Origin of the sequence: Sphingomonas carotinifaciens (assembly GCF_009789535.1) — a bacterium.
GTDB lineage: Bacteria > Pseudomonadota > Alphaproteobacteria > Sphingomonadales > Sphingomonadaceae > Sphingomonas > Sphingomonas carotinifaciens.
This window is the reverse complement of sequence record NZ_WSUT01000005.1, coordinates 509,070-619,035: the sequence shown is the minus strand read 5'-3', so window position 1 is coordinate 619,035 and position 109,966 is coordinate 509,070. Positions and strand designations below refer to the sequence as shown.

Here is a 109,966-nt window from a genome sequence, read left to right as displayed (position 1 = left end):
AATGGACGGCGGCGTCGATCTCGTTCGCCAGCAGCGCGCGGTCCAGCTCCTTGGTCCACAGCGCCTTGCCGCCGATCTCGGCCAGTGCGCGGTCCTGCACCCGGTCGCCGGTGGTGCGGATGGGGACGATCGCCACGGCATCCTCCCCCCAGCCATGCGCCGCAAGAAGCGCATCGCGCACCATCCGCGCCTGGGTGAGCGCCAGCGGCGAACCGCGCGTGCCGAGCCTGAACACTGCCATGGCGCACCCCTTGCCGCAGCGAGGGGGGATTCGACAAGCGGGCGCGGGTGGAATCGGGCGCGCGCAAGGGTTAAGGGGACGGGCATGCTGATCCTGGGACTGGAATCCTCCTGCGACGAGACCGCCGCCGCGCTGGTTACCGATGAGGGCCGTGTGCTGGCGCATCGGCTGGCGGGGCAGGAGGCGGCGCATGCGCCCTATGGCGGGGTGGTGCCCGAGATCGCGGCGCGGGCGCATGTCGAGGCGCTAGAGCCGCTGATCCAGGCGGCGTTCGCCGATGCCGGCGTGACGCTGGCCGAGGTGGACGCGGTGGCGGCGACGGCGGGGCCGGGGCTGATCGGCGGGGTGATGGTCGGGCTGGTGACGGGCAAGGCGCTGGCGCATGCGGCGAACAAGCCGCTGATCGCGGTCAACCATCTGGAGGGCCATGCGCTGAGCCCGCGGCTGGCCGACCGCGACCTGGCCTTTCCCTATCTGCTGCTGCTGGTGTCGGGCGGGCATTGCCAGTTGCTGCTGGTCGAGGGCGTCGGGCGCTATCGCCGGCTGGCGACGACGATCGACGATGCGGTGGGCGAGGCGTTCGACAAGACCGCCAAGCTGCTGGGGCTGGGCTATCCCGGCGGGCCGGCGGTGGAGCGGCTGGCGCAGGAAGGCGACCCCGCCGCGGTGCCGCTGCCCCGGCCGCTCAAGGGTGCGGCCGAGCCGCATTTCTCGTTTGCAGGGCTGAAAAGCGCGGTGGCGCGGGCGGTGGGCGGACATGCCCCCGCCGATATCGCCGCATCGTTCCAGTTGGCGGTGGTCGAGTGCCTGATCGACCGGACGCGCCGGGCGCTGGCGGTGGCGCCGCAGGCGACCGCGCTGGTGGTGGCGGGCGGGGTCGCGGCGAACGGCGCGGTACGGGGCGCGCTGGAGGCGCTGGCAGCGGAGCATGACCTGCGCTTCGTCGCGCCGCCGGGATGGCTGTGCACCGACAATGCCGCGATGATTGCCTGGGCCGGGGTGGAGCGCTTCGCCGCCGGGCTGACCGATCCGCTGGACGTCGCCGCGCGCCCGCGCTGGCCGCTGGACCCGGATGCCGAGGCGGTGCGCGGGGCGGGGGTGAAGGCGTGAGCGAGACGATCGGCGTGATCGGCGCGGGCGCCTGGGGCACTGCGCTGGCGCAGGTCGCGGCGAGCGCGGGGCATGAGGTGCGGCTGTGGGCGCGCGACCCGGCGCTGGTGGCGGCGATCAACGCGACCGCGGAGAATGCGCCCTATCTGCCGGGCATTCCGCTGTCGCCGCGCATCCGGGCGACGGGCGACCTGGCCCATGTCGCGCAGGCGCCGGTCAATCTGGTGGTGACGCCGGCGCAGGCGATGCGATCGGTGCTGGCGACGCTGCCCGCGCATGGCCAGGCGCTGGTGCTGTGTTCCAAGGGGATCGAGGCGGGCAGCCACCGGTTGATGAGCGAGGTGGCGGCCGAGGAGCATCCGCGCTCGCCGATCGCGGTGCTGTCGGGGCCTACCTTTGCGCATGAGGTGACACGCGGCCTGCCCACCGCGGTGACGCTGGCCTGTGCCGCGCCCGCCTTGCGCGCGCAACTGGCCGAGTGGCTGGCGACGCCGCAGTTCCGCCCCTATGCCAGCGCCGATGTGGTGGGGGCCGAGATCGGTGGCGCGGTGAAGAACGTGCTGGCGATCGGGTGCGGCGTCGTGGAGGGGGCGGGGCTGGGCCAGAATGCGCGCGCCGCGCTGATCGCGCGAGGCTTTGCCGAGATGACGCGTTTCGGGCTGGCGCGCGGGGCGGATGCGGTGACGCTGGCCGGGCTGTCGGGGCTGGGCGACCTGGTGCTGACCTGTTCGTCGGTCGCGTCGCGCAATTTCTCGCTGGGGCTGGGACTTGGTCGGGGGCAGTCGGCGGCGGCGCTGCTGGCGGACCGGCGCACGGTGGCGGAGGGCGCCTTTACCGCGCCGGTGCTGCGCGAGGCGGCGGCGGGCGTGGGCGTCGACATGCCGGTGACCGATGCGGTGTGCCGCCTGCTGGGCGGCGAGGCGGTGGATACGGTGATCGGCGACCTGCTGGCGCGACCATTGCGGGACGAGGGGGCTTAACCCGGCTGGCCGTCGATGCCGAAATTCAGGCGGCGGGAAACATTGGGGTCGATGACCGCGAGGAGCAGATAGGCGGTGAACTGGCGGGCGCGTTGCAGCCAGCCGGTGCGTGTCTTGTAGAGATCCGGCGTGATCTCCTCCGACCGGGCGATCTCGCCATCGACATAGCCGCGGACATGCGCGGCGAAGGCCGCGTCCTCGATGCGGATCATCAGCTCCAGATTGATGAACAGGCTGCGCATGTCGAAATTGGCGGAGCCGATATGGACGGCATCGTCGATGACGTAGAGCTTGGTATGCAGCTTGGTCGGCTGATATTCGTAGATGTGCACGCCCTTGCGCAGCAAACCGGCATAGGTGAAGCGCGCCGCGGCGATGGTGGCGCCATTGTCCGACTTGGCGGCGGTAACGACGCGGACCTGTGCGGCGCGCCGCCCCGCCTTGTCGAGGCGGCGCAGCATGGTCGGGCTGGGGGTGAAATAAGCGGCGATCAGGTCGATCCGGTGCCCGCGGCGCATGTCGTGCCGCACGGTGCGCGCCCAGGGGGACAGATGGCGGGTAGGGCCGCCGATCAGCCAGCGCAGGGCGCCCTGCCGCTCGCTCCAATGCGCCAGCGCGCGGTTCAGGTGGCGCATCTTGCCGTTCGGCTGGCGAACCCAATCCTGCAGCGCATCGAAATAGCCGGCCAGTCGCGCGGCGGCATCCCCTTCCACCAGCAGCCCGAGGTCGCGCCAGGCCTGTTCGGCAGGCGTGCCGAAATAATCATCCTCGATATTGAAGCCGCCGACGATGATTCGCGCGTTCCCCGCCTCCTCAGCATCGGCCAGGGCCAGCTTCTGGTGGTTGCGCAGCAGATAGCGGCGCCCCAGCCGCGGTTCGAAGCGGCAGACCTGGATGCCGGCCTGTTCCAGCGGCTGGAAGAAATCCGCGTCCGCATCGTCGCTGCCGAAGCCGTCGACGATCAACGATACCGCCACGCCGCGCCGGGCGGCGGCGATCAGCGCGGCGTTGACCCGGCGGCCGGCATCGTCATCGGCATAGATATAGTAGAGAATGCGCAGCGAGCGGCGGGCGCGGTCGATCAGGTCCAGCACCGCATCCAGCCGGCGCGGGCCGGTATCGAGCAGGGTCAGCCGGTTTCCCTCCACGGTAAAGACCGGCTGGGGAGCGGAGTCGGAGGAGGAACCGGCGTCGTCGGACATAACCAAGGCGTAACGATGCGGTGGCCCCCCGCGTTGCATGGCGCGCAATCTTTGACTTTTGCCGGCAACGGGGCTAAGCGCTGCGCTTTCATCCCATCGTTGTTCAAGAAGGACACGGCATGGCGCGCGTCACCGTCGAGGATTGCGTCGACAAGATTCCCAACCGGTTCGATCTGGTCCTGTTCGCCGCGCAGCGTGCGCGGCAGATTTCGGGCGGAGCGGACCTCACCCTCGATCGCGATCGCGACAAGAACCCGGTGGTTGCGCTCCGCGAGATCGCCGAGGAAACGGTGCGGCCCGCGCATCTGGAAGAATCGGTCATCAACGGCCTGCAGCGCGTGCAGATGGACGATGACGACGAGGTCGATGCGGTCGGCAACCTCCAGGCCTCGGCCGAGGCGCTGCGCCTGACCGCGGCCGCGCCGCCGCGCAACCAGAATCTGGGTGCCGATTACGAGGGCTGATCGAGCCCTTGCATGCGGTTACCGAAAAGGGCCGGGGCAGTGGTGCCCGGGCCCTTTTTGTTTGTGGGTGTGATGAAAGGGCGAAGGCGAGTTTCACGTGCTCAAGGCATCGTGCGTGAAACCCCAAGCAATATCCGTTCGGCTTGAGCGAAGTCGAAGGCTAAGTGGCTCGCATGCCCTTCGACTTCGCTCAGGACGAACGGCGGTATGAAAGCAGGATAACGTCACCTTGATCCGTTCGTATTGGAACGGTGCCTTACACCGCGACGCGTCTCTCGATACGTCGTCTCGATACGCGGCTTTGCCGCTACTCGACGACTATTCGAGACGAACGGGAGGAGTTGGATCGATCCGATGGCATCCAACTCACGATCATGAGAAAGGCTGGGCATCACCGAACGCCAAAAAGCCGCGCATCCCAAGCGGGATCGCGGCTTGTCGGTGCCGTCAGGCAGCCATGCGGGCGGACGGGCCGCCCGGCGGGGCTTACTTGATCTTGGCTTCCTTAAACTCGACATGCTTGCGCACGACGGGATCATACTTGTTGAAGCTCAGCTTCTCGGTCTTGGTGCGCGGGTTCTTCTTGGTGACGTAGAAGAAGCCGGTGTCGGCCGAGCTGACGAGCTTGATCTTGACGGTGGTCGGCTTTGCCATGACCTGAATCCTGTAAGCTTGAAAATGCGAAAGCGGCAGCACGCGCCGCCGCTCCTATCAGCCGCGGCGCATGGCGCATGCGGGGCAATGAGTCAAGCTTTGAGGGTCCTTTAAACGCGCCAAGGGGTGTTTCGCCGTGCCGGTCCGCTCCGATTAAACGCCCCTTTACGTGCTTCGTGGCATAAACCACAGCATAACAGGACGAGAGAGGATGTGGGATGCCGGGCGAATCGCGGGACATGATCCGTATCGAGCTGGCGGCGCGAATCGCGGCGCTGGATGTGCGCGCGCCCTATGCCGCGGTGTCCGACATGGCGGCCGAAGTGGACGCCATCCGCCGCATCGCCCACCGCCATGGCATGGCGCCGGCGGTCACCGTCGCGCATTTCCTGGACCATGCGCTGGCACGCGGCGAGCGTGGGCCGTTGCTGCACGGCTGGCTGGCGATGCTGGACGAGGCGGTGGCGAGCGGGCGCGACGATCTGGATGCCGCGCATGCCTTTGCCGCGGCCTGTTCGGTGCGGTTGGCCGCCTGATGCGTCGCTGATGGACGCACTGATGGCGGCGCTGGTCGCCGCGCTGGTGGTGCAGGCGGGGGACCGGCCCGCCTGGCTCGCGGCGATCCTGGCCGACCGATACCGCGCCCCCGCTACGGTGATGCTGGCCGCGCTGGTCGCATTGGCGGCGGCGAGCGGGATCGCGGTGGCGGCGGGACTGGCGATCGCGGCGATGCTGACGCCCGCGGCGCGCGACCTCCTCCTGGCCATGGCGCTGGTGTTGCAGGGCGGCGGCGCGCTGTTTGCGCAAAAGCCGCCGGAGCGGCTGGCGCGGTGGCGGCTGGGCGCCTTTGCGACCAGTCTGCTCGGGCTGTTCATCCTGTGCTTTGGCGACGGGTTGCAATTCGTGGTGGACGCCATCGCGATCCGATCGACGATGCCGTGGCTGGCGGTGGTCGGTGCGACGCTGGGCGGGATCGCGGTGCTGGGCGCCGCGGCGGTGATGGGCGAGCGGGACTGGTGCCGCCTGCCGCGCGATCGCATCCGGCAGGGTGGGGCGGTCCTGTGCCTGATGCTGGGCGTGATATTCGGGCTGTCCGGATTGCGGTTGATCTAGCGGGTCGATCAAACAGCGCGGGTTTTGCGCGTGGACGCGTCGGAGCCATTCGGCCATCGGATCGTTCACGCAACAAATTCCAACCATCATCCGGGAGCTTTCCGATGGCCGATACCAACCCGGCGCTCGAAACGCCGAGCAGCCTGAACCGCAACGACACCGCCAGCGTCGCCGATGCGCTGAACGGCGCACTGGCGGATTGCTATGCACTGTATTTGAAGACGAAGAATTTCCACTGGCACGTCTCGGGCCCGCATTTTCGGGATTACCACCTGTTGCTGGACGATCAGGCCGCGCAGATCCTGGGCGTGACCGACGCGATCGCGGAGCGGGTGCGCAAGACGGGCAATGTCACGCTGCGTTCGATCGGCGACATCGCGCGCCGCCAGACCATCGCCGACAACGACCGCGAGTTCGTGGGGGCCGGCGACATGCTGGCCGAGCTGCGCGACGACAATCTGAAGCTGGTCGACCGGTTCCGCGCGGTCAAGGACGCCGCCGAGGACGCCAAGGACAATGCGACCAGCGGCATCGTCGACGAATGGACCGATCAGGCCGAGGAACGTGCCTGGTTCCTGTTCGAGGCCAGCCGCAAGGGCTGATACTCTTTTTGAAAACTCGCAAGAGGGCAAGGTTTCAGGCGGTACCGGCCCGCTCCCCCACTCGGCCACCCATCAAGCATACGGAAGTGGGTGGCCGGGTGGGGGAGCGGGCCGGTACCGCAAACGCGCGTCGGCGCGTTCTCCATAGCCCGATCTCTGATCGGGAACGCAACGACCTCCTGACCGGTTGTGGAAGCATAACCGTCAGGAGGAACCACCATGCTGAAACTTGCCGTCACTTTTCTGATCCTCGGATTGATCCTGGGTGCGCTCGGTTTCGGCGGGATCGGTGGTGCGTTCGTCGGCATTGCCAAGGTGCTGTTCTTTATCGCCCTGGCCCTCTTCCTGATCTTCCTCGTGCTGGGGCTGGTCGCGGGTAAATCGGTGAAGAACGCGATCGACTGACGAACGGCCCGGCGATGCAGGCCTTTGCCGCGCTTCTCGATTCGCTGATCTATACGCGGTCGCGCAATGCCAAGCTGAGGCTGATCGCCGATTACCTGCGCGCCACGCCCGACCCCGACCGGGGTTGGGCGATGGCGGCGCTGACCGGCGACCTGGACCTGCCGGCGGTGAAGCCCGCACTGATCCGGGCGCTGATCGAGGCGCGGATCGACCCCGTACTTTTCCGGATGAGCCGCGACTATGTCGGCGATACCGCGGAGACGGTGTCGCTGCTGTGGCCAGAGCCCGACCGGCCAGTGGAGAATGCCCCGCTGTCTGTGGCGGATGTGGTCGATCGGTTGATGCATCTGTCACGATCGGATGCGCCGGCGGCGCTTGCCGGGATGCTCGACCGGCTGAATGCCGAGGAACGCTTCGCCCTGCTCAAGATGGCGACGGGGTCGCTCAGGATCGGCGTGTCGGCGCGGCTGGCCAAGACGGCGCTGGCCGACGCGTTCGGACTGGATGTCGATGCGGTGGAGGAGGTGTGGCACGGACTGGTGCCGCCCTATGCTGCGTTGTTCGCCTGGGCCGAGGGTACCGGCGCGCAGCCGACGCCCGCGGACGTGCCGGTGTTCCGGCCGTTCATGCTGGCGCATCCGCTGGAGGATCTGCGCGTCGACCTGAAGGACTATGCCGCGGAGTGGAAGTGGGACGGCATCCGCGTGCAGATCGTCCATGTCGCGGGTGCCACCCGGCTCTACAGCCGGACCGGCGACGATGTGACGGGCAGCTTTCCCGATGTCGCCGCCGCCTTTACCGGGATCGGCGCGGTCGACGGCGAATTGCTGGTCAAGGGCGAGCATCAGGGCGGGACGCTGGAGGATGGCGGGGGCGCGGCCAGCTTCAACGCGCTGCAACAGCGACTCGGGCGCAAGACGGTGTCGGGCAAGATGCTGGAGGAATATCCGGCCTTTGTCCGCCTGTACGACATCCTGTTCGATGGGAACGAGGATCTGCGCCCCCTGCCATGGACCGAGCGACGCCGGAGGCTGGAAGCGTTCGCGGCACCCCTCGACCCCGACCGGTTCGATCTGAGCCAGGTGATCGAGGCGGCGGACTTCACCGCGCTGGAGGCGATGCGCGCCACCGCGCGCGATGCCGCGATCGAGGGCATGATGCTGAAGCGGCGCGACTCGCCCTATGTGACGGGGCGGCGCACCGGGCTGTGGTATAAATGGAAGCGCGATCCGCTGACCGCGGACTGCGTGATGATGTACGCGCAGCGCGGCAGCGGGCGGCGGTCGAGTTACTACAGCGACTATACCTTCGGCTGCTGGACCGAGGAGGGCGAGCTACTGCCGGTCGGCAAGGCCTATTCGGGGATCACCGACGAGGAACTGCGCGAACTGGACCGCTTCGTGCGCGGCCATACCGTGCACCGCTTCGGCCCGGTGCGCGAGGTGGAGAAGACGCTGGTGCTGGAGATCGCGTTCGATTCGATCCACGAATCGAAGCGGCACAAATCGGGGATCGCGATGCGCTTTCCCCGGATCGCGCGCATCCGCCTGGACAAGCCCGCCGCGGAAGCGGACCGGATCGAGGCGCTGCGGCGGATGGTGACCTGATCGGTCAGCCGAACAGCCACAGGCCCATGATGCGCGCGGGGGCAAAGGCGAAGGCACCCGCGCCGATCAGTCCGCCGAGATAAAGGGCGATCATGGTGGTGCGGTGCGTGGCGATCCAGCCCGATCGTGCGGAGGCAACGGCACGCCACAGGCCGATGACGGTTAGGGGCACGAACAGGTGGATCGCGCTGAACTGGCCATGGTTGAGGTGGCGAATGCCGAGTGCGGACAGGGCAGCGACGAGCATCAGCATGACCCAGACCTTGCCGAGCAGGCGGTGGTGGGGGCCGCCTTTGTGGGCGAGTAGCAGGTAGAGGCCGAGGGGCAGGGCGGGCAGCACCGTGGCGAGGTGGAGCGCCACCGCCACCTCGCGAACCGCCGGGGCGGCGGGCGCGAGGCCGAGGGCGGCACGGCCGAGCGCCACGGCCGCCATCGCGCTGAGCCCGCCACCGGCGACCAGCACCATGGCGCGCATCGCGGGCGACAGGTCGCGACGCGTGCGACGGGGCGGGAAGGCGATCGGGAGGGGCAGGCTGGTCATCGGCGCGATCCTTGATGGCGGTGTCGGGGCCATCCTGTCTGCCGACGGTTCGTTCGCCAGCGCGGGTGCGTGGATCGGCCGCCTGCTGCGTGAGCCGTGCGGCTTTGCCATTTCGCGAAGCGTGAACGGGCGGTAGGACTCGCCTCCGTCATGCCGCCGGCCCGCCGTTTCCTCATCGATCTGTCGATCATGCTCGCGATCGGGTTGCTGCTCGCGCTGATGGGACCGTTCGGGACGTTTGCGGGGAGCGTGGCGTTTCGGCTGGTCTACTGGGTGACGCTGATGGTGGCGGGATATGCGCTCTATCATCCGGCGATGATGGCGGCGAGCCGGGTGGCGGCGCGGCTGGCGCTGCCCGAGGCGGCGATGTGGGCGGCGGCGGGTGTGGTGGCGAGCGTGCCGATGACCGCGCTGGTGTGGGTGGTGGGCCGGATCGGCTATACCACGCGCTGGCCGACGCCGGAGCAGGCCCTGGCGCTGTACGTCAATGTGGGGCTGGTGGGTGCGATCGGGACGGTGATGCTGTGGGTCGCGCGGCGGCGGCGGGAGGCGGCGTTGGTGCTGGCGGAGTCGGAACCGGAGCCGGTAGTGGCCGAGCCGGTCGGGCCGGCATTGTTCGAACGGTTGCCGCCGGGGTTCGGGCCGACGCTGCACGCGCTGGAGATGGAGGACCATTATGTCCGCGCGCACGGTGCTTATGGCTCGGCGCTGATCCTGATGCGGATGCGCGATGCGGTGGCGGAAACCGCCCCGCTGGCGGGGGCACAGGTGCATCGCAGCTGGTGGGTCGCGCGGGATGCGGTGGAGCGGGTACGGCGCGAGGGGCGCAACTACCGGCTGGTGCTGCCCGGCGGGGTCGAGGCACCGGTGGCGCGGGGGGCGGTTCCGACGCTGGTGGCGGAGGGGTGGATCTAGTGTCAAACGCGATCAAGATTCTACAGGCCGAGCCTCTCCCCTGAAGCGGAGGGGGAGCACAAAACTTATCGCTTTCGCCTCTAGTTTTATCGGGTTGCGTTGCGCGTCGTCAGCTACCTTGCGTAGCTTGGCGGCCCCTCACCCTTCCCACTGCCTTGCGGCAGCGGGCCCCTTCCAGCATCAGGTCGCCCATGCCCCCGGCATGGGCTGAACAGCGCGGGGCGCTGTTCACCTGATGCTCCCCGGAGGGGAGAGGGAGGTTGGATATCACGCCAGCGTGCGGACCTTGGGTTCGCGGTCCCAGTAGCGCTTCTTGGCGGCGTTGACGAAGCCGTCGAGATCCACCACGCCCTCGTCCGGCTGGACCCCGGCCTTGTCGAGCAGGGGTTGCGCGGCGGCGTTGTGGCCGATCGCCTTCAGATGGCCGAAGGCGTCCATGACGAACTGTACCGCGGCGCCTTCCTTGACCAGTTTCGCGCAGGCCTCTTCGCTCAGGATCACCGCGATCGCATCGACGGTGACCGAAGGCTGGCCGAAGAGTTGCGCGTCGGCCTTGACCTTTGTCCCGTCGGAGAGCGGCACGGCGCCGACCTTGGGCGCGATCAGCATCGGGGTGCCGCCGGCATCCTCGACACCCGCCTTCACCGTCTTCAACGCGGCCGCGTCGGTGCCGTCGGCGATGAGGATGCCGACGGTGCGGCCCTTCAGCGTATGCTTTTCCAGCGGGCCACGGATGATGCGCAGCGCTGGCGATACGTCCATGTCGATCACCGGAGCCGCCGTCGGCGACGCCTCGGGCAGGTCCATGGCGAGGCCGTCGGCGACGCGGGTCGCCAGCGTTTCATCCACGTTGCGCAGGTTCGCCATCATCTGGATGCGGACATGTTCGAGCGAAACCTTGGACAGCTCGAACACGATCGCGGAGGCCAGATGCGCCTGTTCGGCGGGGTCGAGCGAGCGGAAGAACAGCCGAGCCTGGCTGTAATGATCCGCAAAGCTTTCGGGACGGATGCGCAGCTTGGCGCCCTCTTCTTCCGACGGATAGGTCTTGAAGCCCGCCGGGTCCTCGCGCGGGCCGCCGGGTTCGCCCGCCAGATGCAGGCTGTTGGGCTCGTAATTGGCGCGGCCCTTAAACACCTGCATCTGCATATGGCCATCGCGCTGCAGATTGGCGAAGGGGTGATCGCCGGGGACGTTCTTGGGCTGGTTGACCGGGATCTGGGTGAAGTTGACCCCGCCGAGGCGCGACAATTGCGTGTCCAGGTAGGAGAAGAGCCGGCCCTGGAGGAGGGGATCGTTGGTGAAGTCGATGCCCGGCACGACGTTGCTGGGGCAGAAGGCGACCTGCTCGGTTTCGGCAAAGAAATTGTCGGGATAGCGGTCGAGCACCATGCGGCCGACGATCTTTACCGGCAGCACTTCCTCCGGGATGATCTTGGTCGAATCGAGCACGTCATAGGGTTGGGCGTTGGCGAATTCCTCGTCGAACAGCTGCACGCCCAGTTCCCATTCGGGGAAGTCGCCGCGGCCGATCCGCTCGAACAGGTCGCGACGCTGAAAATCGGGATCGGCGCCGGCGATCTTCACCGTCTCGTCCCAGATGGTCGATTGCAGCCCGGCCTTGGGCTTCCAGTGGAACTTCACAAAGGTCGACTGACCCGCCTTGTTGACGAAGCGGAAGGTGTGGATGCCGAACCCCTCCATCGTCGCGAAGCTTTTCGGCAGGGTACGGTCCGACATCGCCCACATGATCATGTGGGTCGATTCGGGCATGAGCGAGATGAAGTCCCAGAAGGTGTCGTGCGCGGTCGCCGCCTGCGGATAGCCGCGATCGGCCTCCATCTTGGCAGCGTGGATCAGGTCGGGGAACTTGATCGCGTCCTGGATGAAGAAGACCGGGATGTTGTTGCCGACCAGATCCCAATTGCCCTGCTTGGTATAGAATTTCACCGCAAAGCCGCGCACGTCGCGCGGGGTGTCCACCGATCCGGCGCCGCCCGCCACCGTGGAGAAGCGGGTAAAGACGGGCACGCGCTCGCCGGGGCGCTGGAAGATGTCGGCGGTGGTGATGTTGGACAGCGATTCGGTCAGTTCGAAATAGCCGTGCGCGCCGGTGCCGCGGGCGTGAACGATCCGCTCCGGAATACGCTCGTGGTCGAAATGGTTGATCTTCTCGCGGTAGACATGGTCTTCGAGCAGCACGGGGCCGCGCAGGCCGGCCTTGAGCTGGTTCTGGTTGTCGGCGATCGCGACGCCCTGATTGGTGGTGAGGACCGGATGGTCGGCGTCGCTGCGCTGATGCGTCTCGCCGCCGTTGCCGGCGTTCAGGGCGTCATGATCCATGATATTGCTCCAGGTAAGGCTTTGCCTCGCTCAACGAGCGGGATGCCGAATGGAGCCTGTTGCGAATCGATTGCGGTTGGGGGGGCGGGGTGACGATTGACGTTGCGCTGTTTGGCGGCCCCTCACCCTCCCATCGCTGGCGCGATGGGCCCCTCCCTCTCCCCGTATGGGGAGAGGGCTGGTCCGTGATCAGCCGTCGCTGACGCGTTCGATGTCGGCGCCGACGGCGGAGAGCTTTTCCTCCAGCCGCTCATAGCCGCGGTCGAGGTGATAGACGCGCGCGACCGAGGTTTCGCCCTCGGCGGCCAGGCCGGCGATGATGAGGCTCATCGAGGCGCGCAGGTCGGTCGCCATGACGGGGGCGCCGACCAGCGGCTCGCCGCCCTTCACCATGGCGGTGCGGCCATGCACCTGCACGCTGGCCCCCATGCGCGCCAGTTCGGGAACATGCATGTAGCGGTTCTCGAAGATCGTCTCGGTCAGGACGCTGGTGCCCTCCGCCTTCAGGAGCATCGCCATGAACTGCGCCTGCATATCGGTGGCAAAGCCCGGAAAGGGCGCGGTGGAGAGCGTGAGCGGCCTGAGCGGGCCGTCCGCCGCGATGCGGATCGCGCCGGGCTTCTCCTCCACGGTCACGCCGGCTTGGCGCAGGGCGGCGAGCGTCGCCTCCATGTCGGGGGCGTGGGCGCCGACCAGTTCGATGTCGCCGCCGGTGATCGCCGCGGCGCAGGCATAGGAGCCCGCCTCGATCCGATCGGGCATCACCGCATAGGTGGCGCCGTGCAGGCGATCGACGCCCTCGATCGTCAGCGTCTCGGTACCGATGCCGTCGATCCGGGCGCCCATCGCGACAAGCAGGTTGCACAGGTCGACGATCTCGGGCTCGCGCGCGGCGTTGCCGATCACGCTGGTGCCCTGGGCGGTGGCGGCGGCCATCAGCACATTCTCGGTCGCGCCGACCGAGACCACGGGGAAGGTGTAGCGGCCACCCGACAGCCGGCCGCCGGGCGCGGACGCCTCGACATAGCCGGCGGTCAGCTCGATCTGGGCGCCGATCGCCTCCAGCGCCTTCAGGTGAAGATCGATCGGGCGGTTGCCGATCGCGCAGCCACCGGGCAGCGACACGCGCGCGACACCGGCCCGCGCCAGAATGGGGCCGAGGACGAGGATGGAGGCGCGCATCTTGCGCACGATGTCATAGGGCGCCTCGGTCGAGGTCAGGCGGCCGGCGCGGATCGTCATCACCCGGCCGAATTCGTCGGGGCGCGTGCCCTCGATCGCGGTCGAGGCACCCAACTGGTTCAGAAGGTGGCCGAAGCCATCGACATCGGCGAGGCGCGGCAGGTTGCGCAGGGTGAGCGGTTCGTCCGTCAGCAGTGCGCAGGGGAGGAGGGTGAGTGCGGCGTTCTTGGCACCGGAAATCGGGAGGCGCCCGGCGAGTCGCTGTCCGCCGCGAATGAGAATGCGATCCATCCCCCGTCCCTAGCGCAAGCAATGACGAAGCGCCAAGGCTCCTGTCCTGCCTTGATCGATGTCAATGCAGGCAAATCCCTTCCTTGGCTAAGGCTCGGAGCCGATTGGGGGAATAGGAATAGTGCCACGCAGCGGCCTCGCCGATCGCTTCCACCGAATGGTCGAATTGACCCCGGGCGAACGCAACACTTTGATTCAAGTCGAAGAGCGGACGCGCACCGTGTCGCGGGGCGCGGTGTTGCTGCGCGAACATGACCGGATGGACGAACTGTTCGTCGTGCGTGAAGGCATGATGATGGCCTATGTCCTCCTGGACGACGGCAGCCGGCAGATTGTGCGTTTCCTGTTCCCAGGCGATATTTTTGCACTGTCGGCGCTGGTTTATCGCGGATCGCCGGACACGGTGGTGGCGCTGTCGACGGCGGTGCTGTCGGTGATCGACCGGCCGACGATCGCGCGGCTGTCGGAGGAGCATCCGCGCCTGTTATGCCTGCTCCTGGTGTTGAACCAGATCGAGCGGGTGGCGGCGACGGACCGGATGGCGGGGCTGGGGCGGACCTCGGCGCGCGCGCGGGTCGCGACGCTGCTGCTCGACCTGCGCAACCGGATGCGGCGTGCCGACATGGATATCGATGCGATCTTCCCCTTGCGCCTGACGCAGGAGGAGATCGGCGATGCCACCGGGCTGACCGCGGTGCACGTCAACCGGATGCTGCGGCAGTTGGAGGAAGACGGCATGATCGCGCGCGAATCGGGGCGCGTGGTGATCCGCGACGAAGCGGCGTTGGCGCGCGAGACCAATTATGTCGATCGCTACAACAAGCTCGACCTGGGATGGCTGCCGCCGGGGCGGTGAGCGGCCGATCCTGACCCCGCCGGGAGGGCGGGGGTATCAGGTCAGGCCTTTTCCAGCGTGCATTGCAGCGGATGCTGGTTGGCGCGGGCGAAATCGATCACCTGGCCGACCTTGGTCTCGGCCACCTCGTAGGAAAAGACGCCGCACACGCCCACGCCGCGCTGATGGACGTGGAGCATGACGCGGGTCGCTTCCTCCATGTTCATGCGGAAGAAGCGCTGGAGACACAGCACGACGAACTCCATCGGCGTATAGTCGTCGTTGAGCATCAGGACGCGGTAGGGCGTCGGCTGTTTGGTGCGGGTGCGCGTGCGCGTGGCGACACCGAGCCCGGAGCCGCCCCCGGCGCCACCATTGCCGTCGTCGTCGGTGCCGTCGCCATCTCGGCGATCAGCCATGGTTGTTGTAAGCCGCTGCATGACAGGATTGAAAATATGGCATGCGCGGGGGCAGGCACAAGGGGCTGAACCGGCGCGGAGGACGATTCCCGGCCCGCCGGCCGCAAAGAAAAGGGCGGCCGTCCGGTTGGACGACCGCCCCTTTGCCCGGGAGCCGGCCCCGGGCGATCCGCGTCAGGCGCTGATCTTCATCTTCTCGGCGGCGACCGCGAAGCGGTTGCTGAGCGGCTGGGCGATCTCGCCGGCCAGCTTCAGCATCGTCTCGGTCGACTTCGACGTCTCGGCGACCAGCGTGTCGAAGCTGGTGCGGGCATAGTCCGACTGGAGCTTCATGAACTCGGTCGGCGACTTGGCGCTGGCGAGCGTCTTCCACGCCTGGGTCGTGCTCTCGAAGCTGCGCTTGGCATAGTCGGCCGCGCCCTGGCCGAGATGTTCGAACCCGCGCGCGGCGATGCGCGACGATTCGACCAGCGCTTCCAGATTGTCCTTGTTGAAGGCGGCGGCGTCCTCAAGCATCCGGGCGCTCTTGTCCATGGCCGCCTGGGTGCGGGTGGAGGCCTCGCCGAACATGGCCTGGGTCTTGCTCGTGGCGTTTTCGATCGTCGCTTCCATCACAACTTCCTTGGCTTCGATGTCCGCCGGAACCGCGGCGGTCGGGGGAGTCGGTTGGTCCGGCTCGCTGGTAATCGGATCGGACGGGGTGTCGGTCTCCATGGTTGCGGAAACGACAGGGATCGGGGGCGTCGGGGCGGGAGCCGCCGCGGCAGGCGCGGGCGTCTCGACCGGTTCGACGGGGAGTGGCGTGGCGACCGCCGCCGGGGCGACCGTGTCCGCGACCAGGGCCTTTACCGCCGCTGCGGGGGAGGGCGCCGCCGCGTCCTGAATCGCGGGCAGGCCGGGCAACGGCGTCGCGGCCCTGGATTTCACGTCACGCCGCGGCTTGCGGCTCGTGCCGGACTGCTTGGCAGCCGCGGGCGTATTCGTCTTGTCGATAGACATAACACTCCCCTAATTTCGCTGCGATGCACAATAAGCGGTGATTTGACCTGAATCAAGGCTTATTGTGCACTGCAACATAGATTAGCGGGTGCCCACGTAGCTGCCGGGGGCAGCCTCCAGTGCGGGCAGTTTGCCGTTGCCGGGGATCCTGGCACCGTTCGCCGGCGTGGTCGCGTCATCCTGATGGCGTAGCCATGTCGCCCAATCCGGCCACCAGCTCCCCTTGGTCTCGGTCGCGGATGCGACAAAGGCGTCGAGCGACTCGGCGGGCGTGTCGTTGGTCCAATACTGGTATTTGCCCGCCGCCGGCGGATTGACCACGCCGGCGATGTGCCCGGAGCCGGCAAGGACGAAGCGGAGCGGCCCCTGGAAAAGCTCGGTCAGCTTCCACACGCTCTCCGGCGGGGCGATATGATCCTCGCGACCGGCCTGCACATAGGCGGGGGTGGCGACGCGGCGCAGATCGAGGGGGACGCCCGCGATCGACAGCGCGCCGGGCTGCACCAGCAGATTGTCGCGGTACAGGTCGGTCAGGTAGCTGAGGTGCCATTTGGCGGGCAGGTTGGTGACGTCGCCGTTCCAGTGGAGCAGGTCGAACGGCACATAATCCTTGCCCAGCAGATAGTTGTTGGTGACGTAGTTCCAGATCAGGTCGCGCCCGCGCAACAGGTTGAAGGTCGCAGCCAGATAGCGCCCGTCGAGAAACCCCTCTGGCGACAGCGTGCCGATCAGCGCCAGTTGCTCGTCATCGACGAAGTGCAGGAGGTCGCCCGCCTTCGAGAAATCGACTTGGGCGGTGAAGAAGGTGGCGCTGGCGACCTTGTCCGCCTCGCCCCGCGCGGCGAGCCATGCCAGCGTCGCGGCCAGCGTGGTGCCCGCGACGCAATAGCCGACGCTGTGTACCGCGGGCACGTCCAGCAGATCGCGAATTGTGTCGATCGCCTCCACCTGCGCGGCGACGTAATCGTCCCATGCGATATCCGCCATGGTGGCATCGGCGGACTTCCACGACACCATGAACACGGTGAAGCCCTGGTCTAGCGCCCAGCGGATCAGGCTTTTTTCCGGCGACAGGTCGAGAATGTAGAAGCGGTTGATCCAGGGCGGAAAGATCACGATCGGCGTGGTCGCGACCGTTTCGGTCGTCGGCTGATACTGGATGAGTTCGTAGAGCGGGGTGCGCAACACCACCTGGCCCGGCGTGGCGGCGATGTCGCGGCCGATCTGGAACGCGTCGGCCTGGGTATGGGTCAATTGCCCACGGCCGATATCGGCAAGCATGTTCTGCAAGCCTTTCAGCAGATTCTCGCCCTTGGTCTCGATCGTCTTCTCGATCACCTCCGGATTGGTGGCGGGAAAGTTGGTCGGGCTCATCGCGTCGACAAAGGCGCGGGTGGCGAAGCGGAGCTGTTCCTTCTGGCGCGGCTCGACCCCCTCCAGCGCGTCGACACCGCGTAACATGTGATCGCCCACCAGCGCATAGCTTTGCCGGATCAGGTCAAACATCGGCGACTGCCATCCCGGCGCCTTGAACCGCTTGTCGGGCTTGGCCGCAGGGGCGGGCGCCGCGGCGGAAGGATCAAGGAAGCGGCGCCACAAGTCCATGCTTTCCGACCAGAAATCACGCGCCCGCTCGATGGTGGCGGGATCGTTGAAGCCGGGGACGACCGGCATCGCCGGCACGCCCTCCGCCGGCGGCCTCATCGCCGCGATCCCCTGCTCCATCATCATCTGCTGCGCACGCCCCATCACCCAAGTCCAGTGCTGCAACTCCTCCAGCGTCGGGATGGCGGGCGTGGCGCCTCCACCGGGGGGCCGGGGGTCGTGCGCGTCGTCGGTCTGGGCCATGGCATCCTCTGGTTGCTGGCGTGCGTGATACCGCAATGATGTTGCGCCGTCATGTCCGGTCGCGTCGGGAGAGGAAAGCGGCTATGGGGGGTGAGTTCCCAACAAAGAGGATACCATGTCCGAAGAGTTCTACCGCATCCGCCGGCTGCCGCCCTATGTCATCGCCGAAGTCAACGCGATGCGGGCCGCGGCGCGCGCGCGCGGCGAGGACATCATCGATCTGGGCATGGGCAATCCCGACCTGCCGCCGCCGCAGCATGTGCTGGACAAGCTGATCGAGGTGACGAGCAAGCCCGACGCGCATGGCTATTCGCAGTCCAAGGGCATTCCCGGACTGCGCCGCGCGCAGGCCAATTATTATGGCCGGCGTTTCGGCGTCGACCTCGATCCCGAGACGGAAGTCGTGGTGACGATGGGGTCGAAGGAGGGGCTTGCGAGTCTCGCCACGGCGATCACCGCGCCGGGCGACGTGATCCTGGCGCCCAATCCGTCCTATCCGATCCATACCTTCGGCTTCATCATCGCGGGTGCGACGATCCGTGCGGTGCCCACGACGCCGGACGAGGCCTATTTCGAGAGCCTGAAACGAGCGATGGAGTTCACCATCCCGCGGCCATCGGTGCTGGTGGTCAACTACCCGTCCAACCCGACCGCGGAGACGGTGGACCTGGCGTTCTACGAGCGGCTGGTGGCGTTCGCGAAGGACCAGGGGCTGTGGATCCTGAGCGACCTGGCCTATTCCGAGCTCTATTATGACGGCAATCCGACGCCGTCGATCCTGCAGGTGAAGGGCGGGAAGGACGTGGCGGTGGAGTTCACCTCGCTGTCCAAGACGTACAGCATGGCCGGGTGGCGCATCGGCTTCGCAGTGGGCAACCGCAAGCTGATCGCGGCGATGACGCGGGTGAAATCCTATCTGGATTACGGCGCGTTCACGCCGATCCAGGCCGCCGCCTGCGCCGCGCTGAACGGCCCGCAGGACATCGTCGAGAAGAACCGGCAGCTTTATCACAAGCGCCGCGACGTGCTGGTGGAAAGCTTCGCCCGGTCGGGCTGGGATATTCCGTCGCCGCGCGCGTCGATGTTCGCCTGGGCGCCGTTGCCGCCGGCGCTTGCCCATCTCGGCAGCCTGGAATTTTCCAAGCAGTTGCTGACCGAGGCCAAGGTCGCGGTCGCGCCGGGCGTGGGATATGGCGAGAATGGCGAGGGCTATGTGCGGATCGCCATGGTCGAGAACGAGCAGCGCCTGAGGCAGGCGGCGCGCAACGTGAAGCGCTATCTGCAATCCATGGGGGTCAATACGCCGGGCGCCAAGGCGGGCTGATGCACCGGTGGCGGGCGTTGGCGGCGGCGGCGATCTGCGCCCTGTCCGCCAGCGCCGCCGCTGCGCAGAACCGGCCCGATCAGCGGGCGTTCCTGAGGCTCTACAAGGAACTGGTCGAAACCGACACGACCCCGTCGGCGGGTAGCTGCACGCGCGCGGCCGGGCAGATCGCGGCGCGGTTGCGGGCGGCCGGGTTTCCGGGCGATGCGGTGGTGACCTTCGCGCCGCCCGATCACCCGCGCGAGGGCGGGGTGGTGGCGGTGTTGCCGGGCAGCGATCCGGCGTTGCCGGCGGTGTTGCTGCTCGGGCATCTCGACGTGGTGGAGGCCAGGCGGGCGGACTGGACCCGCGATCCGTTCACGCTGGTCGAAGAAGACGGCTATTTTTATGGCCGCGGCACGTTCGACGACAAGGCGCAGGGCGCGGTCTGGGCGGATACGATGATCCGGCTGCGGCCGCTGACGCCGCGCCGCACGGTGAAACTGGCGCTGACCTGCGGCGAGGAAACGACGTTCGCCTTCAACGGCGCGGAGTGGCTGACCAGAACGCGGCCCGACCTCATCGCGGCGGGGTTCGTACTGAACGAGGGCGGGGGCGGGCGCTACGGCGCGAACGGCCGTCCCGATATGCTGGCGGTGCAGATCGGCGAGAAGGCCGCGCAGAATTACACGCTGACCGCGACCCATAACGGCGGGCATAGCGCGCAGCCGACGGGGGACAATGCGATCTATGCGTTGGTGGGGGCGGTGCAGGCGATTCGGGAGCATCGCTTTCCGGTGTCGTTCACGGCGACGACGCGGGCGTTCTTCGCGGCGATGGCGCAGCGGGCGGGGGCAGAGATGGGGGAGGCGATCAGGCGGCTGCTCGCCGATGCGGGCGACGCCGAGGCCGATGCCATCGTCAGCCGCGACAAGACGTTGCAGGCGGCCTTGCGCACCACCTGCGTGCCGACCTTGCTGAGCGCGGGGCACGCCGAAAACGCGCTGCCGCAGCGGGCGACCGCGAACATCAACTGCCGGCTGTTTCCCGGTGAGACGGTGGAGGGGGTGCTGGACACGCTGCGCGGCCTTGCGGGGCCGGAGGTGGTGGTGACCGCGAACCAGCCGATCCGCCCCACCGCGGTGCCGCTGGCGCCGGACCCTGCGATCCTGGCGCCGATGACGCAGGTGGCGAAGCGGCATTTTCCGGGCGTGCCGGTCGTGCCGATGATGTCGGCCGGAGCGACGGACGGCATCTTCTTCCAGGCGATCGGCATCCCCGTATACGGCGTGCCGGGGATGCTGATCGACGGCGACATGTCGGGCATCCACGGCCGCGACGAGCGGATCCGGGTAAAGGCCCTTTATGCGGGGCGCGACTATCTGTTCGACCTGGTGAAGGCCTATGCGGGTGTGCGCTAGACGGTGACCTGTTCGCCCAGTTCCAGCACCTTGCCGGGCGGAATCCGCAAGAATTCGGTGGGGTCGGCGGCGTTGCGCTGCAGGAACATGAACAGCCGGTCCTGCCAGGGGGGCATGCCCTTCTCCGCCTCCGGCTTCAGCGTGTTGCGGCCGATGAAGAAGCTGGTCTTCATGGGGTCGAGGCCGAGCGCGCGCGTTTCGATGCCCAAATCCTGCGGCACGTCGGGCGACTCCATGAAGCCGTAGGTGAGGGTGACGGTAGAGAAATTGTCGTCCAGGCGTTCCTCGCGGACGCGTTCGGCAGGGGGGACGACGGGGCGGTCGGCGGTGCGGACGGTGGCGATCAGGTTGCGGGCGTGCAAGACCTTGTTGTGCTTGAGGTTGTGGAGGAGCGCGCCGGGGGCGGCGGCGACGTTGGCGGTGAGGAAGACGGCGGTGCCGGGGACGCGTTCGGGGGGGCGTTTCGCGAGCGCGGCGGCAAGGTCGGCGAGGGGGATGGACTGGCGGCGTTCAAAGGCGGCGACGATGCCGCGTCCGCGCACCCAGGTGTAGATGACGAGGCCGACGCCGGCCCCGACGAGCAGCGGCACCCAGCCCCCTTCGATCACGCGCAGGATGTTGGCGCCGAAAAAGATCAGGTCGAGCGCGAGAAAGGGCAGGATCGCGGCCAGCGCCAGCCCGCGCGACCAGTTCCAGCGGTGGCGGACGACCAGATAGGCAAGGCAGGTGGTGACCACCATCGTGCCGGTCACCGCGATGCCGTAAGCCGCGGCCATCGCGGACGATGTCTTGAACTGCACCACCAGGATCAGCACGCCGGCGAGCAGCAGCCAGTTGATCGCGGGCAGGTAGATCTGGCCCTGGAACGCGGCCGAGGTCTGGCGGATGCGCAAGCGCGGCAGGAAGCCGAGCTGGATCGCCTGCTGGGTGAGCGAAAAGGCGCCGGTGATGACCGCCTGCGCCGCGATCACGGTTGCCATGCCGGCCAGGATGACGAGCGGCGCGCGCAGGGATTCGGGCGCCATCAGGAAGAACCAGTCCTGATTGGTGAAGGCGGTGCCGTCGACGCGGGCCCGCTCCAGCGCGGCGAGCGCGAAGGCGCCCTGGCCGAGATAGTTGAGGGTCAGCGCAGGGAAGGCGAGCAGGAACCAGCCGAGCCGGATCGGCAGCTTGCCGAAATGCCCCATATCGGCGGTCAGCGCCTCTGCCCCCGTGACCGTCAGGAAGACCGCGCCCAGCACGAACAGCCCGGTGACGCCGTGGGTGGCGAGAAAGGCGATGCCGTAGTCGGGCCAGATGACGCGGAAGATCGAAGGTTCGTCGGCGATATGCGACAGCCCCAGCCCGCCGATGGCAAGGAACCACAGGATGCAGACCGGGCCGAAAAGGCGCGATACCTGTGCGGTGCCGCGCGACTGGATCAGGAACAGCGCGATCAGGATCGCGATGGTGCACAGGCGGATGGTGCCCTCGTCGAACATCGCGGCGGCGCCGGGAATGGTGCGCAGCCCCTCCATCGCGGACAGGACCGACAAAGCGGGGGTCAGGATCGCATCGCCGTAGAAGAGCGAGGCGCCGGTCGCCCCCAGCACCAGCGCGATGCGCGAGCGGATGCCGAGCGCGCGGCGGGCGAGCGCGGCAAGCGCCAGAACGCCGCCCTCTCCCTGATTGTCGGCGCGCATCAGGAAGGTGACATATTTGACCGAGACGACCAGGATGAGCGTCCAGAGCGCGAGGCTGAGCACGCCCAGGATCTCGCTGGGGTCGATGCCGTCGGCGGCCGACTGGGCCAGCGCCTCGCGAAAGGCGTAGAGCGGGCTGGTGCCGATATCGCCGAAGACGACGCCGAGCGCACCGATGGTGAGCGCGGCCAGCGCCGGGCGGTGGTGGCCGTCGCCGCTGCGTTCGATGACGGGCGACACGTGCCGCCCTGATGTCGCGCCGGTCGCGTCTGCCGTGATGGCCACTTGCACCCCCCTGTCGAAAGGACGGGGCGCTTTACGCCCGTTGCAAACCAACGCAAGTTGTTTCGCAACTGCGGCATCGTGCTTGATTTGTCCGCGCATGGCGGGCAGGGCGGTGGCATGGTTCCCCTTTCGTTCGGCGGACATGCATTTCAGGCGACGGCCGAGGGTGCGCTTTACTGGCCGGCGCGCGGCGCGCTGCTGGTCGCCGACCTGCATCTGGAAAAGGGCAGCTGGTACGCGGCGCGCGGCCAGATGCTGCCGCCCTATGATTCGCTGGCGACGCTATCCGCGCTGACCGCGCTGGTCGAGCGGACGGCTGCGCGCGAGATGTGGTGCCTGGGCGACAGTTTCCACGATGTCGGCGGTTGCGACCGCCTGCCGGACGATGCGCAAAGGATGTTGCGCAGCCTGACCGGCGATCTCGCCTGGACGTGGATCACCGGCAATCACGATCCCGCGATCCTGGACCGGTGTGGCGGCGAGGTGGCGGACGAGATGGTGGTGGACGGCGTGGTGCTGCGCCACGAGGCGGCGGCGGCCGAGTCGCGGCCGGAAATGTCGGGGCATTTCCATCCCAAGCTGCGATTGCGGGTGCGGGGGCGCAGCGTGGCGCGGCGCTGTTACGTCGCAACGGGGACGAAGCTGATCCTGCCGGCGTTCGGCGCGCTGACCGGGGGGCTGGATGTGACGCATCCGGCGATCCGGCAGGCGGTGGGAGGGGCTGCGCAGGCGCTGGTACCGGTGGAGGACCGGTTGCTGCGCTTCCCGGTTGCCGCCTGACGGGCGGTCCGTGTCGGCGCTGACCCCTATCCGTTCGAGCCGGGGGAAGATCACGTAGCCCGGTGCGGGCGTATCCCCGGCTTGTATCGGGGCATGGCTCCGCGCTCCAACCTGTCTCTCGATACACCGTCTCGGTACGCGGCTTTGCCGCTACTCGACGGTTACTCGAGACGAACGGGATGGGGTGGGCGGCGCCTGTCGACTTCCCGTTATCGGATCAGGGCCGGCAAACCGGTGCGCAGGGCGGCGACCCTAGGTTTGTCCCAGGCGACGATATAGGGGTGCGTCGGGTTCCGGTCGAAGAAGCGCTGGTGATAGGCCTCGGCGGGGAAGAAGCGGCCCTGTTCTATGCGCGTGGTCAGCGGTTTGCGAAAGGCAGGCGCGATTTGCGCCATGTAGGCGCGGGCGACGCGCATCTGGTCCGGGCTTTGCGGGAAGATGGCGGAGCGGTAGCTGGGACCGCGATCGGGACCCTGGCCGCCGACCTGGGTCGGATCGTGCGCGATGGCGAAGAAGACCCGCAGCAGGGTGCCGTAGCTGATCCGTGCGGGATCATAGGTGATCCGCACCGCCTCGGCATGGCCGGTGCGCTCGGTGGAGACCTTTGCATAGCTGGCATCGGCCGCGGTGCCGCCGGCATAGCCGGACGTCACGCCGCGCACGCCCTTTAGCTGGCGGAACACCGCCTCCACGCCCCAGAAGCAGCCGCCGGCGAACACCGCGGTCTGGGAGGCGGAGGTTGGCGGTACGTCCAGCGCCGGTTGCGGCAGCGGCACGACATGCTCGCTGCGGGCGATTCCCGCCGGGAGGGCGAGGAGCGCCAGCGGGGCGGCGGCGATCAGGAGCATGCGGATCATGCCGGAAAGATGGGGAATGGCGCCGGATGCGCCAAGCGTTCGTCCCCTAGCGTGCTTTTCCACCAGGGACACCCCCCGCGCGCGATCATGTCAGCGGGGTTTTGCCTGCCGCGTCGGGCGGCAGAGTCGATGTTAGCGGATCGCCTCGACCGGTGCACGCGTGGGTGCGTTGACCGCCTCGGCCGTGTGGAATGCCGCCAGACTGATCGCCCCCAGCACGAAACCGCCGGCGAACTGCCAAAGGAAGCTGGACTTGATGAGGCTGCGCATGGATCACCCTTGATTCTTGGGCTGATCCCCTTGGAAACAGCCAGTCTTTCGGCCGCCAGATGGGATGATCCGGCGACGCTCGCAATATCGTTTATAGAAACACAGCATTAACGGCACGTGGCTGTGCCGTTAATGTCACGGTTAGGATGTCGGGTGGGCGTTACGCCGTCAGCGCAGCGCCGCGCAGGCGTCCTGGATGCGGGTGCACGCTTCGCGGAGCAGGGCGTCCGACGTCGCGTAGCTGATCCGCATCGCGGGCGAGAGGCCGAAGGCGGCTCCCTGCACCGCCGCGACCTTGGCATCGTCGAGCAGATAGCCGACGAACGCCTCGTCATTGTCGATGCGCTTGCCAGAGGGCGTGGTCCGGCCGATCAGCGGCGCGAAGGACGGATAAACGTAGAAGGCGCCTTCCGGCGTCGGGCAGGTCATGCCCTCGATCTCGTTCAGCATGCCGACCACGAGGTTGCGGCGCACCTGGAAGGCGGCGTTGCGCTCCTGAAGGAAGGACTGGTCGCCGGTCAGCGCCGCGGTGGCCGCGGCCTGCGCGATCGAGCAGGGATTGCTGGTCGATTGCGACTGAAGCTTGGCGATCGCCTTGATCAGCCAGGGCGCGCCTGCCGCGAAACCGATGCGCCAGCCGGTCATCGCATAGGCCTTGGAACAGCCGTTGACGGTCAGCGTGCGCTCGTACAGCTCGGGGCAGACCTGCGCGATGGTGGCGAAGCGGAAGCCGTCATACACGATGTGCTCGTACATATCGTCGGCGAAGACCCAGACATGCGGGTGGCGCGCGATGACGGCGCCCAGCGCCTTCAACTCGTCGGCGGTGTAGCCGGCGCCGGTCGGGTTGGACGGCGAGTTGAGGATGACCCACTTGGTCCGCGGGGTGATCGCGGCGTCGAGCGCCTCGGGCGTCAGCTTGTAATGCTGTTCCGGGCCGGCGGCGACGATCACCGGCTTGCCGCCGGCGAACTGCACGACATCCGGGTAGCTGACCCAATAGGGGGCGGGGATGACGACCTCGTCACCCGGATTGACCGTGGCGACGATGGCGTTGAACAGCGTGTGCTTGCCGCCGACGTTCACGGTGATCTGATCGGGGGTGTAGGTCAGCGCGTTGTCGCGCGCGAACTTGGCGGCGATCGCCGCCTTCAGCTCGGGCGTGCCGTCGACATTGGTGTATTTGGTCTTGCCGTCGCGAATCGCCTGGATCGCGGCTTCCTTGACGAATTCCGGGGTATCGAAATCCGGCTCGCCCGCGCCCAGCCCGATCACGTCCACGCCTGCGCGCTTCAGCTCGAACACGCGCGAGGTGATCGCGAGCGTGGGAGAAGGGCTGATACGGCCGAGCGCGTCGGAAGGCTGCATGGACACGGGTGTTCCCCTATCGAATGGAGGCGGGCCAGAAAGGCGGGGGCGCCATAGCGCCAACGCGGATCAATCCGCAACCGTTGCCCGCATCAAACCGCGCAGGGCGTTGCCGAGCCAGGCCCCCTGCGCAATATCGTTGCGCGTCAGCCGCCCCTCGACCGCGCGGCCGCTGTCGACCAGTTCGGCGCGCAGGATGCCGGGGAGCAGCCCGGCGGCGAGCGGCGGGGTGACGAGACGGCCGCCCTGCTCCACGAACAGCGAGGTGAAGCTGCCTTCGGTGAGCGACCCGTCGGGGGCCTCGAAGATCACCTCGTCGGTGCCTGCGGCGATGCGGGCGGCATCGTAAAAGGCGCGGTCCGTGGTCTTGTGGCGGAGGCGCAGATCGCCGGGGGCGACGGGCAGCGGCACGACCGCGGCGCGCATCGGCTGGAGCAGCGGGGGCGGGAGCGCGCTGCATTCGATCGCGATGGCGCCGGAGGCGGCGAGCAGCAGGCGGACACGCGAGGGAGCGCGCAGGCGGAAGGTGGCGGCCTGAAGCTCGTTGCGGGCATCGTGGCGGTCGAAGGCGAAGCCGAGTGCGGTGGCGCTGGCCTTCATCCGCGACAGATGGCGTTCGAGATGGAGCAGCCCTTCCATGGGATCGAAGGCCATGGTCTCGATCAGGTCGAAGGGCGGATGGGCGGGGCGGAGGAAGGCGGCCTTGGCGAGGCATTCGTCCCATTCCGCCACGACATCCGAATCGGCGACGATGCCCGAGCCGAGGCCGATCGTCGCCCGGTCGCCGTTCAGCACCAGCGTGCGGATCGCGACGCTGAACGCGGCGTCGCCATCCGGTGCGACATGGCCGATCGCGCCGGTATAGGCGCCGCGCGCGCTCGCCTCCATCTCGCCGATCGCCTGCATCGCGCGGATCTTGGGCGCGCCGGTGATCGATCCGCAGGGGAACAGCGCGGCCAGCACGTCCAGCGTATCGCGGCCGGGCGCCAGCTCGGCGGTGACGGTGGAGACCATCTGGTGGACGGTCGGATACCGCTCGATGGTGAACAGGTCGGGGACGGAAACGCTGCCCGGCACCGCGACGCGCGACAGGTCGTTGCGCATCAGGTCGACGATCATCAGGTTCTCGGCCCGCTGCTTGGGATCGGCGGCAAGGGCGTCGGCGGCGGCACGGTCGGCGGCGGGGTCGTCCACGACGCGCGCGGTGCCCTTCATCGGGCGGCAGGTGAGGCGCCGGCCGTCGCGCGCGAAGAACAGCTCGGGCGAAAGCGACAGGAGCACGGTGTCGCCGGTATGGACCACCGCCCCCCAGCCGGCACGCGCGCGGGCACGCAAGCCGGCATAAAGGGCGAGGGGATCGCCGGCGATCGGCGCGACCGCGCGAAAGCTGAGATTGGCCTGATACAGGTCGCCGGCGCGGATCAGCGCCTGCACATCGCCGAAGCGTTCGGCATAGGCGGCGGCGTCGATCTCGGGAACCGGCGCACCGATCCAGGCGCCGGCGGGGTCGGGCAGGAGGGCGGCGACATCGTCAACCGGGCGGGCGTCGGCGAACAGGCCGAACCAGGCGAGCGGCTGGGGCGCGGGGCGCGGGGCGATGCGGGCCTCGAACGCGGGGGCCGCTTCGTAGGAGAGGAAGCCCGCGGCGTGCAGCCCTTGCGCGCCCGCCTCTCGGAGCGCCGCCAGCAGCGCGGGGATGTCGGCGGGGTCGTGCGCGGCCAGGATGCGGACGGGATCGGCATAAAGGCGCGCGGGCGCACCACCGGGCCGGGCGTCGTCGAGAAGCACGAAGGGCGCATGGGCCAGGGTCATCGCACCCCAACCCATGCACAGCGGATGCACATGGAGGCAAGCACCGATTGCTGCACGGCGCCGGGCGGCCTATCTGCGGGGGCATGACGAACCCCCCTTTGCGCGCGGCGATCGTGCCGGTCACCCCGCTTCAGCAGAACTGCTCGATCGTCTGGTGTACGGCCACGATGAAGGCCGCGGTGGTCGATCCCGGCGGCGACCTGCCGCGCATCCGCGACGCGATCGCCCGCGCCGGCGTGAGCGTGGAAAAGATCCTGCTGACGCATGGCCATATCGATCATGCCGGCGGTGCCAAGGCGCTGGCGGACGAACTGGGTGTGCCGGTGGAGGGGCCGCACGAGGCGGACCGCTTCTGGCTGGCGCGGCTGGACGAGGACGGGCAGGCTTACGGCATCCCCGCGCAGGTGGTGGAGCCGTCGCGCTGGCTGGTCGAGGGCGACACGGTGACGATCGGCGAACTGGTGCTCGACGTGTACGAGACGCCGGGGCACACCCAGGGGCATGTGATCTTCCACCACCCGGCATCGGACTTCGCGCTGGTCGGCGACGTGCTGTTCCAGGGATCGGTGGGCCGGTCGGACATGCCGGGCGGCGATCACGACCAGCTGGTCCGCTCGATCGTGACCAAGCTGTGGCCGCTGGGCGACGCGACCGCGTTCATTCCCGGGCACGGGGCGCCCAGCACCTTTGCGCACGAGCGCGCGTCCAATCCGTTCGTCGGGGACCGGGTGCTGGGCGCCGGGTAAGCGCCGGGGGTCAGGGTTGGCGCGATTGGTTGCGAATCGCCTTGAACTCGGAGCCGGCGCGCCATTCCGGCCAGGCGCGGCTGGTGCCCAGATCGCGGGCGATGCGGTGGAACAGGGCAACGTCGGCCGCAGCGCCGGTCAGGTCCCATTTCGCGTCCCAGGCATCGCAGGTCTGGTGGTAGCAGCGCATATAGCCGTCCAGCCATGCCTGACCCGCGGGGCGGCCGCCCTGCACAAGATCGGGCGCGCCGCTGATCGCCATCAGCAGCAGCGTCGGCACGCCGCGCCGGGCAAGCGAGAAATGGTCGGCGCGGTAGAACAGGCCGCGCTCGGGCAGCGCCTCGGGCGTGACGGTGCGGCCCTGCGCGGCAGCGGCGGTGCGCAGGCGGTCCTCCAGATCGTTCTGCCCGTCGCCGACCAGCATCACGTCCCGCGCGGGCCCGGCGGTCTGGAGAATGTCCAGCGTCAGGTTGGCGACCGTCTTGGCGACCGGATAGACCGGATGGACGGCATAGGTTTCGGAGCCGAGCAGTCCGCGCTCCTCACCCGTCCACAGCGCAAACACGAGGCTGCGGTCGAGCTTCGGCCCCTTGGCAAAGGCACGGGCGAGTTCCAGCACGCCGGCGGTGCCGAGCGCATCGTCGTTGGCGCCGGGGCGGATGGTGCGCCCCTCGGCATCGGGGGCGCCGCGACCATAGGCGTCCCAATGGGCGCCGAACATCACCACCTCGTCGCCATGCGCCTTGCCCGGCCACCGGGCGAGGACGTTGCGGCTTTCCGCCCGCTCGACCCGCACGGGGATGTCGGCGGTGAAGCGCTGGCCCTTCAGTTCGACCGGGCGGAAATCGGCACGACGCGCCGCCACGCGCTGCTGCGCCAGGTCGAGGCCGGCGGCCTGGAACAGACGGGTCGCGGCGGTGCCCTCGAGCCAGCCCTGGAGCAGCACGCGACTCGCGGGATCGCTGCGCACGATATCGTAATTCTCCCCGGCCGGGGCGGTGACCGTCGCCCAGCCATAGCCGGCACCGGGCGTGTCGTGTACGATCAGCGCGGCAATGGCGCCCTGGCGCGCGGCTTCCTCGAACTTGTAGGTCCAGCGGCCGTAATAGGTCATCCGGCGATCGCCGAACTTGCCCGCCGCATCCTCGCCCGGCTTCGCCTCGAAATCGGGATCGTTGACCAGGAAGACCGCGACCTTGCCCTTCAGGTCGACGCCCTTGAAGTCGTTCCAGCCACGATCCGCGGCATCGACGCCGTAGCCGACGAACACCATCGGCGCGTCCGCGATCGCCACGCGGTCGACCGGGCGGACGGTGGAGACATAGATCTCCTGGCCCTGACGCAGCGGCGTGGCGGCGACCCGCATCTGCCCGGCACCCAATTGGGTGCGGATCAGCGGCACGGGTTGCGTCCACTGCCCGTCGGGGCCGCCGGGTTCGAGGCCCATCGCCTTGAACTGCGCGACCAGCCAGTCGATCGTCTTCGCTTCCCCCGCGGTGCCCGGCGCGCGGCCCTCGAACGCGTCGGAGGCCAGGGTGCGGACATCGGCGGACAACCGCTGCGGCGAGATAGGGTCGGCGGGCGTCGTGGCGGCCAACAGGAAGGCGGGCAGCAGGCTCGTCGCTGCGAGCAGAAGGGGCTTGGGCATGCGGGCAAAAATCTCCGTGGGGCAGGCGGATCGACGAAAAGACGCCGGATCAGCGTCCTGCCAGTGGGCGCATATGCTTGCAACATGCGCGAATCTCGCTATAGGCGCGGGGCTTCGCGATGCGTCCGGCTGGGGTGCTCACGCGGTCGGGCATCTTGTCCGGGCGCGCAATGGGTGCTGACGGCGGGGCCTTCACCCATGTTTGATCGAATAAGGTGCCGCAATGGCCGTTCCCAAGAGAAAGACCTCCCCCTCCAAGCGCGGCATGCGCCGCAGCCACGACTCGCTGTCGATCGAGTCGTTCCAGGAGTGCCCGAACTGCGGCGAACTGAAGCGTCCGCACAATCTTTGCACCGCGTGCGGTCATTACAACGGCCGCGAGGTCATCTCGGTCGAGGGTTAAGTCCTCTCCGACTCGAGGTTCAAGGATGAATCATGGCCGATAATGCCTGGATCGCCGTCGACGCAATGGGCGGCGACGACGGGCTGGCCGTGATGCTGGCTGGCGTCGCCCGTGCGCGACGCCAGTTCGAAGGCATGCGTTTCCTGCTGGTCGGCGACGAGGCCCAGATCGCGGACGGGTTGAAGACCCATCCGAACCTGACCGCGGCGTCCGAGATCGTCCACGCCCCCGAGGTGGTGGGATCGAGCGAGAAGCCGAGCCAGGCGATCCGACGCGCCAAGCGCACCTCCATGGGCATCGCCATCGATCTGGTGAAGCAGGGGCGCGCCGCCGCGGCGGTCTCGTCCGGCAACACCGGCGCGATGATGGCGATGGCCAAGCTGTCGCTGCGCATGTTGCCCGGCATCGACCGGCCGGCGCTCGCCGCGCCGATGCCGACGCTGGGCGACAATGACGTGGTGATGCTGGACCTCGGCGCCAACACCGAATGCGATGCCCGCAATCTGGTGCAGTTCGCGGTAATGGGCGCGGCCTATGCCCGCACCATCCTGGACCTGTCCTCGCCGCGCGTCGCGCTGCTGAACATCGGCAGCGAGGACCAGAAGGGCACCGACGAGATTCGCGAGGCGGCGGCGCAACTGCGTGGCGACACGCATCTGCCGCTGACCTTTGCCGGCTTTGTCGAGGGCAACCACATCTCGCGCGGCGAGGTGGACGTCATCGTGTGCGACGGCTTTGCCGGCAATATCGCGCTGAAGACCGCCGAGGGCACGGCGCGATTCGTCGCGGACCTGTTGAAGCGCGCCTTCCGTTCGTCGGTGCGATCCAAGATCGGTTTCCTGATCTCGCGTCCCGCGACGCAGTTGCTGCGCGACCATCTGGACCCCAACAACCATAATGGTGCGGTTTTCCTCGGGCTGAACGGCCTGGTGGTGAAAAGCCATGGCGGCGCCACCGAACTGGGCGTCGCGACGGCGATCGGCAATGCGGCCAAGATGGTGCGCGCCGACCTGACCCGGCGCATCGCCGAGGACCTGCGCAACTTCGAGGCCGCGGCATGATCCGTTCGCTCGTCACCGGCACCGGATCGGCCCTGCCGACGCGGCGCGTGTCCAACGCCGAGCTGGCGCAGCAAGTCGACACCTCCGACGAATGGATCGTGGAGCGCACCGGCATCCGCTTCCGCCACATCGCCGGGCCGGAGGAAACCACCGCGACGCTGGCCGCCGATGCGGCCAAGGCAGCGATCGCGGCGGCCGGATTGTCGGCGCAGGATATCGACCTGATCGTGCTGGCGACCGCGACGCCCGACCAGACCTTTCCGGCGACCGCCACCAAGGTGCAGGCGATGCTGGGCATCCGCGATTGCGTCGCGTTCGACGTGGCGGCGGTGTGCTCGGGCTTCCTGTACGCGGTGCAGGTGGCCGATTCGATGCTGCGCACCGGCGTCCATGCCCGCGCCCTGGTGATCGGGGCGGAAACGTTCAGCCGCATCCTCGACTGGGAAGACCGCACCACCTGCGTGTTGTTCGGCGACGGCGCGGGTGCGGTGGTGCTGGAGGGGCGCGAAAGCGACGCCGAGGGCGGCCGCGGAATCCTGGCGACCCGGCTGCATGCCGATGGCCGGCATAACGACCTGCTCTATGTCGATGGCGGCCCCTCGACCACGGGCACGGTCGGCAAGCTGCGCATGAAGGGACGCGAGGTGTTTCGCCACGCCGTCGTCAATCTGGCGGCCGTGATGGAGGAATCGCTTGGGCTCGCCGGCCTGACCTCGGCGGATGTCGACTGGGTCGTGCCGCATCAGGCCAATGCGCGCATCCTGGACGCGACCGCACGCAAGCTGGGCCTGTCGCCGGACAAGGTGGTGGTCACGGTGGACCAGCATGCCAATACCTCGGCCGCGTCCGTGCCGCTCGCTCTGGATACGGCCGTACGCGACGGACGGGTGCGGGAAAAAGACATCGTGGTGCTGGAGGCGATGGGCGGTGGCTTCACCTGGGGCGCAGCAGTGGTTCGTTTCTGAACAAAATTTTATTCATAGTACGAATAATTCCCTTTCGGTCCTTTTTACCTATGTGATAGCAGCGGTTGCGTCATAGTTGGGGATAGGATGATGACTGGGGGTACTCTCACGCGCGCAGACCTGGCCGAGGCATTGCATCACGAGGTGGGCCTGTCGCGCACCGACTCGTCGCAGCTGGTCGAACAGATCCTGGACGAAATGTGCGATGCGCTGGCACGCGGGGAGAACGTCAAGATTTCCGGCTTCGGCACGTTCGTGCTGCGCGATAAGGGCGAGCGGATCGGGCGCAATCCCAAGACCGGGATCGAGGTGCCGATCGCACCGCGCCGGGTGCTGACGTTCCGCGCCAGCCAGATGATGCGCGATCGCATCATCGCCGGCTGACGGCGATGGCCGTCGCGTCCTCCGGCAAGGCGGATCGCGCGTTTCGAACGATCGGCGAACTCGCCAGGGAAACGGGGCTGCCGCAGCACATGCTGCGCTATTGGGAAACGCGGTTTCCGCAGCTCAAGCCGCTGCAGCGGGCCGGCAACCGGCGATATTATCGGGCCGAGGATGTGGCACTGGTCCGCCGCATCGATCGCCTGCTGCACCAGCAGGGCTATACGATCCGCGGTGTCCAGCAGCTTCTGGATGTGGAGGCGGAGCCGGACATGGTGGCGACGCTGCGCATCATCCGCCACGGACTGGCAACCGCGCTGGCGTGCGACATGCAGGCGCGATAGCATCGGCGGATGACCGCTTCCCCATCATCGCCTCGGCACGCACCTAATCGTCCATGGGTCGTGCTTGCGATGTTGCTGCTCGTCTACAGCCTGAACTTCCTTGATCGGCAAATCTTGGGCATCCTGGCCCATCCGATCAAGGCGGAGTTGCGGCTTAGCGATACGCAGCTGGGGGCGCTGGGCGGGATCGCGTTTGCGCTGCTCTATTCCACCCTGGCGGTGCCCCTCGCGATCGTCGCGGATGGCACCAGCCGAAGCTGGGTGGTGACCGGATCGCTGGCGGTATGGAGCGGCTTTACCGCGCTGTGCGGGCTGGCGACGGGGTTCTGGCAGCTTTTCGCGTTCCGGGTCGGCGTGGGGGTCGGCGAGGCGGGGGGCGTGGCGCCCTCCTATGCGATGATCAGCGACAGCTTTCCGCCGGAGCGGCGGGCGCGGGCGCTCGCGATCTATTCGCTGGGTGTGCCGTTGGGGCTGGCGGCAGGGGCGCTGCTCGGAGGAACGCTGGCCAAGGCGGTGGACTGGCGCACCGCGTTCATCGCGGCGGGCGCGGCCGGCCTCGTGCTGGCGCCGATCTTTCGCTGGGTGGTGCGTGAGCCGGTGCGACGCGCGACCCCGGTGCGGATGCCGGTCGGCGCGGTCTTCGCGATCCTGGCGCGCAAGCCGAGTTTCTGGCTGCTCGGCTTTGCCGCGGCATCGAGTTCGCTGTGCGGCTATGGGCTTGCCTTCTGGGTGCCCTCCGTACTGGTGCGCAGCCTGGGGTTCGATCTGGGGCAGGTGGGCCAGTTTGTCGGATCGCTGCTGCTGATCGGGGGTAGCGCGGGGGTGCTGGCGGGGGGCTGGCTGGGGGACCGGCTGGGCGCGCGTGACCGGGGCTGGTTCGCACGGTTGCCGGCGCTGGCGTGGATGGTGACGGTGCCGCTGTTCGCAGGCGGGCTGCTGGTCGATTCGCCGACGCTGGCCTGGGCGTTGTTCCTGGTGCCGCACGGCCTCAACATCCTGTGGCTGGGGCCGGTGACCACCGCGATCCAGCATCTGGTGCCCGCGGAGATGCGCGCCACCGCCTCCGCCTCGTTCCTGCTCATCAACAACCTTGTCGGGCTCGGCCTGGGGGCGCTGTCGGATGCGATGACGGTGCGGTTCGGGGCGGATGCGCTGCGCTATGCCGCGGTGGGGACGCTGGGCTTCTACCTCGTTGCCGCGCTGCTGGGATTGCTGGCGGTGCGGCCGCTTCGGCGCGACTGGTGGGTGGAGGACGGCGTCACCGCTCGCGGGTCGCCATGAAGCGGACCTTGGAATAACGGTCGGCGATATAGCCGACTTCCCAGGCGGACTTGGCGAGGAAGACCGGATTGTCGTCGCGGTCGCGCGCCATCGCCGAGCGGTTGAGGTCAGCGAAGTCCTTCAGATCGGCCGGATTTTCGGCGGATACCCAGCGGGCGGTGTCGAACGGCGCCGGCTCCAGCCCGGCGGCCACCTTGTATTCCGCATCGAGGCGCGAGAGCAGCACGTCGAGCTGAAGCTGGCCGACGACGCCGATGATCCAGTTCGAGCCGATCTCCGGATAGAAGACCTGCGTCACGCCTTCCTCGGCCATGTCGTCCAGCGCCTTGCGCAACTGCTTGGTCTTGGTCGGATCCTTCAGGACGACGCGACGCAGGATTTCGGGCGCGAAATTGGGCAGGCCGGTGAAGCGGATATCGGCGCGCTCCGACAGCGTATCGCCGACGCGCAACGTGCCGTGATTGGGAATGCCGATGATGTCCCCCGGATACGCCTCGTCCGCGACTTCGCGGTTCTGCGCAAAGAAGAGGATGGGGGAGTGGACCGCGATCGGCTTGCCATGGCCGGTCGGCGTCAGCTTCATGCCGCGCTTGAAGGTGCCCGAACACAGCCGCATGAAGGCGATGCGGTCGCGGTGCTGCGGGTCCATGTTCGCCTGCACCTTGAAGACGAAGCCGGTGACTTCCTTCTCGTCGGGGCTGACGGGTGCGGGCTCGGCAGGCTGGGGCCGCGGGGGCGGCGCGAAATCGGCGAGTGCGGCGATCAGTTCGGAGGGCCCGAAATCCTTGAGTGCGGACCCGAAATAGACCGGCGTCAGGTCACCATTGCGATACGCCTCGCTGTCGAAGGAGGCATAGCCGGCCTGTGCCAGTTCGATCTCTTCGGCGATCGCATCGGGGAGCGTCGGCGCATCCTCCACCTTGCCCTGGAAGGTGCGGCTGTCTCCCTCCGGCCGGCTGACCCGGTTGGTGGTGAGGTCAAGGATGCCCTGAAACTCGCCGCCCATGCCGACGGGCCAGCTCATCGGGCAGACGTCGAGCGCGAGGATGTCGGCGATCTCGTCGAGCAGCTCGAAGGGTGGGCGCCCCTCGCGATCGACCTTGTTGACGAAGGTGATGATCGGGACCGAGCGCAGGCGGCAGACCTCGAACAGCTTCCTCGTCTGCGCCTCGATACCGCGGGCGGCATCGATGACCATCACCGCCGAGTCGACCGCGGTCAGCGTGCGGTAGGTGTCCTCCGAGAAATCCTCGTGCCCCGGCGTGTCGAGCAGGTTGAAGGTCACGCCGTCGCGTTCGAACGTCATCACCGAGGAGGTGACGGAAATGCCGCGCTGCTGCTCGATCTTCATCCAGTCGGAACGGGCGCGGCGATTGGCGCCGCGCGCCTTCACTTCGCCCGCGAGATGGATCGCGCCGCCGAAATAGAGCAGCTTTTCGGTAAGCGTCGTCTTGCCCGCGTCGGGGTGGGAGATGATCGCAAAGGTGCGGCGGGGGGAGGTCATGCGCGGACTCGGATCGGCAAAAGGTTAAAAGTGGACACTACGTCCCCCCGGCCGTGTCCACTTCCGCGGAGCCTGCACCGGGCAGGGGCGGAAAGGGGGGAGGGCGCGTGTCCGTTCACTTGGTCGCCTGTTGCAGAAAACGGGCGTGTAGGACAGCGTTTGTTCTCGTTGGGGTGGGGCAGTGGTGGTGATCGTAATCGCTCAACCCCGGCCTTTTCCAGCCGATTTGCATTTGCCTGAAAGCAGACGCGGTCTAGAACTAGATATCGCGGCTCAGATCAGGGGATGGGATGCCTACCAATTACGAGAGGCTTCTTATCTCCCGCTTCCTGATCCCGGGTGTGGGCGGACGTTTGGCTTTGCTGATAGCCGCTATCGGTTTCGCAGGGGTGACGATTGGTGTCGCCTCACTGGTGCTAGTCGTCAGCTTTATGAACGGTGCGGAAGCCCGGCTGGCAGGTCAGATCGCCTCTGTAGATGGCCACATCTTTGTCACCGGCGGACGATTCCGGATCAAGGATCCGGACCAACTTCAACAGAAGATTGCCAAGATCGACGGCGTAGAAGCGGCTACGGCAACGCTGGACAGTACGGGATTGATATCGGTCAATGGCAGATCGTTCGCCGCTGATCTGCAAGGACTCGATCCCTCCAGCATGAGTGCGCTTCCACTGTTTCGGGGCGAGGCAGCAATGGTCATCGGTGAACCGCCGACGAAGCTAGGAACGCTTGCGCTTGGTAGTGACCTAGCTGCCCGTCTTGGTGTCGGAATTGGAGATCATGCAGCAATCACGTCGATAAGGAACGACCGTGATACTCTTACCGTATCAAACTACGACTTCACGGTATCAAGCATAATAAGTACGGATGTTTATCCGTTCGATAGCCGGCGAGCCATGATGCCCGTTGGCAACCTTCGCGTAATACTGGGCACGAAATCTTCTGCGACAAGGGTCAACGTCAGGCTTGTCGATCCGGATGCGCAGAATGCCGTAATCAAGGCAATCCACAATAGCCTCGGCGACGGCTACAGGCTCGCGACTTGGCAGAGCATGAATAACGTACTATTTTCGGCTTTGACCCAGGAACGTCTCGCTATGACCGTCATTATCTCGATGGTCACAATTATTGCCCTGTCGAATATCCTGTCTTCTATGGGTATGTTGGTTCGCTACAAGGCACGTGAAATTGCAATACTTAGGACTATGGGCATATCGCGAATCTCGATTGCCAAGGTATTTGTTGGAGTAGGTGCTGCTATCGGATTATCGGGAGAGGCGGCCGGGCTTGGGGTCGGATTGATTCTGAAGGCCAGCAAGGATCCGATTACTGAGGCACTTCGCATGTATTTTAAGCATCCATCGACTGAATTGGATGTCCTACTTACCCTGCCCTTGGCAATTTCTGGTGGGGAGATCGCCTGGATTGTGGTGCTGGTGTCGATCGGCGTGTTGCTGAGTACTCTCTACCCGGCGGTTCGGGCCGCTGGCGTCGATCCGGCTAGAGTGTTGAGGTACACATAGACTCAGAACGCTTGAACGATCACCGGCTTTCGGTTGAACTTAGAGCCAAACGCGATCAGCTTTGCTCACCCCTCCCTTTCAGGGGAGGGGCTCGACCCGCGCAGTCCTGATCGTTTTTGCCTCTAGGCTTTCGAAGCCTCGCCGATCACCCCAGCGTGATAGACATCGCGATCACCTTCTCCCCACCCTCGGCCACCTCGAACACACCCGGCTTGTCCTTGAACTCGCCCGTGAACCCTTCCGGGTCGGCGATGCCGTGCCAAGGTTCGATGCAGATGAAGGCGGCGCCGGGTTTGGTCCAGATGCCGAGTTTGTCGGTGTGGGGGAAGGCTATGTCGAGGTGGGGGCCGGAGCTTGCGCCGTAGGTGACTTGGCGGGAGTGGACGGGGGACCAGACGAGGGCGTCGTCGGTGAAGAGGGCGTCGGCGAGGTGGAGGGTGCGGCCGTCGAGCGGGCTGGCGCGCTCTTCGGCGGCGATCAGGCCGTTCGGGGTGATCGCCTTCAGCTTGCCCGGTTCGTCGGCGGCGAAGACGATGCGGTGGTCGGCGCGGTCTTGTCCGTAAGGGAGCGGCCAGGCGAAGGCGGGGTGGAAGCCGAAGCTGGCGAGCATCGGGCCTTCACCGCGGTTGATGATGCGCGCCTCGGTCACCAGCGTCGCGCCGTCGAGGCGGTGGGTGACCTCCAGCCGGAAGGCGTAAGGGTAAACCGCGCGGGTTTCCGCCGAATCCTCCAGCGCGAACACCGCCTGCGCTTCGTCGTGCGAAACGAGGGTGAAGCGGCTGTGGCGGGCGAAGCCGTGCTTGGGGATGGCGTAGCGTTGCCCGTCGATGCGGATGCCGTCCTGCGTCAGCCCGATGACGGGGAAGAGGAGGGGCGCGCGGCCGGTCCAGAAGGCGGGATCGGCATCGGTCATCAATTCGCGGCCGTCCGCGTCGGTGAGCGAGGACAGTTCGGCACCGAGCGGGTTGATCGCGGCGGCAAGCGATCCGCTTCGGATCGTGATCCAGTCCTCAGCCACGTAGCTGTGCTCCCTGCTTGGCGGCGGCGGCGACGACCTTGTCGGCGATGGCCTTCAACTCGTCTTCGGTGAAGCTCTTGTGCGCCGGCTGAAGAACGATCTCGACCGCGATCGACTTGCTGCCTTCGGGAACGCCGGTGCCGACGAACAGGTCGAAGACGCGGGCGGCGACGATCGCGCTCTTGTCCGCGCCCCTGACCGCGCGGACCAGGCTGTCCGCCGCAAGCGTATCGGGCACGAGGAAGGCGAAGTCGCGGCGGACAGCCTGCAAGGCCGGCGGCGTGTAGGCGGGGCGCATGAAGCCGCCCCCATCCTTCGGCGCCCGCTTGGGCGGCAGCGCATCGAGATAGATCTCGACCGCGGCGACGGGGCCGTCGAGGTCGAACGCCTTGCACACGGAGGGGTGGACGATGCCGAATGCGGCAAGGACCGTCTTGGGCCCCAGGCGCAGCGTGGCGGACTGGCCGGGATGCCAGGCGTTTCCTTCGGCGCCGTCCGCGACGGGCATGACTTGCAGGTTGTCGACCGGCGCACCGGCTTGCGCGAGCAGGGCCAGCGCCTCCGCCTTGGCATCGAACGCGTCGAAGGCGGCCGCCTTGCCCCCCTGCCAGCCGCGTGCACGCTTGTCGCCGGCCAGAACCACGCCCAGCGTCGGGCGCTCGGCATCGGCGAGGTAGCGGCGGCCGATCTCGAACAGGCGGATGGTGGTGGCGCCGCGCTTCAGGTTGCGCTCGGTCGCGGCGAGCAGGCCGGGGAGGAGCGAGGGGCGCATGACCTTGAGGTCTTCGCTGATCGGATTGGCGAGGCGCCAGGCGCCGCCACCGAAGGGCGCGGCCTGCGTGTCCGCGATGAAGCTCCACGTCACCGCTTCGTCCAGGCCGCGGGCGGCGGCGGCGCGGCGGACGCGGCGTTCCAGCTTCTGCTGCGCGGTCGCGGTGGGGCGGGCGACGCCGGGGGCGCGGGGGAGGGCGACGGGGGCGACCTTGTCGATGCCGTCGATACGGATCACTTCCTCGACCAGATCGGCGGGGCCGTCCACGTCGCGGCGCCAGCTGGGGGCGGTGACCTGCCAGTCGTCGGCGACGGTGAAGCCGAGCGATTCGAGGATCGCGCGCTGCCGGTCGGCGGGAACGGCGAGACCGCCCAGCGTTTCGGCGAGCGCGGGATCATAGGCGTAGCTGCGCGCGTCGCGCGGGGGCTCGCCGGCACGCGTCACGGTGCTGGCGGTGCCGCCGCACAGGTCGAGGACCATGCGGGTGGCGATGGCGAGGCCGTCATCGAGGAAGGCGGGGTCGACGCCGCGTTCGAACCGCTGGCGCGCGTCCGAGGTGAGTGCCAGCGCCTGGCCGGTGCGAGCGATATGGTCGGGATCGAAATACGCGCATTCGACGATGATGTCGGTGGTCGCGTCCGAGACGCCCGAATGCTCGCCGCCCATGATGCCGCCGATGTCGTGCACCGCGACGTCGTCGGCGATGACGGTCATCGTGCCGCTCAGCGTATAGGTCTTGCCGTTCAGCGCCTCGACGGTTTCCCCGTCGCGCGCCTTGCGGGCGACGAGGCCGCCCTGCAGTCTTGCGCGATCATAGACGTGGAGCGGGCGGCCGAGATCGACCGTGACATAGTTGGTGATGTCGACCAGTGCGGAGATCGGCTTCTGCCCGATGGCGGTCAGGCGGCGGTGCAGCCATTCGGGCGAGGCGCCGTTCATGACGCCGCTGACCCCTTGCGCATAGAAAGCGGGGCAGCCGGCGGTGTCCTGGGTGCGGACATCGGGGCCGGGGCCTTCACCCGGGACCGGCGCGACATCCAGCGGCTTGAGCGTGCCGAGGCCGGCGGCGGCAAGGTCGCGCGCAATACCGCGCACGCCCATGCAATCCTGACGATTGGGGGTGATCGACACGTCGATGACGGTGTCGGTCAGGCCGGCATAATCCGCGTACGATGTGCCGACGGGGGCGTCGGCCGGCAGCTCGATGATGCCGTCATGGCTTTCGCCGAGTTCGAGCTCGCGCAGCGAACACATCATGCCGTTCGATTCGACCCCGCGGATCGCCGCAACCTTGAGCGTTACGTCGAGGCCGGGGACATAGGCGCCGGGCGCGCCGAACACGCCGACGAGGCCCGCGCGGGCATTGGGGGCGCCGCACACGACCTGGAGCGGGCCATCGCCGGCATCGACCGACAGGACCTGCAGCTTGTCCGCCTGCGGATGGCGCTCGGCGGAGAGGACCCTGGCGACGCGGAAGGGCGCCAGCGCCTCGCCGGGATTGTGGACGCCCTCCACCTCCAGCCCGATGCGGGTCAGGCCGTCGACGATCTGGTCGAGGGTGGCGGCGGTGTCGAGATGGTCCTTGAGCCAGGACAGCGTGAACTTCATGCGCCGACCCCTCCGGACAGCGTGGGAACGTCGAGAGCGGCGAAGCCGTAATGCTTCAGCCAGCGAATATCGCCGTCGAAAAAGGCGCGCAGGTCGTCCATGCCGTATTTCAGCATGGCGAGCCGGTCGATGCCGCAGCCAAAAGCGAAGCCCTGCCACTCGTTCGGGTCGAGCCCGCAGGCGGCGATGACCTTGGGATGGACCATGCCGGAGCCCAGCACCTCCATCCAGCCTTCGGCGCCGCCGATCACGCGCTTGCCCTTCACCATCGAGAAGCCGACATCGACCTCCGCCGAGGGTTCGGTGAAGGGGAAATAGCTGGGGCGCAGGCGCAGCACGATGTCGTCACGCTCGAAGAACGCCTTGAGAAAGGTCTCCAGCGTCCATTTCAGGTGGCCGAGCGTGATGCCCTTGTCGATGACGAGCCCTTCGACCTGATGGAACATCGGGGTGTGGGTGGCGTCCGAATCGGAACGGTAGGTGCGGCCGGGCGCGATGATGCGGATCGGGGGCTTCTGCTCCAGCATCGTGCGGATCTGCACGGGGCTGGTGTGCGTGCGCAGGAGCATCCGCGTCGCGCGGCCGGCGGCGTCGGCAAAGCCGCCGCCGGCCGTGCTCGGTTCCTCGCAGTAGAATGTGTCGTGCATCGCGCGCGCAGGGTGCGATTCCGGGATGTTGAGCGCGGTGAAGTTGTGCCAGTCGTCCTCGATCTCCGGCCCGGTGGCGACCGCGAAGCCGAGATCGGCGAAGATTTCGGCCAGTTCGTCCATGACCTGGGAAACCGGGTGCACGGTGCCGGGGGCGACGGCATCGACGGGCAGCGTCATGTCGAGCGTTTCGGCCGCGAGCCTGGCGTCGAGCGCGGCCTTTTCCAGTGCCGCCTTGCGGGTGGCGATCGCCTCGGTGACGGATTCGCGCAAGGCGTGGATCGCGGGGCCCTGTTGCTGGCGCTCCTCGGGGGTCATCTTGCCGAGGGTCTTCAGCAGGCCGGTGATGCGGCCCTGCTTGCCGAGGGCGTCGACGCGTACCGTGTCGAGCGCGTCGAGCGCGGTGGCGGCTTCGATCGCGACGAGCAGGTGGGCTCGAAGCTGGTCCAGTTCATGTGTGTCGGTCACCATGCGCAGGAGCCCTAGCGGCGGAGGGGCGAAAGCGAAAGAGTGGCCTTCTTTCCCTCTCCCCGTGGGGGGGAGAGGGCGCGCAAAGAAAAGGGCGCCGGTGTTGCCACCGACGCCCTGTTTCCTGTCGCTTCGACCGGTGCCGTCAGGCAGCCTGCGGAAGCGCCGCCTTAGCCTGCGCGATGATCGCGGAGAAGGCCGCGCTCTCGTGCATGGCGATGTCGGCCAGGACCTTGCGGTCCAGGTCGATGCCCGCCAGCTTCAGGCCGTGCATGAACTGCGAATAGTTCAGGCCCTCGGCGCGGACGCCGGCGTTGATGCGCTGGATCCACAGACCACGGAAGGTCCGCTTCTTAACCTTGCGGTCGCGATACGCATACTGGCCGGCCTTCTCGACGGCCTGACGGGCGATGCGGATGGTGTTCTTGCGGCGACCATAATAGCCCTTGGCTGCACCGAGAATCCGCTTGTGCTTGGCCCGGGTGGTTACACCGCGCTTGACGCGTGCCATATCCTAAATCCTTCCCTTGTCGCTCAGTTCAGGCCGTAAGGCGCCCAGGCCTTCACGGTCTTGGTGTCGGCGTCGGAGAGGACCGAGGTGCCGCGGTTCTGGCGGATGTACTTGCCGTTGTGGCTGATGAGGCGGTGGCGCTTGCCGGCGACGCCGTGCTTCAGCTTGCCGGTGGCGGTGAGCTTGAAGCGCTTCTTGACGCCGCTCTTGGTCTTGAGCTTGGGCATTTTGGTCCTTTCGGTTTGACCCCATGCGAATAACAGCCGCGGCAGCCCATACTGGCCGGGCCATCGTTCCACGCGCAGGATCGAGGAAGCGGGGCCCTTAACGCGGGACCATGCGCTTTGCAACCGATGCGGAACCGTAACGGGCGTCGGGCGCTTGGCACTGGCATGGAAACGGCCACACCGACGGCGGGCACGCCGGAGACATCCCGGCGCAGGCGCATCCTGTTGCGCGTGGGCGCGGGCATCCTGATCGCGATCCTTGCGGTGTGGCTGGTGCTGTTCGTCACCAAGGGACGGTTCCTGAAGCGGCCGTTCGAATCGATCGTCGGCGGGCTGACCAACCGGACGGTGCGCGTCGGCGGCGACTTCCAGCTTTATTTCGCGCCCTTGCGGATCAAGCTCTATGCCGAACGGCTGTCGATCTCCAATCCGGCCTGGGCGAGCCGGCCGAACCTGTTCACCGCCGACCGGATCGACACGCGCATCGCGCCCCTGTCGCTGATCTTCGGGAAGCGCCGGCTGTACTGGCTGGACCTGCAGAACGGCGCGGTCGACCTGGAGTGGAAGCCGGACCATTCGACCAACAGCTGGACGTTCAGCGAGAAGAAGGGCGGCAAGCCGCTGGACTTCCCGCGCATCGACGTGGCGAGCGTGCGCGGCACCAGCGTGCGCTATGTCGATCCGCGCATGCGGTTGCTCGCCGACCTGGGGATCGAGGATATCCGGTCCGAGGACGCGCGGATCGGCAAGGCGGTGGGGGTAAAGGGCAAAGGGCTGATCCGCGGCACACCGTTCACCGTGACCGCGCGGCTGTTATCGCCCGACGCCACCGTCAACCGCGGCAAGAACGAGCTGGTCGCGCGGATGCGCGCGGCGGGCAATGTGGTCGATGTTGCAGGAACGCTGCCGTCGATCGCGGATATCGAGAATGTGCCGCTTCGCACGAGCGCGCGCGGGCGTGACCTGTCGACGCTCCTGGCGATCATCGACGTGGCGATCCCGCAAACGCGCGCCTACCAGTTGCGCAGCCGGCTGGTGAAGGACGGCGAGGTGTACCGCTTCACCCAGATGACGGGCAAGGCGGGCGATACCGATCTGGCGGGCACGCTGACCATCACCAATGGCGCGCGGCTGCACCTCGATTCGACGCTGGCGACCCGGACGCTGGACATCATCGATGCCGCGCCCTTCATCGGCTACAATCCCGATATCGTCGCCGACAAGGGTGCGGTCGCGGCCGCCGCGGCGACGGGCGCGGGGGGGCAGCGGCTGTTACCAGATGCGCGCTTCCCCATCGATACGATGCAGCGGTTCGACGCGGACCTGAAATGGACGATCGGGCGGGTGCGGTCGCGCAACCTGCCGATCAGCAATGTCGACCTGACGCTGGACCTGGAGCGGGGCAAGCTGGTGCTGTCGCCGCTGACCTTTGCGATGGCGCGCGGCAACGTGGCGTCGGACGTGACGTTCGACACCCGGTCGCGGCCGAGCGCGGTGCACTATGACATCCGGCTGGCGCCGACGCCGCTGGGGCGGTTGCTGGCGGGCTGGGGCGTGGCGGAGGCGGGCACGTCGGGCGTGGTGAAGGGTCGCGTCGACCTGAACGGGCGGGGCGACACGATCCACGATTCGCTGGCCAGTGCGAACGGGCGGATCGCCTTCATCCTGCCGGCGGGTACACTGTGGACGCGTAACGCCGAGCTGGCCGAGCTGGATCTGGGCACCTTTGTCCAGAAGATGTTCGAGCAGCGGCTGAAGGAGCCGGTGCGGATCAATTGCGGGCTGATCGGCTTCACCGTCCGGCGCGGGATCGCCGCGGCCGACCCGGTGCTGATCGACACCAGCAAGAACGTGATCGTGGCGCGCGGCGGCTTCAGCTTCCGCAACGAGGCGATTGACCTGGCGTTTCGTGCGGACAGCAAGCGGGTCAGCCTGTTCTCCGGCCAGTCGCCGGTCGGGCTGACCGGCAGCTTCGCGGCGCCCGGGATCAATCCGATCAGCGGCGACCTGCTGGCGCGCGCGGGCGCGGGACTGGGGCTGGCGGTGGTGGCGACGCCGCTGGCGGGCGTGCTGGCCTTTGTCGATGTGGGCGATGCCAAGGCGGCGGCATGCGGCCCGGTGCTGGCGGGCGCGCGGGCCAGTGCCCAGAAGACCAAGGATGGCGAGCAGCGCGAGGATGTCGGCAAGGGCACGACCGCCAAGAGCAAGGACGGCAAGCAGAGCGAGCCGGAACGCAAGGCGCAGCGCAAGAAATTCCTGGGTATTTTCTAGGGCGGGGGCGCCTTAATGCTCGTGAACGCCGTGCAGCGCTTCCAGCACGTCGTCGGTGCGGGCGGGGTCGCCGATCGCGAGGACGTGGCCGGGGCTGGCGGCGGTGAGGGGGTCGCCGTTCCAGTCGCACATGCGGCCGCCGGCACCCTCCACGATCGGCACGAGTGCGGCGAAATCATAGAGTTGCAGGCCCGACTCGGCGACGATGTCGAGGTGGCCCGAGGCGAGCAGGCCGTAATTATAGCAGTCGCCGCCATAGACCGGGCCCTGGCGGGGGTTGCCACCGCTGATCGCGGCGACGAGCGCCATATAGTGCGGCACGTCGCCCTCCGCGAAGAGGTGCGGGCTGGTGGTGGCGATGATCGCGCCGTCCAGTTGCGGGCAGGCGCGGGTGCGGGCGGGCTGGCCGTTGAAGGTGGTCGGGCGGCCGGCGACGCCCAGCCAGCGCTCGCCTGCGATCGGCTGGTCGATGATGCCGAGGATCGGCCAGCCATCCTCGACCAAGGCGATCAGCGTGCCGAAGATCGGGCGGCCGACGGTGAAGCTGCGCGTGCCGTCGATCGGGTCCAGCACCCATTGCCGCCCGGTGACGCCCTCCTTGGTGCCATATTCCTCGCCGACCACGCCGTCGCCCGAGCGTTCGGCATCGAGCAGGCGGCGCATCGCGGCTTCCGCCTCGCGGTCGGCGCGGGTGACGGGGGAGCGGTCATCCTTGATTTCCAATCCGATATCGGCGCGGCGGAACCAGGGGCGAATCGCGGCACCGGCGGCGTCGGCGAGGCGCATCGCGAGCGCGATATCGGAAGAATGTACAGCCATGTCCGCGACCTAGGAGAATGGTCGGAAAACGGCAATGGACGGGTGCGTGGTTAACGCCTAGCGACAGGGCAACGACCCTGGAGACCTGCCCCATGCGCCTGCCCTTGATCGCCGCCATGATGGCCGCCGGCATCCTTGCCGCACCGGCCGGTGCCAGCCTGAAGACCGGTGCCAAGGCGCCTGATTTCACCACCCATGGCGCGGTGGCGGGCAAGCCGTTCCAGGTGCATCTGGCGCAGCAGCTGAAGAAGGGGCCGGTGGTGCTGTATTTCTTCCCGGCCGCCTTCACCAGCGGCTGCAATGCGGAAGCGCGCGCCTTTGCCGACAAGATCGGGGAATTCCGTGCCGCGGGTGCACAGGTGATCGGCATGTCGGCGGACCCGGTGGAACGGCTGGTGCCCTTCTCGGCCTCCGAATGCGCGGGCAAGTTCCCGGTGGCGAGCGCCGGGCCGGCGGTGGTCAAGGGCTATGACGTGGCGCTGGGCCGCGAAGTGCAGGGTCGCAGCGTGACGACGCGCACCAGCTACGTCATCGGCCGCGACGGCCGAATCGCCTTTGTCCATGACGACATGAACCCGGCCGAGCATGTCGCCACGACGCTGGCGGCGGTGCGCGCGCTGCCACGCTGATCCGGCACGCACCGCGACCGATCCGGAATGACTATGTTGGTCACCCATTCTCAACCGTTCCGCCCTAAACCGTACCGACCTGCGGGAGGGTTGAATGTTTCGTGCCAAGCGGTCTGACATGATCGAAAAGGAAGACCTGTTCGATCGGATCGGCCAGTTCCTGGCGGATCACCGGTTGAGTCCGGACCCGGCGCATTACAGTTTCGTCCATGCCCTGATGACGGACCCCGACGGGCCGACCGCGCGTGCGGTGGCGTCGTTGACCGACGGAGGCGTGCGGCTGGCGCATGACGACGTGATCCGGCTGGGCGGCGTGGTGGTGAACGGCCCGCCCGTGCAGAGCGCACCGGCCCCGGTGCGGACGTTCGAACCCTCGCCCGAGGCGCGGTCGGATGCATTGGTGGCGGCGACGCAGAGCCAGGTGGAGGGGTTTGCGGAAACGGTGCGGGTGATGCACGCGGTGACGCAGGGCTTCGGGCGTGATCTGGAGGAGAGTGCGGCGGCGATTACGCGCCAGCCGACGGTTGCCGGGCTGGACCAGATCGCGTCGCTGACCGGCGGGATGATCGCACGGATTCGCGATACCGAGGTGCGGCTGGCCCAGGCGACGGCGGAGGCCGATGCGCTGCGCGCCAAGCTGGCCGAGGCGCGCGAGACGGCGCGGCGCGATCCGCTGACCGGCCTGGCGAATCGGCTGGCGTTCGAGGAAGCGTTCGCCGCGTGCCGCGAGGTGGAGGAACCCTGTTGCATCGCGGTGTGCGACGTCGACCGGTTCAAGCTGATCAACGATCGCCATGGCCATCATGTCGGCGACCGGGTGTTGAGCGTGATCGGGCAGATGCTGGCCAAGGCGTGCACGGGGCATCTGGTCAGCCGCCACGGCGGCGAGGAGTTCGCGATCCTGCTCGGCGGCGTATCGCTGACCGACGCGGCGGCCCTGCTCGACTCAGCACGCGCCGACGTGGCGGCGCGGCGCTTTCGGGTGCGGGACACGGAGGAAGGCATTGGACAGGTCACCTTCTCCGCCGGGGTTACCGCGATTCGCGCAGACGACAGCCACGAGGGGGCTTTCGTGCGCGCCGACCAGCTTCTCTACACCGCCAAAAGCCAGGGTCGCGATCAGGTCTGCGCGGCCTGACGCGCACGCCTGATTTTTCCGCTGATCCTTGGCGGGAAATGCCGATGGCCATTGGCGGATTATGCCAATAGCGACAGGCAGGTTTCGGGAAATCGGCTGAAATCCGTGGATTTCGGTACTTGGCACGGGTTCTGCAAAGCCTTGGGTATCGATCGTCGGATGGTCCTTCGATCGGCAAACCCAAGGACAAGACCAATGTTTCAGCTCTCCACGCTTCGCCACCAGATCGCCTCGGTCGCCGGTGCGCTCGTGTTCGCCGCCATCGCGATCAGCGCCGCCGTTCCCGTCGTTCCGATCGCCTGATCCGGCCGGCCAAAGGAACCATCGTGATGACCATCACCCGCAGCTTGCTGATCGGCTTTGCCGCGTTCAGCACCACCGTCCTCCTGATCGCCGGACAGACCCAGCTGATGATCGGCTGAGGCCTGTCCGCCGGACGGGACGATCAGCCCGGCGCCACCGCGCCAACCGGACCCACCGGCGCTTCCTCCTGGCGCGAATAGGTGCCGACGAGGACCCCGGCCGCCAGCACATGGCCGACCATCGCATCCAGTATCGCACCGCGCCCGGGCGTATCGCCGGGATCCGCCACATCGTCGCCAAGCGCGAACAGTTGGAAGACATAGCGGTGCTCGCCATGCCCCGACGGCGGATCGGGCGGCAGCCAGCCCTCCCGCAGATAGGAATTGCGCCCGACATCGCCGCCATCGGTCGTGCCCGCGGCATCGGCGACGATCGCGCCCTCCTCCAGATGACCGGCACCGGGCGGCAGCGCCCAAACGATGGCATGGACCAGCGGCTGCGGCGTCGGCGCGTCCGCATCCTCGACGATCAGGGCCAGTTGGGCGGTGCCCGCCGGCGGATCGCCCCAGACGAGCGGCGGCGACACGCCTTCGCCATCCGCGGTGAAGCGTGGCGGCAGGCGGCCCCCATCGGCAAAGGCGGGGCTGGTGAGCGACAGCGTGTCGAAACCGCGACCCAGGTCGGGCCGGGCGATCATCAATCCGTCGGCTCCGGCGCGGACGGTGCCGAGAGCCTTGCCGAGCCAGGCGGGAAGATGTTCGAGCATGGCCTTGTCTCCTGTTAGCGGGTCACGTCGGCGCGCCAGATGCTGACGAGGTCGATCGCGCCGCGACATTCCGTCATCGATTTTGCCTCGACCAGACGGAAGCGCGTGCCGTCCCAGGCGAAGCGCTGCAGGCTGCCGCAGTCGCCGAGGCCGCGACCCTTGGCCCAACTGGTCAGCCGTCCAGTGTCGGCCGACCAGTCGGCGTTGACCAGCGTGGCGGGGGTGCCGGCGGGCTTGGGCTCACCGAAATCCATGGCGATGTCGAACGGCGCCGGAGCCAGCTTGCCGTCTCGGAGCAGCAGCGGCTTGGTCATGAAGTTGTAGGCGCCCGAGCCGCAGGACAGCAGGACGAGCGTCGTGCGCGCGTCGAGGCGGTAGCCGTCCTGGCTGACCGGACCGAAGTCGTCCGCGGGGCATTCCAGTTGGCGGCGCGTGTTGGCGATGGCGGCGGCGGTGGGCGTTTCGGCGGGGGCGCCGGCGAGGTTCGCGGCGCGGACGACGGGCGGGGCGGGGGCGGCGGGCACGGTGTCGGCCGAGCGATCGCCTTTGGCGACAAGCGCGGTGACGGTGCCGACGCGGCCCTGTCGATCGTCGGCATAGCGCATCGCGGCGGACAGGCCGGACAGCGACAGGGCCACCGGCTCCCCGACGCGGATGCTGGCGACGCGGCCGGCGATCATCGCATCGACCAGACGACGTGCGGTGTCCCCGGTCAGGAGCAGGCGCGCCTTGCCATCGGGTCGGCCCTGCGCCACCACCTTGCCATCGACCTGGACCGCGGCGGTATCCACCTGGCCATCGGCCTTGCGCAGCAGCACGGTGACGGCGCCGTCGGGGCCGCCCTCGCGCCGCACGATCAGCCCGGTGCCGAGCACGCCGTTCTTGCCCGCGGCGAGCGATGCCGCCTCGCACAGGCCGCCATTGTCGCAGGCGATCGCCCAGTCCCGGAAGACGCGGATATCGGCCAGCTTCGGGGTGACGCCGGAGTCGGCGGCCGGGGCGGTGGCGGCGGCAGGCGTCGGGGCGGTGGCCGGCGTCGCGGTGGGATCGGGCGAAGGTTCGGCGGGCGGCGCCTGGTTGCAGGCGGCGAGCACGAGCGCGAAGGCCAGGGCGGGCGGGACCGGGTGCATGGTCCTTCAACCCGCCGCTGGCCGCTGCGTTCCGAACCCGGTAGGGCGGGCGCAACGACGACCAAGGAGAGTGTGGACATGCAGGCAGTGGGCGTGATCGGGGCAGGACAGATGGGCGCAGGAATCGCCCAGGTGTCCGCGGGCGCGGGCTTTCGCGTGCTGCTGGCCGATACCGATCTGGCACGGGCGGAAAAGGGCAAGGCGGGCATCGCCAAGCAGCTCGACCGGCAGATCGCCAAGGAGAAGATGACGCGCGCCGATGCCGATGCGCTGCTCGGCCGGATCGAGCCGGTAGGCGACGTGTCCGGAATGGGCGACTGCGATCTGGTGATCGAGGCGGCGACCGAGCGCGAGGCGATCAAGCGCGCGATCTTCGAGGATGTCGGCCGCGTGCTGCGCGCCGATGCGGTGCTGGCGTCGAACACCTCGTCCATTCCGATCACGCGGCTGGCACAGGCATCGCCCGACCCGGCGCGCTTCGTCGGCGTGCATTTCTTCAACCCCGTGCCGGTGATGGGCCTGATCGAGCTGATCCGCGGGCTGGCCACGTCGGACGAGACGGTGGCGACGGTGGAGGCCTATGCACAGACGCTGGGCAAGCGGGTGGTGCGTGCGAACGACGCGCCGGGCTTCATCGTCAACCGCGTGCTGATGCCGATGCTGAACGAGGCGTGCTTCGCGCTGGGTGAAGGCGTGGCGACGATCCCGGATATCGACGCGGCGTGCCAGTTGGGGCTGAACCACCCGATGGGGCCGCTGACGCTGGCCGATTTCATCGGGCTGGATACCTGTCTGGAGATCACCCGCGTGCTGTTCGAAGGGACGGGCGACCCCAAGTTCCGCCCGGCGCCGCTGCTGGTGAAATATGTCGAGGCGGGCTGGTATGGCCGCAAGACGGGGCGCGGCTTCTACGACTATTCGGGTGACGAGCCGGTGCCGACGCGGTGAGCGGATTCGCGGTGAAGCCGGGCGACGCGCTGGTGGTGATCGACCCGCAGGTCGATTTCTGCCCGGGCGGCGCGCTGGCGGTGGCGGACGGCGATGCGGTGATGGCGCCGATCGCCGCGCTGTCGGCCGCGTTCGCCACCGTGGTGGTGACGCAGGACTGGCATCCGGCGGGGCACTCCTCCTTTGCGAGCAGCCATGCGGGGGCGGCGCCCTTTTCCACCATGACGATGGCTTATGGCGAGCAGGTGTTGTGGCCGGATCACTGCATTCAAAGGTCGGCCGGTGCCGGGTTCCACCCCGCGGTGATCCCGGCAGTCGACCGGGCGCGGCTGATCCTGCGCAAAGGCATCAACCCGGCGGTCGACAGCTATTCGGCGTTTTTCGAGAACGACAAGGTGACGCGCACCGGGCTGGCGGGGGCGCTGCGCGATCTGGGTGTGCGGCGCTGCGTGTTCGTCGGGCTGGCGTACGACTTCTGCGTGGCGTGGTCGGCACTGGACGCGGTGCGCGAGGGGTTCGGCGCGGTGGTGCTGAAGGACCATGCGCGGGCGATCGGCATGCCGGTTTCCGGTGGTCGCACGACGGTGGACGTGGCGGAAGCGGGGTTCGCGGCGGCGGGGGTGGTGTTGGGGTGAAGAGGCCGCCCTCACCCTTCCGGCGCTGACGCGCCTCCCTCCCTCTCCCGGTGGGAGAGGGATCAGGCACTGAACCGGCGCGCCGGCCTTATACGATCAGCAATCCGGCGAGGGCCGCGGACATCAGGTTCGCTAGGCTGCCGGCGACAAGCGCGCGGATGCCGAGGCGGGCGATGGTCGGGCGCTGGTTGGGGGCGAGGCTGCCCGTTACCGCCATCTGGATCGCGATGGAGGAGAAGTTGGCGAAGCCGCACAGCGCGAAGGTGACGACCGCGACGGTGCGCGGCGAAAGCTGCGCGGCCTGCTTGCCGAGATCGATATAGGCGACGAACTCGTTCAGCACGATCTTCTCGCCGAACAGGCCGCCGGCGATCGCCGCCTCGTTCCACGGCACGTTGAGCAGGAACATGATCGGCTGGAACACATAGCCGAGCAGCGCCTGGAAGCTGAGCCCCGGCAGGCCGAACCAGCCGCCGATGCCGCCGAGCAGACCATTGGCCAGCGCGACCAGCGCGACAAAGGCGAGCACCATCGCGCCGACCGCGACCGCCAGCTTCACGCCGGTCTGTGCGCCCTGCGCTGCGGCCATGATGATGTTGGCGGGGCGTTCCTCGTCATGCGTCGCCTCGGCCAGAGCGATCTGCTCGTCCTCCAGATTGTCGCCGAGCGGCAACTGTCCGGCGGGCGGCTCCATCCGGTCGGGCATGATGATCTTGGCCATCAGGATGCCGCCGGGCGCCGCCATGAACGAGGCGGCAAGCAGATATTCGATCGAGATACCCATCGAGGCATAGGCGGCCAGGATGGTGCCGGCGACGCCCGCCATGCCGCTGGTCATCACCGTGAAAAGCTGCGCCGGGGTCAGGCCGGCGAGATAGGGGCGGATGACGAGCGGCGATTCGGACTGGCCGACGAAGACGTTGGCCGCCGCGCACAGCGACTCGACCTTGGAGACGCCGATCACGCGCTCGATCGCGCCACCCAGCCAGCGCACGACGAACTGCATAATGCCGAGATAATAGAGGATCGAGACGAGGGCTGCGAAGAAGATGATCACCGGCAATGCCTGGATCGCGAAATTGCGGCCGAGCGGATCGGTGGCGAGCGCGCCGAACAGGAAGTTGGTGCCGGCATTCGCATAGCCGAGCAGGTCCGCGACGCCGCCCGACAGGAATTGCAGGATGCGCTTGCCCCACGGCACATAGAGGACGAGGACGGCGATGCCGGCCTGGAGCGCGAAGGCGGCCCCCACGACGCGCGGGCGGATCGCCCGGCGATCGGCGGACAGCGCGACGGCGATCGCCAGAATAACGACAATACCGGCCAAGCCGATGGCGATACGATTCATGCTGTTCCCGGCGTGACTTAGGATCAAGGCGACGCGGCCCCCCGGCTGCGCGGCACCATAGCATAGGGGCACCGGCGCAAGGCGGCTAGAGGCTGATTGTCCGACAGGCGGGACGGGACGCCATCGCGAATTGACCTTCGCGCGCGACGCGTTAGCAGGGGACATGGACCGACCCACCGCGCTGTCGCGCTCGCTGTTCGCGCTTTCGATCTTTTACGGCGGCATGGTCTGCATTGCCGGCGTGCTGGGCAACAAGCAGGTGTCGCTGGGGCCGCTGGCGGTGGAGGCGGGCATCTTCGCCTTCCTGCTGCTGGTCGTCACCTCCAGCGCGGTGGCCGAGCTGCATGGCCGCGCGACCGCGAACCGGCTGGTGCAGGTGGGCTTCGTGCCGCTTCTCGTCTCGCTGTTCCTGTCCTGGGTGGTGTGGATCCTGCCGCCCTCGCCCGAGATGGTGCCGGCCAATCGCGACGCGATCCAGCTGATCCTGGGGACGACGTGGCGCATCTGGCTGGGCGGGATCGTCGCCTATGGCATTTCGCAGACGCTGAACGTGACGATCTTTGCCGCGCTGAAAGGTGCGGAGGGCAGCAAGCTGTTGTGGTTGCGCGCCGCGGTCGCCAGCATGCTGAGCCAGGTGGTCGACACGCTGCTGTTCGTCACCATCGCATTCTACGGCGAATTTCCGATCGGGCCGCTGATCGTGGGGCAGATGATCGCCAAGGTCGCGCTGTCCGCGCTGATCGTGCCGCCGCTGATCTATGTGTTCGTCGGACTGGGCCGGCGGCTGGATCGCGCCTGAGCCTTTCGCTAAGGGGCGCGGCATGACCGATCATACGCCCGACGCCGCCCTGCTCGCCAAGGCCGAGACGCTGACCGAGGCGCTGCCCTATCTGCAGCGCTATGCGGGCAAGACGTTCGTGGTGAAATATGGCGGCCATGCGATGGGCGACCCCGAGCGCCAGCGCGACTTCGCCGAAGACGTCGTGTTGTTGAAGGCGGTGGGGATCAATCCAGTCGTCGTGCATGGCGGCGGACCACAGATCGGCGCGATGCTGAAGCGGCTGGGCGTCGAGTCGCAGTTCGTCAACGGCCTGCGCGTGACCGACAAGGAAACCGCGCACATCGCCGAGATGGTGCTGGCCGGATCGATCAACAAGGAAATCGTCAGCTGGATCGCCGCGGCCGGCGGCCGTGCGGTCGGCATCTCGGGCAAGGACGCCAGCCTGGTCACCGCGGAAAAGGTGCGGGGGCGCGAGGCCGATCCGCAACAGGGGATCGAGCGGCATGTCGACCTCGGTTTCGTCGGCGAGCCGGTATCGGTCGACCCGCGACTGATCCACAGCCTGTCGGCGGACGGCATCATCCCCGTCATCGCGCCGATCGCGATCGGTACCGATGGCCATACCTACAATATCAATGCCGACACCATGGCGGGTGCGATCGCCGCACGGCTGGGCGCATCGCGCTTCTTCCTGCTGACCGACGTGGCGGGCGTGCTGGACAAGCAGGGCGAGCTGATGACCGACCTGAACCCGCAAGCGATCGCCGCGCTGCGCGCCGACGGCACGATTTCCGGGGGCATGATCCCCAAACTGGAGACCTGCGTATCGGCAGTCGAGGCGGGCGTGGATGCCGCGGTGATCCTGGACGGACGCGTGCCGCACGGGATGCTGCTGGAGATCTTTACCCGGCGCGGCGCGGGAACGCTGGTCCGGCGCTGAGAGTCCGTTTAGAAATGCGCTGTGGGCGCCCGAAATTGGCTCTTTCGCCAATTTCCAAAAAGCCTTTGAGGCGCCGGCACCACGGCCCGAAATATACCGCAGGCGTTGCCGGGCCAGCGCATGGGGCCTAGATAAACGGGCATCATCCAAACGGAGCGCGTGCGTTGATCTACATCCTCCAGATTCTCCAGATTCTGCTCAACGTCGCGTGGTGGATCATCATCGTGCAGGCGATCCTGTCGTGGCTGATCGCGTTCAACGTCATCAACACGTCGAACGACATGGTGCGGACGATCTGGTACGCGCTCCAGCGGATGACCGATCCGCTGTACCGGCCGGTACGGCGCATCCTGCCCGATTTCGGGGCGCTGGACCTGTCGCCCATGGTCGTGCTGCTGGCGATCATCATCCTGGACCGGCTGGTGGGCACGGCGATCATGCAGCAAAGCTACGGCGTCGTGGTCGGCTGATCCGCGGCCGTGCCGGCATGGACCCCGCGGGAGGGCGGGTTGCAGATCGCCGTCCGGGTGACGCCGCGCGCCGGGCGCGACATGCTTGCAGCGGGGACGACCGACCATCTGGCCGCACGGCTGGCGGCGGCACCGGTCGATGGTGCGGCCAATGCGGCATTGATCGCGCTGGTAGCCAAGGCCTTCGGCCTGCGGCGAGGGGCGGTGCGGCTGGTCGCGGGTGAGACGGCGCGGTTGAAGCGCCTGCATCTGGATGGGGACGCGGAGACGCTGGCGCGCACCGCCGCCGCGCTTTATGGCACTGGGGCATGAGCGCTACGATCATCGACGGCAAAGCCTATGCCGCGGGCCTGCGAGCCCGCATCGCCACCCAGGTCGAACCCTTCAAGGCGGCGGCCGGCCGCGCCCCCGGACTGGCGGTGGTGCTGGTCGGTGAGGATGCGGCCTCCAGCGTCTATGTGCGGTCCAAGGGCCGCGCGACGCGCGAGGCGGGGATGGAAAGCTTCGAGCATCGCCTGTCCGCCGATATCGACCAGGCGACGCTGATGGCCCTGGTCGCCGCGCTGAACGCCGATCCGGCGGTGGACGGCATCCTGGTGCAACTGCCGCTGCCTGCGCATCTCGATGCACAGGCGGTGATCCAGGCGATCGATCCGGACAAGGACGTCGACGGTTTCCACCCGGTCAATGCCGGGCGGCTGGCGACGGGCCTGCCGGGCTTCGTGCCGTGCACGCCGCTGGGCTGCCTGATGCTGCTGCGCGATGTGCATGGCACACTGGCCGGGCTCGATGCGGTGGTGGTCGGCCGGTCCAACATCGTCGGCAAGCCGATGGCGCAACTGTTGCTGCAGGAAAGCTGCACCGTGACGATCGCGCACAGCCGCACCCGCGACCTGCCCGCCAAGGTGCGCGCGGCCGATATCGTCGTGGCGGCGGTGGGCATCCCCAAGCTGATCGAGGGCGGCTGGATCAAGCCGGGTGCAACGGTGATCGACGTCGGCATCAACCGTACCGAGACCGGGCTGGTCGGCGACGTGGATTTCGAGGGTGCGCGGGCGGTTGCCGGTGCGATCACGCCGGTGCCGGGCGGCGTCGGCCCGATGACCATCGCGGTGCTGCTGCGCAACACGCTGGTGTCCGCCGGGCGTCGGATGGGCGTGTCGATCGACGAAACCCTGCTGTGAACGGGCTGGTCGAACTCTATTTCTCGTCGCTCGTCACCTTTTTCGTGGTGATCGACCCGCCAGGCTGTGCGCCGATCTATGCCGGGCTGTCGGCCGGCGCGACGGCGACGCATCGCCGCGCGATGGCGGTGCGCGCGGTGGCGGTGGCGGCGGCGATCCTGTTCGTCTTTGCGCTGTTCGGCGAGGCGCTGCTCCACGGTCTGGGCATCGGCCTGCCCTCGTTCCGCATCGCGGGCGGGATCATGCTGTTCCTGATCGCGCTGGAGATGGTGTTCGAGAAGCGGACGCAGCGGCGGGAGGACCGGGCGGCCAAGGTGGCGGACGATCCGGAGGTCGAGGACGTGTCGATCTTCCCCATGGCGATGCCGATGATCGCGGGGCCGGGATCGATCGCGTCGGTGATGCTACTGATGAGCCGGAACAGCGGGATCGAGCGGTCGCTGGTGGTGCTGGGGGCGATGGTGTCGATCCTGGTGCTGACGCTGATCGCGCTGCTGATGGCCGGGCCGCTGATGCGGCTGATGGGCGCCAAGATCGAGGCGGTGATCACCCGGCTGCTCGGTGTGCTGCTCGCCGCGCTGGCGGTGCAGTTCGTAATCGACGGGGTGACGGCCAGCCTGCGCTGAACGGGCGATCCCGCGCGCGCGAATCTTTATATAGGGGCGACGCGCAAAACCCCGGTGGCTGCACGCCACCGGGGTTCCCTTGCGACCCGTGCTGGAACAGCGTCGGTCGGCCCCGGCACCCGAGTGGGGGCGCGGCGCCGGGGCTTCGGGCGGATTACTGCCCGAGCAGCTTGAGCACGCCTTGCGTGGACTGGTTCGCCTGGCTGAGCATCGCGGTCGATGCCTGGCTGAGGATCTGCGCCTTGGCGAGCGCGGTCGTTTCCTCCGAGAAATCGGTGTCCTCGATCCGGCTGCGCGCGTCCGACAGGTTGGTGACGTTGGCGGTCAGGTTGTTGACCGCCGACTGGATACGGTTCTGCGTCGCGCCGAGACCGGCGCGGACATTGGCGACCGAGCCGATCGCCTTGTCGAAATTCTCCAGCGTTGCGGTCGCCTTGATCGCTGCGGGAACCGTGTCCGTACCCAAGGTGACGACTGCGGTCAGATTGGCGTCGGCGGTCAGATTGCCGAACGTCATCACGACCGCATCATTGGTGTTCGCGCCCGCCTGGATGGATACCTTGCCATCCGCCGCTGCGCCGGCGGTGCCATCGAGCAGCTTCTGTCCATTGAATTGCGTGTTGCGCAGAATGTTGGTGATCTGCGCGGCCAGTGCATCCTGCTCGGCGGTGATGTTGGCCTTGTCATCGGTGGAATAGGTGCCGTTGGCCTTTTGCACCGCCAGTTCGCGCATGCGCTGGAGCATGTTGCTGACCTCGTCGAGCGCGCCTTCGGCGGTCTGCGCCATCGAGATGCCGTCATTGGCGTTGCGAATGCCCTGGTTCATGCCCTTGATCTGCGCGCTCATCGACGCGGCGATTGCGAGACCGGCGGCATCGTCCTTGGCCGAGTTGATGCGCTTGCCGGTGGACAGGCGTTGCATCGAGGTGCTGAGCGAGTTGGTGGCGTTGGTGGACGCCGCCTGCGCGCGAAGTGCGCTGATGTTGCTTGCAATAACCGTCATGGTCATTCTCCGTCTCGAAAGCTCTCCGCGCCCCCACGGCGAAGGTCGAGCTGTCACGACGGAAAAACGGCCGGTGAGCCGCCACCTTTAGGAAAAAAGATTCCCAGCCCCAAAATCCCGGCCTTCGCAAGTGGAAGGCCGGGTTATCGAAGCCTGTCGCCCCGGTCGAACCGGGGCGGGTGATCGGGCCGGTTAGCCGAGCAGCTTCAGCACGCCCTGCTGCGACTGGTTCGCCTGGCTGAGCATTGCGGTCGATGCCTGGCTGAGGATCTGTGCCTTGGCGAGTGCGGTCGTTTCTTCCGAGAAGTCGGTGTCCTCGATGCGGCTGCGGGCTTCGGACAGGTTGGTCAGGTTCGAGGTGGCGTTGTTCACCGCCGACTGGAGGCGGTTCTGCGTGGCGCCGAGACCGGCGCGAACATTGGCGACGTCCTTGATTGCCGCGTCATAGCCGGCAAGGGTATCGGCCTTGAGAGCAGTGGCCGTGCCTGTTGGAGCGAAATCGATAACGGCGCTCAAAGCCGAGCCGGTTGCCGTGGCACCCGTTCCGGCGGCGGCAGCCGTCAGGTCGCGCATCTTGATGCTGACCGTATCGTTGCTCGTTGCGCCGGTCTGGATGCTCTTGTCGAGACCAGTAAACAGCGCGGTGCCGTTGAACTGCGTGTTCTGGACGACCGAGCTGATCTGTTCGGCGAGAGCGGTCTGCTCCGCGGTGATGTTTGCCTTGTCATCGTCCGAATAGGTCCCGTTCTGCGACTGAACCTTCAGTTCGCGCATACGCTGGAGCATGTTGCTCACCTCATCGAGCGCGCCTTCGGCGGTCTGCGCCATCGAGATGCCGTCGTTCGCGTTGCGGATGCCCTGCGCCATGCCCTTGATCGACGCGGTCATCGAGGCCGAGATGGCGAGGCCGGCGGCATCGTCCTTGGCCGAGTTGATGCGCTTGCCGGTGGACAGGCGCTGCATCGAGCTGCCGAGCGCGTTCTGTGCGGAGGTCGAAGCGGCGGTGGCGCGCAGCGCGCTGATGTTGCTGGCAATAACGGTCATGTCGAAAACTCCATCTCTTGCTCGGCGAACCTTTCCGATCCCCATCGGATCACCGAGCCGCCAAGTGGAGAAACGGCAAGGCGGCGGCAGGTTTTAGCCGGATGTCGGAAAAATCTTGCCGGTCTTGCCGGTTTGGTTGCCGCCGGGGCGCTCTTCGCGCGGGCGCGATGCGGGCCTGCGCGCGCGTGCTCACGCACGGGGGCGACGCGCCCGGAAATAGTTTGCCGGCAAGCGGCCGAATTAACCTTTTTTTGGGGACGAATCGAGCATTGGGGACGGCGAAAGGAATGTCCCTCCGATGCCGTCGATTCTTCCCTCTGCCGTTCTTGCGAAGCGCCGTTACGCGCTGCTGTCGTCGCTCCGCGCGCAGGGCATGACCGTGGTCGAAGGCGGTGCGGGCCAGCCGGGCGATACCTTCCTGGTCGCCGAGGACGAGGCGATCGCGGCGCCGGCGCGGACGATCGTGGTCGGCGATGCCGGGCGGCGGCTGGAGCGGCCCGGCAACGGGTTGCCGACGCGGATCGCGTTCGGGCCGGAGGACGGGGCGGTCGGCAACGGCTTCATGCGGGCGCTGCTGGCGGGGGCGGGCATGCCCACCGCGGCGGACCCGGAGAGCCTGGCGCTGTTCACGCTGGCCGAGCGCGTGGCGCAGGCGGACATCACCGTGCTGATCAACGGACCGACCGGCACCGGCAAGGAAGTGCTGGCGCGCGCGATCCACGCCAATTCGGCACGCGCCGACAAGCCGTTCATCGCGATCAACTGCGCCGCACTGCCCGAGGCGATGCTGGAAGCGCTGCTGTTCGGGCACCAGAAGGGCGCGTTCACCGGTGCCTCGTCGGGTGGCGAGGGCTTCTTCCGCGCGGCCGATGGCGGCACGCTGCTGCTCGACGAGATCGCCGAGATGCCGCTGCAACTCCAGGCCAAGCTGCTGCGCGTGCTGCAGGAGCGCGAGGTGGTGCCGCTGGGCGCCAGCCTGCCGCAGGCGGTGGACGTGCGGGTAATCGCCTGCGCCAACCGCGACCTGCAGGCCGAGGTGGCCGCCGGCCGGTTCCGCGCCGACCTGTATTACCGGCTGGCGGTGTTTCCGCTGACCACCAAGGCGCTGGCCGAGCGTCGCGGCGACATCCCCGCGCTCGCCGCGACGATGATCCTGCGCCATGCCGGCAGCCGCAGCACCATCCCCTGGCCCACCGCCGAGGCGATCGAGACGCTGGTCGAGCATAGCTGGCCGGGCAATGTCCGCGAGCTGGAGAATGTGATCCAGCGCGCGTTGCTGTTCGCCGGCGGCGACACGATCGAGGCGAGCCATATCGTGTTCGACCGGCCGATGGTCGCCAACGATGTCGACCTGTCCTCCGCCGCGCAGCCCGCCGTGCCGGCGACGCTGGGCAAGGTGGTGCAGATGAGCGAGTTCGCCGCGATCCGCGAAACGCTGGCCGCCTGCGGCGGCAGCCGGATGGAGACCGCGCGGCGGCTGGGGATTTCGGAGCGCACGCTGCGCTACCGCCTGGCCAAGGCGCGCGAGCAGGGCGAGGATGTCGGCCTGCCCGGGCGTAAGGCGCTGTCCGCATGAGTATCGGGGGCGTCAACGGCGCCATGGGCGTCGACCGGGTGATGGCGCTGCGCGCGCAGATCCTGGAGCGCAACCAGGCGCTGAAGGCCGCGGCACAGACCGGTGGCGCACAGGCCGCCGAGGGTGCAGCCGCGGCGGCCAGCGCACAGCCGGCAAGCTTTGCCGACACGCTGAACGAGGCGGTCAAAAGCGTCAACGACAGCCAGCAACAGGCCGCCAAGCTGTCCGAAAGCTATGAGCGCGGCGAAACCATGGACATCGCCAAGGTGATGCTGGCGCGCCAGCAGGCCTCGGTCGGGTTCGAGGCGACGCTGCAAGTGAGAAATAAACTTTTGTCCGCCTACAAGGACATCATGAGCATGCCGGTGTAACATGAGCACAGCGCTGACACCCGCCAACCCCGCCACGCCGGGCGGCCCGCAACTCCCCGAACGCTTCGCGAACCCGCTGCGCCAGATCAAGGGCGTGCTGGCGCAGCCCGCCGTGCGCCGTTCCGCGCCGATGGCGCTGCTGATCGGCCTGATCGCGGCGGCGGCACTCGCCTGGATGAGCCTGTCCACCCCGCCGCAAAAGACGCTGTTCAGCAATTTGTCGGACGCGGACAAGCAGGCGGTAACCACCGCGCTGTCCACCGGCAACATCGCCAGCCGCATCGACGATGCGACCGGCGCGCTGACGGTGAGCGAGGAGGATTATTCCAAGGCGCGGATGCTGCTGGCGGGTCAGGGCCTGCCCAAGGAAGCACCGGGCGGCTACGCGATCCTGGACCAATTGCCGATGGGCGTCAGCCGCGCGGTGGAGGGCGAGCGCCTGCGCCAGGCGCGCGAGAGCGAACTGGCGCGATCGATCCAGGAGATCGACGCGGTCGCCGAGGCGCGGGTGCACCTCGCCATGCCCGAGGCGTCGGTGTTCGTGCGCGACAGCGCGGCGCCGTCGGCGTCGGTGATCCTGAAGCTGAACGCCGGGCGGTCGCTGTCCGACGCGCAGGTGCAGTCGATCGTCAACCTCGTCGCCTCGTCGGTGCCGGGCATGAAGCCGTCGGGCGTGACGATCGTCGACCAGATGGGCGGGCTGCTGACCAAGGACGGCGCGGCCGCCGGCAATGGCGACGATCGCCGCATCGAGTTCCAGCGCCGGCTGGAGGACAAGTATCGCACCCAGCTCATCCAGCTGCTGACCCCGCTGGTCGGCAGCGGCAACTTCACCACCGAGGTGCAGGCCGAGGTCAATCTGGACGAGACCAGCGCGACGCGCGAATCCTATGACAAGCAGGGCACCCTGCGGGCCGAGACGGGCAATTGGACGGGCAATCTGGCGAATGCAACGCCGCCGGGGGGTATTCCCGGTGCGCTGTCCAACACGCCGCCGCCGGCCAGCACCTTGCAGGTACCGCCCAACCCCGCGCCGGGCACCCCCGGCACGCCGGAGAACCAGCCGGTGGCGGGTGGCGCGGCCCCCAATGCCGCCAAGCAGTCCGATACCTTCCAGCGCGCCTATGACCTGGGCAAGGAAGTGTCGGTGACGCGTGCCGCACCGGGCTCGATCAAGCGGCTGACCGTGGCGGTGCTGCTGCGCGATCCCGCCACCGGACGGCGCACCGCGATGGAGATCAACCAGATCAGCGACTTGGTGAAGAGCGCGGTCGGCTTCGACCAGGGGCGCAACGACAACGTCACCGTGATCAGCCGCAAGTTCGCCGATACGGGCGCCGCGACCGACGGCCCGGCCTGGTACGACAATGCCTGGCTGCCGGTGCTGGCGCGCAACGGCACCGCGATCGTGATCGCGCTGCTCGTGCTGCTGCTGGGCGTCCGCCCGCTGGTGAAGAGCATGACCAAGAAGAAGGAAGACGAGACCAAGGCGCTGCCGATGGGCGCGGCGGGCGAGGCGGAGGGCGAGGATGCCGCCGCCGTGACCGGGCCGGACGGCATCGCGGTGCAGCCGCCCGTGACGCTGGAGCAGATCGAGGCGACGCGCAATTTCGACGAGCGTATCGGCGCGGTGCGCGGCTTCACCCGTGACAACCCGGCGCGCGCGGCGCTGGCGGTGCGCGACATGATCAAGGCGGAAGCGAACTGATGGACGCCGAAGTCGCCGCGGGCGCGCGCACCTATACCGGCGTGGAGCGTGCCGCGGTCCTGATGATGCTGGTCGGCGAGGACGAAGCCGCCGCCATCCTGCAGAAGCTGGACCCGGACGAGGTGCGCGAGCTGGGTCGCGCGATGTATGCCGTCGCCGATGTCAGCGAGCAGGAGGTCGAGGATGTGCTCGACACCTTCGTGTCCGCCGCCCGGCAGCGCGCGACCATCGCGTTCGAGCCGCGCCCGGTGGTGGAGGCGGTGATGAGCCGCGCGCTGGGACCGGCCAAGGCCGACAGCGTGCTGGCGCGGATCACGCCGCCCGAGGCGGCGGCCGAAATCGAACTGCTCGCCTGGCTCGACCCGACCGACATCGCGGCGATGCTGGACAAGGAACATCCGCAGATCGCCGCGGTGGTGATCGCCAATTGCGATCCGGCGGTGGCGGGGCAGGTGCTGGAGCTGCTGCCCGATGCGGTGCAGCCCGACATCCTGCACCGCATCGCGCGGCTGGGCCCGGTGGCCCCCGAGGCGATCGACATGCTGCGCGACCTGATCACGCGGCAAAGCGGCAGCGGCCAGCAGGCGCAGGGCGTCACGCTGGGCGGCACGCGCGAGGCGGCCAAGATCCTGTCGAGCGCGCGCAAGGCGACCGAACAGCGCGTCATGCCCAAGCTGTTCAAGATCGATCGCGAACTGGCCAAGCAGATCGAGGAAGCGTTGTTCGTCTTCGAGAACCTGCTGGAGCTGGACGACAAGAATCTGGGCACGCTGATCCGCAACGTCGACGGCGACATTCTGGTCCGCTCGCTCAAGGGTGTGGACGAGGGCGTGCGCAACCGCTTCCTGGGCTGCATGTCGTCGCGCGCCGCCGACAATATGCGCGACGAGATCGAAGGGCGCGGGCCGATGAAGCTGTCCGAAGTGCTGGAAGCGCAAAAGGCGATGATTCAGATCGCCCGCAACCTGGCCAAGGACGGCACGATCGTGATGGGCGGCGGCGAGGACGACTATGTCTGATTTCATTGCCGGTTTCGCTGCGCGCCACGATGCGGCGGCGGCGGCCCTGCACCAGGCCTTCTCGCCACAGCCGGCGGGTTTCGCGGCGGTCGACCTGATCGAGGTGCGCAGCCCTGTTGGCTTCACGCCGCGCGCGACCCCGGCCGGGCCGATGCCCGAGCCGGAGCCCGAGATGGTGGCGCCCAAGCATTTCAGCCCTGCCGACCGCGAAGCCAATCCGACCGCGGGCTGGGACATGATGGACCCGTGCCTGGACGCGACGCCGTTCATCGATCCGGTGGAGGCGGCGCATGCCGCGGGGTTTGCCGAGGGGATGGCGGCAGCGCAGGCGCAGGCGCAGTTGCAGGAGGATGCGCTGCTGGTCGGGATCCAGGCGGCGCTGAGCGGGGGGCGGATCGATCGCGAGGCGCTGGCGGGGCAGTTGCGGCAGACGGTGCTGTTCCTGGTGTCGAAGCTGGTGGGCGAGGTCGGGGTCGCCGCCGAGCGGCTGGCCGGGCGCGTCGAGGTGGCCAGCGAGATGCTGGCCGATGCCGCGGAGTCCGCGCTGCTGCGCGTGCACCCCGACGACGTCGCGCTGCTGCAGGGGCGTTTGCCGGACACGGTTTTTCCGGTGGGTGACGCAAGCGTGGCGCGCGGCAGCTTCGTGCTGGAAAGCGCCTCCACCGTGGTCGAGGATGGCCCGGCGCTGTGGCTGGACCAGTTGGCGCAGGCGATGGACAGGGTGCCCGTTCCCGCATGTTGAATCGTTTCGCCGCCGATTACCTCGGAACGCTGGGCAGTGCCGATTTCACCGCGGCACCGCGCGTGTCCGGGCGCCTGTCCTCCTACGACGGATTGCTGATGGAGGCGGTCGGGCTGAACCTGGCGGTCGGCACGGTGTGCGAGGTCGGCGGCGAGGGCGATGCGCGGATCGAGGCGGAAGTGATCGGTTTCCGCAACGGCCGCACGCTGATGATGAACCTGGGCGGGCCGGCGCCGCTGCTGCCGCGTGCACCCGTCAGGCCGATGGGCGCACCGGGCGAGGCGGAGGTGGGCGCCGCGATGCTGGGCCGCGTCGTCGACGGCGCGGGCAAGCCGATCGACGGACTGGGACCGATCCGGGGTGCGGCGCGCTGGCCGCTGGCGGGCAAGCTGCAATCGCCGCTGGACCGCGGCCGGGTGCTGGCGCCGATGGATGTCGGTGTGCGGGCGATCAACGGGCTGTTGACCATCGGCCTTGGCCAGCGGGTCGGCATCATGGCGGGATCGGGCGTCGGCAAGTCGGTGCTGCTGGGCATGATGGTGCGCGCGGCGCAGGCGGACGTGATCGTCATCGGCCTGATCGGCGAGCGCAGCCGCGAGGTCGCCGACTTTCTGGAAACCAAGGTCGCGGGCGAGGCGCGGGCGCGGTCGGTGGTGGTCGCGGTGCCGGCCAATCATTCGCCGGTGCTGCGCATCCGCGGCGCCCTGCGCGCGACCGCGATCGCCGAGGCGTTCCGCGCCGAGGGTAAAAAGGTTCTGCTGATCATGGATTCGCTGACCCGCGTCGCGCATGCGGGCCGCGAGATCGGGCTGGCGCTGGGCGAGCCGGCCTCCGCGCGCGGATATCCGCCCTCCGCCATCGCGATGCTGCCCAACCTGATCGAGCGGGCGGGCGCCGATGCGCATGGGACGGGGTCGATCACCGCGATCTACACCGTGCTGGCGGACGGCGACGACGGCAACGACCCGGTGGTCGATTCGGCGCGCTCGATCCTGGACGGGCATATCGTGCTGAGCCGGCAACTGGCCGAGCGCGGCGTGTATCCGGCGATCGACATCGGTCCCTCGGTCAGCCGCGTGATGAACGATATCGTGTCCAAGCCGCATGCCAAGGCGGCGCGCGTGCTGCGCCGGCATCTGGCGACCTATGAGGAAAATCGCGACCTGGTGCTGATGGGCGCGTACCGGGCGGGTACCGACGCCGCGATCGACAATGCGATCGCCGCGCATCCGGCGGTGATGGAATATATCCGGCAGGATTACGACAGCGCGGTGCCGATCGACATGGCGGTCGACGAGCTGGTCGGCGTGTTCGGCACCGACGCATGACGAAGCGGCGCGAGGCGACGCTGGCGCGTATCCACCGGGTCCGCACGCTGCAGCTGAACCTGCGGATGGGGGATGAGGCGCGGGCGCGCGAGCAGGTGGCGAGCGAGCAGGCGCTGTCGGCGCGGATCGCCGGGCTGGTCGATGCGGTGGCGCCGGTGCCGACCGCGCCGTCGGCCAGCGTGTCGCTGATGGCGGCGGCGCATTTTCGCGAGCGGCTGCACCAGTCCGCCGAAATCGCGCTGCGCCGCATCGCGCAGGCCGAGCAGCAGGCGGACGCGGCGGCCGAACAGACCCGCAGCGCCAAACGCGACCAGAGTGCGGTCGAAAAGCTGATCGAGCGGGCACAGGCCGCCGCCGTCATGCGCGAAATGCGCGCGCTGGAAGACGCGCCGGCCAATCGGAAGAACCGGCACGATCCTTGCTGATCCCGTTTTTCATGACGTTGGGGGTTCATCATCATGATTGAGATCGCGAGTGCGATCGGCCGCGCGCCCGCGCCCGCCGGGGCGACAGGGGCGATGCCGGTGGGGGACGGCGCGGCATTCGCGCTGTCGCTGGCGTCGTTCCTGTCGCTTCAGGAGGGGACGGCGGATGCCGCGGCGGTGCCGACACCGGCAGTGACCGGGCAGGATGATGCCACCGGCGGCAAGGCGTTGCCGGAGGGGACGGGGGCGTTGCCGGAAGAGGCGGGGGCCCTGCCGGCGATGGGCATGGTGCCGTTCATGGTGGCGATGCCGGTGGCGCCGGTGGTGCCGGTGGCGATCGATCCGGTTGCGCTGACCTCCACCGGGTCGCCGGCGCCGGTGGCCGCCGAGCCGATGATGCCCGGCGTGGCGCAGGGCGGCGGTTCCCCGCGGCCGGCGATGCTGGCCGGCACCGGCCTTGCCGTCGTGCAGCTTGCCACGGTTGCCGCCGAAGCGCCGGCGACGTTTGAAGTGCCGTCGGCCGTGACGTCGCGGTCCGATGGGGCTCGCACGTCGATCGATCCGGCGTCGGCGGAGGCCGCGTCGCCATCGACGCAGCCGGTGGCGGTGCCGGGTGGGCGCGCGGGCGGATCGGCACCGGTCGGGTTCCCCGCCGGGGGGGACAAGACAGGCCTGCCCGCCGCGATGGCGACCGACAGGGAGCCGGTGGCGGGCGCAGCGCCGATGGCCATACCCGCGCGCTTCGCGAAGGCCGCGGCGGGAAGCGGCCTTCCCACCGGTGTGACGGTGGTCGAACCCGGCACGGATGCCGCGCTCCGATTGGTGGCCACAAATCCCGGTGCGCCGCTGGCGGTGCCCGTTCCGGCGCGCTTCGCCCTGCCGGTGACGGCGCAGGCTGGTGCCGACAGCGGCGTGGCGCAGGCGCCGGTGGCGAACGATAGCGGCGCAGCGGCAGCGCAACCGGCCGGCATAACCGGGCAGATGGAGCCCGGCGCCCCGTCTGCTCCGGCGTCGGTCCGACCGGCGGCGGTTTCGGGTGAGGCGACGCCATCATCCTTCGTGGCCCCGCAACCCGTCGGTGCAAGCCGGACGGGGCAGGAGGCGTCGGCGGCGATGACGCAGGCTGGTGCCGACAGCGGCGTGGCGCAGGCGCCGGTAGCGAACGATAGCGGCGCAGCGGCAGCGCAACCGGCAGGCACGACCGGGCAGATGGAGCCCGGCGCGCCGTCCGGCCCGGCGTCGGTCCGACCGGCGGCGGTTTCGGGTGAGGCGACGCCATCATCCTTCGTGGCCCCGCAACCCGTCGGTGCAAGCCGGACGGGGCAGGGTGCGCCGGCGGCGATCCGGCCTGCGACGGGTTCGGATGGAGCCATGCAGATTTCGCCGGTAATGGATCGTGGCGCGGCGCCGCGATCGGCGACGGCGGATATGCCCCAGCCGATCAAGGCGGGGGATGCCGCCCCGGCGTTTCAGCTATTCGCCAGCGCGTTGCACCGCGATGCGGGGTTGCGGGAGGACAGGGGCGGGCCGGTCGAGGCACCGCTGGCACCGGGGTTGGTCGCGCCGGTTGCAACGGTGCCGGCCACCGCCGCGGCGCAGGACGCGCCGCTCGACATGCGGCAGGACCATTGGCCGCAGGGGATGATCGACCGCATCGAGGCGCTGCGCGATCAGGCGGATGCGAACGACACGCGCATCCGGCTGGTGCCCGACGCGCTGGGCACGATCGACATCGCGATCAGCCGCCGCGACGATCAGGTGCATGTCCGTTTCGAGGCGGAACAGGCGCAAACGCGCGCGATGCTGGCCCAGGCGCAACCGGAACTGACGGCGCTGGCGAGCGCGCGTGGGTTGAAGCTGGGCGAGGCCACGCCGGATGCACGCCAGATGACCGGCGGCGGGCAGGATATGGGACAAAATCCGGGGCAGGACCGGGCCTTTACCCAACAGCAGCATCAGCCGCGTACCCTGCGCAACCGCACATCGGCGGGGAGCCCTGCCGATTCGCTGCCTGACGACAGCGCCGCCGCGACACGAATCGCCTGAGGATAGAATGACATGAGCGACACCAAGGAAGACGCGCCCCCCAAGAAGAAGGGCAAGCTGGGCAAGATGCTGATCATGGGCGTCGGCCTGCTGGCGCTGCTCGGCGGCGGCATGGGCGCCGGGTTGTATGCCGCCAATTCCGGCCTGATCGGCGGCGGCGGGCATGGCGGGGCCGAGGATCATGGCCCCAAGCTGATCCCCAAGGCGGAGCAGAAGCGCAGCGCCGAGGGCGGCGAAGGCGGCGAGCATGGCGGCGGCGAGGGCGGTGGCGAATCGGGTGGCGGCCACGGCGAATCGGGCGAGGCCGCGCCGGAGGAGCATGCCGGCCTGCCCTCTCCCACGCCGGGCGTGGGGGGCGAGCGCTATGCCTCCAACTATTTCGCCATGGAAAAGGAGTTCACGTCGAACCTGACCGATTCGGTGCACTTCATCCAGGTCGGGATCGCGGTGTCGACGCCCTATGACGACACCGTCATCAACAACCTGAAAACCAACGACATCGCGGTCCGCTCGGCGATCCTGATGACGCTGGGCGACACGACGGAGGAACAGGTCTTCTCCAGCGCGGGCAAGAAGCAGCTCCAGAAGCGGCTGGCCGATTCAATCAACCAGGTTTTGCGGCAGAAAGAGGGGTTTGGCGGAATCAGTAACGTGTACTTTACCAATTTCGTTGTTCAGTGAGGCATGGTTAACGGCCCGGACATCGCAGAACGACGCGAGCGCGCCCGCCCCGCATCGGCCGATCACGGCCTGCTGGGCGAGGCGAAGCTCAATCCGTTCGGCGACCTCCACACGTTGCAGCACCTGTCCGCGCGCTATGCGCGGTCGCTCAGGAGCCTGTTCGAGCCGTTGTTGCGTCAGGAAGTGCGCAGTTGGGCCGAGCCGCTGGTCGTCCAGCGTTTCGCCGATTACCGGGCGGAGCGCGGCGACGCGCTGACCGCCTGGGTGCCGCTGACCATGCCGCCACAGGCCGATCAGGGCCTGTGCGTGCTGGACGGACGGTTCGTGCTGGAATTGCTCGACCTGTTCTTCGGCGGGTCGGGTGCGGCACCGGCGATGCTGCCGAGCGAATTTTCGCCCGCGACCGAGGCGATGGTGGAACGGCTGGGCGCGATGCTGGTCGAACCGCTGCGCCAGGCCTGGGAGCCGCTGGCCCGGATCGAGTTCGTGCCGGCGCGGCCCGAGGCGAGCGCGGCGATGCTGCCCGGCTTCGACGGTGACGATGCGATGATCGTCACCCGCTTCGGCATCGCGGCGGGCACCGCCCTGCCGGTGTTCATCGACCTGCTTTATCCGGTATCCGCGCTGAAGCCGCATGGCGCCGCGCTGACCGGCAAGGTGGTGTCCAAGCCCGTAGACACCGATCCGGGCTGGCGCAGCGAATTGACCCGTGCGGTGATGGGCGTGCGCTTCACCGTCCGCTCGGTGCTGGCCGAGCCGGTCGTCCCGCTCCAGACGCTGATGACGCTGAAGCCCGGCGACGTCATTCCGATCAGTTTCGGTCCCGAGGTTCCGGTGATGGTCGGCAACGACCTGCTGGGCACCGGCACCGTGGGCGCCGCCAACGGCCATGCCGCCGTGCGCCTGACCTCTCTAGTTCGCACCGAAGGATCGCTGCAATGAACGACATGACCGGCGGTTTTCCGATCGATGGATCGGTGACCGCCAATTTCCGGCTGCTCCAGGACGTGGACGTGAAGCTGACCGTCGAGATCGGATCGACGCAGCTGTCGCTGCGCGAACTGCTGGCGCTGGGCGAATCGAGCGTGATTGAGCTGGACCGCCGCGCCAACGAACTGCTGGACGTGTTCGTCAACGGCACGCTGATCGGCCGGGGCGAAGTGGTGACGGTGGGCGACCGCTTCGGCGTGCGCATGACCGAGCTCGTCAATCCCGACAAGCGCGCCTGAGGCCCCGACGCTCATGATGTGGTCCTATATCCTGAAGCTGGTCGTGCTGTTGCCGCTGGTCTGCGGCCTGATGATCGGGTGCCTTTATGCTTGGCGCAAGCTGGAGACGCGCCTGCCGGGCAAGACGCAGGCGCGCACGATCGCGGTCAAGGAGACGATGATGATCTCGCCCGGCCTGCGGCTGGCGGTGATCGATTTCGAGGGGCGGCGGCTGCTCGTCTCGGTCGGGCGCGGCGGGGTGACGCTGGTCGACAAAATCGACGCGGCGGGTGAGCCGAGCGGCCTCGGCCGCTTCGTGCCGGACAGGAACCACCGGGCATGAGCATCTCGGTCACGCGGCGCGGCACCGGGCCGGCGCTGATCCAGGGGCGCGCGCAGGCGCCGCGTGCGGGCGGCGGATCGCGGCTGATCTGGATCCTGCTGGCGATCGTGGTCGCCTTCTTCGTGGCGATGCCGGCCTTTGCGCAAGGCACACCCGCGGCCCCTCCCGCGCCGGGGGTGGGGGATGCGGTGGACCGCGCGCTGGGGCAGCTTGGCGGCGGGGGCACGGGCCAGTCCGGCTCGCTGTCGCTGTCGCTCCAGGTCCTGATCATCATGGGCCTGCTGACGATCCTGCCGGGCATCCTGTTGATGATGACCAGCTTTACCCGGATCGTGATCGTGCTGGCGGTGCTGCGCCAGGCGCTGGGCCTGCAACAGACACCGCCCAACCAGGTGCTGATCGGCCTGTCACTGTTCCTGTCGCTGTTCATCATGGCGCCGACGATCAACCAGATGAATAGCCAGGCCATCCAGCCCTATGCGGAAGGACGGCTGGCCGGCACGCAGATGATCCAGGCCGCCGGCGCGCCGCTTCACGCCTTCATGGCCAAGCAGACGCGGGTGAAGGACGTGACGATGTTCGCGCAGATGGCGAAATCAGGGCCCTATGCCTCGCCGAACGACATTCCCTATGCGGTGCTGCTCCCCGCCTTCGTCACCAGCGAACTGAAGACCGCGTTCCAGATCGGGTTCCTGATCTTTCTGCCGTTCATCGTCATCGATCTGGTGGTCGCCACCGTGCTGATGTCGCTGGGCATGATGATGTTGTCGCCCTCGATCATCTCGCTGCCGTTCAAGCTGTTGCTGTTCGTGCTGGTCGATGGATGGGCGCTGACCATGGGCAGCCTGGCGAACAGTTTCGCGACATAGCGGGGGCAGCGCGGGAGGAACCTAGCCGCATCTTGTGCTTTCCGCAGGGAAAGGGAGCCTTATGCGCCATTTCATCACCGCTGCCGCGCTTGTCGCGCTGACCGCCACGCCCGCCCTTGCCCAGACGCGCGCCATCTCCGCGAGCGAGAAGGCGCAAGGGGCGCGGGCCAATCCCGAACTGCTCGCCGAATTTGGCGGGCCGTATCGCGGGCCGCAGGCGGCCTATGTGGAGCGGGTCGGCAAGCGGGTGGCGGTGCAGTCCGGCCTGTCGAACGCGCAGGGCGATTTCACCGTCACGCTGCTCAACTCGCCGGTGGAGAACGCCTTCGCGATCCCCGGCGGCTATGTCTATGTCACGCGGCAGTTGCTGGCGTTGATGAACTCCGAGGCCGAACTCGCCTCGGTGCTGGGGCACGAGGTCGGTCACGTCGCGGCGCGCCATTCGCAGGGGCGGCAGCGGGCGTCGACGATCGGATCGATCCTGGCGGCGGGCGCGGGGCTTCTCACCGGCAGCAACCTGATCGGGCAGGGGGTGAGCAGCGCGGCGCAACTGGGCGTGCTGGGCTATGGCCGCAACCAGGAATATCAGGCGGACGGGTTGGGCGTGCGCTACATCACCGCGGCCGGCTACGACCCCTATGCCGCCGCCGACATGCTGTCGGCGCTGGGCGCGTCCTCGCAACTGGCGCAGCGGACCTCGGGCCGCGACGCGACCGCGGTGCCGAGCTGGTTTTCGACCCACCCCAACAGCGAGGACCGGGTGCGCCGCGCGGTGAAGCTGGCGGCGGAAACGGGCCGGCCGGAGACGAACCCGGCGCAGGATACGGGCTTTCTGCGGATGCTGGACGGGCTGCCCTATGACGACGATCCCTCACAGGGGGTGATCGACGGGCAGACCTTCCGCCATCCGGACCTGCGGCTGCGCTTTTCGGCACCCAGCGGATACCAGATCGCCAACGGCACCGATGCGGTGACCGTCGCCGGGCAGGGCGGACAGGCACAGTTCCAGATCGGGCGCGGCAACGACTTGGCCGCGGCGATCAACGCGCGTTTCGCCACGCTTGCGGGCAATGCATCCTCGGCCGCCCCGGCGGGCGAGTTGCGGAGCGGAACGGCGAACGGCCTGTCCTATGCCTATCGCACCGCGCGGGCATCGGCCAACAACCGGGCGGTGGATGCGACGGTGGTCGCCTATCGCTTCCCCTCGGCCATCTATACCTTCACGCTGGTCACGCCGGCGGGCAGCGGTGTCGGGCCGTTCGCGCCGCTGCTCGACAGCGTCGCCACGCTGACCCCGGCGGAAGCGGCGGCGATCAAGGGCAAGCGGGTGCGGATCGTGACGGTAAAGGCGGGCGACACCGTCGACAGCCTGGCGCGGCAGATGGCGTACCGGGATTATCAGCGCGAGCGGTTCATCACGCTGAACGGACTGGACCCCGACGCGCCGCTGACGCCCGGCCATCTGGTGAAGGTGATCGTCAACGGGTGACGCGCGACCCGCGCGCGGCTACACCGCCGCGATCATGAATCGTCCCGCGCTGTCCGTCGTCATCCCCTGCTACAACGAAGCCGCGTGCCTGGCGCTGCTCCATGCCCGCGTATCGGCGGCAGCACGTGCGGCAGTGGGCGAGGATTACGAGATCGTCCTCATCAACGACGGATCGCGCGACGAGAGCTGGGCGGTGATGCAGCAGCTGTCCGCCGCCGACCCCCGGCTGGTGGCGATCAACCTGTCGCGCAACCACGGCCACCAGCTGGCGCTCACCGCCGGCCTGGACCTGTGCAGCGGCGCGCAGATCCTGATCATCGATGCCGATTTGCAGGACCCGCCCGAACTGCTCGCGGACATGCGGCGCACGATGGTCGAGCAGGATGCCGACGTGGTCTATGCGGTGCGGCGCAAGCGGGCGGGCGAGACGCTGTTCAAGAAGGCGACGGCGGCGATCTTCTACCGGATGCTCGACCGGATGACGGACACGGCGATCCCGCTGGATACCGGCGATTTCCGCCTGATGAGCCGCCGGGCGCTGGATGCGCTGATGTCGCTGCCCGAACAGGCGCGCTTCATCCGCGGCATGGTGGCATGGGTCGGGTTCCGGCAGGTGCCCTTCGCCTATGACCGCGCCGAGCGGCATGCGGGCGAAACCAACTATCCGCTGGGCAAGATGATGCGCCTCGCCTTCGATGCGGTGACGGGGTTTTCCACCGCGCCGCTGCGTTGGGCAAGCCATGTCGGGCTGGCGCTGACCGCGGTGTCGCTGCTGCTGATCGTCTATATCGCGGTGGGCTGGCTATCGGGATCGGCGGTGCAGGGCTGGACCTCGACCATGCTGGTCAACGTGGTGCTGGGCGCGGTGCAGATGTTCGTGCTGGGGATGATCGGCGAATATCTGGGGCGGCTGTATATCGAGTCGAAGCGGCGGCCGCTGTATATCGTGGCTGATGTCGCAGGGCCGGTGCAGGGGCGGGCGACGCTGGGGTTCCGGGCGGAGCCGGTGGGGGTGATCCAGCCCACGCTTCCTCCTGAACCCGTTCGTCCCGAGTAGTCGTCGAGTAGCGGCAACGCCGCGTATCGAGACGGCGTATCGAGGGGCATGGCCCGTGGCGCCGGGTGTCTCGATACGAGCCCTCGATACGGCTCTGCGAGCCTACTCGGTCTCTACTCGACACGAACGGTTTCTTTGAAAACCGTTATTTGGGCTCCGCCAGCGTGACGATGGAGACGCCGGGGGTCATCGGCAGGCGGCCGACGAGGTGGCGCTCCAGGCGGAAGATGGTCTCGAACGCTGTGTTGAGCGGTTTCGGCGGGGGTGAATCGTCGCTGTCGTCGCGGCCCGTCATGCGGCCGGCAAGGCGCGCGGCGGTGGCGAGCGGGAAGAGCAGCGAGTTGAAATAGGTCAGCTTCTTCGCGCGCAGGCCGGCCCGCTCGATCGCGGCGGCCAGCGTCGCCTTGGAATAGCGGCGATGGTGGTGGTTCACCACGTCGTGCGCGGACCACATCCATTGATGCGCCGGCACCGCGATCAGGATCTTGCCGCCCGGCTTCAACAGGCCGCCCATCGCCTTCAGGGCAGCGACGTCATCCTCGATATGCTCGACCACGTCGAGCACCGCGACGAGGTCGTAGGCGCCGCGCTCGACACCGGGAAGCGCGGGGAGGGGCGCGTCGCCCACCGGGCGGCCGAGGCGTTCGCCGGCGATGGCACGGGCGGCGGGGTCGATCTCGATCGCCTCGACCCGGCCGAAGCCGCTCAGCATCGGCAGGTTGTGGCCGGTGCCGCAGCCGATTTCCAGGATGCGCGCATCGGCCGGCAGGGCGGCGTAGCGGGTGAGGTAATCGGCCAGGATGTCGCGGCGGGCGCGGTACCACCAATGGGTGGAATCATGCGCGGCCATACGGTCGTAAACGATGCGGTCCATGGCTTATCCGAATACCCACTGGCGGTTGATGACGTAGGTGACGAGGGGGGTGACGGTGACGGCGGGCACCAGCGGCAGCCAGACGGGACCGCCCAGCCAGCCGGTGATGACCCAGGTGAAAACCGCGTTCAGCACCATGCCCGATGCCTGCACCGCGACGAACTTCACCTGCTGGCCCGGCCCCTCGTCCCGCGTGCCATGGCCCTTGAAGCTCCAGCGCGAATGGAAGACGAAGCCGAAGGCCACCGCGACCGCAAAGGCCGGGAACACCGCCAGCCATGCGCGCCGCGGCGGCAGTGCCCAGGTGGCGAGCGGCAGATAGACCGCGGAGTAGATCACCGCGGACAGGCCGCCGACGATCGCGAAGCGCACGAGCTGGCCGACGATGCCGCTCGCCCGTAGCCGCTCCATCCGTTGCACCAGTGCGACCCCGTCTTGTCTCAACGCCCGTCTTGCCCTTTGCGCCGCCGGCTATACACCGGCGCGACTTGCCCGAAAGGCCGGGCCTTAGGGCGGATGGACGCGTGAAGGAAGCATCTTTGGGTCGTCTGGAGGCCGGGTTCGATCGGCATTGGAAGCTGCTGACGCTGATCGCGTGGGCCGCGGTGACCGCCTGGTTCGTGTATGACCGCTGGAACCAGATACGCTGGATGTCGCTGGGCGATACCGACGACAATATGCGGCTGATGCAGGTGCGCGCCTGGCTGGGCGGGCAGGGCTGGTACGATTTGCGCCAGTATCGGCTGAACCCGCCGGTGGGCTTCGACATCCATTGGAGCCGCCTCGTCGACCTGCCAATCGCCGGGCTGATCCTGTTCTTTCGCCTGTTCACCAGCAATAGCTGGGCGGAGCGGCTGGCGGTCGGCATCGCGCCGCTGATCCCGCTGTCGATCACCATGCTGGCGCTGGGCGCCACGGTCCGCCGGCTGATCGCGCCGGCCGCCTGGCCGCTGGCGATCGCCTTCCTGCTCGGCACGGCGGCGACGATGCTGATGTTCATGCCCGAGCGCATCGACCATCATGGCTGGCAACTGGCGATGCTGAGCGTGACGGTGGCGGGGTTGTGCGATCCGCAAGCACGGCGCGGCGGGATGATGGTGGGGCTGGCGAGCGCGGCCTCGCTGACCATCGGGCTGGAGATGCTGCCCTATGCCGCGATGGCAGGCGCGATCATCGCCCTGCGCTGGGTATGGGACCGGGGGGAGGCGCCGCGGCTGGGCATCTATGCGCTGACGTTGGGCGGGGGAAGTGCGGCGGGCTTCGTCGCCTTCGCCTCCAACGCCAATTACGCGATGCGCTGCGACGCGCTGACCCCGGTATGGCTGTCGGTGACGATGGCGGCGGGGGCGCTGCTGTTCGTGCTGGCGCGGGTGAACCCGGCATCCAGGGGTGCACGCCTGTCACTGGCGCTGGTGGCGGGCGGGGGGATCGCGATCGGCTTTGCGATGCTGTTTCCGCAATGCCTGACGCGGCCCGAACAGGTCTCGCCCGAGCTGCAGCGCAACTGGCTGAACAATGTGCGCGAGGCCAAGCCGATCTACAAACATCCGTTGCGCATGGCGTTGCCGATCATCGTGCTGCCGCTGATCGGGCTGTTCGGCGCGATCTGGGCGACATGGGCGGCGCGCGCGACGCGGGTGGCGGGATCCTGGGCGGCGGTGACGCTGTTCACGGCCTTTGCCTGCATGATGCTGTTGTGGCAGGCGCGCGCCGGGCCAGCGGCGCAGTTGCTGGCGGTGCCCGGTGCCGCCGCGCTCGGCTGGCTGATCCTGCCCTGGTTCCTGAACCACCGGCTGCTCGTCGTGCGGGTCGGCGGCACGGTGGCGGGGTTCCTGCTCGTCTCGGGCCTGTTCGCCGGGCTGGCGATCAAGTGGTTCCCGATCGACCGGCCCAAGGCCTATGCCAAGCGCGTCAATGCGGCGACCGGCAATTGCATGCGCACCACCGTGCTGTCGCGGCTGAACCGCTATCCGGCGCAGACGGTGTTCACCTTTGTCGATTTGGGGCCGCGGTTGATCGTGACGACGCATCACAGCGCGATTGCGGGGCCCTATCACCGCAACGGCGACGCGATCCTGGACGTGCAGCATGCGTTTCAGGGATCGGAGGCGCAGGCGCGGGGCATCATGAAGCGGCACGGCGCGACGCTGTTGCTGCTGTGCCCCAACATGTCCGAATCGACCAATTACCGGGCGCGGGCGCCGGGCAGCTTCTACGACCGGATGGCCAGCGGCTGGGTGCCGGGCTGGCTGGTGCCGCTGCCGATCGCCAAGGGCTCGCCGCTCCGGCTGTACCGGATCGAGTGATGCGGGTCAGCGCTGTGCGGCGAGGGCCTTTTTCAGGCGGGCGTGCGCCGCGCCCTTGATCTGGCAGACGCGCGCGGCGCCGACGCCGATCACCTGGCCGATTTCCTCCAGGTTCAGTTCCTCGACATAATAAAGCTGGATGACCAGCGCCTCGCGCTCGGGCAGTGCGCCGATCGCCTGGATCAGCGCGTCGCGGAGCGCCCCGTCGGCGAGTTGTTCGAAGGCGTCGGGCGTGTCGTCGGCGAACCAGGGGAGGTCGTCGGCATAGAGTTCGTCGATCGGCTCGAACCGCACCGCCTCGGCCGTCGCATAATCGGCGCGCAGGCGGTCGACGGTGACACCCAGCTTGGCCGCGACGGCGGCATCGGTCGGGGCCTGGCCGCCCGGCGTGGTGAGCGCGCCCACCGCCTCGTGATATTGCCGCCGGCGACGCATCGCGCCGCGCGTGGTGGTCGCCTGCCGACGGAGTTCGTCGATCATCGCGCCGCGCAGGCGGGTGGCGAGATACTGGCGGAAGGCGACGCCGCGTTCCTCGAAAGTGGCGGCGGCCTCGACCAGCGCGACGAGGCCGACCTGGACCAGATCCTCCACCTCCACCAAGCTCGACATGCTGCCATGCACATGCCACGCGATGCGGCGGACGAGTTGGAGATGCTGGCGGATCAGCGCATCAGCATCGCCCCCGGCGCGCTTCATCGGCTTGTAGGTCAGGGGTGCGCCGTCAAGGGCGGGGGCGTCGTGGAACGCCTGCTGCATGGGGAGCGCGCTCATGCCGCCAGCGCCTGCGGAGCGCCGATGACGGCGACGACTTCGACGGCCTTTTCTTCGGGCACCTCGAAGAAGGACAGGACGGGCGTATCGGGCAGCACGGTGCGCAGCAGCTTGCGCATCGCGATGCGGACGCTGGGCTGCACGACGAGGGCGAAGGGACGCGCCTCGGCGATCAGCGGCTGCGCGGCGTGGGACAGCGAGTCGGTGATGCGGCGGCCGAGATCGGGGTCGATCACATGGCGGCGGCTGGCGTCGCCGCGCACCGCCTGCCCCAACAGCGCCTCCAGATGGCCGTCGAGCGTCATCACGCGCAAGGGTTCGCGCGGGCCGCACAGCTTCTGGATGATCAGCGAGCCGAGGCGCGGCCGGATCAGCTCGACGATTTCCTCGGCATCCAGCGTCTTTTGCGCCGCGACGGCGATCGCGCTGGCGATACGGCGGAACTCCTTCAAGGCGATGTTCTCCGAAAGCAGGCCCTTGAGCACTTGCGTGAGGGTGGTGAGGGGGAGCGGGTTGGGGCTGAGCGAGCCGGCGAGCTGGGCGGCGGTTTCCTTCAGCCCGTCGAGCAGCGCCTGGACCTCGTCGGGGCCGAGCAGTTCGGCGGCGTTGGAGCCGAGCACATGGTTGAGGTGGGTCGCCATCACGGTGCCGGGGTCGACCACCAGATAGCCCATGCCGGTCGCGGCATCGGCGTCGCCCTTGGCGATCCAGGTCGCGTCCAGGCCGAAGGTCGGGTCCTTGGCGGTCTTGCCGTTGAGGTAGCCGACACCCTGGCCGGTGTTGAGGGCCAGCATCTCGTCGGGCGAGACCTGGTCCTCGCCGACGATGACGCCGTTGATGATCAGGCGGTAGGTGTAGGGCGCCAGATTGATGTCGTCGCGCACGCGCGCCTGCGGCACGACGAAGCCCAGTTCCTTGGAGAGCTGGCGGCGGACGCCGGTGATGCGGGCCATCAGGGGGGAGCCGCGGCGCTGGTCGACGAGGGGGACGAGGCCGTAGCCGATGTCGATGTTGACCTGCATGGTCTCGGTCACTTCGTCCCAGCCGATGCGGCTCTGGTCGACCGGCTCGGCTACCGGAGCGGCGGGGGGCGGTACCGGGCGGCGTTCGATCTGGCGCAGCTTCCAGGCGGCGAAGCCGGCGATGGCGGCGGCGGGCAGGATCACGAGGTGCGGCATGCCGGGGAGGATGCCGAGCAGCCCGAGGATGCCGGCGACCGGCGTCCAGGTGCGCGACGCGGCGAACTGCGAGCCGATCTGGCCGGCGAGATCCTTGTCGGACGACACGCGGGTGACGATCGCGGCGGCGGCGATGGAGAGCATGAGCGAGGGCAGCTGCGCGACCAGCGCGTCGCCGATCGCGAGCAGGATATAGGTGCGCGCGGCGTCGCCGATCCCCATGCCGTGGCTGACCGGGCCCAGGATCAGGCCGCCGATGATGTTGGCGGCCAGGATCAGCATCGCGGCGACCGCGTCGCCCTTCACGAACTTGGACGAACCGTCCATCGAGCCGTAGAAATCGGCCTCGGTGGACACCTCGACGCGGCGCGCCTTGGCCTCGTCCGGGGTGATCAGGCCGGCGTTCAGGTCGGCGTCGATCGCCATCTGCTTGCCGGGCAGCGCATCGAGGGTGAAGCGCGCGGACACCTCGGACACGCGGCCCGCACCCTTGGTCACGACGATCAGGTTGATGATCATCAGGATCGCGAAGACGAACAGACCGACGACATAGTCGCCGCCGATCAGAAAGGTGCCGAACGCCTCGATCACATGACCCGCCGCGCTCTCGCCCTCATGCCCGTGAACGAGGACGATGCGGGTGGAGGCGACGTTCAGGCCGAGGCGGAACAGCGTCGCGAAGAGGAGAACGGTCGGAAAGGCCGAGAAGTCGAGCGGCTTTTGCGCATTGAGCGCGACCATCAGCACGAGCAGGCTGATCGCGATGTTGGCGACAAAGAAGATGTCGAGCAACGCCGGCGGGATCGGCACCATCATCACGATGACGAGGAGCAGGATTGCGGCGGGCAGCGCCATGGTGCGGCCGGAGGAGAGCAGCTTGTTCACGGCCTCAGCCTCCCATCCGTGCGAGCATCATATAGGCGAGGCGGGCATGATCGGGGCTGGGGCGCAGCACGCTGTCGCCTGCCGTCTTGCCCGCACCCAGCTTCGTCATCGCCTGGTTCGCCCAGTTCATCGCGTCGGTGGCGCTTTCGTTGTTGCCGGTGACGACGGTGGCGTCCCCCATCGACAGCGCCTGCGCGGCGAACTGGAGGTTGGCGGCGCGGGTCGCCTGCGTGTCGGCGCCGGCCGCGGCCAGCTTGTCGGCGAAGCGGTCGTAGATCTGCGCCACGGTACGCGGCTGGCCGTTCGAGGCGTAGAAGATGCCGCGGTTCGCGCGCGCGGCGGCGGGGAACAGCGCGGCACCGCTCGCCTGCGGGCTGGTGGCCATCGTCTTCAGGAACTTGGTGGCGCCGCCGAGGCCCAGGAAATGCGCCATGTAGAGGTCGGTGCTGTTGGCCGGACGGTTCAGCGACGCTTCCAGTGCGTCCTTGTTGTCCGAGGCGAACTCGGCGGCCATCAGCGAGGAGGCGGTGGGATCGGTGCGCAGGTTCAGGATCGCTTGGCGTGCGCCAGGCGCGACGGTGAAGCGCCCGCCCGACTGGCCGATCGCATCGGCCGCCCAGCCGAGGCCGTGTTCGGAGCCGTGTTTCTTCACCACGGCCAGCCAGCTTTGTTCAAGGAACTGGTAGAGGCCGGTCGCCGACGAGGTGCCCGCGCGCGCGCTGGCGTTGAGCCCGGATTCGAGCTTCGCCTGCCCCAGCAGATAGTCGAAATCGACGCCCGTGCGGCTGGATGCCAGCGCGATCGCCGATTGGACCTTGGACGTGGAAACGGGTTGAACGGTCATGCCGGATGCGAGAAGCCCCTGTTGTCAGCGGGGATCTAGCAAGGGGCATGCCAATTAGGGTTTGTGGACTTCCCTTGCCCCTTCGGGGAGCATCGGGTGAGCAGCGTCCTGCGCTGTGCAGGTCATGCCGGGGGCATGGAAGACCCGATGCTGGAGGGGACCCGCGGCCTTGGCCGTGGGGAGGGTGAGGGGCAGCCAAGCAGTGTGGCGTTTGTGTCGGCCCCTCACCCTCCCACCGCTTGCGCGGCGGGCCCCTCCCTCTCCCCGAGGGGGAGAGGGACAAAGGGGCGGCAAGGGGTTGCCGGTGTTGCCGGCCGGGATTGCCGTGCTGCCGGTCAGGCGTAGGCGCGCATTCCTTGCGCGGCGTAGGAATTGCCGAACTGGCCGGTCAGGGTCTGGAGCCGGCGGCGGACATTGGCGGCCATCAGGTTGACGTAGATCCGGCACGTCTCGTTCAGGCGATCGGCCTCGTCGGCCAGCTCGCGCAGGTCGGGACCGGCAGGGCCGGTGCCCAGCGCCGACAGTTCCTCGATCGCGACCAGCTTCGTCTGGGTGGCGCGTTCCAGCCCCGCGACGTCGTTGGCGCGCAGCGCGGCGATTTCCTGATGAAGCGCCTCGATCACCCGGATCAGCGCGTCGCGTCGTGTCACTGGCCGTTCCAGTTCAGCTTCAGGGCGATCATCTGGTCGGCGATGGTCGCCGGCAGGATCGGGAATTCACCCTTTTCGATGGCCCGCTTGATCGTGGCCACGCGGTCGGTGTCGACCGGGGGAGACTTGGCGAGGTCGGCGGCGAGGCCGCTCAGGGCCGCGGTGTCGGCGCCGCCCATGCGGGTCGCGCCGGCATTTGACGCCTGGGTGGCGGGCGCGGTGGCCGCAACCGTGCCGACGCGAATGATCTTCGCATCTCCCGATATCGGCCTTGAGCTTACTGCGTCCACCATGTCACCCCCGTTGAGGTCTCCTTTGCATAGGGAGAAACGACCGGGAGTGACGAACCTTTAGGATTTATTCGTAACCGGCCAGGGTCGCGTGACCGGCAGCGAGGGCGACCACCTGGACCGGCTGCTTTGCGGTGTCGATCCGCACCATGAAGCGGGCGCCGGGTGCGGCATCCCCCATCGCCACGCCTTCGCGCGAGATGGAGAAGCCGTTCGATCCCGCCTCGATCATCACGGGGTCGCCGCGGCGGATGACCGGTGGCTCCCTGGTGGTCGCGGGTGCCATGGCAGGGCGCAGCGCGGCAGGCGCGGCCACCGCGGCGGCGGGACGGTTCACGGGCACGAAGATGCGCCAGTCCGGTCCGGCACAGGCGACCACCACCGCATCCTGCGCGGGCGTGCGCCACGAAATGGCGACGGTGGGGCATTGCGCGAGGCGCAGGCGCGGATCGACCGCGGTACGCGCGCCGCCCACCTCGCCAACGGCGTGGCCGGTAAAGGCGGCAACCGCACGGTCCAGGCCGGCCGTATCCTGAAAGGCGACGGCGGCGAGCAGGGAAAGCAGGATCATCAGGGTCTCCGGACAGGTTCGCCGGCAAAGGCGAGCGTGACCATGGCGGTGCGCCGTCCGGGCGCATCGGCGATGGCGATGGAAAGGCGGGGGACGGCCGGCGCGATCAGCGCGGCGACGGCGCGGGCGCGGTCGGCGGCGAGCACGGCGCGGCTGCCGGTGGCGGGGTCGACATCGGCGGCGCTGCCGTCGACCGAACCGGTGACGGTGAGCATGACGCGCGGATCGACGGCGGCGCTGCGCGCCCAGGCGAGGAGGTCGCCGGATGCGCCATCGGGGCGGGCCGATCCGGTGGGGAAACTCGCCATCGCGGCGGACAGCGGCATCGGTGGCTCCTGCCGCTTCGGCCGGGTGATTTCGGACGCGCCGCCAAAGCCCTGGCGGAGCCCGGCAACGAGCGCGGCGCGATCCTGATGGCGGGTCGCCTCGATCAGCGCGAAGCAGCCGACGAGCAGCAGCGCGAGGTCGGCAAGCGTGACCAGCCAGATCGGGCGGGCGGGGCGCGGTTCGGGGAAGGCGATCATGCGACACTGGCCAGCGTCACCGCGCGGCGCGGCGCCTCGCGCGCGGCAAGCGCGGCGAGCGGCGCTTCGAGGCGGGCGCGTTCGGTGGCTTCGGTGCGGGCGTTGGTGCGCAGGCGGTGGGCGATGGGCAGGGCGAAGAGGTTGCCGAACAGCGCGCCGTACAAGGTGGCGAGGAGGGCGATCGCCATCGCGCTGCCGATCGCGGCGGGATCGCGCAGCGTGGCGAACATCGAGGCGAGGCCGATCAGGGTGCCGATCAGCCCCATGGCGGGCGCCGCCTCCGCCATGCCGGCCCAGACATCGGCGGCGGCGACGTGGCGCTCGATCCGCAAGCTCTGGGCGCGGTTCAGCCCCTCGACGATGGCGGCGGGCGGCTGGCCATCGACGATCGCGGTGACCGCGTCGGCCAGGTCGGCATCGGCGACCACCGTGCGGTCGAGCGCGACCACGCCCTGGCGCCGGGCGATCCGGTCGAGCGCAGCGAGCTGGCCGAGCAGCGCGTCGCCGTCGAACCGGCGGCGGGGGAGCGTGCGCAGCGCCGCCAGCGCGCGGCCGATATCGGCGAGCGGATGGCGCAGCAAGGTGGCAAGCAGCGTGCCGCCCGCGACGATGGCGAGCGCGACGGGATCGAGGAACTGGTCCAGGGGCGGGAACGCGGTCATGCGCGGGTATCTGCAAGGAGTGGGCCAGTTTGGGGTGGGGGTGTTTCTCCTGCCCCTAGCCCCTCTGGGGAGCATCAGGTGAACAGCGCCCAGCGCTGTTCACCTGATGCTGGAAGGGGCCCGCTGCCGTGAGGCAGTGGGAAGGGTGAGGGGTAGACCAGCAGTGCTGCACTGTTTGGCGGCCCCTCACCCTCCCACCGCTTTGCGGCGGGCCCCTCCCTCTCCCCGGTGGGGAGAGGGCATAGAAGGCGGCAAGGCTTTTGCCGGGTGGCGGCAAGGGGTTGCCGGTTTTGCCGCCGATATGGGGTCGGCGAAGCAATTCCGGCCGCGGCGGTGCAATTGGCACGGCCATTGCTTTGGATGGCGCGTGCGCAATGGGGCGCCAGGAGAAACCGGCCGGTGGCCAGTGAATCGCTATTCGGGGTGCATGGGGCCGCGCTGGAGGTCCGTTCGCAGCGCATGGGCCTGCTGGCATCCAATATCGCCAATGCCTCCACGCCCGGTTTCAAGGCGCGCGACCTGGATTTCGGCGCCGCGCTGAAGGCGGTCGAGGCGGGAAACACCGGCGCCGACCTGTCGGGGGCAATCGGCTACCGCATGCCGACCCAGACCTCGCTCGATGGAAACACGGTCGAGCTGAACGAGGAGCAGACTGCGTTTGCCGAGAATGCGGTGCAGTACCAGTCGACGCTGTCGTTCCTGAACGGCCGCATCTCCACCATCACCCGCGCGCTGAAGGGGGAATAAGCCATGTCGGGCCAGCCGCTCTCCATCTTCCAGGTCGCCGGCCGTGCGATGTCCGCACAGCTGGTGCGGATGAACACGACCGCGTCGAACCTGGCCAATGCCGGCGGCATCGCCGGATCGGAGGCCGCCGCGTACAAGACGATGAAGCCGGTGTTCCGCACCAGCTTCGACGCCGCCAGCGGCATGTCCACCGTCGACGTGGAAAAGGTCGTCACCGCCGGCGAGGCGCCGACCAAGCGCTACGACCCGGACAATCCCATGGCGGACAAGGACGGCAACATCTTCGAGGCGGCCGTGGACGAAACCCGCGAGCTGGTCGACATGATGGAGACCGCGCGCACCTACCAGAACAATGTCGAGGTGATGCAGACCGCCAAGTCGCTGATCGTCGACACCCTCAAGCTGGGTCGCTGATCATGGCCGCATCCACCACCTTCGATTCCACCCTGTCGCAACTGGGCATCGCCCGGTCCGGCGGCACCACGGGCACGAGCGCGGCCACCGCGACCAAGAACAAGTCGACGATGGACCAGTCCGACTTCCTGAAGCTGATGACCACGCAGCTGAAGAACCAGGACCCGTTCAGCCCGGTCGACAACACCCAGATGGTCGCGCAGATGGCGCAGTTCTCCAGCGTCGCCGGCATTTCGGAGATGAACCAGACGCTGTCGTCGATCATGACGAAGCTGAACGGCACGACAACCAGCGACGCTCTCAGCTATGTCGGCAAGACCGTGCTGACCGAGGGCGGCACCGCATTCCCGCGCAGCAGCGGCGGCATTGCCGGTGCCGTCGAACTGGGCGCCGCGGCCAGCGACGTGACCGTGACGATCGCGGACAAGAACGGCGCCGTGCTGAAGACGCTGACCATGGCCAACAAGCCGGCGGGCACCTCCACCTTCGACTGGGATGGCATCACCGATGACGGCCAGACCGCCGGCGCCGGGCCGTACAAGGTGACGCTGTCGGCGCTGAACAACGGCGTGGCGGTGAGCGCCAAGCCGCTGGTCTGGGCGCCCGTCGAATCCGTGTCGCTGCCATCGGGCGGCACCCCCGTCTTGTCGGTGACCGGGCTGGGCCAGGTCGCACTCAGCGCCGTCCGCTCGGTCGGCTGATCCCCTTCCCCTTTCCAGAACAGGAACCCGTCCATGTCCTTCTACACTTCGCTCAGCGGCCTCAAGGCTTCGCAGACCGACATGTCGGTCATCTCGCACAACATCGCCAATTCGGCGACCAACGGCTTCAAGAAGAGCAAGGCGACCTTTTCGGACGTGATGGCGTCCAGCCTGTCGACCGATCCCACCAAGCAGGTCGGATCGGGCACCGTGGTCCAGCAGAACCGCCAGAACTTCAAGGAAGGCAATTACAACAGCACCGCCTCCGCGCTGGACCTCGCCATCTCGGGCGACGGCTTCTTCGCGGTCAACAATGGCGGCAACCTGTCCTACACCCGCAACGGCGCGTTCCAGGTGGACACGAATGGCATGGTGACCGACGCGCAGGGGAGCAACCTGCAGGTCTATCCGGTCGACCAGAACGGCAATGTGACGGCGACCGGCACCGACGGCCTGATCGGCCTGAAGCTGCCCGAGACGAGCGGCGCGCCGGTGGCGACGGGCAAGGTGACGCTGGACGTGAACCTGTCCTCGTCCGCGACCGTCCCGAAGGGGCCGTTCAACCGTACCAACGCGACGACGTACAACAACTCGACGACCACCACGATCTACGACGCGGCGGGCAATGCGCAGTCGGTGGTGAACTATTATGTCCGCGACGAGATGCCCGAGGGTTCGACCACGACGAGCTGGTCGGTATACAGCTTCGTCGGGGAGCAGCCGCTGCGCGTGGGCGGGACCAGCCCGCAGACGATGACCTTTGATGCGTCGGGCACGATGACATCGCCGACCGAGGCGGTCGCGTTCGACGCGTTCCTGCCCAAGGGGCAGGCGACGCAGCAGTCGTTCACGCTGGATTATGCCGGATCGACGGAAATCTCGTCGGTCTTCTCGGTCGACGGACGCAGCCAGGACGGCGTGGCGCCGGGTACGCTGTCGGGCGTGTCGGTGGACAAGTACGGGCTGATCACTGCCAGCTTCTCGAACGGCGACACCCAGGCGCTGGGCAAGGTGGCGGTCGCCAACTTCAACAACCCCGAAGGACTGCGCCAGGACGGCAACAGCTACTGGTCGGCGACCGGCCAGTCGGGCAAGGTGAAGCTGGGCGAGGCCAACACGTCGAGCAACGGCGCGGTCATGTCGAGCACGCTGGAGGGATCCAACGTCGACATCACCGAGGAACTGGTCGGCCTGATCGCGGCGCAGCGCAATTTCCAGGCGAATGCCAAGGCGCTGGATACCGCCAGCCAGATCTCGCAGACCATCTTCAACATCCGCGCATAAGCGGCGACTGACGGGAGCCCCCGGTGGACAAGCTGGTCTATACCGCGGCGACGGGCCTGCGCGCGCACATGTCGGCGCAGGCGGCGATCGCCAACAACATGGCGAACGCCTCCACCACGGGTTTCCGGGCGGATCGGGTCGTGTTCGACCGGATCGAGTTGAAGGGGGACGGCACGCAGTTCGAGGCGCGGATGCCGGCGTCGGAGGAAGTGACGGATGCAGACCGGGCCGCAGGGGCGGTGCAGTCGACGGGCCGCGCGCTGGACGTGGCGGTGAACGGCACGGCGGCGTGGCTGGCGGTACAGGCGGCCGACGGGTCGGAAGCCTATACGCGGCGCGGCGACCTGACGGTGGCGCCGACCGGCGTGCTGCAGACCGGCGACGGCTTTCCGGTGTTGGGCCAGAGCGGGCCGATCACGCTGCCGCCCTACGATTCGCTGACCATCGGGCCCGACGGATCGATCTCGATCGTGGCGCAGGGCGATGCGACCGGCCAGCCGCAGATCATCGACCGGCTGAAGCTGGCATCGACCACCGGATCGAACACGGTGAAGGGACTCGATAACCTTCTGCGGGTAAAAGGCGGAGGCGCGCTGCCCGCGGACATGGACGCCACCGTCCAGGCGGGGGCGCTCGAAGGCTCCAACGTCAATCTGACGCAGGCGCTGGTCGACATGATCGAGAACCAGCGCAGCTACGAGGTGCAGGCCAACCTGATGAAAGAGGCCAAGTCGATGGACGAAAGCAGCGCGCAGCTCCTGCGCATGCCCAGCTGAGGATTAGGGACCGATGTCTTCCGCCGCCATGCATATCGCGCGCACCGGGCTCGACGCCCAGGACATGCGCATGCGCGTCATTTCGAACAACCTCGCCAACGTGAACACCACCGGGTTCAAGAAGGACCGGGCGGCGTTCGAGACGCTGGCCTATCAGGTCGTCACCGCGCCGGGCGCGGCGAGCTCCACCGAGAGCCGCTACGCGACCGGCCTGAACCTCGGCACCGGCGTGCGCATCCAGGGCACCGCGCGGATCGAGAACCAGGGTTCGATGAACACCACGGGCAATTCGCTGGACCTGGCGCTGGACGGCGACGGATATTTCCAGGTGCAGTTGCCGGGCGGGCAGCTCGGCTACACCCGCGCGGGCAATTTCTCGCGCTCGGCCGAGGGGCTGCTGGTCACGGCCGAGGGTTATCAGGTGATGCCGGGCATCACCGTGCCCGAGGGCGCGACCAACATCACGATCGGCACCGACGGCACCGTATCAGCCAGCGTCGCAGGCCAGACGCAGCCGACCGAACTGGGCCAGATCCAGGTCGCCAGCTTCCCCAACTCGGCCGGGCTCCAGTCCAAGGGCGACAACTACATGCTGGAAACCGCGGCGAGCGGCGCGGCCAATCTGGGTGTCGCGGGTCAGGACGGTCGCGGCAATGTCCGCCAGGGCATGCTGGAGGGCTCCAACGTCAACGTCGTCGAGGAATTGGTCGACATGATCGAGACGCAGCGCGCCTATGAGGTGAATTCCAAGATGATCTCGGCGACCGACGAGATGCTGAAATACGCGAACCAGAATCTCTGACTATGGCATCGCGTATCCCCACTCCCCGTTTCGGCTATTGGATCGAATGCGCGCTGGCGGCTGCCGCCGGTGCCATGGTCATCGCCGCTTTCGCCCCCGTGCCCGCCGATGCCGGCATCTTCGGCAAGAAGGCGCCGAAGGAGGACTTCTCCGCCGCGCATCCGCCGATCGCGGTGCAGCCGCTGCCCCCGGCGCAGCCGACGGGATCGATCTTCCAGGTCGCCGACGGTTACGGCGCATTGCATGAAGGCTGGCGCGCGCGGCGCGTCGGCGATCCGCTGACCATCGTGCTGGTCGAGCGGACCGCGGCGTCCAAATCGGCAAGCTCCAAGCTCGATTCGACCGGCAGTTTCGGCATCACCCCACCGGCGACGGGCCCGCTGTCGCTGTTCAGTTCGACCGATGTCGGGGCCAGCGGCCGGCGCGGTTTCGACGGCGCGGGCGAAACCGGCCAGTCCAATTCGCTGTCGGGCGAGATCAGCGTGACCGTGGCGCAGGTTTTCGCCAACGGCACGATGCTGGTGCAGGGGCAGAAGCGCGTCACGCTGAACCGCGGTGACGAGTTCATCCAGATCAAGGGGATCGTGCGCACCGCCGATGTCGGGCTGGACAACCGCGTCGCCTCCACCCGCGTCGCCGATGCGCAGATCGCCTATACCGGCAAGGGCGATGTCGCCCGCGCCAGCCGCCAGGGCTGGCTGAGCCGCTTCTTCCAGACCATCAGCCCGTTCTGAGGACCATCCATTCCATGATCCGCATGCTGCTTGCCTGTCTTGCCGCGCTTCTGGTCGCCGCGCCCGCCCATGCGGACCGCGTCAAGGATCTGGGCGGGTTCCAGGGCATCCGTTCCAACCAGCTGACCGGCTACGGCGTCGTCGTCGGCCTGCCGGGCACGGGCGACGACAATCTGGAATATACGGTGCAGAGCCTGAAGGCCGTCGCCTCGCGCTTCGGCCTGCAACTGCCGCCCAACATGAACCCGGGGATGAAGAACGCCGCGGTGGTGATGGTGACGGCCGAGTTGCCGCCCTTCGCCAAGCCGGGGCAGCGGCTGGACATCACCGTCGCCTCGATGGGCAAGGCCAAGTCGCTGCGCGGCGGCAGCCTGATCCTGACCCCGCTGCTGGGTGCGGACGGGCAGATCTATGCGATGGCGCAGGGCAATCTGGCGGTCGGCGGGCTGGGCGCGGAAGGCGCGGACGGATCGAAGATCGTCGTCAACGTGCCCTCCACGGGCCGCATCCCCGAGGGTGCGACCGTCGAGCGTGCCGTGGCGACCGGGTTCGACACCGCGCCGACGCTGACCTTCAACCTGGCGCGTGCCGACCTCACCACCGCACAGAACGTCGCCTCGGCGATCAACCAGCGGCTGGGCGGCGGCGTTGCGCAGGCGATCGATGCGGTGTCGGTGGCGGTGCGCGCACCGGCCGGCGCGCAGGTGCGCACCGCGCTGATGAGCGAGATCGAGAATCTCGACGTCAACTCGGCCGAGCCGTCCGCAAAAGTTATCGTTAATGCTCGCACCGGAACGGTCGTTATCAATAGCGCGGTCCGGGTCGGACCGGCGGCGGTGACGCATGGCAAGCTGACGGTGCGGATCGACGAGAACCAGCGGATCAGCCAGCCGGCGCCGTTCAGCCAGGGCCAGACCGCGGTCGAGCAGCGATCGGGCGTGGCGATCGACGAGGAGAAGAAGCCGATGTTCCTCATCAACCCCGGTCCCAAGCTGGCCGATGTGGTAAAGGCGGTGAACGCGATCGGCGCCAGCCCGGCCGACCTGGTGGCGATCCTGGAGGCGCTGAAGGAAGCCGGCAGCCTGAAGGCGGAGCTGATCGTCCTGTGAGCGTGATGCTTCCCCCCGCGGCGACCACCGCCACCGGCGGCATCTCCAGCGATACCCGGCGGCTGTCGTCCAAGAACAATCTGGACAAGGCGGGCGAGCAGTTCGAGGCGGTGTTCACCGGCATGATGCTGAAGGCGATGCGCCAGACCAAGCTGGGCGACACGCTGTTCGAATCCAAGGCGCTGGATACGTTTCGCGACATGCAGGACACGCAGGTCGCGCAGACCATGGCGACCGCGGCGCCGATCGGCATCGGCAAGGCGGTGACCGCGTTCCTCGCCAAATCGCAACCGGATCTTAACCAGAGTTCGCCTAACCCGGCGTCATGAGCGACCTGCTCTCCATCGGCGCATCCGGCGTCCGCGCGTATCAGACCGCGCTTACCGCGGTTGGCGAGAATATCGCCAACTCGGGGACGACGGGCTATGCACGCCGCACGGTGGGGCTGAGGGAGGTCGGCATCGCCACCGGGGTCACCGCCTCCAAGTCGAGCGCGGGCGGCGGCGTGATGGTGTCGGGCATCGTGCGCGCCACCGATGTCTATGCCAGCGCCGCGGTGCGCGGGGCGACCACCGAGCTGGCCGCGACCAAGACCACCGGCACCTGGCTGGACCGCATCGAATCAACGATGACCGGGTCCGAGGTGAGCGCGCGGATCACCGCATTCTTCGAATCGGCCAGGAGCCTGTCGGCCGAGCCCGCATCGAACGCCCTGCGCGCGACGATGCTGGAAACCGCCGGCACCGCCGCAGCGGCGATCACCGCCACCGGACAGGCCTTTGCCCAGGCGCGCGCCGATCTGGACGATAGCGGGCACGCGGCAGCGCGCGACCTGACCTCGCTTGCCCAGTCGCTGGCGCGGGTGAATGATGGGCTCCAGCGCACTGCGACGGGAACGGCGGCGTCGGCGCAACTGGCCGACCAGCGCGACACTATCCTATCGCAGATGAGCGAACTGGCCGATATCGGCGTGAGGGTGGACCAGATGGGCCGCGCCACGGTGACGCTGGGCAATGCGCCGGGCACGCCGTTCGTCACGCTCGATCAGGTCGGATCGGTCAGCTACAATCCCAATGAAAAGAACGGCGCGACGTTCGCGCTGGCGATCAACGGCCAGGTGGGCAACATCACGCCGACCGGCGGCAAGACCGCGGGCATACTAGACAGCGCGACGCGCGTGGCGACCGCCGAGGCGGATTTCGCCGCGATCGTCACCGATTTCGTCGAAGGCGTGAACAGCAACCAGACCGAAGGGGTGGATGCCGAGGGCAATCCCGGACGCGCCTTGTTCGCCGTCGGCGCCAAGCCGACCGAGATCAGCCTGACCACGGACGATGGCAGTCTGATCGCGGCGTCGCGTGGCACCGGTGGCGCGCGCGACGCATCGAACCTGACCGCGTTGCAGAATCTGCGGATCGGCAAGGCCTGGGAATCGCAGGTCACCGGCCTGATCACCAACAATGCGACCGTGGCGCGGCAAAAGGCGACGATCGCCGATGCACAGACCGCGATCCTGGGCGGGGCCAATACCGCCCTGTCCACCGCGACGGGCGTCAGCCTGGACAATGAGGCGGTGGAGCTGATGCGGTTCCAGCAGGCCTATTCCGCATCCAGCCGCGTGATCCAGGCCGCGCGCGACACCTTCCAGTCCATCCTGGGCATCAACTGATCGGGCGCGCGATGCAGATCTCCTCGAACCTCTTCTACAGCCAGGCGTCGGCTCGAATGAACGCGCTGTCGGACCGCGCGACCACGCTCCAGACGCAGATCGCGACCGGCAAGCGCGTGCTGAGCCCGACCGACGATGCGGTCGCCACGCAGAAGATCGCGCAGTTCGACCGGCAGGATGCCGCAGACGGCGTGTACAAGACCAACCTGTCGCTGGCTGGATCGCTGATCGGGCAGGCGGACAGCGCGCTGTCGTCGATGGCGACGCAGGTACAGCGCGCCATCGAACTGACGACCAAGGCGGGCAACGGCACGCTGACCGACGCCAACCGCAAGACGATCGCCGAAGAGCTCGACTCGGTGCTCGGCACGCTGGTGACGCTCGCCAATTCGAACGATGCCCGCGGCCAGCCGCTGTTCGGTACGGCAGCGGGAATGGCGGCGGTGGAGAAGGGCGCAGCGGGCTATACCTTTCCGCCGACCGTGGTGTCGGAAATTCCGATCGCCGATGGCCAGACGATCCAGGCGACTGAGAGCGCCAAGCGCGTGTTCCAGATCGGCGATCCGGTCACCGGCACGAACACGCTGGACGTGCTCGCCACGCTGACCGCCGCGTTGCGGGACGGCGGCGATGTGACGGGCGCGGTGGGCGAGGCGCTCGACAAGCTGAAGACCGGCAACGAGCAGATCGCCACGGTGCAGGCGTCGCTGGGCGTGCGTGCGACGCGAATCGAGATGCAGCAGGCGTTGCAGACGACCGCGGCGAACGACCGCGCCTCGCTGCGCTCCGACATCGAGGATGTCGACATCACCAGCGCGATCACCGAGATGCAGCAGATCATGACCGTGTTGCAGGCGACCCAGGCCAGCTTCACCAAATTGTCCGGCCTGTCGCTGTTCGATTATCTGAAATAATCTGAGCTCCCCCCCTTGGGTCGGGCGGCCCCTCCTCGAACCGCACTTTCCGGCAGGTTCCGAAAATTCCCCTGGTAACCGGATAGCTACCAAATGCGGTTAACCGTCAGGGTGAACGGCCGCAGCGGCCGACTCTGGGGAAAACCGCCACCATGTTTCCGGTAATCGGCCTCGTCATTCTGTTCGCCATGGTGTTCGGCGGTTTTGCCATCACCGGCGGCTCGCTCGGCCCCGTCTTCCACGCCATCCCGCACGAAATGCTCATCATCGGCGGCGCCGCGGTGGGTGCGCTCGTCATCGGCAATTCCGGCAAGGAGCTGAAGGCGGTCGGCGGCGGCCTGGGCAAGGTGTTCAAGGGCCCGAAGTACAAGAAGCAGGATTATCTGGACGTCATCTTCCTCGTCTCCAAGCTGATGAAGATGCTGCGCACCGAAGGACCGATCGCGCTGGAGCCGCATGTCGAGGACCCCAAGTCCTCCAGCGTCTTTGCCGAATATCCGCGTCTGCTGTCCGACCATACGTTGACCAACCTGATCGCCGACACGCTGCGCCTCGTCGTCGTCTCCTCGGGCACGCTGGACGTGCATGCGGTGGAGGAGGTAATGGACAACTCGATCAAGACCCATCACCACGAGGTGGAGGGGCCGCACACGACCCTTCAGAGCCTGGCGGACGCGCTGCCCGCGCTGGGCATCGTCGCGGCGGTGCTGGGCATCGTGAAAACGATGGGCTCGATCGACAAGCCGCCATCGGTGCTGGGTGCGATGATCGGTTCGGCGCTGGTCGGCACCTTCATGGGCGTGTTGCTGGCCTACGGCATCGTCAATCCGCTCGCCGGGCGGCTGAAGCAGATCATCGATGCGGACGCGGCGATCTATCACGTCGTCAAGCAGATCATCATCGCATCGCTGCACGGCCATCCGCAGCCGCTGGTGATCGAAGCGGCACGCTCCGGCATCGCCCACAAGAACCAGCCGGGCTTTGCCGAGGTGTTCGACGGCCTGCGGGGCCGCTGATCCCATGGCTAGAGCGCCCCACGGCAAGAACGAGCCGCCCAAGATCATCATCGTCAAGAAGATCATCGCCGATGGCCATGGCGGCCATCATGGCGGTGCGTGGAAGGTCGCCTATGCCGATTTCGTGACCGCGATGATGGCGTTCTTCCTGCTGCTCTGGCTTCTCGGTGCGACCACCGAGAAGCAGCGCAAGGGTATTGCCGATTATTTCGCGCCGACGCTGCTCGACACCAAGTCGCTGGGCGTCGGTGGCGGGGTGATGAACGGCGGCGGCGGTGCAGGCGCAGGCCGGCCGCCACCCTCGATCAGCCATATCCAGCAGGTGATCACGCCGGGTCAGGCCAGCAATGGCGGCCCGCTATACGGCACCGGCGAGAAGGGTTCGCTGCGCAACCCCGAAGCGGTGGCGCAGGAGGATCGCGAGGCGTTCAAGCGCGTGCGCTTCCAGGTGGCGCAGACGATGGAGCGCAGCAAGGCCATGGAGAAGCTGGCCAAGCAGGTGCGGTTCGTGCCCACGCAACAGGGCCTGCGCATCGATCTGGTCGACAATGCCGATTATTCGATGTTCGCGCTGGGCACCACGACGTTGCAGCCCGAGGCATCGGCCCTGATCGGGGCGATCGCCGACGCGACCAAGGGGGTGCCCAACACGATCATGATCCGCGGGCATACCGACAGCCTGCCTTACGGCGATCCGCGCGCGATGAACAACTGGATGCTGTCGTCGGGCCGGGCAGAGGCGACGCGGCGGCGCCTGTTCGCTGGCGGTATCCCCGAGGCACGATTCGAACGGATTGAGGGTGTCGCGGACCGTGAGCCGATCATCACCGCCAATCCCGGCGACCCGCGCAACCGGCGCGTGGCGATCACCCTGCTATACCGCAAGGGCAGTTTCGGGCGCTGACCGGGCCGCCGATCGCGGCATCGGACCCCGATCGGCAGGCGTGAAAAAGCCCGCCCGGTGGGAGACCGGGCGGGCTTTTTCGTCACGCAAAGCCGGTTGCGGCGGCGATCAGGCTTCGGCGTCGGCCTCGGCACCCTTGCGCTTGCGGGCAGGCGCCTCAGTCTTGCCGCCGGGCTTGCGACCCAGGCCGATCTTCTTGGCCATGGCGCGGCGCGACTCCGAGTAATTCTCGGCAACCATCGGATAGTCCGGCTTCAGGCCGTAGCGCTCGCGATACTCGGCCGGCGTCAGGCCATGGGTGGCGAGGTGACGGCGCAAGGTCTTGTACGGCTTGCCGTCGATCATCGAGATGATGTGATCCTTGGACGCCAAGGACTTTCGCACCGACACCGCGGGCGTGTGGTCGCTGGGTGCTTCCTCCGGCTGCGGTTCTGCAGTACCGCCGAGCAGCGATTGCACCGTCTCGTGCATCTTGCCAAGAAACGAGGGAACTTCCTCGGCCGACGTACGAGTATTGGGATTGCCGAGCCAAGCGATGGTCAGTTCGGTTGCAAGCTCAACAGCATTAACGTCGATTGAGTCGTCGGCCATGACACGCTCCTTGGATTGATCTGGCCGTGACGTAGCGTGCCACCGGGTGGCGTCAACCGGGCAAATAGGAGATCGGCTCGAAAACCGGCAATTTGCTCAGAAATGGGTAGCTAGTCCGACGGTGAAACTGGCCTTGCCATGATATTGCAAGGCCGATGATCGGGCAGGGGGCCAGAGCCAATGCTGTGGATCATCTGGCTGACTTTGCCAAAAGCTGATCCGCATCAGTATCGCTGCAACCGTCTTCAATCCCCGCCCTTGTGGCGATGATCCGGATCGCCCCGATATCAGTTGATCAGGGTCGCCCGGTGGACCGACGTCGATCGGCATCCCGCCGGTCCATGATGTCATCGTCGCGAAGCATAGGCTCAACTGCGCGTCTTGTGCGCCAGCCAGTTGTCGAACGCATTCAGGGCGACGCCTGCGATCTTGGTCATTTCGGGAGGAAAGGGCGGCGGCGCCGGCGGTTCCGGCATATCGCGCTTTTCATCATCCCCGGTTGAGGATTCAGAGCCCGAAGATGCGGTCGGGCCGGCGCGACTGATGGCGCCGGCAGCGGCGATCAGGGCGGCGGCGATCACCTGGCGACCAAGGGGACTGCGAAGCTGATCCAGCAAGGCGCTGCCAAGGCCTTGCAGAGCGGTGAGTGGGGTGCCGCCGCCTGTTTCGGTCTGCCGTGCCGCCTCGGCTGCTTTCCGCTTTCGGTTCTTCTTCTTGCCCATGACGATGCTCCGTTGGTGTATTGATTATGTAAGACACCACAGACGATGCGCAAGCGGAGGGGCGGGCGACGCGACCGGCACCGATCCCTCATTCAAAGCGTTGGTTTCGTGCAATTTATCGACCCGAGAGGATGATGATGGTGGAAAAAGGCAGCAAGACGGGCAACCGCGCCAGTCGCAGATTGGCGATCGGTCTCGGCATTGGCGCGATCCTCGCGCTGATACTGGTCGCGGTGTTCAGCATGCGTGTGGCCGAACCGGCGGGCGAGCAACGCGCGCCACCGTCGCAGACGCGCGGCCTGGGCTGACGCCGGCGAGGTCGGGCAGAAATGGCATAGGGTATGTGACTCTGCGGGCGGTGCCCGCGGGGCCGGGTGGTGGCATCCCGCATCGTCATGCGTGCACGCCACCACGCGCATCAACCGGGAACGAAAAAGCCCGGCCCCGTCGGTGACGGAGCCGGGCCTGATCGTCAGGAGTCTGAGCTTAGGAAGACTGCTGTAGGTTCACCGCTGCGTACTTGCCGCGGCGATCGACCTCGATCTCGAACGACAGGCGATCGCCCTCGTTGAGCGAGCTCATTCCCGCGCGCTCGACCGCCGAGATGTGCACAAAGGCATCGGGCTGGCCGTCATCGCGCTGAATGAAGCCGAAGCCCTTCATCGCGTTGAAGAACTTGACAGTGCCCGTCGCCTTCTCACCGGTCAGCTGACGCTGCGGTCCTCCGGCGCCACCGGCACCGCCACGAGGCGCACCGAAGCCACCTTCGCGCGGCTCGCGGGGTTCGCGCGGCGCGCGATCCTGCACCGGCATCGGCTCGCCCTCGATCTTCAGCTCGGTGGCCGAGATGCGGCCGCCGCGATCGACAAGCGTGAAGCCCAGCGGCTGACCTTCGGCCAGACCGGTCAGGCCGGCCTGCTCGACGGCGGAGATGTGCACAAACACGTCCTCGCCGCCGTCATCGCGAACGACGAAGCCGAAGCCCTTCTGGCCGTTGAAGAACTTTACGACGCCGGTGCCCTCGCCGACAACCTGGGGAGGCATGCCGCGACCGCCGCCGAAGCCGCCGCCACCACCGCCGCCGAAGCCGCCACCGCCGCTGCGGCCGCCGCCGAAGCCGCCACCACCGCCGCCGCCAAAGCCGCCACCGCCGAAGCCGCCGCGGCCACCACCGCCGCCAAAGCGATCACCACCGCCAAAGCCGCCGCGATCTTCGAAACCGCCGCCGAAGCCGCCGCCGAAATCGTCGCCGCCGCCGCCGAAGCTGTCGCGCTTGTCACGCCCACGTCCGCCACGATGCCCGCGGCTGCCTTTGTCGAAACTCATAAGCCCTATTCGTCTTCCCGGTTCGCCCGCAAATCCAATCCTGAAAAACCGAGCGCCGGACGATAGCGCGGTTTTTCGGCGCCGAATCTTTTGCGCCTTATCTCCAGCCATAGCGCACAACGCCACGTCTCGCGAATAAATTCGTGCGCGTTCCTGTCATTTTGCTGAATAAACGATGCTTTGTTGCTCCCACGGCACAATGTGCATTGATGTTTTTCCTAAATTTTCGATTGCAACGCACCGATTGCTGTCGGTCGTGGAGGTACAGAGCGGCATTGAGCCGGCGCCGTCGCGGCGCTAGGGCAGAATGCATGACCGTTCACCTGCACGAAGAAGACATCCCCGCCGACCTGTTCGCGCCCGGCGCCGCCATTGCGGTGGATACCGAGACGATGGGCCTGATCACGCCGCGCGACCGGTTGTGCGTGGTGCAATTGTCCGATGGCGGCGCGGACGAGCATCTGGTGCGCTTCGGACCGGGCAGCGACTATGCCGCGCCCAACCTGCGCGCGCTGTTGTCCGACCCCGACCGGCTGAAGCTGTATCATTTCGGGCGGTTCGATATCGCGGCGATCCGGCATTATCTGGGCGTGGTCGCCGGGCCGGTCTATTGCACCAAGATCGCCTCGCGGCTGGTGCGGACCTATACCGACCGGCACGGGCTGAAGGAACTGGTGCGCGAACTGCTGGGGCAGGAGCTGTCCAAGGCACAGCAATCGTCCGATTGGGGGGCGCCCGAATTGTCCGAGGCGCAAAAGGAATATGCCGCCTCCGACGTGCGTTACCTGCACCGGTTGAAGGCGGAACTGGACCGGCGGCTGGTGCGCGAAGGACGGATGGAGATCGCACAGGCGTGCTTCGACTTCCTGCCGGCGCGTGCGGAACTGGACCTGGCCGGCTGGCCCGAGATCGACATCTTCGCCCACGCCTGAGGGAGCGCGCATCCATGTCCGCCATTGCCGAGCGCGAACGTTCGCAGCGCCAGATCTGGGCGGCGCCGGGCAGCCGGCACGACCGGGTGATCGCGATCGCGCGCTGGCTGTTGCCGGCGTCGATCGGGGTGCTGGCGGCGTTTCTGGTGATGGCGCCGGTCTATTCGTCGGGCGATGTGTCGTTCGTGCTGGACAAGAACAAGGTCGAGGTGGCGAAGGAGCGCTTGAAGATCCAGGCGGCGCAGTATCGCGGGCAGGATACGAAGGGGCAGCCGTTCGAGCTGACCGCGGGATCGGCGTTGCAGCGCAGTTCGGCCGAGCCGGTGGTGCAACTGCGTCAATTGGCAGCGGAAATCCGGCTGAGCGACGGCCCGGCCAGCATTCGCGCGAACACCGGGCGCTATGACATGCGCACGGAGCAGGTGCGGCTGGACGGACCGCTGAACGTGCAGTCCGAAGGCGGCTATTCGCTGCAAACGCGCGATGCGACGGTGGACCTGCACCAGCGCACGCTGGAAAGCGGCGGCGCGGTGACGGGACGGACCAAGCAGGGCACGTTCAGCGCCAACAAATTGCGCGCCAACCTGGAGGACAGAACGGTGACGCTGGACGGCAATGCCCGCTTGCGGATCGTGCCGTAAAAGCCGAGATAGCGCGCCATGCAGACGCACCTCGCATCCGTTCTTCTGGCTCCCGCCCTTTTGACGGTACCCGTCGCGCTGGCGGGCCCCGCCGTCGCGCAGCAGCGGCACAACAGCCGCGCACCGATCGATTTCGGGGCGGATCACATCGAGCTGCAGGACAAGGCGAACCGCGCCGTGCTGGTCGGCAACGTATCGGTGCGCCAGGCGGAGATGACGCTGAACGCGGCGCGGATGACGGTGGCCTATACCGGCCAGGTGATCGGGGGTAATCCGCAGGTGTCGCAACTGGATGCATCGGGCAGCGTCGTCGTGCGCCGGCCGGACCAGACCGCGCGCAGCCAATATGCGATCTACGACCTCAATCGCCGGGTCATCACCATGCTGGGCGGCGTGTCGCTGACCCAGGGCGGGAATACGGTGAATGGCGGGCGGCTGACGATCAACATGGATACCGGCCGCGCGGTGATCGACGGTTCGGCGGTGGCCGGTGGCGGCAACAACGGTGCGGCCGCGCCGAACGGCACGACACGCACGAACGGCCGGGTGACCGGCACCTTCTCGGTGCCCGACCGCAACTGATCGTCAAATTTGCAGGCGTGCGCCGCCGGTCGTAAAGGACGCGATGTGATGGACCAGACAGACGCTCCCGATACGATCCAGCAGGCGCGGCCCACGCCCGAGCCGATCGCCGAGCCGCCGGTGTCGCGCGGCCTGCAGGTGGTGTCGATCGCCAAGAGCTACGACAAGCGCGTGGTGCTGACCGACGTTTCGGTGTCGGTCGGGCGCGGCGAGGTGATCGGTCTGCTGGGCCCGAACGGGGCGGGCAAGACGACCTGCTTCTATTCGGTGATGGGACTGGTGAAGCCCGATTCGGGGCGCATCATGCTGGACGGCGACGATATCACCGGCCTGCCCATGTATCGCCGCGCGGTGCTGGGGCTGGGTTATCTGCCGCAGGAAACCAGCATCTTTCGCGGGCTTTCCATCGAAAAGAACATCCTGACGGTGCTGGAGCTGTCCGAACCCGATCCGAAGGCGCGGGCGGAAAAGCTGGACCGGCTGCTGGAGGAGTTCGGGCTGACCCGGCTGCGCGCCGCGCCTGCCATGGCATTGTCGGGCGGCGAGCGGCGCCGGGCGGAGATTGCGCGCGCGCTGGCCGCCGATCCGTCGATCATGCTGCTCGACGAGCCGTTCGCCGGCATCGACCCGATCTCGATCGCCGACATCCGCGATCTGGTGAAGGACCTGAAGCGCCGCGACATCGGCGTGCTGATCACCGACCATAATGTCCGCGAAACGCTGGACATCGTCGACCGCGCCTACATCATCTACGACGGGCGCGTGCTGTTCACCGGATCGCCCGCCGAACTGGTCGCCGATGCCAATGTGCGGCGGCTGTATCTGGGCGAGGGCTTCTCGCTGTAGCGCGATGGCGGCAGGCGGCGTCCTTCCCCTGCCATGGCGGCGCGGATGAGCCTCGCGCCCCGCCTCGATATTCGTCAAAGCCAGTCGCTGGTGATGACGCCGCAGTTGCAGCAGGCGATCAAGCTGCTGACGCTGTCCAACCTGGAGATCGAGGCGTTCATCGCCGACGAGGTGGAGCGCAACCCGCTGCTGGAGGCGCCCGCCACCGACGAGGTGGTGCGGCCCGAACGGGTCGAGCGCGATGCGCCGGCGGGGGCGGACGAGCTGGTGGCGGGCACGGCTCCGGCGGAGGATCGTGCGCTGGACCTCGACTATGCCACCGAAAGCCATCAGCAGGACAGCGTGAGCGACGGCGGGGCGGCGCTGGACGGTGCCCTGGGCCTGACCGGTGGCGGCGGCGGCGCGATGGGGGCCGAGGCGCCCGATCTGGATACGCTGTCCGAGGGCGAGGTGAGTCTAGGCGAGCATCTGGCGGCGCAGGCAGCGGTCGCGGTCGGGGGGGCGGATGCGTTCATCGCGGCGCACCTGATCGACCAGATCGACGAGGCGGGGTATCTGACCGTGGCCACCGCGGAGATCGCCGAGCGGTTGGGCGTGGAGGCCGAGCGGGTGGAGGCGGTGCTGGCCATCGTCCAGACCTTCGACCCGACCGGCGTCGGCGCGCGCGACCTGGGCGAATGCCTGGCGATCCAGGCGCGCGAGGCGGACCGCTACGATCCATGCATGGCGCGGCTGCTGGATCATCTGGACCTGCTGGCGCGCGGTGATCTCGGCCGGTTGAAGCGCATCTGCGGCGTCGATGACGAGGACATGGCGGACATGATCCGCGAGCTGCGCGGCTACGATCCGAAGCCGGGATGCCGTTACGGCGGCGAGGCGATGCAGGCGGTGGTGCCCGATCTGTTCGTCGCGCGCACCAGAAATGGCTGGGGGATCGAGCTGAACGTCGCGACCCTGCCGCGGGTGCTGGTCAACCGGCGCTATTATCACGAGCTGTCGCACGGGCCGCAGGACAAGGCATCCAAGGCGTGGCTGAACGATTGCCTGGCGAGCGCCAACTGGCTGATCAAGGCGCTGGACCAGCGGCAGCGCACGATCATCCGGGTCGCGACCGAGATCGTGAAGCAGCAGGAGGCATTCTTCCTGCACGGCGTGGCGCATTTGAAGCCGCTGACGCTGGCAAAGGTGGCCGAGGCGATCGAGATGCACGAATCGACGGTCAGCCGGGTGACGAGCAACAAATATCTGAGCTGTGCGCGCGGGCTGTTCGAGCTGAAATACTTCTTCACCTCGGCGATTCAGGCGGCGGACGGGGGCGACGCGGTATCGGCGGAGGCGGTGAAGAGCGCGATCCGCGCGCTGATCGCGGGCGAGGGGGCCAAGATCCTGTCGGACGATACGCTGGTCGAGCTGTTGCAGGCCAAGGGCTTCGACATCGCGCGGCGGACGGTGGCCAAGTACCGGGAGGCGATGGGGATCGGCAGTTCGGTGCAGCGGCGGCGGGCCCGGGCGCTGGCGGGGTAGGGGTCGCCAAGCAGCGCAGCACTGCTGGGCGCCCCCTTACCCTTCCCACTGCCTGGCGGCAGCGGGCCCCTTCCCTCTCCCCCAAGGGGAGAGGGTGTTTTAGATCGCGGCCAGGGCCTGTTCGAAGTCGGCGATGAGGTCGTCGGCGTCCTCCACGCCGATCGAGATGCGCACCAGATTGTCGGTGATGGCGAGCGCGGCCTTGCGTTCGTCGGGGACCGACAGGTGCGTCATCGCCGCGGGATGGCTGGCAAGCGTCTCGGTGCCGCCCAGGCTGACCGCCAGCTTGGCGATGCGCAGCGCGTCCAGGAAGCGGAATGCCTCCGCCTCGCCGCCCTTCAGGTAGAGCGAGAAGGTGGAACCGGCGCCGGTGCAGTGGCGGTCGTAGATATCCTGCTGGCGCGGGTCGGTGATGAAGCCGAGATAGCCCATCCGCTCCACCTTCGGGTGATCGCGTAAGTAGGCGCAGACCCTGGCGGCGTTCTCGCCGGCGCGGCTCATGCGGAGTTCCAGCGTCTCCAGGCTGCGCAGCAGCATCCAGGCGGTGTTGGGGTCGCAGATCGTGCCGATCGTGTTGCGCATCGGGCGGACGGTGTTGATCAGCGCCTTCGACCCCAGCACGCCACCCGCGACCAGATCGGAATGGCCGCCGGCATATTTGGTGAGGCTGTAGACGACGAGATCGGCGCCGTGGCGCAGCGGCTGTTGCCAGAGCGGGCCCAGAAAGGTGTTGTCGATCGCGATCGGCGGCCGGTTCTCGCCGGGGAAGCGGGCGTCGCGGGCGGCGACCACCGCCTCGATATCGACCAGCACATTGGTCGGGTTGGCCGGGCTTTCCAGATAGATGAGCGCGATGCGGCCATCGCCGGCGCGTTCCAGCACGCCCTCTATCTCCTCGCGGGTGGCACCGGCGGGGAAGTCGAGCCACTTGACCCCGAAACGGCCGAGCACGCGGCCGATCAGCGTTTCGGTGGCGGCATAGAGCGGACCGGAATGGACGATGGTGTCGCCGGGCTGGACCAGCGACAGGAACAGCGTGGCGATCGCGGCCATGCCGCTGGAAAAGGCCAGCGCGTCCTCCGCCTCTTCCCAGATCGCCAGGCGGTCCTCGAGTATTTCCTGATTGGGGCCGTTGAAGCGGGAATAGACCAGACCCTCCGCGCCGCCGGGCCGCTTGCCGGTCACGCCCTCGAAATGGCGTTTGCCGGCGGCGGCGTTGGGGAAGACAAAGGTCGAGGTGAGAAAGATCGGCGGTTTCAGCGAGCCTTCCGACAGGGTCGGGTCATAGCCATGGCCCATCATCATCGTGGCGGGTTTCAGCTTGCGGGCGCCGAGCGTGCGGGGCTCGGCCTTGGGCGCATTGGTCTGGGGCGTGCCGGTGAGATCGGATTCGTCGGGCATGCGCTGGTCTCCTGCGAAGGGGGCCGCCTCTGTCGGGCGGGATGGGGGCAGGGTAGCGGTGGCGATGGGGGAAGGGAAAGGGCGTGATTCGCGGGACTTGCTCGGTTCACCCGCGGAAGTGGACACTACGTCCCCCCTTGCGTGTCCACTTACCTTTTTTGCAATCGTGCCGATTGGAAGAAGGTGGAGGGAGCGAGCCTGACCCATGCCCGGAACATAGCGGAAACGGGGTGTGTAGGACAGCGCCTCCTTCCGCGCCGCGTGCCGGGGGGCTTGGCCCGTACGATCGCGATCGTGTCCGGTTCTAGTCGGGCAGGCCGATCAGGCTAATCTGGCGGCCGTAGGAGGGTTCGGCGCGGTGGGTGGCGCGGCGGTAGCTGAAGTAGCGGTCGGTCTGCGCGTAGGTGTCCTGGCCGAGTGCGGCGACGCGGGTGATGCCGGCGGCCGCGAGGCGGTGGGCGACATAGGCTTCGAGATCGAAGCGGTGGTGATCGGCGCGCGCCGGCTGGAAGAAGCGCTCGTTGGCGGGGTCGGCGGCGGTAAAGCGGGCGAGGAAGGCGGCGTCGACCTCGTAGCTGGTGCGGGCGATGCAGGGGCCGATCGCGGCGACGATGCGGGCACGGTCGGCGCCGAGCGCTTCCATCGCGGCGAGGGTGGCGTCGGTCACGCCGGCAAGCGCCCCCTTCCATCCGGCATGGGCGGCGCCGATGACGCCCGCCTGGGCATCGGCGAAGAGGACGGGGGCGCAGTCGGCGGTGAGGATGCCGAGAAGGAGACCGGGGCGGTCGGTGACGAGGGCGTCGCCTTCGGGGCGGACATCGTCCTCGGGCGCGGTGCGCAGGGTGACGGCCTCAGCGGAGTGGATCTGGTAGAGGGTGACGAGGCGGGCACCGGGGAGGACCGCGTCGCGGGCGCGGGTGCGGTTTTCCTGCACGGCGTCGCGATCGTCCTCCGAGCCGAGGCCGACGTTCAGGCCATTGTGGAGGCCCGTCGAGACGCCGCCGTGGCGGCCGAGGAAGCCGTGGGGGATGGGGGTGAGAAGCGGGGTGGTGAGGGGGGTTATGGTCATGTTTGGGGTTCCGGCATTATTTCCCTCTCCCCGGTGGGGAGAGGAGTGTTGGGTCGGTCATGCCCCCGGCATGACCTGAACAGCGTGGGGCGCTGTTCACCCTACACTGGCTCGCTGCCGTCAGGCAGTGGGAAGGGTGAGGGGTTGCCACGGGTGCTGCGCTGCTGGGCGGCCCCTCACCCTCCCACCGCTTGCGCGGCGGGCCCCTCCCTCTCCCCGGGGGGAGAGGGCTTTTTTGTTATAGGGGCAGGCGCATGATGCGGTCTTCGTCGATCGTGTCGCCGACCGCGAAGTCGTAGCGGCCGACATCCTGAAAGCCGTAGCGGGCGTAGAAGCGCTTGGCGCGGTGGTTGTCGACAAAGACCGAGAGCAGCATTTCGGACGCGCCGTGCGCGGTGGCGTGGGCGAGCGCCCAGTCCATCAGGGCGGGGCCGATGCCGGCGCCGAGCCATGGCTGGCGCACATAAAGCTGGTGGAGTTCGATCGCGTTCGCCGACCAGTCGCCGGGAAAGGCGACGGGGCCGAGCTTGGCGAAACCGGCGATGCGGTCGCCGTCCAGCGCCACCTGGATGTGCCAGCCGGGGCGGCCAATCTGGGCGGGGAGGCCGGCGGGGCCGAACGCTTCGTCGAGGAAGGTGGCGAGGTCGCCGGCGCCGTAGAGGGTGCCGAAGGTTTCGGTAAAGGCGGCGCGCGCGCAGGCGGCGAGCGCGTCGGCATCCTCCGCGCGGGCGGGGCGGTAGCGGATCATTCGCCGTATCCTGCAGGCACCGGCCAGTCGGGCCGGGTGATGGCAAGCGCGCGGAACAGCGTGCCCATCGCGTCCATCAGCCGGGTCCGGTCGGCAAGCAGCGCGTCCGCCCGGTCGGGCGTGCGGCGCGCGAGCGCGGCGGTGCGCTGGTCGATGCCGAGCTGGCCGAGCAGATCGCGCTGGGTGACGGGGCCGAAGGCGGTGGCGCCGGCGCTCTGCGCGGCGGCGGCGAGCGTGGTGAAATCGACATGCGCGGACAGGTCGTGTTCGCCCGGCGCCTCATAGGGGTTGGCAAAGGCGTGGCCGCGCACCGCCTGCAACGTGTCGGCGAGTGCGGGGCCCTCATAGCCATAGTCGATGGCGAGCATCGCGCCGCCCTGCGCGACGATCCGGGCGGCGAGGCTGCGCATGATCGCGACGGAATGGGGCGATACCTCGATGATCGAGCCGGGGGCGGAATCGCGCAGGGGTTCGGGGATGACCGCGATCGGCACGGCCGGGCCGGCGATGGGGAGGAACAGCGTATCCTGCGCCGCGATCAGGCGTTCGTGCCACCCCTCGCCGCGCCGGACCAGCTGGCGGATGGGAAGCGCGTCGAAAAATTCGTTGGCGACGACGATCAGCGCAGGCTCGGTGGGCAGCGTGTCCACCGTGTCGTGCCAGGTCGCGTGCGGCACGCGCGCCCTTTGGGCGTCGCGCAACGCCGGGCTGATCTCGACGAAATGGACGGGGGGCGCGAGCCCGGCCCTGTTCATCGCCCGCAGCGCATCGGCGGCAAGCGTGCCGCGGCCGGGGCCGAGTTCGACCCAGGCGACCTCCGGGCGGCCGGCGCGGTCCCACAGGTCGGCGCACCACAGGCCGATCAGCTCGCCGAACATCTGGCTGATCTCGGGACTGGTGGTGAAGTCGCCGCCGGTGCCCAGCGGATCGCGGCTGGCGTAATAATGCGCGTTGGCTGCGGCCATATATTGCGACAGCGGGATCGGCCCGGCGAGCGCGATGGCGCGGGCCATGCGCTCCGGCAGAGCCTCCTCGGCGGTGCGGACGAAATCGGCCGGGGGGATCAGGGGGGAGTCGGACGACATTCAGGCGACGCTGTTCGGGCCGGCGATCGGCTCTACCCGCTGGCGGCGCTTCGGCGCGGTGAGGACGAGATACAGGCCGCCCGCGATCATCGGCACGCACAGCCACTGGCCCATATGGAGGCCGGTCTGTTCGGCAAATGCCCGCAACTGGCTGTCGGGTTCGCGGAAGAATTCGACGGTGAAGCGAGCCACGCCATAGCCGAGCACGAACAGGCCGACGAGCCGGCCCGGCTCGTAGCGCGCCTTCGTGCGCCAGAAGGCGAACCACAGGACGGCGAACAACAGGAGGCCCTCCAGCCCCGCCTCGTAGAGCTGGCTGGGATGGCGGGCGGGATCGGGGATGCCGAAGGGCACGGTCCGCGGAAAGACGATCGCCCAGGGCACGTCGGTCGGCTTGCCCCAGAGTTCGCCGTTCACGAAATTCGCCAGCCGGCCGAAGAACAGGCCGAAGGGAACGCAGCAGGCGATATAGTCATGGACACGCAGCCAATCGAGCTTGTGCTTGCGCGCGAACAGGATGAGGCCGAGCGAGGTGCCGATCACCCCGCCATGGAAGCTCATGCCGCCGTCCCACAGCCGCAGGATGCGCAGCGGGTGGAGGATCATTTCCGGCGCGTAGAACAGCACATAGCCGATACGGCCGCCCAGGATGATGCCGAGCGTGGCGTAGAACACCAGATCGTCGGCATGGCGCCGCGCCATCGGGGCACCGGGCTGGGCCAGCAGCTTCAACAGATACCACCAGCCGATGAGAATGCCGGCGATATAGGCCAGGCTGTACCAGCGCAGCGTGAAGAAGCCGATCGAGAAGACATCCGGGTGCAATCCCAGATCCTCGAAGCGGATATGGCCGGTGGCGGCCGCGAGCAGTTCGATCAAGGCTTTTCCCTCATGGTCCGCGTCTGCATAGTGGCGGGCAACGGCAAGACCAAGAGCCGGATAAAGGAGAGAGCGATGCGGACCGAGCTGGACGGGCGGATGGACGCGGCGGTGGCGGCGCTGACCGGCGCGGGCGGGCCGCTGGCGCTGGGCTCGATCACCAGACATGGGCTCGACCTGCCGGTGATCGCGGCGGCACCGCCTAGCCTGCCCGCCTATTTCGCGCATTTTTGCGCGCAGCATGGCGCGGCGACCTTTCTGGTGTCGGGCGAGGAGCGGCTGAGCTTTACCGAGACCCATGATGCCGCGGTGCTGGTGGCGAACGGGCTGGCGGCGCGCGGGGTGCGGAAGGGCGACCGGGTGGGCATCGCGATGCGCAACTCGCCGGCCTGGATCGTGACCTATATGGGCGTGCTGATCGCGGGCGGGGTCGCGACGCTGTTGAACGGATGGTGGCAGGCGGACGAACTGGGGCAGGCGACGCGCGACGTGGCGTGCGCGCTGATCGTGGCCGACCTGCCACGGGCCAAGCGGCTGGAGGGGGTGGCCGATCTGGCCGCGCCGGTGCTGGTGGTGGACGACCATCTGCCGCTGGGACAGGCGCTGGGCCCGCTGATGGCGCCGGAGGAAGGCGATGCGGTGCCGCTGCCCGCGGTGGGGCCGGACGATCACGCGACGATCCTGTTCACCAGCGGATCGACCGGGCGGTGCAAGGGGGCGCTGTCCGACCACCGGGCGGTGGTGCAGGGGACGTTCAACTTCCTGACCCAGGCGATGACGATGCTGAGCATCGCCACCGCCGACGGCAACCCGCCGCAGGGGCAGCCGGCCACGCTGCTCAGCCTGCCGCTGTTCCACGTCACCGCCGAGGTGCCGGTGATGCTGCAAAGCTTCGCCATGGGGCGCAAGCTCGTCCTGATGCCGAAATGGGATGCGCAGGAGGCGATGCGGCTGATCGCGGCGGAGCGCGTGACCTATTTCGTCGGCGTGCCGCTGATGGGGCTGGAGATGCTGAACCATCCGAGCCGTAGTCAGTACGATCTGTCGTGCCTGGTCGACCTGGCGGCGGGCGGCGCGCCGCGGCCGGTGGAGCATGTGCGGCGCATCGCGGCCGAGATGGGCGGGACGGCGCCGCTGATCGGTTATGGCCTGACCGAGACCAACGCGACGGGATCGGGCAACTGGCGCTCCAACTATCTGGCGAAGCCCGATTCGGCGGGACGCGCCTCGCCGCCGCTCGTTGAGCTGAGAATCGTCGACGATGACGGGCGGCCGGTCGCCCAGGGGGCGCGCGGCGAGGTGGCGATCCGGTCGGTCGCGAATTTCCGGGAATATTGGGGGCAGCCGGAGGCCACCGCGGCCGCCTTCACCGCGGACGGCTTCTTCCGGACGGGCGACATCGGCCTGCTGGATGCGGACGGCTATCTGTTCATTGTCGATCGCAAGAAGGACATCATCATCCGCGGGGGCGAGAACATCAGCTGTCAGGAGGTGGAGGCGGCGCTGTATGCGCATGCCGGGGTGGCCGAGGCGGCGGTGTTCGGGCTGGAGGATGCGCGCATGGGCGAGGTGCCGGGCGCGGTCGTCCACCTGCACGACGGCGCGGACGTGGATGCGGCCGGGCTGGAGGCGTTTCTGGGCGAGCATCTGGCGGCGTTCAAGGTGCCGCGCCGCATCTGGATCGTCGACGAGGCGCTGCCCCGGCTGGGCACCGAGAAGATCGACAAGGTGACGCTGAAGGCGCGGTACCGGGCGCTGGTGGCGGCCTGATTGGGTCGCTAAGGCCCGGGCCATGACGATGATCGGCAGGCGGACAGTGCTGGTGGGGGGCGGGGCCGGACTGGGGCTGGTCGTGGCCTGGGGGCTGTGGCCGCGCGACTATGCGCCGGGGTTGACCGTGGGGCCGGACGAGCGGGCGTTCGGCGCGTGGCTGAAGATCGGCCGGGACGGGCATGTCACGGTCGCGGTGCCGCAGGCCGAGCATGGGCAGGGCGTCTACACCACCTTGCCGCAGATCGTGGCGGACGAACTGGGCGCGGACTGGCGCACCGTGGCGGTGACGCCGGCGCCGGTACATCCGCTTTATGCCAATCCGCTGGGGCTGGACGAATTGTTCGAGCATGGGTTCGACGCGGTGCCGGCATCCTGGCGGGGCGAGTGGGCGACGCGGAATGCGGCGATGGTGACGGCGGCGTCCTCGTCCATCCGCATGTTCGAGGGGCCGGCGCGGGAGGCGGCGGCGGCGGCGCGTGCGCTGTTGATCCAGGCGGCGGCGCGGCGATGGGACGCGGACTGGGCGGACTGCGCGACCGAGGCGGGGTTCGTCACCCATGCGGGCAAGCGGCTGCGCTTTGCCGAGCTGGTGGACGATGCCGTGCGTGAAACGGTGCCCGACCCCCTGCCGATCGGGGTGCAGGGCGCGGGCGCGCTGATGGGCAAGGCGGTGCCGCGACTGGATGCGCCGTCGAAGGTCGACGGGTCGGCCAACTTCACCGCCGACATCCGCCTGCCCGACATGGTGCATGTCGCGGTGCGCCAGGGACCGATCGGCAGCAAGCTGGTCGGCATCGACCGGGCGGCGGCGCGTCGGGTGCCGGGTGTGGTCGAGGTGATCGAGACGGACGACTGGGTCGCGGTGGCGGCGGCGACGTGGTGGACGGCAAAACGCGCGCTGGATGCCAGCCGTCCCCGCTTCGCCAGCGAAGGGCCGGCGCCCTCCACCGCGTCGATCGCAGCGGCGCTGGACGCGGCGTTGAAGGACGATGGCCGATCGGTGGCGGCGGTCGGCGATATCGAGGCGGGGCTGTCGGCGGGGCAGGCGGTCAGTGCCACCTACCGCGTGGCGCCGATGGTGCATGGCGGGATCGAGACGCCGGGCGCGGTGGCCGCGTACCGGGACGACCGGCTGGAGATATGGGCGCAGACCCAGGCGCCGGCGCGGGCGCGCGCCGTGGCGGCCGCGGCGGCGGACCTGCCCGAATCGCGCGTGACGGTGCATGCGATGATGATCGGCGGATCGTTCGGCGCGGCGCTGGCGCATGATGCGGTAGCGCAGGCGGCGCGGATCGCGATGCAGCTGAAGCGGCCGGTGAACCTGATGTGGTCGCGCGGCGAGGCGTTGCTGCATGATTATTACCGGGCGCCGGCGGTGGCCGCGATGAGCGCGCGGCTGGGGGCGAACGGCGCGGTGCTGGGCTGGCGGGCCAAGATCGCGGCGCCGGCGACGGGCGGGGCGCTGGCGGAACGGCTGGTGCCGGGCCTGCCGCGGCGGATGCTGCGCGAAACCTATGCCACGGGCGGAGCAGTGCCGCCCTACCGGGTAGCGGCGCTGGCGGTCGACCACCACCGCGCCGATATCGGCGTGCCGACCGGGCATGTGCGGGGCGGGGCGCATGGGGCGAGCTGTTTCTTCAACGAATGCTTCGTCGACGAACTGGCGCGGGCGGCGGGGGTGGAGCCGCT

Annotated in this window: 114 protein-coding genes (2 of these 114 only partly in view); 69 read left to right on the top strand and 45 right to left on the bottom strand. The window is 68.1% G+C overall.

What is annotated here, in order from left to right:
* Nucleotides 1-241: the 5' portion of a hydroxymethylbilane synthase gene (gene hemC / locus GQR91_RS04880; RefSeq protein WP_149681367.1), read on the bottom strand. 671 nt of this gene lie to the left of the window's left edge; the window shows 241 of its 912 coding nt (coding positions 1-241); it begins with the start codon at nt 239-241; its stop codon lies beyond the left edge, outside the window.
* A gap of 84 nt (nt 242-325) precedes the next feature.
* On the opposite strand from hemC, the gene tsaD reads away from it, so the two are divergent.
* Complete coding sequence (gene tsaD / locus GQR91_RS04875; RefSeq protein ID WP_149681366.1) at nt 326-1,351, top strand: tRNA (adenosine(37)-N6)-threonylcarbamoyltransferase complex transferase subunit TsaD; 1,026 nt, start codon at nt 326-328, stop codon at nt 1,349-1,351.
* A complete protein-coding gene (locus tag GQR91_RS04870) occupies nt 1,348-2,331 on the top strand; it encodes an NAD(P)H-dependent glycerol-3-phosphate dehydrogenase (protein ID WP_149681365.1) in 984 nt (327 codons plus the stop codon). Before tsaD ends, GQR91_RS04870 begins: the two co-directional genes overlap by 4 nt.
* On the opposite strand, the gene GQR91_RS04865 is transcribed toward GQR91_RS04870, so the two are convergent.
* The gene (locus GQR91_RS04865) at nt 2,328-3,533 is read right to left on the bottom strand and encodes a phospholipase D-like domain-containing protein (protein WP_149681364.1); all 1,206 of its coding nucleotides are present in this window, start codon (nt 3,531-3,533) and stop codon (nt 2,328-2,330) included. The genes GQR91_RS04870 and GQR91_RS04865 overlap by 4 nt on opposite strands.
* Before the next feature lie 119 nt (nt 3,534-3,652).
* On the opposite strand from GQR91_RS04865, the gene rpoZ reads away from it, so the two are divergent.
* Nucleotides 3,653-3,997, top strand: a complete 345-nt coding sequence (gene rpoZ, locus GQR91_RS04860) for a DNA-directed RNA polymerase subunit omega (RefSeq protein ID WP_112384212.1) — start codon at nt 3,653-3,655, stop codon at nt 3,995-3,997.
* Nucleotides 3,998-4,483: 486 nt separating this feature from the next.
* Here the strand turns inward: rpoZ and rpmG are convergent, their stop codons facing one another.
* Nucleotides 4,484-4,651 carry a 50S ribosomal protein L33 gene (rpmG, locus tag GQR91_RS04855; RefSeq protein WP_007407030.1) on the bottom strand — a complete coding sequence of 56 codons (168 nt, stop codon included), beginning with the start codon at nt 4,649-4,651 and terminating at the stop codon, nt 4,484-4,486.
* A gap of 218 nt (nt 4,652-4,869) precedes the next feature.
* Between rpmG and GQR91_RS04850 the strand changes: the two genes are divergently transcribed.
* The 5 genes from GQR91_RS04850 to GQR91_RS04830 all read left to right on the top strand — a co-directional run bounded on the left by GQR91_RS04850 (nt 4,870) and on the right by GQR91_RS04830 (nt 8,378).
* Nucleotides 4,870-5,187 carry a hypothetical protein gene (locus GQR91_RS04850; protein ID WP_112384213.1) on the top strand — a complete coding sequence of 106 codons (318 nt, stop codon included), beginning with the start codon at nt 4,870-4,872 and terminating at the stop codon, nt 5,185-5,187.
* A 10-nt stretch (nt 5,188-5,197) separates the two neighbouring features.
* Entirely contained in the window at nt 5,198-5,764 is a 567-nt protein-coding gene (locus tag GQR91_RS04845) for a TMEM165/GDT1 family protein (protein WP_149681363.1), read from the top strand.
* 104 nt (nt 5,765-5,868) lie between these two features.
* A complete protein-coding gene (locus tag GQR91_RS04840) occupies nt 5,869-6,366 on the top strand; it encodes a Dps family protein (protein WP_112384215.1) in 498 nt (165 codons plus the stop codon).
* 219 nt (nt 6,367-6,585) lie between these two features.
* Nucleotides 6,586-6,771, top strand: coding sequence for a DUF1328 family protein (locus GQR91_RS04835; protein ID WP_112384135.1), 186 nt, complete (start codon nt 6,586-6,588; stop codon nt 6,769-6,771).
* 14 nt (nt 6,772-6,785) lie between these two features.
* Entirely contained in the window at nt 6,786-8,378 is a 1,593-nt protein-coding gene (locus GQR91_RS04830; protein ID WP_112384136.1) for a cisplatin damage response ATP-dependent DNA ligase, read from the top strand.
* A 4-nt stretch (nt 8,379-8,382) separates the two neighbouring features.
* Here GQR91_RS04830 and GQR91_RS04825 read toward each other — a convergent pair whose 3' ends face one another.
* Complete coding sequence (locus GQR91_RS04825; protein ID WP_160146736.1) at nt 8,383-8,919, bottom strand: DUF2306 domain-containing protein; 537 nt, start codon at nt 8,917-8,919, stop codon at nt 8,383-8,385.
* A gap of 150 nt (nt 8,920-9,069) precedes the next feature.
* Here GQR91_RS04825 and GQR91_RS04820 point away from each other — a divergent pair, with 150 nt between their 5' ends.
* Entirely contained in the window at nt 9,070-9,834 is a 765-nt protein-coding gene (locus GQR91_RS04820) for a LytTR family DNA-binding domain-containing protein (RefSeq protein WP_149681361.1), read from the top strand.
* A gap of 267 nt (nt 9,835-10,101) precedes the next feature.
* On the opposite strand, the gene GQR91_RS04815 is transcribed toward GQR91_RS04820, so the two are convergent.
* The gene (locus tag GQR91_RS04815) at nt 10,102-12,177 is read right to left on the bottom strand and encodes a catalase (protein WP_149681360.1); all 2,076 of its coding nucleotides are present in this window, start codon (nt 12,175-12,177) and stop codon (nt 10,102-10,104) included.
* A 189-nt stretch (nt 12,178-12,366) separates the two neighbouring features.
* Nucleotides 12,367-13,650 carry a UDP-N-acetylglucosamine 1-carboxyvinyltransferase gene (gene murA, locus GQR91_RS04810; protein ID WP_149681359.1) on the bottom strand — a complete coding sequence of 428 codons (1,284 nt, stop codon included), beginning with the start codon at nt 13,648-13,650 and terminating at the stop codon, nt 12,367-12,369.
* Between the two features lie 190 nt (nt 13,651-13,840).
* Between murA and GQR91_RS04805 the strand changes: the two genes are divergently transcribed.
* On the top strand, nt 13,841-14,506 hold the full coding sequence (locus GQR91_RS04805; protein ID WP_311732265.1) for a Crp/Fnr family transcriptional regulator: 666 nt from the start codon (nt 13,841-13,843) through the stop codon (nt 14,504-14,506).
* A gap of 41 nt (nt 14,507-14,547) precedes the next feature.
* Here GQR91_RS04805 and clpS read toward each other — a convergent pair whose 3' ends face one another.
* From clpS to GQR91_RS04790, 3 genes are all read right to left on the bottom strand, one after another.
* A complete protein-coding gene (gene clpS / locus GQR91_RS04800; protein WP_149681358.1) occupies nt 14,548-14,904 on the bottom strand; it encodes an ATP-dependent Clp protease adapter ClpS in 357 nt (118 codons plus the stop codon).
* Nucleotides 14,905-15,078: 174 nt separating this feature from the next.
* Nucleotides 15,079-15,903: a phasin family protein gene (locus GQR91_RS04795; protein WP_235903866.1), complete on the bottom strand. Its 825-nt coding sequence runs from the start codon at nt 15,901-15,903 to the stop codon at nt 15,079-15,081.
* An 81-nt stretch (nt 15,904-15,984) separates the two neighbouring features.
* Nucleotides 15,985-17,751: a PHA/PHB synthase family protein gene (locus GQR91_RS04790; RefSeq protein WP_149681357.1), complete on the bottom strand. Its 1,767-nt coding sequence runs from the start codon at nt 17,749-17,751 to the stop codon at nt 15,985-15,987.
* Between the two features lie 115 nt (nt 17,752-17,866).
* On the opposite strand from GQR91_RS04790, the gene GQR91_RS04785 reads away from it, so the two are divergent.
* Both GQR91_RS04785 and GQR91_RS04780 read left to right on the top strand, forming a co-directional pair.
* On the top strand, nt 17,867-19,075 hold the full coding sequence (locus tag GQR91_RS04785) for an LL-diaminopimelate aminotransferase (protein WP_112384145.1): 1,209 nt from the start codon (nt 17,867-17,869) through the stop codon (nt 19,073-19,075).
* Entirely contained in the window at nt 19,075-20,475 is a 1,401-nt protein-coding gene (locus tag GQR91_RS04780; protein ID WP_149681356.1) for a M20/M25/M40 family metallo-hydrolase, read from the top strand. The genes GQR91_RS04785 and GQR91_RS04780 overlap by 1 nt, the downstream gene beginning before the upstream one ends.
* Here GQR91_RS04780 and GQR91_RS04775 read toward each other — a convergent pair.
* A complete protein-coding gene (locus GQR91_RS04775) occupies nt 20,472-22,397 on the bottom strand; it encodes a potassium transporter Kup (RefSeq protein WP_235903895.1) in 1,926 nt (641 codons plus the stop codon). The genes GQR91_RS04780 and GQR91_RS04775 overlap by 4 nt on opposite strands.
* Nucleotides 22,398-22,559: 162 nt before the next feature.
* On the opposite strand from GQR91_RS04775, the gene pdeM reads away from it, so the two are divergent.
* Nucleotides 22,560-23,222 carry a ligase-associated DNA damage response endonuclease PdeM gene (pdeM, locus tag GQR91_RS04770; protein ID WP_149681354.1) on the top strand — a complete coding sequence of 221 codons (663 nt, stop codon included), beginning with the start codon at nt 22,560-22,562 and terminating at the stop codon, nt 23,220-23,222.
* Nucleotides 23,223-23,431: 209 nt separating this feature from the next.
* Here the strand turns inward: pdeM and msrA are convergent, their stop codons facing one another.
* The 4 genes from msrA to pabB all read right to left on the bottom strand — a co-directional run bounded on the left by msrA (nt 23,432) and on the right by pabB (nt 27,529).
* Nucleotides 23,432-24,079: a peptide-methionine (S)-S-oxide reductase MsrA gene (msrA, locus tag GQR91_RS04765; protein WP_149681353.1), complete on the bottom strand. Its 648-nt coding sequence runs from the start codon at nt 24,077-24,079 to the stop codon at nt 23,432-23,434.
* Between the two features lie 132 nt (nt 24,080-24,211).
* The gene (locus GQR91_RS04760) at nt 24,212-24,349 is read right to left on the bottom strand and encodes a hypothetical protein (protein WP_160146735.1); all 138 of its coding nucleotides are present in this window, start codon (nt 24,347-24,349) and stop codon (nt 24,212-24,214) included.
* 168 nt (nt 24,350-24,517) lie between these two features.
* The gene (locus tag GQR91_RS04755; RefSeq protein ID WP_149681498.1) at nt 24,518-25,717 is read right to left on the bottom strand and encodes a pyridoxal phosphate-dependent aminotransferase; all 1,200 of its coding nucleotides are present in this window, start codon (nt 25,715-25,717) and stop codon (nt 24,518-24,520) included.
* Nucleotides 25,718-25,786: 69 nt separating this feature from the next.
* Nucleotides 25,787-27,529 (bottom strand): aminodeoxychorismate synthase component I, encoded by a 1,743-nt coding sequence (gene pabB / locus GQR91_RS04750; RefSeq protein WP_149681352.1) that lies wholly within the window; start codon nt 27,527-27,529, stop codon nt 25,787-25,789.
* A gap of 83 nt (nt 27,530-27,612) precedes the next feature.
* Here pabB and GQR91_RS04745 point away from each other — a divergent pair, with 83 nt between their 5' ends.
* Nucleotides 27,613-28,275, top strand: a complete 663-nt coding sequence (locus tag GQR91_RS04745; protein ID WP_149681351.1) for an MBL fold metallo-hydrolase — start codon at nt 27,613-27,615, stop codon at nt 28,273-28,275.
* A gap of 10 nt (nt 28,276-28,285) precedes the next feature.
* On the opposite strand, the gene GQR91_RS04740 is transcribed toward GQR91_RS04745, so the two are convergent.
* Nucleotides 28,286-29,923, bottom strand: a complete 1,638-nt coding sequence (locus GQR91_RS04740; protein ID WP_149681350.1) for a M28 family metallopeptidase — start codon at nt 29,921-29,923, stop codon at nt 28,286-28,288.
* 223 nt (nt 29,924-30,146) lie between these two features.
* Between GQR91_RS04740 and rpmF the strand changes: the two genes are divergently transcribed.
* The 6 genes from rpmF to GQR91_RS04710 all read left to right on the top strand — a co-directional run bounded on the left by rpmF (nt 30,147) and on the right by GQR91_RS04710 (nt 34,358).
* Nucleotides 30,147-30,326, top strand: coding sequence for a 50S ribosomal protein L32 (gene rpmF, locus GQR91_RS04735; protein WP_112384151.1), 180 nt, complete (start codon nt 30,147-30,149; stop codon nt 30,324-30,326).
* Nucleotides 30,327-30,358: 32 nt separating this feature from the next.
* Nucleotides 30,359-31,387, top strand: coding sequence for a phosphate acyltransferase PlsX (gene plsX, locus GQR91_RS04730; protein WP_112384152.1), 1,029 nt, complete (start codon nt 30,359-30,361; stop codon nt 31,385-31,387).
* Nucleotides 31,384-32,352, top strand: a complete 969-nt coding sequence (locus tag GQR91_RS04725; RefSeq protein ID WP_149681349.1) for a beta-ketoacyl-ACP synthase III — start codon at nt 31,384-31,386, stop codon at nt 32,350-32,352. Before plsX ends, GQR91_RS04725 begins: the two co-directional genes overlap by 4 nt.
* 87 nt (nt 32,353-32,439) lie before the next feature.
* A complete protein-coding gene (locus tag GQR91_RS04720) occupies nt 32,440-32,736 on the top strand; it encodes an integration host factor subunit alpha (RefSeq protein WP_149681348.1) in 297 nt (98 codons plus the stop codon).
* A gap of 5 nt (nt 32,737-32,741) precedes the next feature.
* Entirely contained in the window at nt 32,742-33,077 is a 336-nt protein-coding gene (locus GQR91_RS04715; RefSeq protein WP_149681347.1) for a MerR family transcriptional regulator, read from the top strand.
* A 9-nt stretch (nt 33,078-33,086) separates the two neighbouring features.
* The gene (locus GQR91_RS04710; protein ID WP_149681346.1) at nt 33,087-34,358 is read left to right on the top strand and encodes a spinster family MFS transporter; all 1,272 of its coding nucleotides are present in this window, start codon (nt 33,087-33,089) and stop codon (nt 34,356-34,358) included.
* On the opposite strand, the gene GQR91_RS04705 is transcribed toward GQR91_RS04710, so the two are convergent.
* Entirely contained in the window at nt 34,336-35,862 is a 1,527-nt protein-coding gene (locus tag GQR91_RS04705) for a peptide chain release factor 3 (RefSeq protein WP_149681345.1), read from the bottom strand. The genes GQR91_RS04710 and GQR91_RS04705 overlap by 23 nt on opposite strands.
* Nucleotides 35,863-36,152: 290 nt before the next feature.
* On the opposite strand from GQR91_RS04705, the gene GQR91_RS04700 reads away from it, so the two are divergent.
* The gene (locus GQR91_RS04700) at nt 36,153-37,385 is read left to right on the top strand and encodes an ABC transporter permease (RefSeq protein WP_149681344.1); all 1,233 of its coding nucleotides are present in this window, start codon (nt 36,153-36,155) and stop codon (nt 37,383-37,385) included.
* Between the two features lie 145 nt (nt 37,386-37,530).
* On the opposite strand, the gene GQR91_RS04695 is transcribed toward GQR91_RS04700, so the two are convergent.
* The 5 genes from GQR91_RS04695 to rpmI all read right to left on the bottom strand — a co-directional run bounded on the left by GQR91_RS04695 (nt 37,531) and on the right by rpmI (nt 42,636).
* Nucleotides 37,531-38,403, bottom strand: a complete 873-nt coding sequence (locus GQR91_RS04695) for an aldose 1-epimerase family protein (protein WP_149681343.1) — start codon at nt 38,401-38,403, stop codon at nt 37,531-37,533.
* Nucleotides 38,396-40,783, bottom strand: coding sequence for a phenylalanine--tRNA ligase subunit beta (gene pheT / locus GQR91_RS04690; protein ID WP_149681342.1), 2,388 nt, complete (start codon nt 40,781-40,783; stop codon nt 38,396-38,398). The genes GQR91_RS04695 and pheT overlap by 8 nt, the downstream gene beginning before the upstream one ends.
* Complete coding sequence (gene pheS, locus GQR91_RS04685) at nt 40,780-41,901, bottom strand: phenylalanine--tRNA ligase subunit alpha (RefSeq protein ID WP_149681341.1); 1,122 nt, start codon at nt 41,899-41,901, stop codon at nt 40,780-40,782. The genes pheT and pheS overlap by 4 nt, the downstream gene beginning before the upstream one ends.
* 142 nt (nt 41,902-42,043) lie before the next feature.
* Nucleotides 42,044-42,409: a 50S ribosomal protein L20 gene (gene rplT, locus GQR91_RS04680; RefSeq protein WP_112381698.1), complete on the bottom strand. Its 366-nt coding sequence runs from the start codon at nt 42,407-42,409 to the stop codon at nt 42,044-42,046.
* Nucleotides 42,410-42,432: 23 nt separating this feature from the next.
* On the bottom strand, nt 42,433-42,636 hold the full coding sequence (gene rpmI, locus GQR91_RS04675; RefSeq protein WP_007406658.1) for a 50S ribosomal protein L35: 204 nt from the start codon (nt 42,634-42,636) through the stop codon (nt 42,433-42,435).
* A 165-nt stretch (nt 42,637-42,801) separates the two neighbouring features.
* On the opposite strand from rpmI, the gene GQR91_RS04670 reads away from it, so the two are divergent.
* Nucleotides 42,802-44,907 carry an AsmA family protein gene (locus GQR91_RS04670; protein WP_149681340.1) on the top strand — a complete coding sequence of 702 codons (2,106 nt, stop codon included), beginning with the start codon at nt 42,802-42,804 and terminating at the stop codon, nt 44,905-44,907.
* Between the two features lie 12 nt (nt 44,908-44,919).
* Here the strand turns inward: GQR91_RS04670 and GQR91_RS04665 are convergent, their stop codons facing one another.
* Nucleotides 44,920-45,726, bottom strand: a complete 807-nt coding sequence (locus tag GQR91_RS04665; RefSeq protein WP_112381696.1) for an inositol monophosphatase family protein — start codon at nt 45,724-45,726, stop codon at nt 44,920-44,922.
* Nucleotides 45,727-45,818: 92 nt separating this feature from the next.
* Here GQR91_RS04665 and GQR91_RS04660 point away from each other — a divergent pair, with 92 nt between their 5' ends.
* Nucleotides 45,819-46,355 carry a peroxiredoxin gene (locus GQR91_RS04660; RefSeq protein WP_149681339.1) on the top strand — a complete coding sequence of 179 codons (537 nt, stop codon included), beginning with the start codon at nt 45,819-45,821 and terminating at the stop codon, nt 46,353-46,355.
* A 118-nt stretch (nt 46,356-46,473) separates the two neighbouring features.
* On the top strand, nt 46,474-47,493 hold the full coding sequence (locus GQR91_RS04655; protein ID WP_249042514.1) for a GGDEF domain-containing protein: 1,020 nt from the start codon (nt 46,474-46,476) through the stop codon (nt 47,491-47,493).
* A gap of 445 nt (nt 47,494-47,938) precedes the next feature.
* Here GQR91_RS04655 and GQR91_RS04650 read toward each other — a convergent pair whose 3' ends face one another.
* Together GQR91_RS04650 and GQR91_RS04645 are read right to left on the bottom strand one after the other, a co-directional pair.
* Entirely contained in the window at nt 47,939-48,562 is a 624-nt protein-coding gene (locus GQR91_RS04650) for a YbhB/YbcL family Raf kinase inhibitor-like protein (RefSeq protein ID WP_149681337.1), read from the bottom strand.
* Between the two features lie 14 nt (nt 48,563-48,576).
* Nucleotides 48,577-49,692, bottom strand: coding sequence for a DUF1176 domain-containing protein (locus GQR91_RS04645; RefSeq protein WP_149681336.1), 1,116 nt, complete (start codon nt 49,690-49,692; stop codon nt 48,577-48,579).
* A 78-nt stretch (nt 49,693-49,770) separates the two neighbouring features.
* On the opposite strand from GQR91_RS04645, the gene GQR91_RS04640 reads away from it, so the two are divergent.
* Both GQR91_RS04640 and GQR91_RS04635 read left to right on the top strand, forming a co-directional pair.
* A complete protein-coding gene (locus GQR91_RS04640) occupies nt 49,771-50,640 on the top strand; it encodes a 3-hydroxybutyryl-CoA dehydrogenase (protein ID WP_149681335.1) in 870 nt (289 codons plus the stop codon).
* On the top strand, nt 50,637-51,275 hold the full coding sequence (locus tag GQR91_RS04635) for a nicotinamidase (RefSeq protein WP_162853743.1): 639 nt from the start codon (nt 50,637-50,639) through the stop codon (nt 51,273-51,275). The genes GQR91_RS04640 and GQR91_RS04635 overlap by 4 nt, the downstream gene beginning before the upstream one ends.
* Nucleotides 51,276-51,363: 88 nt before the next feature.
* Here GQR91_RS04635 and GQR91_RS04630 read toward each other — a convergent pair whose 3' ends face one another.
* Nucleotides 51,364-52,623 (bottom strand): NupC/NupG family nucleoside CNT transporter, encoded by a 1,260-nt coding sequence (locus tag GQR91_RS04630; RefSeq protein ID WP_112381689.1) that lies wholly within the window; start codon nt 52,621-52,623, stop codon nt 51,364-51,366.
* 163 nt (nt 52,624-52,786) lie between these two features.
* On the opposite strand from GQR91_RS04630, the gene GQR91_RS04625 reads away from it, so the two are divergent.
* From GQR91_RS04625 to GQR91_RS04600, 6 genes are all read left to right on the top strand, one after another.
* Nucleotides 52,787-53,422 carry a queuosine precursor transporter gene (locus GQR91_RS04625; RefSeq protein ID WP_149681334.1) on the top strand — a complete coding sequence of 212 codons (636 nt, stop codon included), beginning with the start codon at nt 52,787-52,789 and terminating at the stop codon, nt 53,420-53,422.
* Between the two features lie 22 nt (nt 53,423-53,444).
* Nucleotides 53,445-54,344 (top strand): acetylglutamate kinase, encoded by a 900-nt coding sequence (argB, locus tag GQR91_RS04620; RefSeq protein WP_112381687.1) that lies wholly within the window; start codon nt 53,445-53,447, stop codon nt 54,342-54,344.
* Between the two features lie 164 nt (nt 54,345-54,508).
* On the top strand, nt 54,509-54,814 hold the full coding sequence (locus tag GQR91_RS04615) for a YggT family protein (RefSeq protein ID WP_149681333.1): 306 nt from the start codon (nt 54,509-54,511) through the stop codon (nt 54,812-54,814).
* Nucleotides 54,815-54,853: 39 nt separating this feature from the next.
* Complete coding sequence (locus GQR91_RS04610; protein WP_211368565.1) at nt 54,854-55,126, top strand: DUF167 domain-containing protein; 273 nt, start codon at nt 54,854-54,856, stop codon at nt 55,124-55,126.
* Nucleotides 55,123-55,998, top strand: coding sequence for a bifunctional methylenetetrahydrofolate dehydrogenase/methenyltetrahydrofolate cyclohydrolase FolD (gene folD, locus GQR91_RS04605; RefSeq protein ID WP_149681331.1), 876 nt, complete (start codon nt 55,123-55,125; stop codon nt 55,996-55,998). The genes GQR91_RS04610 and folD overlap by 4 nt, the downstream gene beginning before the upstream one ends.
* 5 nt (nt 55,999-56,003) lie before the next feature.
* The gene (locus GQR91_RS04600; protein ID WP_149681496.1) at nt 56,004-56,624 is read left to right on the top strand and encodes a MarC family protein; all 621 of its coding nucleotides are present in this window, start codon (nt 56,004-56,006) and stop codon (nt 56,622-56,624) included.
* Nucleotides 56,625-56,778: 154 nt separating this feature from the next.
* On the opposite strand, the gene GQR91_RS04595 is transcribed toward GQR91_RS04600, so the two are convergent.
* On the bottom strand, nt 56,779-57,627 hold the full coding sequence (locus GQR91_RS04595) for a flagellin N-terminal helical domain-containing protein (protein ID WP_149681330.1): 849 nt from the start codon (nt 57,625-57,627) through the stop codon (nt 56,779-56,781).
* A 192-nt stretch (nt 57,628-57,819) separates the two neighbouring features.
* Nucleotides 57,820-58,671 carry a flagellin N-terminal helical domain-containing protein gene (locus tag GQR91_RS04590; protein WP_149681329.1) on the bottom strand — a complete coding sequence of 284 codons (852 nt, stop codon included), beginning with the start codon at nt 58,669-58,671 and terminating at the stop codon, nt 57,820-57,822.
* Between the two features lie 298 nt (nt 58,672-58,969).
* Between GQR91_RS04590 and GQR91_RS04585 the strand changes: the two genes are divergently transcribed.
* From GQR91_RS04585 to GQR91_RS04515, 15 genes are all read left to right on the top strand, one after another.
* On the top strand, nt 58,970-60,247 hold the full coding sequence (locus tag GQR91_RS04585; protein ID WP_112381681.1) for a sigma-54 interaction domain-containing protein: 1,278 nt from the start codon (nt 58,970-58,972) through the stop codon (nt 60,245-60,247).
* Nucleotides 60,244-60,618: a flagellar hook-basal body complex protein FliE gene (gene fliE / locus GQR91_RS04580; protein WP_112381680.1), complete on the top strand. Its 375-nt coding sequence runs from the start codon at nt 60,244-60,246 to the stop codon at nt 60,616-60,618. Before GQR91_RS04585 ends, fliE begins: the two co-directional genes overlap by 4 nt.
* Before the next feature lies 1 nt (nt 60,619).
* A complete protein-coding gene (gene fliF, locus GQR91_RS04575) occupies nt 60,620-62,326 on the top strand; it encodes a flagellar basal-body MS-ring/collar protein FliF (protein WP_112381679.1) in 1,707 nt (568 codons plus the stop codon).
* Nucleotides 62,326-63,345, top strand: coding sequence for a flagellar motor switch protein FliG (gene fliG / locus GQR91_RS04570; protein WP_112381678.1), 1,020 nt, complete (start codon nt 62,326-62,328; stop codon nt 63,343-63,345). Before fliF ends, fliG begins: the two co-directional genes overlap by 1 nt.
* Nucleotides 63,338-64,087 (top strand): FliH/SctL family protein, encoded by a 750-nt coding sequence (locus GQR91_RS04565; RefSeq protein ID WP_112381677.1) that lies wholly within the window; start codon nt 63,338-63,340, stop codon nt 64,085-64,087. The genes fliG and GQR91_RS04565 overlap by 8 nt, the downstream gene beginning before the upstream one ends.
* Nucleotides 64,081-65,415 (top strand): FliI/YscN family ATPase, encoded by a 1,335-nt coding sequence (locus GQR91_RS04560; protein WP_149681328.1) that lies wholly within the window; start codon nt 64,081-64,083, stop codon nt 65,413-65,415. The genes GQR91_RS04565 and GQR91_RS04560 overlap by 7 nt, the downstream gene beginning before the upstream one ends.
* Complete coding sequence (locus tag GQR91_RS04555; RefSeq protein WP_112381675.1) at nt 65,412-65,840, top strand: hypothetical protein; 429 nt, start codon at nt 65,412-65,414, stop codon at nt 65,838-65,840. Before GQR91_RS04560 ends, GQR91_RS04555 begins: the two co-directional genes overlap by 4 nt.
* A 33-nt stretch (nt 65,841-65,873) precedes the next feature.
* Nucleotides 65,874-67,886, top strand: coding sequence for a flagellar hook-length control protein FliK (locus tag GQR91_RS04550; protein WP_149681327.1), 2,013 nt, complete (start codon nt 65,874-65,876; stop codon nt 67,884-67,886).
* A 12-nt stretch (nt 67,887-67,898) separates the two neighbouring features.
* Complete coding sequence (locus GQR91_RS04545) at nt 67,899-68,567, top strand: flagellar basal body-associated FliL family protein (RefSeq protein ID WP_149681326.1); 669 nt, start codon at nt 67,899-67,901, stop codon at nt 68,565-68,567.
* A gap of 3 nt (nt 68,568-68,570) precedes the next feature.
* Nucleotides 68,571-69,509 carry a flagellar motor switch protein FliM gene (locus GQR91_RS04540; RefSeq protein ID WP_112381672.1) on the top strand — a complete coding sequence of 313 codons (939 nt, stop codon included), beginning with the start codon at nt 68,571-68,573 and terminating at the stop codon, nt 69,507-69,509.
* Entirely contained in the window at nt 69,506-69,796 is a 291-nt protein-coding gene (fliN, locus tag GQR91_RS04535; RefSeq protein WP_112381671.1) for a flagellar motor switch protein FliN, read from the top strand. The genes GQR91_RS04540 and fliN overlap by 4 nt, the downstream gene beginning before the upstream one ends.
* A 13-nt stretch (nt 69,797-69,809) precedes the next feature.
* The gene (locus GQR91_RS04530; RefSeq protein ID WP_112381670.1) at nt 69,810-70,118 is read left to right on the top strand and encodes a flagellar biosynthetic protein FliO; all 309 of its coding nucleotides are present in this window, start codon (nt 69,810-69,812) and stop codon (nt 70,116-70,118) included.
* The gene (gene fliP / locus GQR91_RS04525; protein WP_149681325.1) at nt 70,115-70,987 is read left to right on the top strand and encodes a flagellar type III secretion system pore protein FliP; all 873 of its coding nucleotides are present in this window, start codon (nt 70,115-70,117) and stop codon (nt 70,985-70,987) included. Before GQR91_RS04530 ends, fliP begins: the two co-directional genes overlap by 4 nt.
* Nucleotides 70,988-71,048: 61 nt before the next feature.
* Entirely contained in the window at nt 71,049-72,476 is a 1,428-nt protein-coding gene (locus GQR91_RS04520; RefSeq protein ID WP_149681324.1) for a M48 family metalloprotease, read from the top strand.
* Between the two features lie 34 nt (nt 72,477-72,510).
* On the top strand, nt 72,511-73,533 hold the full coding sequence (locus GQR91_RS04515; RefSeq protein ID WP_149681323.1) for a glycosyltransferase family 2 protein: 1,023 nt from the start codon (nt 72,511-72,513) through the stop codon (nt 73,531-73,533).
* A 145-nt stretch (nt 73,534-73,678) separates the two neighbouring features.
* On the opposite strand, the gene GQR91_RS04510 is transcribed toward GQR91_RS04515, so the two are convergent.
* Nucleotides 73,679-74,407: a class I SAM-dependent methyltransferase gene (locus tag GQR91_RS04510; RefSeq protein ID WP_149681322.1), complete on the bottom strand. Its 729-nt coding sequence runs from the start codon at nt 74,405-74,407 to the stop codon at nt 73,679-73,681.
* A 3-nt stretch (nt 74,408-74,410) separates the two neighbouring features.
* On the bottom strand, nt 74,411-74,851 hold the full coding sequence (locus GQR91_RS04505) for a GtrA family protein (RefSeq protein ID WP_311732264.1): 441 nt from the start codon (nt 74,849-74,851) through the stop codon (nt 74,411-74,413).
* Nucleotides 74,852-74,931: 80 nt separating this feature from the next.
* Here GQR91_RS04505 and GQR91_RS04500 point away from each other — a divergent pair, with 80 nt between their 5' ends.
* Nucleotides 74,932-76,713 (top strand): AcrB/AcrD/AcrF family protein, encoded by a 1,782-nt coding sequence (locus GQR91_RS04500; protein ID WP_235903865.1) that lies wholly within the window; start codon nt 74,932-74,934, stop codon nt 76,711-76,713.
* Nucleotides 76,714-76,719: 6 nt separating this feature from the next.
* On the opposite strand, the gene GQR91_RS04495 is transcribed toward GQR91_RS04500, so the two are convergent.
* The 8 genes from GQR91_RS04495 to GQR91_RS04460 all read right to left on the bottom strand — a co-directional run bounded on the left by GQR91_RS04495 (nt 76,720) and on the right by GQR91_RS04460 (nt 83,088).
* Nucleotides 76,720-77,484 (bottom strand): sigma-70 family RNA polymerase sigma factor, encoded by a 765-nt coding sequence (locus GQR91_RS04495; protein ID WP_149681320.1) that lies wholly within the window; start codon nt 77,482-77,484, stop codon nt 76,720-76,722.
* Entirely contained in the window at nt 77,481-79,517 is a 2,037-nt protein-coding gene (gene flhA, locus GQR91_RS04490) for a flagellar biosynthesis protein FlhA (protein ID WP_149681495.1), read from the bottom strand. Before flhA ends, GQR91_RS04495 begins: the two co-directional genes overlap by 4 nt.
* 34 nt (nt 79,518-79,551) lie before the next feature.
* Nucleotides 79,552-80,391 (bottom strand): lytic transglycosylase domain-containing protein, encoded by an 840-nt coding sequence (locus GQR91_RS04485; protein WP_149681319.1) that lies wholly within the window; start codon nt 80,389-80,391, stop codon nt 79,552-79,554.
* Between the two features lie 335 nt (nt 80,392-80,726).
* The gene (locus tag GQR91_RS04480; protein ID WP_112381662.1) at nt 80,727-81,041 is read right to left on the bottom strand and encodes a flagellar protein FlgN; all 315 of its coding nucleotides are present in this window, start codon (nt 81,039-81,041) and stop codon (nt 80,727-80,729) included.
* On the bottom strand, nt 81,038-81,334 hold the full coding sequence (gene flgM / locus GQR91_RS04475; RefSeq protein WP_149681318.1) for a flagellar biosynthesis anti-sigma factor FlgM: 297 nt from the start codon (nt 81,332-81,334) through the stop codon (nt 81,038-81,040). Before flgM ends, GQR91_RS04480 begins: the two co-directional genes overlap by 4 nt.
* Nucleotides 81,335-81,398: 64 nt before the next feature.
* Entirely contained in the window at nt 81,399-81,902 is a 504-nt protein-coding gene (locus tag GQR91_RS04470; protein WP_149681317.1) for a flagella basal body P-ring formation protein FlgA, read from the bottom strand.
* Nucleotides 81,902-82,426 carry a hypothetical protein gene (locus GQR91_RS04465; RefSeq protein WP_211368564.1) on the bottom strand — a complete coding sequence of 175 codons (525 nt, stop codon included), beginning with the start codon at nt 82,424-82,426 and terminating at the stop codon, nt 81,902-81,904. Before GQR91_RS04465 ends, GQR91_RS04470 begins: the two co-directional genes overlap by 1 nt.
* Nucleotides 82,423-83,088: a motility protein A gene (locus GQR91_RS04460; protein WP_149681316.1), complete on the bottom strand. Its 666-nt coding sequence runs from the start codon at nt 83,086-83,088 to the stop codon at nt 82,423-82,425. Before GQR91_RS04460 ends, GQR91_RS04465 begins: the two co-directional genes overlap by 4 nt.
* A 399-nt stretch (nt 83,089-83,487) precedes the next feature.
* On the opposite strand from GQR91_RS04460, the gene flgB reads away from it, so the two are divergent.
* The 13 genes from flgB to GQR91_RS04395 all read left to right on the top strand — a co-directional run bounded on the left by flgB (nt 83,488) and on the right by GQR91_RS04395 (nt 94,158).
* A complete protein-coding gene (gene flgB / locus GQR91_RS04455) occupies nt 83,488-83,835 on the top strand; it encodes a flagellar basal body rod protein FlgB (protein WP_375781595.1) in 348 nt (115 codons plus the stop codon).
* 3 nt (nt 83,836-83,838) lie between these two features.
* Nucleotides 83,839-84,249, top strand: a complete 411-nt coding sequence (gene flgC / locus GQR91_RS04450) for a flagellar basal body rod protein FlgC (protein ID WP_112381657.1) — start codon at nt 83,839-83,841, stop codon at nt 84,247-84,249.
* Between the two features lie 2 nt (nt 84,250-84,251).
* Nucleotides 84,252-84,950, top strand: a complete 699-nt coding sequence (locus GQR91_RS04445; RefSeq protein ID WP_149681314.1) for a flagellar hook assembly protein FlgD — start codon at nt 84,252-84,254, stop codon at nt 84,948-84,950.
* 33 nt (nt 84,951-84,983) lie between these two features.
* Nucleotides 84,984-86,234, top strand: a complete 1,251-nt coding sequence (locus GQR91_RS04440; protein ID WP_149681313.1) for a flagellar hook protein FlgE — start codon at nt 84,984-84,986, stop codon at nt 86,232-86,234.
* A gap of 23 nt (nt 86,235-86,257) precedes the next feature.
* Complete coding sequence (locus GQR91_RS04435) at nt 86,258-87,010, top strand: flagellar basal body rod protein FlgF (RefSeq protein ID WP_149681312.1); 753 nt, start codon at nt 86,258-86,260, stop codon at nt 87,008-87,010.
* 13 nt (nt 87,011-87,023) lie between these two features.
* A complete protein-coding gene (gene flgG / locus GQR91_RS04430) occupies nt 87,024-87,812 on the top strand; it encodes a flagellar basal-body rod protein FlgG (protein WP_112381653.1) in 789 nt (262 codons plus the stop codon).
* A 74-nt stretch (nt 87,813-87,886) separates the two neighbouring features.
* The gene (locus GQR91_RS04425) at nt 87,887-88,546 is read left to right on the top strand and encodes a flagellar basal body L-ring protein FlgH (protein ID WP_375781602.1); all 660 of its coding nucleotides are present in this window, start codon (nt 87,887-87,889) and stop codon (nt 88,544-88,546) included.
* Between the two features lie 14 nt (nt 88,547-88,560).
* Entirely contained in the window at nt 88,561-89,655 is a 1,095-nt protein-coding gene (locus GQR91_RS04420; protein ID WP_149681310.1) for a flagellar basal body P-ring protein FlgI, read from the top strand.
* Nucleotides 89,656-89,660: 5 nt separating this feature from the next.
* Nucleotides 89,661-89,984, top strand: a complete 324-nt coding sequence (locus GQR91_RS04415) for a rod-binding protein (RefSeq protein WP_112381822.1) — start codon at nt 89,661-89,663, stop codon at nt 89,982-89,984.
* Nucleotides 89,981-91,324 carry a flagellar hook-associated protein FlgK gene (gene flgK, locus GQR91_RS04410; RefSeq protein ID WP_149681309.1) on the top strand — a complete coding sequence of 448 codons (1,344 nt, stop codon included), beginning with the start codon at nt 89,981-89,983 and terminating at the stop codon, nt 91,322-91,324. The genes GQR91_RS04415 and flgK overlap by 4 nt, the downstream gene beginning before the upstream one ends.
* Before the next feature lie 11 nt (nt 91,325-91,335).
* Entirely contained in the window at nt 91,336-92,238 is a 903-nt protein-coding gene (locus GQR91_RS04405; protein WP_149681308.1) for a flagellin N-terminal helical domain-containing protein, read from the top strand.
* Between the two features lie 152 nt (nt 92,239-92,390).
* Nucleotides 92,391-93,254, top strand: a complete 864-nt coding sequence (gene motA, locus GQR91_RS04400) for a flagellar motor stator protein MotA (RefSeq protein ID WP_149681307.1) — start codon at nt 92,391-92,393, stop codon at nt 93,252-93,254.
* A gap of 4 nt (nt 93,255-93,258) precedes the next feature.
* Nucleotides 93,259-94,158 carry a flagellar motor protein MotB gene (locus GQR91_RS04395; protein ID WP_112381647.1) on the top strand — a complete coding sequence of 300 codons (900 nt, stop codon included), beginning with the start codon at nt 93,259-93,261 and terminating at the stop codon, nt 94,156-94,158.
* A gap of 108 nt (nt 94,159-94,266) precedes the next feature.
* On the opposite strand, the gene GQR91_RS04390 is transcribed toward GQR91_RS04395, so the two are convergent.
* Both GQR91_RS04390 and GQR91_RS04385 read right to left on the bottom strand, forming a co-directional pair.
* On the bottom strand, nt 94,267-94,749 hold the full coding sequence (locus GQR91_RS04390) for a Ros/MucR family transcriptional regulator (protein ID WP_149681306.1): 483 nt from the start codon (nt 94,747-94,749) through the stop codon (nt 94,267-94,269).
* Nucleotides 94,750-95,117: 368 nt separating this feature from the next.
* Nucleotides 95,118-95,471, bottom strand: a complete 354-nt coding sequence (locus GQR91_RS04385) for a hypothetical protein (RefSeq protein WP_149681305.1) — start codon at nt 95,469-95,471, stop codon at nt 95,118-95,120.
* A gap of 131 nt (nt 95,472-95,602) precedes the next feature.
* On the opposite strand from GQR91_RS04385, the gene GQR91_RS04380 reads away from it, so the two are divergent.
* Entirely contained in the window at nt 95,603-95,779 is a 177-nt protein-coding gene (locus tag GQR91_RS04380; RefSeq protein ID WP_160146734.1) for a hypothetical protein, read from the top strand.
* A gap of 178 nt (nt 95,780-95,957) precedes the next feature.
* Here the strand turns inward: GQR91_RS04380 and GQR91_RS19745 are convergent, their stop codons facing one another.
* Nucleotides 95,958-96,797 carry a cold-shock protein gene (locus GQR91_RS19745; protein WP_149681304.1) on the bottom strand — a complete coding sequence of 280 codons (840 nt, stop codon included), beginning with the start codon at nt 96,795-96,797 and terminating at the stop codon, nt 95,958-95,960.
* A gap of 311 nt (nt 96,798-97,108) precedes the next feature.
* Between GQR91_RS19745 and GQR91_RS04370 the strand changes: the two genes are divergently transcribed.
* The 5 genes from GQR91_RS04370 to rpoN are packed head-to-tail and all read left to right on the top strand — an operon-like array spanning nt 97,109 to nt 101,322.
* A complete protein-coding gene (locus GQR91_RS04370; RefSeq protein WP_112381643.1) occupies nt 97,109-97,729 on the top strand; it encodes a ribonuclease D in 621 nt (206 codons plus the stop codon).
* Nucleotides 97,730-97,743: 14 nt separating this feature from the next.
* Complete coding sequence (gene lptC / locus GQR91_RS04365; RefSeq protein ID WP_149681303.1) at nt 97,744-98,370, top strand: LPS export ABC transporter periplasmic protein LptC; 627 nt, start codon at nt 97,744-97,746, stop codon at nt 98,368-98,370.
* 18 nt (nt 98,371-98,388) lie between these two features.
* Complete coding sequence (locus GQR91_RS04360; protein WP_149681302.1) at nt 98,389-98,952, top strand: LptA/OstA family protein; 564 nt, start codon at nt 98,389-98,391, stop codon at nt 98,950-98,952.
* A gap of 48 nt (nt 98,953-99,000) precedes the next feature.
* Complete coding sequence (gene lptB, locus GQR91_RS04355; RefSeq protein ID WP_211368563.1) at nt 99,001-99,798, top strand: LPS export ABC transporter ATP-binding protein; 798 nt, start codon at nt 99,001-99,003, stop codon at nt 99,796-99,798.
* Between the two features lie 45 nt (nt 99,799-99,843).
* Complete coding sequence (rpoN, locus tag GQR91_RS04350; RefSeq protein WP_149681301.1) at nt 99,844-101,322, top strand: RNA polymerase factor sigma-54; 1,479 nt, start codon at nt 99,844-99,846, stop codon at nt 101,320-101,322.
* Between the two features lie 99 nt (nt 101,323-101,421).
* Here rpoN and GQR91_RS04345 read toward each other — a convergent pair whose 3' ends face one another.
* The 5 genes from GQR91_RS04345 to lgt all read right to left on the bottom strand — a co-directional run bounded on the left by GQR91_RS04345 (nt 101,422) and on the right by lgt (nt 106,504).
* On the bottom strand, nt 101,422-102,723 hold the full coding sequence (locus tag GQR91_RS04345) for a cystathionine gamma-synthase family protein (RefSeq protein ID WP_149681300.1): 1,302 nt from the start codon (nt 102,721-102,723) through the stop codon (nt 101,422-101,424).
* A 304-nt stretch (nt 102,724-103,027) separates the two neighbouring features.
* Nucleotides 103,028-103,792: a peptidoglycan editing factor PgeF gene (gene pgeF, locus GQR91_RS04340; RefSeq protein WP_149681299.1), complete on the bottom strand. Its 765-nt coding sequence runs from the start codon at nt 103,790-103,792 to the stop codon at nt 103,028-103,030.
* A 238-nt stretch (nt 103,793-104,030) separates the two neighbouring features.
* Nucleotides 104,031-104,540 (bottom strand): GNAT family N-acetyltransferase, encoded by a 510-nt coding sequence (locus GQR91_RS04335; RefSeq protein ID WP_149681298.1) that lies wholly within the window; start codon nt 104,538-104,540, stop codon nt 104,031-104,033.
* Nucleotides 104,537-105,625 (bottom strand): class I SAM-dependent methyltransferase, encoded by a 1,089-nt coding sequence (locus GQR91_RS04330; protein ID WP_149681297.1) that lies wholly within the window; start codon nt 105,623-105,625, stop codon nt 104,537-104,539. The genes GQR91_RS04335 and GQR91_RS04330 overlap by 4 nt, the downstream gene beginning before the upstream one ends.
* The gene (gene lgt / locus GQR91_RS04325; protein ID WP_149681296.1) at nt 105,626-106,504 is read right to left on the bottom strand and encodes a prolipoprotein diacylglyceryl transferase; all 879 of its coding nucleotides are present in this window, start codon (nt 106,502-106,504) and stop codon (nt 105,626-105,628) included.
* Between the two features lie 75 nt (nt 106,505-106,579).
* On the opposite strand from lgt, the gene GQR91_RS04320 reads away from it, so the two are divergent.
* The gene (locus tag GQR91_RS04320) at nt 106,580-108,274 is read left to right on the top strand and encodes a class I adenylate-forming enzyme family protein (protein ID WP_174236584.1); all 1,695 of its coding nucleotides are present in this window, start codon (nt 106,580-106,582) and stop codon (nt 108,272-108,274) included.
* Between the two features lie 22 nt (nt 108,275-108,296).
* Nucleotides 108,297-109,966, top strand: partial view of a xanthine dehydrogenase family protein molybdopterin-binding subunit gene (locus GQR91_RS04315; protein ID WP_149681295.1) — the 5' portion only. It continues 526 nt past the right edge of the window; the window shows 1,670 of its 2,196 coding nt (coding positions 1-1,670); its start codon is at nt 108,297-108,299; its stop codon lies off the right edge, out of view.

What these genes read in the sequence shown, in the direction of transcription:
- tsaD (WP_149681366.1), top strand. Translation starts at nt 326, where the DNA reads ATGCTGATCCTGGGACTGGAATCCTCCTGCGACGAGACCGCCGCCGCG.
- GQR91_RS04865 (WP_149681364.1), bottom strand. Translation starts at nt 3,533, where the DNA reads ATGTCCGACGACGCCGGTTCCTCCTCCGACTCCGCTCCCCAGCCGGTC.
- rpoZ (WP_112384212.1), top strand. Translation starts at nt 3,653, where the DNA reads ATGGCGCGCGTCACCGTCGAGGATTGCGTCGACAAGATTCCCAACCGG.
- rpmG (WP_007407030.1), bottom strand. Translation starts at nt 4,651, where the DNA reads ATGGCAAAGCCGACCACCGTCAAGATCAAGCTCGTCAGCTCGGCCGAC.
- GQR91_RS04850 (WP_112384213.1), top strand. Translation starts at nt 4,870, where the DNA reads ATGCCGGGCGAATCGCGGGACATGATCCGTATCGAGCTGGCGGCGCGA.
- GQR91_RS04845 (WP_149681363.1), top strand. Translation starts at nt 5,198, where the DNA reads ATGGACGCACTGATGGCGGCGCTGGTCGCCGCGCTGGTGGTGCAGGCG.
- GQR91_RS04840 (WP_112384215.1), top strand. Translation starts at nt 5,869, where the DNA reads ATGGCCGATACCAACCCGGCGCTCGAAACGCCGAGCAGCCTGAACCGC.
- GQR91_RS04835 (WP_112384135.1), top strand. Translation starts at nt 6,586, where the DNA reads ATGCTGAAACTTGCCGTCACTTTTCTGATCCTCGGATTGATCCTGGGT.
- GQR91_RS04830 (WP_112384136.1), top strand. Translation starts at nt 6,786, where the DNA reads ATGCAGGCCTTTGCCGCGCTTCTCGATTCGCTGATCTATACGCGGTCG.
- GQR91_RS04825 (WP_160146736.1), bottom strand. Translation starts at nt 8,919, where the DNA reads ATGACCAGCCTGCCCCTCCCGATCGCCTTCCCGCCCCGTCGCACGCGT.
- GQR91_RS04820 (WP_149681361.1), top strand. Translation starts at nt 9,070, where the DNA reads ATGCCGCCGGCCCGCCGTTTCCTCATCGATCTGTCGATCATGCTCGCG.
- GQR91_RS04815 (WP_149681360.1), bottom strand. Translation starts at nt 12,177, where the DNA reads ATGGATCATGACGCCCTGAACGCCGGCAACGGCGGCGAGACGCATCAG.
- murA (WP_149681359.1), bottom strand. Translation starts at nt 13,650, where the DNA reads ATGGATCGCATTCTCATTCGCGGCGGACAGCGACTCGCCGGGCGCCTC.
- clpS (WP_149681358.1), bottom strand. Translation starts at nt 14,904, where the DNA reads ATGGCTGATCGCCGAGATGGCGACGGCACCGACGACGACGGCAATGGT.
- GQR91_RS04795 (WP_235903866.1), bottom strand. Translation starts at nt 15,903, where the DNA reads ATGTCTATCGACAAGACGAATACGCCCGCGGCTGCCAAGCAGTCCGGC.
- GQR91_RS04790 (WP_149681357.1), bottom strand. Translation starts at nt 17,751, where the DNA reads ATGGCCCAGACCGACGACGCGCACGACCCCCGGCCCCCCGGTGGAGGC.
- GQR91_RS04785 (WP_112384145.1), top strand. Translation starts at nt 17,867, where the DNA reads ATGTCCGAAGAGTTCTACCGCATCCGCCGGCTGCCGCCCTATGTCATC.
- GQR91_RS04780 (WP_149681356.1), top strand. Translation starts at nt 19,075, where the DNA reads ATGCACCGGTGGCGGGCGTTGGCGGCGGCGGCGATCTGCGCCCTGTCC.
- pdeM (WP_149681354.1), top strand. Translation starts at nt 22,560, where the DNA reads ATGGTTCCCCTTTCGTTCGGCGGACATGCATTTCAGGCGACGGCCGAG.
- msrA (WP_149681353.1), bottom strand. Translation starts at nt 24,079, where the DNA reads ATGATCCGCATGCTCCTGATCGCCGCCGCCCCGCTGGCGCTCCTCGCC.
- GQR91_RS04760 (WP_160146735.1), bottom strand. Translation starts at nt 24,349, where the DNA reads ATGCGCAGCCTCATCAAGTCCAGCTTCCTTTGGCAGTTCGCCGGCGGT.
- GQR91_RS04755 (WP_149681498.1), bottom strand. Translation starts at nt 25,717, where the DNA reads ATGCAGCCTTCCGACGCGCTCGGCCGTATCAGCCCTTCTCCCACGCTC.
- pabB (WP_149681352.1), bottom strand. Translation starts at nt 27,529, where the DNA reads ATGACCCTGGCCCATGCGCCCTTCGTGCTTCTCGACGACGCCCGGCCC.
- GQR91_RS04745 (WP_149681351.1), top strand. Translation starts at nt 27,613, where the DNA reads ATGACGAACCCCCCTTTGCGCGCGGCGATCGTGCCGGTCACCCCGCTT.
- GQR91_RS04740 (WP_149681350.1), bottom strand. Translation starts at nt 29,923, where the DNA reads ATGCCCAAGCCCCTTCTGCTCGCAGCGACGAGCCTGCTGCCCGCCTTC.
- rpmF (WP_112384151.1), top strand. Translation starts at nt 30,147, where the DNA reads ATGGCCGTTCCCAAGAGAAAGACCTCCCCCTCCAAGCGCGGCATGCGC.
- plsX (WP_112384152.1), top strand. Translation starts at nt 30,359, where the DNA reads ATGGCCGATAATGCCTGGATCGCCGTCGACGCAATGGGCGGCGACGAC.
- GQR91_RS04725 (WP_149681349.1), top strand. Translation starts at nt 31,384, where the DNA reads ATGATCCGTTCGCTCGTCACCGGCACCGGATCGGCCCTGCCGACGCGG.
- GQR91_RS04720 (WP_149681348.1), top strand. Translation starts at nt 32,440, where the DNA reads ATGATGACTGGGGGTACTCTCACGCGCGCAGACCTGGCCGAGGCATTG.
- GQR91_RS04715 (WP_149681347.1), top strand. Translation starts at nt 32,742, where the DNA reads ATGGCCGTCGCGTCCTCCGGCAAGGCGGATCGCGCGTTTCGAACGATC.
- GQR91_RS04710 (WP_149681346.1), top strand. Translation starts at nt 33,087, where the DNA reads ATGACCGCTTCCCCATCATCGCCTCGGCACGCACCTAATCGTCCATGG.
- GQR91_RS04705 (WP_149681345.1), bottom strand. Translation starts at nt 35,862, where the DNA reads ATGACCTCCCCCCGCCGCACCTTTGCGATCATCTCCCACCCCGACGCG.
- GQR91_RS04700 (WP_149681344.1), top strand. Translation starts at nt 36,153, where the DNA reads ATGCCTACCAATTACGAGAGGCTTCTTATCTCCCGCTTCCTGATCCCG.
- pheT (WP_149681342.1), bottom strand. Translation starts at nt 40,783, where the DNA reads ATGAAGTTCACGCTGTCCTGGCTCAAGGACCATCTCGACACCGCCGCC.
- pheS (WP_149681341.1), bottom strand. Translation starts at nt 41,901, where the DNA reads ATGGTGACCGACACACATGAACTGGACCAGCTTCGAGCCCACCTGCTC.
- rplT (WP_112381698.1), bottom strand. Translation starts at nt 42,409, where the DNA reads ATGGCACGCGTCAAGCGCGGTGTAACCACCCGGGCCAAGCACAAGCGG.
- rpmI (WP_007406658.1), bottom strand. Translation starts at nt 42,636, where the DNA reads ATGCCCAAGCTCAAGACCAAGAGCGGCGTCAAGAAGCGCTTCAAGCTC.
- GQR91_RS04670 (WP_149681340.1), top strand. Translation starts at nt 42,802, where the DNA reads ATGGAAACGGCCACACCGACGGCGGGCACGCCGGAGACATCCCGGCGC.
- GQR91_RS04665 (WP_112381696.1), bottom strand. Translation starts at nt 45,726, where the DNA reads ATGGCTGTACATTCTTCCGATATCGCGCTCGCGATGCGCCTCGCCGAC.
- GQR91_RS04660 (WP_149681339.1), top strand. Translation starts at nt 45,819, where the DNA reads ATGCGCCTGCCCTTGATCGCCGCCATGATGGCCGCCGGCATCCTTGCC.
- GQR91_RS04655 (WP_249042514.1), top strand. Translation starts at nt 46,474, where the DNA reads ATGATCGAAAAGGAAGACCTGTTCGATCGGATCGGCCAGTTCCTGGCG.
- GQR91_RS04650 (WP_149681337.1), bottom strand. Translation starts at nt 48,562, where the DNA reads ATGCTCGAACATCTTCCCGCCTGGCTCGGCAAGGCTCTCGGCACCGTC.
- GQR91_RS04645 (WP_149681336.1), bottom strand. Translation starts at nt 49,692, where the DNA reads ATGCACCCGGTCCCGCCCGCCCTGGCCTTCGCGCTCGTGCTCGCCGCC.
- GQR91_RS04640 (WP_149681335.1), top strand. Translation starts at nt 49,771, where the DNA reads ATGCAGGCAGTGGGCGTGATCGGGGCAGGACAGATGGGCGCAGGAATC.
- GQR91_RS04630 (WP_112381689.1), bottom strand. Translation starts at nt 52,623, where the DNA reads ATGAATCGTATCGCCATCGGCTTGGCCGGTATTGTCGTTATTCTGGCG.
- GQR91_RS04625 (WP_149681334.1), top strand. Translation starts at nt 52,787, where the DNA reads ATGGACCGACCCACCGCGCTGTCGCGCTCGCTGTTCGCGCTTTCGATC.
- argB (WP_112381687.1), top strand. Translation starts at nt 53,445, where the DNA reads ATGACCGATCATACGCCCGACGCCGCCCTGCTCGCCAAGGCCGAGACG.
- folD (WP_149681331.1), top strand. Translation starts at nt 55,123, where the DNA reads ATGAGCGCTACGATCATCGACGGCAAAGCCTATGCCGCGGGCCTGCGA.
- GQR91_RS04595 (WP_149681330.1), bottom strand. Translation starts at nt 57,627, where the DNA reads ATGACGGTTATTGCAAGCAACATCAGCGCACTTCGCGCGCAGGCGGCG.
- GQR91_RS04590 (WP_149681329.1), bottom strand. Translation starts at nt 58,671, where the DNA reads ATGACCGTTATTGCCAGCAACATCAGCGCGCTGCGCGCCACCGCCGCT.
- GQR91_RS04585 (WP_112381681.1), top strand. Translation starts at nt 58,970, where the DNA reads ATGCCGTCGATTCTTCCCTCTGCCGTTCTTGCGAAGCGCCGTTACGCG.
- fliE (WP_112381680.1), top strand. Translation starts at nt 60,244, where the DNA reads ATGAGTATCGGGGGCGTCAACGGCGCCATGGGCGTCGACCGGGTGATG.
- fliF (WP_112381679.1), top strand. Translation starts at nt 60,620, where the DNA reads ATGAGCACAGCGCTGACACCCGCCAACCCCGCCACGCCGGGCGGCCCG.
- fliG (WP_112381678.1), top strand. Translation starts at nt 62,326, where the DNA reads ATGGACGCCGAAGTCGCCGCGGGCGCGCGCACCTATACCGGCGTGGAG.
- GQR91_RS04565 (WP_112381677.1), top strand. Translation starts at nt 63,338, where the DNA reads ATGTCTGATTTCATTGCCGGTTTCGCTGCGCGCCACGATGCGGCGGCG.
- GQR91_RS04560 (WP_149681328.1), top strand. Translation starts at nt 64,081, where the DNA reads ATGTTGAATCGTTTCGCCGCCGATTACCTCGGAACGCTGGGCAGTGCC.
- GQR91_RS04555 (WP_112381675.1), top strand. Translation starts at nt 65,412, where the DNA reads ATGACGAAGCGGCGCGAGGCGACGCTGGCGCGTATCCACCGGGTCCGC.
- GQR91_RS04550 (WP_149681327.1), top strand. Translation starts at nt 65,874, where the DNA reads ATGATTGAGATCGCGAGTGCGATCGGCCGCGCGCCCGCGCCCGCCGGG.
- GQR91_RS04545 (WP_149681326.1), top strand. Translation starts at nt 67,899, where the DNA reads ATGAGCGACACCAAGGAAGACGCGCCCCCCAAGAAGAAGGGCAAGCTG.
- GQR91_RS04540 (WP_112381672.1), top strand. Translation starts at nt 68,571, where the DNA reads ATGGTTAACGGCCCGGACATCGCAGAACGACGCGAGCGCGCCCGCCCC.
- fliN (WP_112381671.1), top strand. Translation starts at nt 69,506, where the DNA reads ATGAACGACATGACCGGCGGTTTTCCGATCGATGGATCGGTGACCGCC.
- GQR91_RS04530 (WP_112381670.1), top strand. Translation starts at nt 69,810, where the DNA reads ATGATGTGGTCCTATATCCTGAAGCTGGTCGTGCTGTTGCCGCTGGTC.
- fliP (WP_149681325.1), top strand. Translation starts at nt 70,115, where the DNA reads ATGAGCATCTCGGTCACGCGGCGCGGCACCGGGCCGGCGCTGATCCAG.
- GQR91_RS04520 (WP_149681324.1), top strand. Translation starts at nt 71,049, where the DNA reads ATGCGCCATTTCATCACCGCTGCCGCGCTTGTCGCGCTGACCGCCACG.
- GQR91_RS04515 (WP_149681323.1), top strand. Translation starts at nt 72,511, where the DNA reads ATGAATCGTCCCGCGCTGTCCGTCGTCATCCCCTGCTACAACGAAGCC.
- GQR91_RS04510 (WP_149681322.1), bottom strand. Translation starts at nt 74,407, where the DNA reads ATGGACCGCATCGTTTACGACCGTATGGCCGCGCATGATTCCACCCAT.
- GQR91_RS04495 (WP_149681320.1), bottom strand. Translation starts at nt 77,484, where the DNA reads ATGAGCGCGCTCCCCATGCAGCAGGCGTTCCACGACGCCCCCGCCCTT.
- flhA (WP_149681495.1), bottom strand. Translation starts at nt 79,517, where the DNA reads ATGGCGCTGCCCGCCGCAATCCTGCTCCTCGTCATCGTGATGATGGTG.
- GQR91_RS04485 (WP_149681319.1), bottom strand. Translation starts at nt 80,391, where the DNA reads ATGACCGTTCAACCCGTTTCCACGTCCAAGGTCCAATCGGCGATCGCG.
- flgM (WP_149681318.1), bottom strand. Translation starts at nt 81,334, where the DNA reads ATGGTGGACGCAGTAAGCTCAAGGCCGATATCGGGAGATGCGAAGATC.
- GQR91_RS04470 (WP_149681317.1), bottom strand. Translation starts at nt 81,902, where the DNA reads ATGATCCTGCTTTCCCTGCTCGCCGCCGTCGCCTTTCAGGATACGGCC.
- GQR91_RS04465 (WP_211368564.1), bottom strand. Translation starts at nt 82,426, where the DNA reads ATGATCGCCTTCCCCGAACCGCGCCCCGCCCGCCCGATCTGGCTGGTC.
- GQR91_RS04460 (WP_149681316.1), bottom strand. Translation starts at nt 83,088, where the DNA reads ATGACCGCGTTCCCGCCCCTGGACCAGTTCCTCGATCCCGTCGCGCTC.
- flgC (WP_112381657.1), top strand. Translation starts at nt 83,839, where the DNA reads ATGTCGGGCCAGCCGCTCTCCATCTTCCAGGTCGCCGGCCGTGCGATG.
- GQR91_RS04445 (WP_149681314.1), top strand. Translation starts at nt 84,252, where the DNA reads ATGGCCGCATCCACCACCTTCGATTCCACCCTGTCGCAACTGGGCATC.
- GQR91_RS04440 (WP_149681313.1), top strand. Translation starts at nt 84,984, where the DNA reads ATGTCCTTCTACACTTCGCTCAGCGGCCTCAAGGCTTCGCAGACCGAC.
- flgG (WP_112381653.1), top strand. Translation starts at nt 87,024, where the DNA reads ATGTCTTCCGCCGCCATGCATATCGCGCGCACCGGGCTCGACGCCCAG.
- GQR91_RS04425 (WP_375781602.1), top strand. Translation starts at nt 87,887, where the DNA reads ATGGTCATCGCCGCTTTCGCCCCCGTGCCCGCCGATGCCGGCATCTTC.
- GQR91_RS04420 (WP_149681310.1), top strand. Translation starts at nt 88,561, where the DNA reads ATGATCCGCATGCTGCTTGCCTGTCTTGCCGCGCTTCTGGTCGCCGCG.
- GQR91_RS04415 (WP_112381822.1), top strand. Translation starts at nt 89,661, where the DNA reads ATGCTTCCCCCCGCGGCGACCACCGCCACCGGCGGCATCTCCAGCGAT.
- flgK (WP_149681309.1), top strand. Translation starts at nt 89,981, where the DNA reads ATGAGCGACCTGCTCTCCATCGGCGCATCCGGCGTCCGCGCGTATCAG.
- GQR91_RS04405 (WP_149681308.1), top strand. Translation starts at nt 91,336, where the DNA reads ATGCAGATCTCCTCGAACCTCTTCTACAGCCAGGCGTCGGCTCGAATG.
- motA (WP_149681307.1), top strand. Translation starts at nt 92,391, where the DNA reads ATGTTTCCGGTAATCGGCCTCGTCATTCTGTTCGCCATGGTGTTCGGC.
- GQR91_RS04395 (WP_112381647.1), top strand. Translation starts at nt 93,259, where the DNA reads ATGGCTAGAGCGCCCCACGGCAAGAACGAGCCGCCCAAGATCATCATC.
- GQR91_RS04390 (WP_149681306.1), bottom strand. Translation starts at nt 94,749, where the DNA reads ATGGCCGACGACTCAATCGACGTTAATGCTGTTGAGCTTGCAACCGAA.
- GQR91_RS04385 (WP_149681305.1), bottom strand. Translation starts at nt 95,471, where the DNA reads ATGGGCAAGAAGAAGAACCGAAAGCGGAAAGCAGCCGAGGCGGCACGG.
- GQR91_RS04380 (WP_160146734.1), top strand. Translation starts at nt 95,603, where the DNA reads ATGATGATGGTGGAAAAAGGCAGCAAGACGGGCAACCGCGCCAGTCGC.
- GQR91_RS19745 (WP_149681304.1), bottom strand. Translation starts at nt 96,797, where the DNA reads ATGAGTTTCGACAAAGGCAGCCGCGGGCATCGTGGCGGACGTGGGCGT.
- GQR91_RS04370 (WP_112381643.1), top strand. Translation starts at nt 97,109, where the DNA reads ATGACCGTTCACCTGCACGAAGAAGACATCCCCGCCGACCTGTTCGCG.
- lptC (WP_149681303.1), top strand. Translation starts at nt 97,744, where the DNA reads ATGTCCGCCATTGCCGAGCGCGAACGTTCGCAGCGCCAGATCTGGGCG.
- GQR91_RS04360 (WP_149681302.1), top strand. Translation starts at nt 98,389, where the DNA reads ATGCAGACGCACCTCGCATCCGTTCTTCTGGCTCCCGCCCTTTTGACG.
- lptB (WP_211368563.1), top strand. Translation starts at nt 99,001, where the DNA reads ATGGACCAGACAGACGCTCCCGATACGATCCAGCAGGCGCGGCCCACG.
- rpoN (WP_149681301.1), top strand. Translation starts at nt 99,844, where the DNA reads ATGAGCCTCGCGCCCCGCCTCGATATTCGTCAAAGCCAGTCGCTGGTG.
- GQR91_RS04345 (WP_149681300.1), bottom strand. Translation starts at nt 102,723, where the DNA reads ATGCCCGACGAATCCGATCTCACCGGCACGCCCCAGACCAATGCGCCC.
- pgeF (WP_149681299.1), bottom strand. Translation starts at nt 103,792, where the DNA reads ATGACCATAACCCCCCTCACCACCCCGCTTCTCACCCCCATCCCCCAC.
- GQR91_RS04335 (WP_149681298.1), bottom strand. Translation starts at nt 104,540, where the DNA reads ATGATCCGCTACCGCCCCGCCCGCGCGGAGGATGCCGACGCGCTCGCC.
- GQR91_RS04330 (WP_149681297.1), bottom strand. Translation starts at nt 105,625, where the DNA reads ATGTCGTCCGACTCCCCCCTGATCCCCCCGGCCGATTTCGTCCGCACC.
- GQR91_RS04320 (WP_174236584.1), top strand. Translation starts at nt 106,580, where the DNA reads ATGCGGACCGAGCTGGACGGGCGGATGGACGCGGCGGTGGCGGCGCTG.